The organism is Flavobacterium sp. HJJ (assembly GCF_015351475.1).
GTDB lineage: Bacteria > Bacteroidota > Bacteroidia > Flavobacteriales > Flavobacteriaceae > Flavobacterium > Flavobacterium marginilacus.
The window spans coordinates 57,672-152,496 of the sequence record NZ_JADKPR010000011.1 but is presented as its reverse complement, the minus strand read 5'-3'; the positions used below and the strand labels follow the sequence as shown (position 1 = coordinate 152,496).

The following is a 94,825-nucleotide window of genomic DNA, read 5'->3' as shown; positions in this document are numbered from 1 at the left end:
AGTTAATAGAATTCTAAGATCATAGCACTGCCTTTAAGACTTAAATTTCAGCATCCCCCACGTGTTCTTTATCTCTTCATCAACAAGAGCATCATCCCCTTTATTATAAAAAAACAATATCTCAGCTCTTCCCACATTATCTTTATATTCTATTATTTTTTTACATCTGTCATAAATTCCTTTATACTTTTTCGTTATCTTCATGTTGTAAATTATACCTCTATCAGCACTTATTTTTTTTAATTGAAGAGAATCGAGATACTTCACTTTATACCATGTAGTATCAGCCTCATAAGCTATCGCCTCTAGATTAATCTTTGTTGGGTTTCCAAAAACTTCCCTTATGCGTTTCCCTCTTGGTGTATCGTCAGCCATGATATAAATCATAGCAAAAGCAACTACAATATCATGCGTTTTGCTTTTTATACCATGATCAAATGCACTTTGTATAAAATTTTCATTGCCATTATAACAACTTTCTACCTCTATCCCATAATAACTGTTAGGAGCTTGATATACCATATTATACCACTTATTACCTGCTTTTTCTTTAAATTTTTCATCTAATTGGTTTTGTGCATGCAAAGAAAAGTCAAAATAAACGATTGTTATTAATACAAAAACAAGTTCAAACCCTTTCTTTACTAATGATTTGTGTATCATATATTAAAAGTTAAAAAAAGTATATAAATTATCTTATCAAGAAATATTCTATAATCCACTTACGCCTGTATATTTTTCTATACAATCAATGTCAATATATTTTATTACAACACCATTTTGAGAATCACTACAAATATATTTAGAACCATCAGCAGTTATCCCTGTTATTACTACAGCATGAAGATTTGAAGAAACTCCATTTGAACTATAAGCACGATAAATACCAACTGCAAAATTTGTACCACCAGCAACAATAAAACTACTCAATTGATTAGTAGATGTTATATATGACCTATTAAAATATTGATCTGCAAAATTAGAAAATACGTTTACATCAACACCACCTGATGCAGGACTTATACATCCTTAACTAATTACCGATGTATATATTATTATGGTCGATTTTCCACAACAATTAAAAACCAATTATGGTACTGTTTTGGATTTTAAATTTGAAGCAAAGGGAACAGCAGAAATAATCACCAACGACAGACGATTAATTTTGCGTTTATTTGATAATTTGAAATACATTATAAAAAAATAAAACAAAATCTATTTCCACTTCAAAGTTTCCATCAATCGCTGCATATCATTTTTAATATAACTTGCCGCAGGCATAATGGAATCATAATTAGGCTTAGCATAAAAATAAACTGATCCTGTAACAAAATGTTTAACACTGTCAGTTACATAAAACTGAGAGTTGGTCGCGGCATTTCCATCTACCTGATAAAACATGCCATACACTTTTTTATCTTGATTTATATATGGCTGTTCCAGAATATCGTCAGCTTTGATAACATGCTCGTAAGTTAGTTTCTGAGCATCTCTAAGCAATTTATTTATATTATTATTTACCGGTTTATAGGTCAGGTAAATTGTTGCCTTCATCTTAGGATATGTAATCGAGTAACCGCAGTCTTTATCTTCTTTTATTATTGCTTTGGAGTTCATATCAAATTCAAATGGGCAGTGTCCTTTAAGACCAACATATTCCGCTTCTGGATAATCCAGTCTTAGATAACTCGCTGGTTTAGGCAAAACATCATTTTTACAACCTGCTAAAGACAGGAAGAAAGCAAAAAACACAAAAAGAGCAGTAATTTTATTAAGCATTTTATATTATTCAATCGTTACTTTAATTTGTTTAACCCGTTTTTGATCAACAGATTCGATGACAAACGTACAGTTTTCAAAAACTATTTTCTGTCCTTTTTTAGGGAAATTGCCTAAAATTTCTAAAATAAACCCAGCCAATGTTTCTGCCTCCCCTTTTTGTTCTTCGAATAAATCTTCATCAACATCAATAATTCGGAAGAAATCCTTCAGGTTTATTTTGCCCTCAAAAATATAATTTTTATCATCGAGTTTCGAAAAATTAACAAATGTATCATCATACTCATCATTTATTTCACCCACTATTTCTTCAATAACATCTTCCAGCGACACCAATCCTGATGTTCCTCCGTATTCATCCACTACAATAGCCAAATGACTTTTCATGCTTTGAAAATCTTTGAGCAGATTATCCAGTTTTTTATTTTCGGGTACAAAAAAAGGCTCTCGCAGTAAAGTCACCCAATCAAACTCGCTTTTATTAATATACGGAAGCAGATCCTTAACAAACAGTACTCCTTCGATCTGGTCAATGCTCTCGCGAAACACTGGAATTCTTGAAAACCCTTTTTCAATGATTTTCGGATAAATTGCAGCAAAAGGCTCTGTTATTTCCAATGCAAAAACATCAATCCTTGGACTCATCACCTGCTTAGTATCGGTATTGCCAAAAGAAACAATTCCTTCTAAAATCTTCTGCTCTTCGGTAGTAGTTTCGCCACTGTCTGTCAGTTCCAGCGCCTGCGATAATTGATCAACTGAAAAATTAGATTTTTGTTTCCCAAGTTTATTCTGCAAAAACAAGGTTATCGAACGCATTGGTATGCTTATAGGCGACAAAATTTTATCTAATCCTGAAACGGGATAAACAATTAATTGAGCAAACTTTATATTGTTTCTGCTGGCATACACTTTTGGTAGCACTTCACCAAAGAGCAATAACAGGAAAGTAACTAAAATTACTTCGGTTATAAATTTTAAAACCGGTGAATCGATAGAAGCAAAAATGTTTTTACCAACAAAAGAAAACAAAATCACCACTCCGATATTAATGAAATTATTTGCAACGAGAAGTGTCGCTAAAAGTTTTTTGGGTTTTTCCAATAGCCGTGCAATTATTTTACCCTTGGTGTTATTTTCCTGTATAGATTCGTCCAAATCTTTTTGTGATAAGGAAAACAAAGCAACTTCAGCACCTGAAACTATTGCGGAACAAAACAGCAAAATTATGATTCCGACAAAACCAAAAATTAAGGTAAAGTCAACTTGAGAAGCTATCTCTAAACTGGGCTCTGGGTCCAAATTGGCATGAATTAGTTAAACAATCAAAACGGCAGGTCATTAATAGGCAAGTCGTTATTTTGAGATTCAAAGTTAGTGTTTTTTGCTGATTCCGAAGAATTTATTGCCCTATTGGTTTCAGTTTCCTTTTTGGTGTTCAAAAAAGTAAACTCCGTAACCTGTATTTCCATTGTATGCTTAACAGAACCGTCCTCGGCCTGCCACTGCCGTGATTTTATACGGCCTTCCACATAAATTTTATCTCCTTTGGAAAGATATTTTTCACATATTTCGGCTGCTTTGTTGCGCACAACCAGATTATGCCATTCGGTCGAAGTAATTTTTTCGTTGGTCGTTTTATTGACATAGACTTCATTGGTAGCCAGCTGAAATCGGCCGATGCAGTTTCCTCCTTCAAAATAGTGCATTTTGACATCATCGCCAAGATAGCCTATAAGCATTACTTTATTTAATGTTCCGTTCATGATTTGGTGGTATTTCTACCAAAGGTACATTATTTTTCAATACATATTTATTAGGATTTATCAGAGACAGCTGATTTTAAAAGTCTGAGACATGAATCGCATGAATTAAAAATTTCACAATTTCACAATTCAATTTAAAGAACAAAAACTCATCGTTTTCTGGTTTCGGGTGAGGGATGGAAGCTGGTTACCGAAGTAACGCGGACAGCCCGACGCTATAAAGCAATGGGGCCGAATACCCGTTCCTATGAGCTGGCCCCGCTGCTTTATAGCGGCACCCCCAAATTGTTTTACAATTCCTGTTCAATAAAATTGTGAATAACTACGGGAAAGGGAAATGTTTTGGCGGTTTTGATATCCATTCCGTCTTCGATAGTCCCTTTTAAATTTGCTTTCCAAAATTTGATGTAAAGATGCTGATGCGAAAGTTTATGAACAATACTTTCTTCATTATATTCCATCAGGCTCTCGATCTTATTTCCCTTGAAAAAATGGCTGTTGATCTGCTGGGCTACGGTTTCAAAATCTTCGGCTTTGTCGGTTTCGATCAGCGGGAACTCATACAGATTGTGCCAGATTCCTTTGGAAGTACGTTTTTGAATAACGGTGTTTTCCAATTCATCGACAGCTACTATATAATTAAAGTAGCGGTTTCGGACTTTGGTCTTCTTTAATTTAACAGGTAATTGACCGACTTTCTTTTTCTGCAGAGCGGCACAGCTGTTATTAAATACACATTCAGCACAATTGGGGTTTTTCGGCACACACTGCAGGGCTCCAAATTCCATTATCGCCTGATTAAATAATGCAGGATTATCTTTTGGCATTAATTCAAAAGCCAAAGCAGCGAATTCTTTTTTGGCAGAAGCCTGAGCAATATCAGTTTCTATGTCAAAGTAACGCGAAAGCACTCGAAACACATTTCCGTCGACTACTGGAACACATTCATTATAGGAGAAAGATGCAATTGCGGCGGCGGTGTATTCACCAATTCCTTTCAGTTTTAATAAGTCTTTATAATTATCCGGAAAAACACCGTTCATTTCATAAGCAACTATCTGTGCTGTTTTGTGCAGGTTTCTGGCACGGGAATAATAGCCTAATCCCTGCCAGAGTTTAAGTACTTTTTCCTCATTGGCGTCTGCTAAATCAAAAACCGTCGGAAAAGCCTCGATAAAAGATAAAAAATAGGGCAATCCCTGCGCTACTCTTGTCTGCTGAAGCATAATTTCGGAAAGCCAAATCAGGTACGGATTGACAGTTTTGCGCCAAGGCAGATCCCGCTTATTCTGCAAGTACCACTTAATTAGATCGTTATAAAAAATCATCTTAATATTTTAGAAAACAAAAGTAATTGTTTATGTAATTAAATTTTAACGATTTAGGTTGATTTATTCTTTTTTTAATTCATATATTTGCAAACTCAAAAAAATTATTACAACATAATAAAAAGGAAAGAAAATGACGAAAGCAGATATCGTAGCGAAGATTTCAGAAAAATTAGGTCTTGAAAAAGGGGATGTGCAAGCAACCGTAGAGACTTTTATGAACGAAGTAAAAAACTCACTAGAGACTGGTGACAATGTTTACCTAAGAGGTTTCGGTAGTTTTATCGTTAAAACAAGAGCTGAAAAAACTGGAAGAAATATTTCCAAAAATACCACTATCAAAATTCCTGCACACAATATTCCTGCATTCAAACCTGCAAAAGTTTTTGTTGAAGGCGTAAAAGTGAACAACGAAGCAAAATAACACTATTAATTAATTATAAATCTATTAGATATGCCAAGTGGTAAAAAAAGAAAGAGACATAAGGTAGCAACGCACAAACGCAAAAAAAGAGCGAGAGCTAACCGTCACAAAAAGAAAAAGTAGTTTTAAACTACTTTTTTCTTTTTTAAACGTTCATTGAAATCGAGGAAAAGAAAATAGAAGAAAGAAAACAGAAGAAAGACCAAAAATCTTTATTCTTTCATCTTGCATCTCAAAGATATTTTTCCTCACCGGGTAAACAAACCTGTTCAAATATTGTTTAATCCATCTGTAAATAAGATTTTAGATCTTAAATTTTAGATTATAGATTTTTTCAGTCTATTCTCTTTTTTCTATTTTCTATTTTCTGAAAAAACAGATAAAAATTTACAAATGAATAAAGAATTAATCATTCGATCTAGTTCTGATTTCGTAGATTTTGCCTTATTAAAAGATGGAAAACTAATTGAATTACACAAAGAAGAAGAGAAAAGCAACTTTCAGGTTGGCGATATTTTTATTGCCAAAATAAGGAAACCCGTTGCTGGACTTAACGCTGCTTTTGTAAATGTAGGCTTCGAGAAAGATGCCTTTTTACATTATCACGATTTAGGACCTAACTTAGCTTCCCAGCTGAAATTCATAAAACTTGTAAGCGCAGGTAAAATAAAAGATTTCTCCCTTAAAAACTTTCAGTTTGAAAAAGAAATAGACAAGAACGGTACAATTACAGATGTAATCAACGCCAATCAGTCTGTTTTGGTACAAGTCGTCAAAGAACCAATATCGACCAAAGGTCCTAGATTAAGCGCAGAACTTTCTCTGGCAGGAAGATTTATTGTTTTGGTTCCGTTTTCTGACCGCGTTTCTATTTCTCAGAAAATAGAAGACAAAAAAGAAAAGGAACGTTTGAAACGTCTTGTACAATCAGTCAAACCAAAAGGATTTGGCGTTATTGTTCGCACAGTAGCCGAAGGCAAAAGCACAGTAGAATTAGAAAAAGATTTGCAGAACCTGCTAAGCAGATGGAATGCAATGTGTAAAAAATTACCAACTGCTCATCATCCATCCAAAATATTAGGAGAACTCAACAGAGCCTCTTCTATATTAAGAGATGTATTTAATGATACCTTCAGCGGTATCCAGATTGATGATGAAGAGTTGTACCACCAGACAAAGGATTATGTGCAGGAAATTGCACCATCCAAACAATCAATTGTTAAGTTCTATCAGTCTAAGGACACTCCTATTTTTGAGAAATACAATATAGAGAGACAAATCAAGACTTCATTTGGGAAAACCGTTTCCATGAGTAAAGGAGCTTATCTTATCATAGAACACACCGAAGCACTGCACGTTATAGACGTAAACAGCGGCAACCGTTCTAACAAAGCCACCAACCAAGAGGACACAGCCATGGAAGTCAATATGATTGCAGCCGCCGAAATAGCAAGACAATTACGTCTTAGAGATATGGGCGGTATCATAGTAGTTGATTTTATCGATATGTCGAATCCCGAAAATCGTAAAGTCCTGTTCGACTTCCTGAGGGAAGAAATGAGCGACGATAAAGCGAAACACAAAATCTTACCACCGAGTAAATTTGGGCTGGTCCAGATTACCAGACAACGCGTAAGACCAGAAGTTATTATCAAAACAAGAGAAGAAGATCCAAACAATGAAAACGGCGAAATTGAAGCGCCGATTTTAATCATTGACAAAATCGCTTCCGATCTTGAAAGAGTATTAAAAACCCACAAAAAAGTAGTGCTTAATGTACATCCTTTTGTGGCTGCATACCTCAGTAAAGGTTTTCCATCATTGCGTTCAAAATGGTTTTTTGAACACAAAAAATGGGTGAAAATCATACCACGTGACGCTTACACGTATTTAGAGTACCATTTCTATGACAAAAAAGGAAATGTTATCAACGAATAAAACAAAAACCGCTTTTCGAAAGATTGGCGGTTTTTTTGTGCATTTTTAAAAAATATTTATCAAAAGAAACAGCTGTTAAAAAAGCTTTTTTTATTATTTTCACTACATATAAAAGCAACTATTTTCTTAAATTTGCGGTACCATTAAGATGAAATACGAAGTGAAACTATTACAAAGTCAAAAGAAAAGAACTCAGCTTTTTACACTTCTATGTTTATTTCTTTTTTCCTGTTCCTTTGCCCAAAAAGACTCCATTTATTTTGATTACTGTTGGAAAAACTGCCCAAAGAAACAAGCAATATATTACCGTATTCCGTCTGAAAAAATAGAAACCAAAAAAGCAGTCGGCTATCCTATCAGGAATATAGATTCTGTCTATTGTATAAAAGACTATTATTTAAAAAATCATAAATTACAATTTCAAGGTTATTCCAAAGACAAAGAAGGACAGGAATTAATCGGTATTTCGACATGGTATGACGAAAACGAAACACTTTTATCAACCCAAAACTATAATCGCAAAGAAAGCCACACTCCAAAACTTCTGGACTGGCAACCCATTTTTTACATTAATTATTCGATAACAGTCAAAAGCCAATTTACAGGCGGTTTGGAATTTTGCCTGGACTGCGAGAATAAAACCAAACTTTTTATGGGTTTAGGATATGGAATAAGCAGTTATGACGGTAAATACTTTGGTATTCCCGATGCATATTTTTCTTTGAACACGGGAAACGCCATATTTATTAAAGCCGGAGGTTCAAACCGTAACCTGTATTCACTTGCCGGACTGTCATTTTTGAATTTTATCGATTTCGGATTTGGTTATTCCTATCCTTTAACACAAGATGAAAAACCGGAATTAAAAGGTTTTACTTTTGGACTGAACTTCAGAATCACTAATAACAATAAAGCCTATATTCCACTCCGAATTGGTTTTTAAAAACGAATCTTTCTGGCGAAAATTGCTTCATTTAAAATCCTCGCATAACATTATATTTACGATTTCATCGGATTTTAATAATCTCATTTTTAAACAAATAAAAAAAGTAAGGTTTTATTTTTACCATTATTAATTTTATGAAAATGAAGAAGCTTTTAGAAATAATAAACAAAAACAACTTTTTTTATATTGGCAGTTTGCTATTGACTATCTCGGCTGTTCTTTTTTTATGCACTAATACAAAGGCTGACAGCTTCATTATTCTGAATAGCTTCCACACACCTTCACTAACAGTCTTTTTTCAAAATATTACTATTTGCGGAGATGGCCTTTTCTCTTTATTGCTATTTGCGGTTATCATGCTTTCCTTCAAAAAACATAGAGAATTAGGAATGCTTTTGCTCCTTGGGTATTTAAGTTCTGGCATTTTATCCCAAATCATAAAACATTTTGTTATGTCTCCAAGGCCTAGCGTATATTTCGAATCTCTTCATTACAGCTATTATTTGGACACTTTTTCAAATTGCAGAATTGGATTCCGAAGTTTCCCTTCTGGTCATACCGCTTCGGCATTTGCAATGGTGACTGTTTTTGCAAATTATTTTAAAAGAAGGCATATCTGGGCTTTTTTATTGTTATTTGCAATGGCGATAGGATATTCCCGAATTTATCTGGCCCATCATTTCCCAATTGATGTATTGGCGGGAGCTACTTTAGGCATTCTATCAGGTACTTTCAGCATTTTATGGTACAGAAAAAATAAATTCAAGATCAAAAAAGCGGGTATTCAAATTACAAGGCAATACAACTTAGCGATGCACAATTTTAAAACTCAGCATAAACCAAAAATAAATGGATCTTATTAAATTTTTTAAATTTGGATTGGTTGGGTTTTCCGGACTCCTGATAGATTTCTCAATAACTTGGATTTGTAAAGAAAAATTGTTGCTTAATAAATACCTTTCCAATTCATTGGGATTCCTTTTTGGTGTTGTAAACAATTATTTTCTGAATAAATATTTTACTTTTCACAATACCGACAACCATCTTGCAACTCAATTTTTAAGTTTTCTGATTATCTCCGTTATCGGGTTTTTATTGAATACCTCGTTTCTTTATTTACTCCAAAAAAACACCAAAATCAATTTCTATGTCTGCAAGGCAATCGTAACAATAATTGTTTTCGTCTGGAATTTTACGGCAAACTCATTGTACACCTTTAAATTATAATGAAAGAAAACCAACAATTAACCTTAATTATAGCACTAGCAACTCTCGCCAGATGCATTATAGCCATATCAATTTGCTTGGGCAACGACGAAGTGTATTATCTGACGTATGCCCAGCACCTGCAATGGAATTATTTTGACCATCCGCCAATGGTCTCCTTGCTAATTCGGCTGACAACTTTTAATCTCAATTTGACTAATGAGCTTTTTGTGCGTTTGGGATCAATTATTTTTGGAGCTGTTAACACTTATCTTATTTATTACATCTGCAAAGGAATTAAAAATAAAAAAGCAGGTTTAATTGCTTCGTTGCTTTATTCAGGTTCCTTGTATTCGAGCATAATTGCAGGAGTATTTATTTTACCGGATTCTCCACAATTATTTTTTTGGCTGATTAGTATTCACTTTTTAATTCAGATTGTTTCAGGAACAGCCGAAGCTAAAAAACTTAACAACCGCCTAATTCTATTTGGTTTATTCAGCGGATTGTGCATTATGAGCAAAATTCACGGGACTTTTTTATGGGTAGGTTTTGGATTATACATTTTGTGTTACAAAAGGGTTTTATTAAAAAATGGTTACCTGTATTTAGCAGTCCTGATTACTTTGCTCATTATTTCGCCAATTTTAATTTGGAACATCGAAAATCATTTTATAACCTATACCTATCACAGCCAAAGAGTCTCAATTAGCAGGGGAATCAATATTTCCGGCTTTTTCAGAGAGTTTTTTGGAGGCTTTTTTTATAACAATCCGATTAATTATTTTTTGATATTTTGTTCTTTAATCGCAATTTGGAAAAACAAAATCGACATTTCGACAGCTGTCAAAAGACTGCTTCTTTTGATAAGCCTTCCTTTAATTCTATTGTTACTTTCTATCTCTTTCTTCAGAGACACTTTGCCTCATTGGTCAGGTCCGGCCTTTGTTACACTATTGATACTCGCTTCTTGCTATATTTCCGATGAAATAGAAAAAACCAAGGATAGAAATTCAACATGGAGAAAATTAGTAAATTCCTCCTATATATTGATTTCTGTAATTGCGCTGGCAGGCATCCTAACCATAAATTTCTACCCTGGAACAATTGGAAGCAAAGATGAAATATCCTTGGGCAAAAAGGATTTTACACTTGATATGTATGATTGGAACTTCTTCAAAACTGAATTTGAAAAAGTCCGCAATAAAAACATACAATCGGGTATAACAAAAACCACTTTCGTCATAAATAACAAATGGTTTCCTGGAGCACATATTGACAATTATATTGCACAGCCTCTGGGTTTGGACTTTATAGCTTTAGGAAAGCTGGAAGACATTCATACTTATGATTGGTTAAATGCATATAGAAAACAGCTAAAAATTGGTGATGATGCTTATTTTATTACTGTTTCGAATAGCTTTAGTGATCCGAATGAATTATACAAAAAGAGTTTTGAAAAAATTAATCCCCCAATAATTATTAAACAATTTAGAAATAAAAAACCTGTGCGAAATATGCTGGTTTATTTACTTCAGAATTATACTGGAGAATAACATTCAACCCATTGGGTTAAATTATTTTTAACCACATAGAAACATAAAATTTCCTATGTATTTAAAAGAATTTGATAGGCGTTTTACTTTTCGCATAGCCAATCTATGTGAAAAACAGTGCTGTTTTCTATCTATTCTTTGACGATTAATTATAAATCTATGTCTCTATGTGGTTAATTTTTTATTTAATTTGAATTTCATCCAACGGGTTAACATTCATTCTAAAGTTACTCCTTCACAATCTCAATTTTTCTTCGGATTTCGTTTCCAAATTCATCGACTACGGTGATGTAATGGAATCCCGTTGTGGCCGAAATAGGCATTTCGTGAAAAGTTTTGGTTGTACCTTTAAAAACATTATCGACATACCAAAACAGTTTGCTTTCGCGTTGCGAATGGGCAACTTTCAGGATTACGGGCTGTACTTCGCTGTTGAAATTTTTAGTCAGATAGATTTTGCTGTTGGTTTTGGGGTAAATAAAATCCATTGTCGCGGTTTGCGACCCCATACAATCATTTCTGAACGGGGGCAACGGCAGATATTCTATGTGTTGGCTTTTGTAGTACCAAGCCATTACGGGAGGCAAAACAAACCAATTTTTGGTCACAATATTATCGACACTTTCACAACTGCTGTTGACCTGAAACTGCAGTATTTTATCCAAATGCACCGTTTTGTGATAGGGACAAACAGCCGTGTTTTTTCCTTTTTTGGGAACCCACTGTTTAATCGTCGGACAGCCTTCTTTGGCGATATATCCGCTCAAATTACAAACCTCAACTTCTTCCAAATCCTTATATGGGGTATCGAACCATCTCTGTCTTGGCAACAAATTAAAAACATCAAATAAAATAGGAGCCGAACTGCTAACTCCCGTCAATGTTGGTCTTCCCTCACCTGTCGCATTGCCTACCCACACTCCTACCACATATCTTGCGTTCGTTCCTATCGCCCATGCGTCGCGATTACCAAAACTGGTTCCGGTTTTCCAAGCAATCTTGAGCGAACTGTCATAAAATTTCCAAGCCTCGTCTCCTTCAGGGCGATTAACCTGCTCCATTGCGTTGTACGTAAGCCAAATCGAACCAGCTCCCAAAATGTTCTTTTGCTTCGTCTCGTCCCCAAAATCCACTTGAAAACGATCATCATAATTGAGTTCTGCAAATTCATTGGTTCTGTATTGTCCATTATTTTTATTGAAATAATTCAAAGTGGAAGATAAGCCTGCATAAGTTCGGCACAAATCCCACAAATTACTTTCGGCTCCACCCAAAATAAGCGACAAACCATAATGATCAGGCGGTTTTGAAATATCGCGCAACTTGAACCGTTGTAATTCTTCATAAAATTTATTCACGCCAAAATCCTGCAACATCAATACGGCAGGAATATTCAGCGAACGCGATAATGCTCTGTGTGCAGGAACAGCTCCATCAAATGTCAGGTTGAAATTTTGCGGTGTATAACCCGAAATCTGCGTCGGAATGTCTGCCACCAATGTATTGGGCAACAATTCCCCGTCGTCGAGCATAGCACCGTACAAAAGAGGTTTGAGAATACTCCCTGTGCTTCTTGGTGCATCGATAATATCCACATCTTTTTGATGGTTCCCATCCGTAGGCGAATTCCCAACGTAACTCATCACTTTTCGATTGGACACATCAATTACCAAAATAGCCAAATTATGGACTTCATTTTGTTTGTATTGATTATAGTAATACTTCGCAATTTGATTGACCCTGTTTTGCAATCCAATTTCAATAGTCGTTTTCACCCTTGTTCCCGGTTGATTCTTGGCAACACGTTGCAACAAATGGGGTGCAATTTGAGGTAAATCATACGGCTTTTGTGGCAAGGGTTCGTCTATCGAAAGGTCGTAGGTCTGTTTGTCAATTACTCCTTCTTTATTCAATTTCAGCAAAAGCCGGTTGCGTTTATTCAGTAATTCCGTTTGGTTTTTTCCCGGATAAATTAAACTTGGCGCATTAGGCAAAACAGCCAAAGTAGCACTTTCTGCCCACGACAATTGGTGGGCTTGCACCCCAAAATACCGCCAAGAAGCCATTTCGAGACCCACCACATTTCCTCCAAACGGAGCGTGCGAAGCATATAATTCCAAAATTTCGTTTTTGGAATATCCCAACTCCAATCGGGTGGCGAGAATGAGTTCGATTATTTTCTCAAAATAGGTTCGGCTCTTACCATTTCTAGACAAGCGGATTACCTGTTGCGTCAAGGAGCTTCCCCCACGAACAACTTTGCCTGCTCTTCGGTTTTGCTGAAAAGCATTGAACATCGCCATAGGATTAAATCCTGGGTGCTTGTAGAAATACTCATCCTCAAAATAGACAATGCATTTCTTGAATTTATCGGGAACGCTGTCTTGGGCAGGAAACCGCCATTGACCGTCAAGCGCAATTTTGGCACCAAGCAATTCTCCTTCCCTGCTTTCAATCACCGTAGAATAAGGCTTCTGAAACAAAGTCCTTGGCAACGAAAAATAATAAATCAGCAACAACAGAAATGCTATTGATGATTTTATTTTATTCTTTTTTATCCAATTGATGATGCGTTGTGAGAACGCAATTAGTTTATTTTTCAAAGTTTTTTTATTTACCATCCTAACAGGTTTCCAAAACCTGTTAGGTATAATTTTTTTATTCCTAAAAGAAAATTTTACAGCCTAACCCTATAGATACCTAACAGGTTTTGGAAACCTGTTAGGATAAAAACCTCAATATAAATTAGTAATCCATTTTATCAATAGTATCAACTACTCCTTCATAAACCAATCTTCTTTCATCATGATAAAACTTAAAGTTTTCTAATCCACCAAATAGCTTTAAAATAAAATCTCTATCAATACTCGTTTCTTTACTTGACATAAAAGAACGATAAGAAGAATGTAAATAAGCTTCGAATGATTTCGTAAAATTATGTTTTACGGGATTTAGATGAACATACACGATCAATTGTTTCAGATACTCTTCGTTTTCAATTCTGTTTCGTTGTAAATGTTCCTGAAATAAACTTCCTGTTCTGTTATAGGCTGTATTTATACTTTTGGCATACGAATTAAAAAAATTAGAAAATGGTAAATGCACTTTATCTTTGAAATTATCCGACAATTCCATTTTATCTTTAATCCTTACGACTATATGAAAATGATTCTTAAGCAGGCAATAGGCATACACATCCGCAACAGGCAAAAGGTATTTCTTCATTTTCTCAAGAAAAAAATTATAGTTTCTGTCTTCAATAAAAATATTTTCTTTGTTGTTCCCTCTATTGTAAATGTGATAGTATTGCCCTGATTCGAAAATATCTTTTTCCATATTTCTTATTTTATATACCCAAAAGGTCTTTCTATCCTAACAGGTTTCCAAAACCTGTTAGGTTTAAATTTCATACCTAAAAAAATCGTACTAATATAATACCTAACAGGTTTTGGAAACCTGTTAGGATACGTGCTACTTCATCACCTGAACCCAAAATCCTTTAGTTCTAGCCAAAAACGTATTATCATACATCGCCTCACATTGCAATCCCGGCAAATAATACGTTCCCAAATAAGAGGCATTCAACAGTATTCTGAAAGTTTTCATTTCACCGGCTTTCAATCCAAAATAGAAATTAGTTCTATCGTCCCTGATATCAATATAATCGGCAACATTATTGGTAGCATCACCGTAGTCCGTAAAACGGGTATTTACAATTTCGAATCCCGAAGGCAAAATCTGAGACAACGCCACATTTTCGACGTGTTCGTTCTTTTGATTTCGAACTGTAACCTCAGCAACGAACTCGGTTCCCTGATTAATTTTCGATACATTGATAACTCCGCCTTTTCTATTTTTGAAAACAATGGAAGCCGAAACGTTACTTTGTACCGCATTTTCCTGCCCGATTGGAAGAATTCCGGTGTTCAGTAATCGGACGAACAATCTATTTTTTCTGTTGTTTTTTAAGGTTACACTGTTTAGTCCCGCTGTAACAGTCAAACTTCTGTCGACGATGGTTTTCATCGTTTTAATTGCCTGCATTTTTCCATCTTTTCCAAACTGAACATCGATTCCTTTGGCACCATTACTCATTGAAAATTTAGCCATCGAATACAAACAATAAGCCGTAGTCTGCGTGCTCATCCATTGGTCGCTAGACATAACTTTGGCTAATTTTATCGCCATTGCAAATGCATTTTGCTTTTGCCCAAGCAAAAGCATCGTTTCTAGAGCCATCGCCCGATTTCTGTCGGCTGAACCATAATAGTAATAGTTGTAATTTGAATCGTCTTCTATTTTACTATTTAAAAACAATGTCTGACCTGCCGATTTTTGTCCGGCCAACACATAAGCCACCGCCAAACGCAATTTACTTTCGTTCGAAATACCTTTCGTCTCGCGCAATCTGTTCATCGAAGCCAAATCAGGAACTCCTGCCAAAGCTAATGTATATAAACGATAGGCCTGCGCCAAATCATTTCCGTAACTCGGCATAAATCGCCATTGCTTGGCTTCTTTTTGTTGGTACGAAATCCATTTGGTTTTAAAATTAATTGGCAAAAAGTATCCTTTTTTCTCCGCTTCAATCATAAAGTGGCCGGCATAGGAAGTGCCCCAATCATCAGCAACGGTTCCCCCTTGCCAATATGAAATTCCACCGTTTGACAGCTGAAAACTTCCAAGCCTAGTAATTCCGGCAGTAATATTTTTTTGAATTAAACCTTTGCGCATGGCATCCAAATCGGCAATATCATTCAGATACAATTGCGGAAAAACAGACGATGTCGTTTGCTCGACACAACCGTGGGGATACTGAATGAGATACTGTAATCGTCCGTTCAAATTGATGGTCGGCATTGACGAAATTTCCAATTTGGCCTTATTGCTTCCCGCAACGCCAAATGGTTTCCAAGAAATAGTTTTGGAACTGTTTGGTTCTAAAATCACATCGGTAAATGTATTGGTCACCGGATTCGGGTTGGTCATATCGATTTCTACATCATAAACCGATTTTTCCTTACCCGAAGTGGCCACAATCTGCACTTTCCCGATTCCGGTTGAAGAACCGACAGCCAAATTAAAATAAGCCATTTTTTCATCCGGCTGTGCAAATGATACTCTTTGCACCGCACTGCCAATAACTTTTAATCCGTTATTGGTTTTAACCTGAACCGTAACATTCTTGATGTTTTTTTCCATTCCAAAAACCGTAACCGGAATCGTCACTTTTTCCGAAGGGGAAATTTTTCTTGGCAATGAAGCCAAAACCATCAACGGACTACGGACAGGGGTTGCTTTTTCGGCACTTCCATAAGCACTCGTAGTCGCATCTCCGGCCACCACCATCGTTTTTACAGAACCGATGTATTTCGGCAATTTTATTTGATGCGTTTTGATTTGTCCTTTTTCCAATTTAAAAGGCCCCATATAAATCACAACAGGCTTAAATCGGTTGGCTTTTTTGGCTTTTCCGCCACCCAAATCCTGATCACCTCCAATGCTGAAAACCTGATTCACTCTTCCGCCGTAAGCCCCAATCACATCATCATAAATGTCCCAAGTTTTGACACCCAAAGCTTCTCGGACATAAAAACTGTCCCAAGCATTTGGCGCTTTAAAACGGGTTAAATCCAATAACCCTTCGTCAACAATCGCAATGGTATAAGTCATTTCCCTACCGGATTGTTCGCTCACTTTTAGCGCAAATGACTGCTCAGGGCGCAATACATCAGGCATCGTTAATTTTGGGGTAAGTATCGTGTTTTTGTCCACCACTTCAATAGGCACAATTCCATACATTCTGATAGGAGAATCGTTCTTGGTCGAAGCGTGCGGTTGCAAAAGCGTAATATTGAAATACACATTCGGTGCCATCGAAGCCGTAATCGGAATGGTCACTTTCGTCTCTCCTTTTTGGGTCTTCGCCCAAAGAGTTTGCACTACTTTTGAGCCATTTTCGATAGAGATAAAAGCACGTCCTCCTTCACTCGACGGGAACGAAATTTGGGCATTTTCACCAACGGCATACTTTTCTTTATCTGTAGAAAAAACTAACATATTAGCCGTTGAAGCATCAGTGTTTTTCGTTTTTCCCGACCAAACCGGCCAATCAATGTTTACTGTCAAAGCTGTTGCGTGTCCGCCAACCTCATCCGAAACCCGAATCAAATAACGGCCCCATTCTTCATCAGTCAATGCAAACCGTACTGCCCCTCTTCCGTTGGCATCGGTATTTACTCTAAAGGTTTTATACGAAGTCGTCGCATTATCCGAATTATAATTGGACAAATTATCGCTTGATGCATCCCACCACCAACGCCATTCTACCTTATAGATTTTCACTTCAAGATTTTTAACCGACTTTGGTCGTCCGTTTTCATCAACGGTAACAATATCAAACTGATTCACTTTACGGGTTTCGAGCATCCCGTATTTGCTGAGTTCCGGCGATTTAATCCCCACATAAGTATTGAACGGGGAATAGGCTGTCGAAATAACATCGGTACTGAAATCGCCACCTTCCTCATACACTTTTGTGATAAACGAAGCTTTCAGCATACCCGGTGAAACTCCCTGTATTTTGGGGTTTATAGCCGTACTTGCTTTTCCGTTGGCATCCAATTTACCCGAAAAAACAGTAATTTCCTCAGTACTAAATTGGCGCACCAAATCATCAAAAGTAAATTTTTCGAAATTCTTAAAAGTTGTTGTTTGTGGCGAAAACTTAGCCTGCATTTCGACATTCAAATTTTTGGCCACAGCCCCGTGAAGCCACGTCACTTCTAGATTACTTGTATTTGGATACGAAGACGAAAGCATCGCTCTTTTGAAAGTATTTTTAATTTTCAAACGATTCGGTTTGATGGTTTCAATTTTGATGCTTTTGTAAAACTTGGCACCGCCGACACTGACCATCGCTTCCCAATTTCCGGTTGGAGCATCAGCTTCTGTGGGAACAGTAAAAGCATAGTGATTCCATTCATTCATTTTTTGAACCGTCTGATATGTGACTTTTCCATTGGGATCACTCAATCTGAATTTAATCGGATGTCCCAACGGAAGTTTATTCGAAGCATCATTCAAAATAAAGGACAAATACAAATTATCTCCCGGTCTCCAAACCCCTCGTTCTCCATAAATAAAACCTTTGAGACCTTTTTGCAAAGTTTCACCGGACACATTAAAATTACTCACCGACAATGAATTTCCGTCATCCAATCGAACATAAGTTGACTGCGTTCCATAAGTGACAATCGCAAAATAGGCAAATGTATCCAACTGAAAACTTGCAATCCCTTCACTGCTAGTCGCTACCGTTGCTAATTTTTGTTGTTGGAAACTGTACAAATCCACTCTTGCATTGGCAATCGGTTCGGTTGTAATGATGTTGCTTACCGCAAATAAATACGATTTGTTTTCGCCTCTTTTAGCAATAACCCCAACATCGGATGCCAAAATATTAGTTCCGATTCTCGCATTGTAATAATAGGAATTCGTGCAAGGATCTTGGCTTTCCCTCCAATCATAATCTTCATAATAGTAATCATCGTAGGCATTTTGACTATAATTCACGTCTTTCTCATCGACTTCTTCTTCCTCATTTTCACTGTCATCAGCTTCTGAATTTTGACATTTGTATAAAGAATAGGCTTTTTTATAAGAGAACTCTACTCTGTAAATCGCACCCGGTTCCGGAGTTATAATTTTGGATAAATCCAAAGCAAAAGTGTTCCATTTACTTGAATTGACTAAATTCCCTTCGTTAAGAGTAAGCGTTGATTTTGCAATTGGCTGACCCACTCTTTTCAGATTTCTGGTACCGTTTAATTCGTTATCCTGCAAAAATTGGAGAATGTTATTTTTGTAAATCTTAAACACTTTTACATCGACAGCCCGAAGATTTACCGCTTCAAAATTGAGTTTTAAATTGCTCGAACTTGGCAGAATTGTTCCGTTTTTGATGAAACGAACGTTCGGTTTTATTTCGTCAAATGAAATTTTCTCCGAATAATTTTCATTTAGCTTTTTGCCATACTCGCTTTCGATCCCTTGAAAAACTTCCAACAGTAATTCTCCCGAAAGTTTTTGTGAAATGACAGCAACAGGCTCAGGTTCTGCAACCGTAACAACTTCTTCAGGTTCTGCAACCGAAGCCGTGTCCTGAGGAACACTAGCTGAATCAACTGCAACAGTCGATGTTTCGGTTACAGCCACGGCTTCAGGAGCCACTTCAACCGATTTTTCAGGGGCTTTTTCATTGTTAAAATAAACCTTCAACACATTTCCTTGGGTAGAAAACTTTAAATTATTGGTGTTTTGAATTGCCACCAAACCTTTGAAATCCTGCCCTTTTTCCAACGGTTCCGAAAAATTGATCGACAACATTTGGTTATTTCCCTCCTGCAATTCGGTTTTTAAAACTTTGAATTCATTCAGAGCCGTAATCGGGAAATCGACAGTTCCTTTTTGGTCCATATCATAATCAGTCCCGTCAAAATTAATTTCAAGATTGCTTGGAGAGTCCAACCGCTGAATACTGTCAATTCTGAATTTAAATTCTTTACCAACTGTATTCGATTTCTCAAAAATCAGATGCAAATCTTTTCCATTATGCTCCGCTTCCACCAACTTTTTGGCGGTTTCAAAATCCATATTATCTGCGGTTTTCAACACACAATTCAAATATTGATATTCTTTGCTGTAGGACTGAACATCGAGTGTATTGACAATAAAATCCTGCTTAATGGTTTTTATCGTGAAATTGAAATTAGAAAGTTCTTTATTCTTTTTGGTCACTTTCGGATTCAATTTGTCCAAATGCAAAATCACCTGATATTCCGTACCCGAATCCAACTTTTTTTCGGGGATAAAAGCAATCGTATTGCTCGAAAGTGCCACGACTTTTCCGTCAACACTTGGAGAAATATCAAATAAATCGCTATCCAAAGTCTGATTGACTTTCCAATTATTATTATCAAAAGCCAAAACCACACGAATATCCGATTGCGCCGAGACGATTCCCCCCGTAAAACTGACTATATACTCTTTAAATAATGAAAAATCGGAATTAAAATCGGAGGCTGATTTTCGGCCACACGCCTGAAACAAAAAAAACACACAAAACACGTAAATTAATCCTTTTGTTTTCACTTTTATCTAGAGTTAATGGGTTACGAACGAAGACTATGACAACGGCTCACAGTTAAAAATCATAACTGCAAAACCGGTACAATATTGTAGTAAATGTATATAATTTTAAGAAGAAATTTCTTTGCGCGAAAATTATTTTTTAGAGGTGCTTTTTAAAGATAATTTTACTGCATCATGCATAATATAAACATACTAAACCTTGGTTTTTTCTTGCAAAGACGCGAAGACGCAAAGTCATAATGGGATTTCTTTGCGTCTTCGCGCCTTTGCGAGAATTATATTTAGAAAAAACTTAGCAAGAAATCTTTAATCTCGTTTTGCTAAAAGTTTTACTTCCTTCTCTCAGCGAAAAACCTTTTCATCAATTCCGAAGCCTCATCAGCCATAACTCCGCTAACGACAACAGTTTTGGGATGCAGTTTGGTTCCCTTTTTCACATAACCACGGTGATCGTCGCTTGCACCATAAACAATTTTGGTAATTTGGCTCCAATATAAAGCACCGGCACACATTTGGCAGGGTTCCAACGTAACGTAAAGCGTGCAGTCTTTCAGGTATTTTCCCCCGAGATAATTCGCCGATGCGGTTATGGCCTGCATTTCGGCGTGGGCGGTAACGTCATTGAGCAATTCGGTTAAATTATGGCTTCGGGCAATAACAGTGTTATTCACCACAACAACAGCACCCACGGGAATTTCGCCTTTCTCAAAAGCCATTTCAGCTTCCTGCAAAGCTTTCTTCATAAAATACTCGTCGGTGAAAATGTTTATCATGAATTTTTTAAAAAAACTACAATTTGAAATTTTTAGGATGTACAATCTTTTTTCTGGCTTCTTCAGTGGTATAACCAACTTCTCCCGCATCCGAAAGCTTGATTATATCATCCAAATGATTTTTATATGCTGTGGCTGTTAATCGTTTCCCATCTGTCGAATAGGTATAAATATCATTATTCTTAAGAATATTTCTACGTTGTACTTCTACATTCATACTGTCCTGATTTACTTCAAAGTTATAAATATTCTTGAGTGAAAATATTTATCATAAAACAAAAATACGCTTTTAAATCAATTTTTATTACTTTTAAAATCATAAACACAGCATATGGAAAGAAAATATAAAATCACAATTCCCGAACCTTGCCAAGAGGATTGGAATAAAATGACACCAAATAAAAATGGTCGTTTTTGCGGTAGCTGTTCCAAAAATGTTGTTGATTTTACCAATAAATTACCCGAAGAAATTCAAGCTTATTTTCTGCAACATACCAACGTTTGCGGAAGATTTAAAAAATCACAATTGGATTCTTTAACTATTCAAATCCCAAATCAGATATTATTTTCACAAACACAATATCACAAAATGTTTTTATTGGCTTTATTTGTAGCAATGGGAACGACTTTATTTAGCTGTGCCGATAAAAACGGAAACAAGCAAAAGATTGAAAAAATCGAAGTCGTTGAAGACTCTTTCGAAGTAAAAGGCACTATCACTAAAGAACCGACACCTAATAAGAAAAAGACTTTAAATAATACACAAATTAAACCTCAAATTAAAAAATCGATCACTACCACAACCAAAACTAGTGCAACTGAAATTCCTATTATTTATGAAGACAATACAATATATGGAGGCATCGGATTTAGTATATATCCTGAATACCTTGGAGGAATAAAAAACTTCAATAAATACATCAAAGAAAATTTTAATTTTTCAAAAAAATCAAAACATCTAAATGACACATTGATTGCTACTTTTGTCATTGCGAAAAACGGCAAATTAGATTCAATAAATGTCTCAAAGGATTTAGGATTCGGTACAAAAGAAGAACTCATAAGAATATTAAGCGACTCAAAAAAATGGTATCCTGGTGAAGAAAATGGAAAAAAAAAGAATTGCAAATTTCAATTATTTGTTACAATCAAATCGGACACTATTAAAAAATCTTTTTTTAGAACCAAAATTATCCCCAAGATTGACACTATCAAGCTTGAACGAATTTCCAAATTTAAAAATGATTAATCTAAGTTTTAAAACTCTAGTACCCTAAATTCAAATCATAAGATACACTTCTCCCTCCACCTTTTGGAATTAAAATACTTTTTTCGGTCAAATCCTGCAAATCTCTTGTGGCGGTTGCTCTTGAGGTTTTTGTGATGGAAACATATTTTATGGCTGTCATGCCTCCTTCAAAACCGGAAACTCCGTTTTCAAACATTTTCAAAACGGCCTTTGCTTGTCTTTCGTTCATCTGACTTTTGAACTTGTCCATAAATTTGGTTTTGCTCAGTGTGAAAAGTACTGTTTGTTTCGCACTTTTTTGAGATTCTAAAATCAATGTGGAAAAATATAAAATCCAATCCGTAATTTTGAGGGTTCGTTGCGCCTGTTTCAGGGATTCGTAGTAACCCTTTTTATTTTGTTCGATAATGCTTGAAATACTCATTAATACAGGTCGGTTCAAAGACTCCGAAAGGCATTTTTCGGCAATAGCCCTGCCAATTCTTCCGTTTCCGTCTTCAAAAGGGTGAATACTTTCAAAATAAAGATGCGATATCGAAGTTTTGATCAGTGCATTTTTAATGTCAGTAGGCTTTATTTCAAAATCATTATACCAATTAATGAATTTCTTCATTTCGGCAGGAACATCATTGGAAGACGGTGCTTCAAAATGAATAATTTCTTTACCAAAAGAACCAGAAACAATCTGCATAGGTTCACTTCCTGATCTATACTCTCCTACGCTAATATGCTTAGAAAATTCCATAAGAGTGGCATGCCAATCTTTAATGGTACTCTCGGTCAATTTTTCAGCATAGGAATTACGAACCTGTACCATCAGTTTTCCGACACCTTGGGCATTTTTGTCCCTAATTTGACTAATAGCATCAGTAATGCCTAAATTTTTCTTGATGGAGGACATTACATCTTGTCTGCTATAAAATTCCCCTTCTATCTCCGAAGTTTTAATCGCCTCCGCAATCATAAACTGCAAAATGGTTTCCTGCTGAATCGCACCTGACAATGAATCTACAAGTCCTTTTAATTCGCCTGTTTCTAATGCAAAATCCACACATAACAAGTCCAAAACGGAATCGTTAAATATAAATTTAGGCCAATTCGGAAGTTGCCAATTGTAGTTCATGAGGCAATTAAATAGATTATTCGCCTCAAATATAGTAATTTTTTGAGGCGATTAGCTAAAATAATTGCCTCATTTTCTTTTTAGCCACGAATTCACGAATTAATTATACTTTTTATAATTGAAAATAATACGAATCACAATCAGAATTAAAATTTGTGCCATCAAAAAGCTTAGAATTTATTTCATTCGTGAATTCGTGGCCACAAAACTTTAAATTTAAAACCGTAAATTCGCTTTTTTAATAATAATGAAAAGCAACTTACTCGAACATATCTACTCCCCAACCGATTTACGCCAGCTTGACGAAGCGCAACTTCCGCAATTGGCTCAGGAATTGAGGGATTTTATCATCAATATTGTTGCCACCAAAGAAGGTCATCTTGGCGCCAGTCTCGGTGTGGTTGAATTGACTATTGCTTTACATTATGTTTTCAATACTCCGGAAGATTTATTGGTTTGGGATGTGGGACATCAAGCCTACGGACATAAAATCTTGACCGAGAGAAGAACCATTTTTCATACCAACCGCCAATTGAACGGCATTTCGGGTTTTCCGAGACGAAGCGAAAGTATTTACGACACTTTTGGCGTAGGCCACTCTTCCACTTCCATTTCAGCAGTTTTAGGAATGGCGATTGCTTCGAATTTGAAAAGAGATTTCGAGAAACAACATGTAGCGGTTATTGGTGATGCTTCAATTGCCTCAGGAATGGCATTTGAAGGACTGAATCACGCCGGAGTTACCGATGCCAATTTATTGGTGATTCTCAATGACAACGCCATCGGAATTGATCCGAGCGTTGGTGCTCTCAAAAAATACCTCACTTCGGTAAAAGAAGGAAAAAATCCGAAGCAGAATAATATGATTCGGTCACTGAATTTCAATTATTCGGGACCAATTGATGGAAATGATATTTTTGCAGTAATAAAAGAACTGAAACGCCTGCAAAAAATAAAAGGTCCAAAATTCTTGCACCTTATCACCACCAAAGGCAAAGGCCTTCAACAGGCCGAAGAAAATCAGGTGAAGTATCATGCTCCAGGCAAATTTGACGCCACAACAGGAGAAATTATTCCGAAACACGAAGAACATTTACCTCCGAAATATCAGGATGTTTTTGGTTTAACCATTTTGGATTTGGCCAAAAAGAACGAAAAAATCGTCGGAATCACGCCGGCCATGCCTTCTGGCAGTTCGTTGAAATTCATGATGGACGCTTTCCCGAAACGTGCCTTTGATGTTGGAATTGCAGAACAGCACGCCGTAACATTATCCGCCGGAATGGCCACACAGGGAATGATTGTGTATTGCAATATTTATTCTACTTTCCTACAACGCGCCTACGATCAGGTGATACACGATGTGGCTTTACAAAATTTACCCGTTATTTTTTGCTTGGACAGAGCCGGTTTGGTTGGCGAAGACGGCGCGACGCATCACGGCGTTTTCGACTTGGCATATTTACGATGCATTCCCAACATGATTGTTTACGCGCCGCTAAATGAAATTGAACTGCAAAACATTTTATACACCGCACAATTAGGATTGAGACATCCTATTGCTATTCGTTATCCACGAGGCAGAGGCGTTATCAGTGATTGGAAGAATCTACATTTTGGCAAATATCAACAAATTGAAATAGGAAAGGCTAAAATTTTAAAAAGTGGCACAAAAATTGCTGTATTATCAGCCGGTGCAATTGGCAACAATGTTACTTTGGCTTTGTCCAAAATAAAGCATCGGGAGAAATTTGCTCATTATGATTTTGCTTTTGTCAAACCATTGGATGAAAACGAACTGCATACCATTTTTGATCAATTCGAAACCATTATAACCATTGAAGATGGCGTAACTAAAGGTGGTTTCGGAAGCGCAATTCTGGAATTTGCAGCAATGTATCATTATTCTTCCAAAATAAAGGTTTTGGGAATTCCAGATATCTTTATCGAACAAGGATCAATTGATGAGTTGCAACAATATTGCAGTATTTCCGTTGATAGTTTAGAAATAGTTTTCTCAAGTTGTTGAAATTAATTAATTTGCGCCACAAAATACCACTATCCTACTATGACCACTTTAACTAAATTTTTTATAGTCTTATTTCTGTTTTTTTCCACACACAGTTTTACTCAAATCAAAATAGTTACTAGTGTTGCTGACACTACCAATGTAAAACCTAAAAAAAACATCTCACCGTCTACAGCCATCATTACGGCCATACCCGACACTATTTCCAATTGGACAAACAAAACCATATTGGGCACAGATATTTCAGAAATGGCATTTGTCAACTGGAGTGCTGGGGGAACAAGCGCTATAACAGGCTTAATAAGAGGTCAATTAAAAAGAGATTATAAAGATGATAATCAAGTTTGGGCCAATGAACTTATTTTCAGATATGGAATGAACAAACAAGAAGGAACTGAACTTAGAAAAACAGATGATGTTTTTAAACTCAATTCTACTTATGGATATAGATATAACCCCAATTCGAATTGGTATCACTCAGCAAAATTCAACTTCAACACCCAATTTACCAACGGTTATAAGTATCCAAATACCACAAATCCAATATCGAGACCATTTGCCCCTGCTTATATTTTCTTGGGAGCAGGATCAGAATACATTCTTAAAAAAGAGAAATTAAATCTTTATCTATCACCTTTAACTTTAAAAAGCACGCTTGTCCTCGACCAAACCTTAGCGGATCAAGGTGCATATGGTGTAAAAAAAGCTGTTTATGATGCACAAGGAATTTTAATCGAAAATGGACAGCGCTCCAAAACAGAGCTTGGTATCTTGGCAACCTGTTCTTTTGAAAGAGAAATTTTCAACAATATTTACCTAAAAAACCGCTTAATCTTATACACGGATTACCTTCATAATTTTGGCAATATTGATGTTGATTGGCAGGCTTTGGCCGATTTAAAAGTAAATGACTATGTAAAAGCAAACATTGGCTTCAATTTAGTTTATGATGAAGATATCGATGTCATTAAAGAAGAAAATGGCGTTAAAATTAACGAAGGACCTAAAGTACAGCTAAAACAAGTACTGGGAATCGGATTGGAATATGCTTTTTAAAACAAAAGAGAACCTAAAATGGCTCTCTTCTGCCTTTATAAAAACTATAAAACTTTAATAAGCGTTGATTGTTCTATAAAACAACAAGGCATTTCCATCTGTCAGCATTGAAACGAAATGGCAGATATGAAGCAGTCTTTCATATAGATTTTCTTTCTCCAAATGATGTTTTTCAGGCAGCATTTTCAATATCAGATTGTCATAATTAGACATTTTTCCTTCGTACTTATTATTGAAAGCCGTTACAAATTTATCCAACAGCGTTTGAATAATCTGGTATCCGACTATTTCCTTTTCCACCACTTCGCGGCTCTGATAAATATTCTTGATACTAATCTTAATAATATCATCCATCTGAGCCTTATATTTGCTTTTATCGGTCAAGGCAAAAGGAAATTCTCCGTTCATGATAGCTTCTTCATTTTCGATAAAAACTTTTACCGCATCATTGATTAAACTTCCGATTGCCAAAGCACGCAGATAACTGATTCGGTCTTCCTTGGTTTCCAATGTTTTGTACTTTGAAGTATCAATGCTGTCTTTTACCAATTTGATTAAATATTCTAAAGCAAAATCCTCAGAAACCAAACCTAAATTGATTCCATCTTCAAAATCAATTATCGTGTAACAGATATCATCGGCAGCTTCTACAAGATACGCAAGCGGATGTCTTTCAAAACCAATATCATCTCCTGTTTTATTGGGAATCATACCCATTTCGGAAGCGACTTCCTGAAAGAATATTTTATCGGTTTGAAAAAATCCGTATTTTTTATCGGCTATGTTTTTGGTAGGTTTTTTGGGCAGACTTTCTTTTGGGTATTTCATAAAAGCGCCAAGAGTGGCGTAAGAAAGCCTGATTCCGCCATCAACGCCGGGACGCGAACTGTTCAATACCGAAAATCCATTGGCATTTCCTTCAAAATCTATTAAATCCTGCCATTCCTTGACAGACAATTGCTCTTTATACTTTAATCCTTTTCCAATCGAAAAATATTCACCAATAGCTTTTTCTCCCGAATGCCCAAAAGGCGGATTCCCGATATCGTGAGCCAAAGATGCCGCTGCCACTATAGCTCCAAAATCATTCATCTGGTAACCGTGAACTTCCTGTAAATATGGGTATTTTTCAAGTATTTTTTTCCCAACTAATCGCCCCAAGGAACGCCCGACTACCGAAACCTCCAAACTGTGTGTCAATCGGGTATGTACAAAATCGGTTTTGGAAAGCGGAATCACTTGTGTTTTGTCCTGTAAACTTCTAAAAGCAGAGGAAAATATGATTCGGTCATAATCGACTTCAAAGCCTAAACGGGTTTCGTCCTGCTCGATTCTAAGCCTTTTGCCTGTGTCTCCCTGTCTTTTTAGTGATAATAATTGCTCCCAGTTCATTGTGATTTTAGATTGCGGATTAACGATTTTTGATTTGCTGCGCCCGTTCGCTTTCGCTCGGGTCAGATTTAAAGAAATCAAAAATACATTTTATTTTGTTCCCGCAACTGAATTAATAACTATTGTTAAAACGATGATGTTTTACTATTGCAGTTGACCGCGTGAGGGATAGAAATAAGCTACCAAAGTAGCATGGATAGCCCGACCGCATTGAGCAGAGGGGCTGTATACGCACTACTATAAGTAAGCCCCTTTGCTCAATGTGGTCACGCCCAAATAATTAATCAAATAGCCAATGCTGTGCTGTGCTTGATTTCGCCCATCACAAAAACGCTTTGTGTATTGCCGATGTTTTCGATTGTGGAGAGTTTGTTCATTACAAAATCCTGATAACTAGACATATCTTCGACCAAAATTTTTAGCATAAAATCATAATCGCCGGCAATGTTATAGCATTCGATGATTTCGGGAAGCGCCACGATGTCTTTTACAAAATTACTTCCCACGTTTTTGGCGTGTTCTTTTAGGCGGACATTACAGAAAACGGTCATTCCTAGATTTAGTTTTTTCTTGTTCAGCAGGGCTACATATTTCATGATATAACCATCGCGTTCGAGCCTTTTGATGCGTTCATAAACGGGTGTTACGGTGAGAAATAATTTACCAGCCAGCTCTTTTATGTTGATATTGGAGTCTTCCTGCAGGTGTTTCAGGATTTGTAAATCGATACTGTCAATAGTGTCCATAGTTTTTTTTACGGTTAAAGATGAAAAATGCAGTCCTAATCAAAATTAATTACTAAAAATTAGCATCTATACATTTCATTTTACTGAATTAAACCGCTAATTTAAGTTTAATTTTCTAATACAATACCTTTGTTCAGTAATAAATACTGATAAAAATGAAAACAAATAATTTAGGTTATCCAAGAATTGGAAGCAACAGAGAATTGAAAAAAGCGAATGAATTATACTGGGCTGGAAAAATTACTGCCGAAGAACTATTAGCAACAGGTTCTGCTATTAGAACGCAAAACTGGAAATTACAAGCCGAAAACGGAATTGATTTAATCCCATCGAATGACTTTTCACTATATGACCAAGTATTGGATCTAACGCTGACTCTTGGTGCTATTCCAGAGCGTTACTATGAATTTTCGAGAACAAATAATTCACTTGATTTGTATTTTGCGATGGCTCGTGGCGCTCAAAAAAACGGACAGGATGTTGTGGCGATGGAAATGACCAAATGGTTTGACACGAACTATCATTATATTGTACCTGAATTCACTAAAAACCAAAAATTCGAATTGTTTTCGACCAAAGTTATTGCTGAATTTATTGAAGCTAAAAATCTTGGAATTATTACAAAACCTGTTTTAATTGGACCTGTTTCTTATTTGTTATTGGGAAAAGAAAAAGAAGAAGGCTTTAATAGAATTGATCTTATTCATAATTTGCTTCCTGTTTATTTTGAGATTTTAAAAAAGCTGGAAGAGGAAGGCGCGACTTATATTCAACTTGACGAACCATTTTTAGCATTGAATTTGACAAATAAAGAGCGTGAGGCGATTACGTATGTTTACAATGAAATCAACGCTAATTTTCCGAATCTAAAAGTGGTTTTGGCAAATTATTTTGATTGTTTTGGAGAAAATATTGAAACCGCTTTGGCTTTGCCGGTTGACACTTTGCATTTGGATCTGGTACGTTGTCCATTACAATTGGATGATATTTTAGATTCTGAAAAACTGGCAGGCAACGTAAATCTTTCTTTGGGAGTTGTTGATGGGAGAAATATCTGGAAAAATGATTTCAAAAAATCGTTGGCTTTAATCGAAAAAGCAGTTACTGCTTTGGGTGAAAACCGAATTCTGGTTGCGCCTTCCTGCTCTTTGATTCACTCTCCATGCGATTTGGATCTGGAAACGAATGACCAAACATTAACTCCCGAAATCAAGCAATGGCTGGCTTTTGCTAAACAAAAAATTCAGGAAATAGCGCTTTTAAAATCTTTTGCTACAAATGAACAGCAAGCAGAAACATCTCTTCGATTCATTGAAAATACTGTAGCCAATGAAAACAGAAAAACTTCAAAATTAATTCACAACGAAGGCGTTAAAAATCGTGTAGCGAGTATTACTGCTGGAGATGACCAAAGACAAAACGCTTTTGCTATAAGAAGAAAAAGTCAGACCGAAGTTTTAAAACTTCCTTTGTTTCCAACGACAACTATTGGTTCTTTTCCGCAGACTGCAGAAGTAAGAAGCTGGAGAGCTAAATTCAAAAGCGGTCAATTAACGCAACAGCAATATGACGATTTACTTCAAAAAGAAACAGAGGAAACCATCCGTTTTCAGGAAGAATCAGGAATTGATGTTTTGGTTCATGGAGAATTTGAGCGTAATGATATGGTGGAATATTTCGGCGAGCAATTGGACGGATTTACCTTTACTAAAAACGGCTGGGTACAAAGCTACGGAAGCCGTTGTGTAAAACCTCCAGTTATTTACGGTGATGTTTCGCGTCCTACTCCTATGACTGTAAAATGGGCGGAGTTCGCACAGTCACTAACTCCAAAATGGGTAAAAGGTATGCTGACTGGTCCTGTAACAATCCTGCAATGGTCATTTGTCCGTAATGACCAGCCACGTTCAGAAACTTGTACTCAGATTGCTTTGGCAATTCGTGATGAAGTAGTAGATTTGGAAAAAGCAGGAATTAAAATCATTCAGATTGATGAACCAGCGATTCGTGAAGGATTGCCATTGCGTAAAGAAGAGTGGGCAAATTATTTAGACTGGGCAATTAAAGCTTTTAGAATTTCAGCCAGCGGTGTTGCTGATGACACACAGATTCATACACACATGTGCTACAGCGAATTCAACGATATCATTCAGAATATTGCCGATATGGATGCCGATGTAATTACTATTGAATGTTCGCGTTCGCAAATGGAATTGCTTGATGCCTTCGCTGACTTTAAATATCCGAACGAAATTGGGCCTGGAGTTTATGACATTCACTCGCCTCGTGTTCCTTCGAATGAAGAAATGGTTCACTTGCTAAAAAAAGCATCTTCGGTTATTCCTGCGGATCAGTTATGGGTTAACCCTGATTGTGGTTTAAAAACGCGTCATTGGGATGAAACTAAAAAAGCCTTGATTGAAATGGTTAATGCTGCTAAGAAAATGCGTGTTGCTGTTGAGGATATTGCAATAGTTTAATGTTTATTATAAAACCATTAAGATTTTTTTGTGGTGAAAGTTCATCATTTCACAGCAAAATTTAAAAATGTTTTTATAAACAAAGGCTTCCTGCTTCCATTCAGGAAGCCTTTGTTATTTATACCTTAAACTATTTTAACTGGTATTATATTTTTAAATTCATTTTTCTTAGCATTATTTTCTTCTTCCAAATCATAATCATCTTGAAGTCCGAGCCAAAACTTAGCTGTAGTTCCAAAATAAACAGACAGTCTTAAAGAAGTATCAGCAGTAATTCTACGTTTTCCCTTTAAGATTTCGCTTACTCTAGTTTGCGGAATAAAAGTTTCTTTAGACAATCGATAAGCAGTTATACCTAATGGCTCTAAAAACTCTTCTTTCAAAATTTCTCCAGGATGTATATTTTTTAAATTTTCCATAACTGTTTTCTTTTAATGATAATCTATAATTTGTACTTCAAAAGCATTGTCATTTTCCCAATTAAAAATTATACGCCATTGATTATTAATTCTAATACTATAGAGGCCAGAGAAATTTCCACTCAGCTTTTCCAGATAATTAGCAGGTGGAATTCTTAAATCAGTCACATTTTGAGCATTATTAATCATCCTTAGCTTTCTTCTAGCCACATTCTGAATTTCAGAAGGTAACTTTCTTGATTGGATTCCATTCCAAACCTTTTCTGTTTCTTTATCTCCAAAATTTTTTATCACAATTAACGCTTTGCAGTACTAACGCCAAAGATAAGTATTTTATTTTTAAATGAGAATATAATTATTTCTATAAAAAAAGCCTAGTAAATTCTGAAATCTACCAGGCTTATATTTCAATTTGATTTTATTTATAAAGTCGCAGCTCCTCCATCCAATAACAGCTCGCCGCCAATCATAAACTTAGAATCATCGGAAGCTAGATATAGAAATCCAGCAGCCATTTCTTCAGGAGTTCCTAAACGTTTGGCAGGAATTCCTGATGCAAAATGAGTTTTGGTTCCGTTGGCTTCTTCTTCTGAAGCTCCGTTTCTTGAAAATATTGGTGTATCAATTGGGCCAGGAGAAAGTACATTTACACGGATATTTCTATCTAATAATTCAGCAGATAATGTTCTGGCCAATGAACGGACTGCCGCTTTGGAAGCCGAATACGCCGCCGTAGTTGCAAAGCCTTTGTGCGCCACAGTCGAGGCCGTAATAACCACCGAAGCACCGTCATTAAGATGTGGTAATGCTTTTTGAATCGTAAAGAAAACCCCTTTGAAGTTAATATCACTCGTTTGGTCAAACATTTCTTCTGTATAATCAGCTAAAGGAGCAGCGATAAACACACCTGCATTCACTACTAGTACGTCAATTTTTCCAAAAGTATCTTTTATCGTTTTATAAGTTCTATCGATGTTTTGAATATCCGAAACATCGCTTACCAAACCAATCGAACCATTTGCGATTTCATAAACAGCTTCATCTATGGTTGACTTATTTCGTCCTGTTATGGCCACTTTGGCTCCTTGTTCGGCAAATAATTTTGCAGTTGCCAATCCTATTCCGCTGTTACCGCCAGTGATTACAGCTACTTTGTTTTGTAATTTTTTCATATTCTAATTATAATTTGATTGTTTTAAGTATTTAAATATCTAAATATTTCGATGTTTTTGATTAAAAAAAAGCTAAAGCACCAAACTGCTGATGTAAGCCGCATAAGCTTCGCAGACTTCTTTATTGATTACAAATTTCAAATTACGTCCTTCTTTATCCGCAATCAATAAATCAGCATCTATGAGCTGTTTTATATGATGTGACATGGTAGACTGCGCCAGATTAAATTCAGCAGAAACATCGCAACATTGCGTACAGCTGTTATTGTTGCTGACGATTTTCATAATCTTTAAACGATAGGGATCGCCCAGAGCTTTTGAGATTTTTTCGACTTGTTTTATGGTTAATTCGGTAATCATGAGGCAAAGATAAAAATATATTTTTAATACATCGAAATATTTCGATATTTAATTTAAATTTGCATCCAGCTTACATTCAAGATAATGATCTGTTTGAATTATTCCATTCAAAAATACTCTTTATGAAAACTTTATATACTTATCTCAAAACCCATAAAACACTTTTGTATATAGCATTGTTTTTGGCCACAATAAATCAGTGTTTTTCTTTATATGATTCGATAATTATTGGTAAACTCCTCAACGAATGCGGCGTTGGCGTGGCTAATTTCAATCACAATCAGGGCAGCTTTGTCAAAGCTGTTGCAGGATGGTTATTATTATCATTAGGCGCAGCGATGGTTTCCAGAATTGCCAAAAACTTTCAGGATTACTTTACCAATATTATCATACAGCGTACGGGCGCACAAATGTATACTGATGGAATTCAAAAAGCACTACAGCTGCCTTTTCAGGATTTTGAAGATCAAAGAAGCGGTGAAACCTTAGGCAAACTTCAGAAAGTAAAAATTGACTGCGAAAAATTTATCACACTGGCAATTTCTTTAATATTTCAGTCAATAGTCGGAATCGTATTTGTCGTAGTCTATGCGATAAGCATACATTGGCTTTTGGGTCCGATATTCTTAGTAACTGTTCCAGTAATTGCATTTATCAGTTCTTTTTTAGGGAAAAGAATCAAATTAGTTTCAAGAGAAATTTTAGGAGAAACGACTGCTTTAGCTGGAGCCACAACTGAATCACTCAGAAATATTGAACTTGTAAAAAGTCTGGGATTAACCGAACAGGAAGTGAATCGATTAAATGCGACAACTATCAAAATCCTTGGACTGGAACTCAAAAAAGTACGTTTCATCCGTTCACTTAGTTTCATTCAGGGCACAACGGTTCATTTTATGAGAACCAGTCTGGTTTTTGCGCTGTATATGTTCATTTTTCACGGCATCATCAAACCTGGCGATATGATAACGTTAATGTTCTTTTCTTTCTTTTTATTCAATCCGCTGCAGGAACTCGGTAACGTAATTGCAACTTTCAATGAAACGAAAGCTTCGATGGATAATTTTGGTGATTTGATGAATTCTAAAAGTGAAGAAACACCTTTAAATCCTAAAACTATTGGCGCTATTAACCATCTGCGTTTTGAGAATATTTCATTCAAACACCAGACTGCCAGCTCCTATGCTGTTAAAAATATTTCCTTTGATGCCAAAGCCGGAGAAACCATCGCTTTTGTTGGTCCATCAGGAAGCGGAAAGACGACTTTGGTCAAAATGCTTGTCGGATTATACAATCCGGCAGAGGGGGCTGTTTTTTACAATGAAAAAAATGCCAAAGACATAGATCTTACCGAATTAAGACAGCAGTTAGGTTTTGTAACCCAGGATGCCCAATTATTTTCGGGAACGATAAAAGACAATCTACTATTTGTAAAACCCAATGCCACCGACGAAGAAATCAATGATGTTTTACAAAAATCGGCCTGCCAGAATTTATTAAAACGTGCCGAAAATGGTATTTATACAACCATTGGCGAAGGAGGTATAAAAGTTTCTGGAGGTGAAAAACAGCGTTTATCCATTGCCAGAGCTTTGCTTAGAAATCCGCATTTACTGCTTTTTGATGAAGCAACATCAGCATTGGACTCCATTACCGAAGAAGAAATTACAAAAACCATCCGAAGCATTTCGTCCAAACAAGATCAGATTACTGTATTGATTGCGCATCGTTTATCAACCATTATGCATGCTGACAAAATATTTGTTTTGGAACAGGGGAAAATCATCGAACAGGGAAAACATCAGGATTTATTAGATGAAAAAGGCTTGTATTATGCAATGTGGAGACAGCAGATTGGGGAGAGAAAATAGTTTACGAAAACTTATAAAAAACGTAGAAACACAAACACTATTTGTTTTTACGTTTTTCATTTTTCCCTTTATAATATTCTTCAAAAGACCTATTATATCTCAATAAAAAAGGCAATCCATCAGCTCTTTTTACTATAAATTCTTTATTGGAATCAGCTGTTTTTACAATGATTTTTACGGTTTCTTCAAAATAAACGGGTCTGGATTCAATCGCAGTTATTTCGGTCTTAAAATTTTGAATCATTTGTTTTCCATACGTTACAAAAGTGGTGTCGTGAGTCATTATAATCGAATCGTCCTCAGAAGGTTTTTGGCTGCTGTATTGGATTTCAACCTTCTTTCCGTTCTTTTGGAATTTGGCTTCCCAAATGAATTTACTGCCTATAGCACCATAATTGGTTCCTGACAACTGAATGGATTTATTGTTTTTGTTTTTTAGAATACTGTTGAGATAAAAGTAAAATTCAGTTGCGGAATTGTTGGTTTGTGCCGTTGAAGAAATCGTAACACATAGAAATAAAAACACAGTAAAAATCAGCTTTTTCATAGCAGCTCAATCGTATAAAAATTAAGAATTGACAATTATTTAATGGTGTCAAATATACTTATTTCTTACATAACACTTTAATCGGTATATATACTTTTGGATACAAAAACAGGACAAAACACTAAACCCATCTGTCTATCAGCTCCAGATAATAATAGTATTCCTGATCATTTCCATCACCATCTTCGCCAACAAATTGCAATTGAATTTCCTGCAGCACTTCTATGATTTCATCTACTTCGGCATCATTTAAATCGACAGCGTATTTATTGGTGGCATTATTTTTCTTCTTTTGCTGCTTTTCTGATTTTGGAATTTCATTATGCGCAAGATTATCCAATAGTTTGTCAATGAGTTTCACTTTTCCTGCTTCAGAAAGTGCCTTAATAGTATTGGTAAGGGTTACATAATCAATTGTCATTGTATACAATTTTAAAGCAGGTTTATAAAGTAATAACTACAGCTGCTCTTAAATATTGTAACTATTAACATATTAACAGTTGTTATCACAATCAGTTCCTTTAATTTCCTGACATTGTTTTCAGAAAAGTTTCAGGTGTCATTATTGACAATTTACTCATTTTATAATCTTTAATATTACGCGTTACTATTACTTTAATATCATTTTTATTTTCTACCGAATAGTTTTGCAATGCATCTTCAAAATCTTTGAAATCTGAATTTAATGCTTCTATAACCGCAGTTTTATCAATAACAACAACATCTACTATCTTTAGCAGTTTTTTCAGATTCCCGATTACCTTTTCGTGTTTTGCTGTCTTTCGCAAAAGGTAATAAACATTGCTAATAATCACGGGAGTTACATAGCCGTACAGTTCGCCTTTTTCGCATAAACTCAAAATTTTTGACGCCTCTTCTGAAAATGGTTCTCGGTCAAAAAAGAAATCAAGAATTACATCCGTATCAATTAAAATTTTATCCATTACAAATATTTATCAGATAAGCGGTCTGTAAGTTCTTTTTTGTAATCAAAATTCTCAGGTAATTTAAACGAACCTCTTAAAGATTTAACTGTCGGAGTTAGCTCTTCTTCCTTGTCAGCTTCCTCATTAGTTAATGCTTTTAGATAGTTTTCAATTAAATCAGAAAGACTTCTTTCTCTTTTGCGAGCATATTTTTTAGCCTTCTCAATTACGGACTGTTCGATTGTTAATGTGAGTTTACTATTCATGATATTGAAATTTAAGTAAAATTACGAAAAATAATATTTAATACGTGTATTTTAATTTTATTTCACACGTGTATTGATTAACGGATTACATTAAAAAACTTAACATAGGAAGATTTAAAATACCAGCGAAACACTTTAGCTAGAGATTTAGCTTCAAACCGTTTCTTTGCTTCCTTGTTAGCACCAGTATTTCATTTAAAACATCATTTAATCGAAAACAAAAGCCACTCCGTAGTGAAGCAGCTTTATTGATGTTCTTTGTGGGTACAGATTTCAAATCTGCACTATCGGGCGGGGTTAATCACCAATAATATTGGTACAAAACACCTGTACTATTGGTCTTAAGCACCTCTATTATTATGGTTAAACACCAATGCTATTGGTGCAAACTACCTGTTATATTGGCTTTAATCACCAATACTATTGGTTATAAGCACCTCTATTATTATGGCTAAACACCAATACTATTGGTGTTTTGCACCTGTACTATTGGTGCTTAACACCAATAATACAGGTGTTAAGTACCTCTATTATTATGGTTAAGCACCTGTTTTTAGTAAATTAACGCATATATGGGCTGGATTGCTAAATACATTTGGAGCAAAAAAATGCCTCTTTTGAATTTAAAGAGGCAGTTGGTATTGAATTTTAATTTTGTGGGGTACAAGTGGCACGAATGCGCTAGCGAGAATAATCTCTGTTAGTAACTCGACAATCTAAATAAAATTATTACTTACCTTAATGACCTAGCAATTTGCCAAGGTAAATTTAGCTTCCAATTTACTTCCTCGTTAGTAGCAGTATTTCATTTAAAACATCATTTATTCAAAAAGCTACTCCGTAATGAAGTAGCTTTGTGAATTCTCTTTGTGGGCACAGATTGCAAATCTGCGCTATCGGGTTATAATTTTGCAACTAAATTTTCAATAGTACTTTTACAAAGTTCTCTTTGCTCTTTAGCAACTTGAATTTTTTCACCGTAGACTTCATAAGTGTGCTGATCCATCTTACTCAATGGCAAACCTTGATTAGCAGCTACAACTCCAGCACTATTAAAATCCCTTAATTCTATACTATAGTTTTGTTCAAAATCACTTATATTGTTTATTTCATTTTCACTTGGTTCAAACTTATCAGGATTATTTTGGTACTCTTCATACATTTTATTTAATGCCTCATTTGACAAAGCTTTAAATGCATGGGCAGCTCCTTTCTTTTGAGTGAATCTATTCCCTAATAAATAAGTAATTTTAGGCAAAGGCAAATTATGAGATTTGGCCTTAGAAGCAAAAGTATACTTTCCATAAACTGGATGCTCATTAGAAGTACCCCAAATCAAATTAAATAAGCCCGTAATAGCAAAAATAGAGGAATCATCAGCATTTATTGGAACTAAAAGACTACTTCCACCAACAATAGCAATTTGTGTATAGATTGAAAAACTTGGATTTGTATCAATAAAATACGTACACTCTCTACCTTCATTTAATTTTTTTCCAGTCAAATTTTTCACAATTGAATGTATTTTTACCCAAGGATCATCCTTTGCCGATAATGGTGTAGCATCAGCACGCTCTGATAATAAAGGTGCAATTAATTCTAAATTTCCATCACCTGCAACTAAATAAATATTTTCACTTAAATTGGTATTGACATCACTCAGCTTAGTAATATATTTATTCAAATCGGCATCTCCTGCCAAAGTCGCTTCTGTTAAATACCCAACGATAGATTGTGGTTCTTCTTTTGAAATTAAGTCTTGTAATTTACTTTCACTTTGTTTACCACCCCCCATTAACATTGAAGAAGAGTTTGCTTGTGGACACATATCAACTACAATCACATCTTTTTCAGGATGAAGTTCAGCATAGACTGAAGCAATATGAAATGTAATAGTACTTTTCCCCACACCCCCTTTATTATTCCAAATAACATAACTTTTATTTTCTTTCATAAATTCATTATTAATATGTTTAAATTCTGTTAATTAACCACTAAAACAACTCTTTTTATAATTGGAATTATTTAAATAAGTTGTCATACGTTCTGCAACATAAAAAACAATACTTTTTTATGCTGATTATATATTTTTCTATCTATAAGTAATTCAATGTTTTGTTATTACCCCTCGCAATGATAATTACGAAACCGCATGCCCTAGCCCTGATAGCAGTGGAAATCCTTTTCTATTTTTTTTTAAAATAGAAAAGATTGCAACAAATAGCAGGATTAGCTCCTAAATAAAAAAGCCATTCTCCTCAAATAAAAGGAGAACGGCTGTTTCTAGTTTTATAAGATTGCTTCGTTCTATGCTAATGTGACTTATGACCCACACATTTCGCAATCCTCCGGACCAGCATTTTTAGCCAGTTCAATCATTGCTCTGTATTCTTCAGCGCTCATTGGAGTATCGACCTCAACCGCTTCAAGGACTCTTGCCTGTGGTTTAGAATCTGGAATGGCTTCCTGTTTTTTATCGTTGTTTAATGTGAATTTAATCGCATCAACAGCAGCTTTGGTTCTCAAATAGTACATTCCGGTTTTCAATCCAGACTGCCAAGCGTAGAAGTGCATTGAAGTCAGTTTTGAATAGTTGGCATCCTGCATGAACAAGTTCAATGATTGTGACTGATCTACGAAATATCCTCTTTGACGGGACATATCGATGATATCTTTCATAGACATTTCCCAAACGGTTTTGTACAATTCTTTCAAATCCTGCGGGATGATATCAATGCTTTGCACCGATCCGTTGTGACGCATAATTTCTTGCTTCAAGTTCTCATTCCACAATCCAAGTCTTACCAAATCGTGCAATAAATGTTTGTTTACCACGATAAATTCTCCAGACAGTACACGTCTTGTATAGATATTTGAAGTATATGGTTCGAATGCTTCGTTATTACCCAAGATTTGAGAAGTCGAAGCCGTTGGCATTGGCGCAACCAATAATGAATTACGAACACCGTTCTTAACCACTTCTTTTCTAAGCGAAGCCCAGTCCCATCTTCCTGATAATTCTTCGTCTTTCAATCCCCAAAGATTGTGCTGGAATTCTCCGTTTGACATTGGAGATCCTTTGAAAGTGGAATAAGGCCCTTCTTCAACTGCCATTTCCATCGATGCGGTACAAGCAGCAAAATAAAGGGTTTCGAATATCTCCTGATTTAAAGTTTTGGCTTCATCACTTGTAAAAGGCATACGCAGCATGATAAAAGCATCTGCCAGTCCCTGCACTCCAAGACCGATTGGTCTGTGACGCATATTGGAATTTTCAGCTTCTTTTACAGGATAATAGTTTCTGTCGATTACTCTGTTCAAGTTGCGGGTAACACGTTTGGTTACATCAAATAACAATTGGTGATTGAATCTTCCGTTTTCAATAAACATTGGCAGAGAAATCGAAGCCAGATTACAAACGGCTACTTCATCAGCAGATGTATATTCTAAAATCTCAGTACATAAATTCGAAGAACGAATAGTACCCAGGTTTTTCTGATTAGATTTTCTGTTGGCTGCATCTTTGTACAGCATATATGGCGTTCCAGTCTCAATTTGTGATTCCAGGATTTTCTCCCATAATTCGCGTGCTTTGATAGTTTTTCGGCCTTTTCCTCTAAACTCGTAATCGGTATATAAAGCTTCGAATTCTTCTCCGTATACATCATACAAGCCCGGACATTCGTTAGGACACATTAAGGTCCAGGTAGAATCTTCCTGAACACGTTTCATGAATAAATCGGAAGTCCACATGGCGAAGAATAAATCTCTTGCGCGCATTTCTTCTTTACCAGTATTCTTTTTCAAGTCCAAGAAATCAAAAATATCAGCATGCCAAGTTTCGATGTAAACAGCAAAACTTCCTTTGCGTTTTCCTCCTCCCTGATCTACGTAACGTGCCGTATCGTTGAATACTCTCAGCATTGGCACAATTCCGTTTGAAGTACCGTTTGTACCGCGGATATAAGAACCTGTCGCACGAACGTTGTGAATAGAAAGTCCAACTCCACCTGCAGACTGAGAAATTTTTGCGGTTTGTTTTAAAGTATCGTAAATTCCGTCAATACTATCATCCTGCATTGCCAAAAGGAAGCAAGAAGACATCTGCGGTTTTGGCGTACCAGCATTGAACAGCGTTGGAGTTGCGTGGGTAAAATACTTTTTGGACATTAAGTCGTAAGTCTCCAAAACCGATTTTAAATCGTCTAAGTGGATTCCTACTGCAACACGCATCAGCATATGCTGCGGACGCTCTACGATTTTTCCATTTATTTTTAATAAATAGGAACGTTCCAGTGTTTTAAAACCGAAGTAATCGTAGTTAAAATCTCTGTTATAAATGATATGTGAATCCAAAAACTCGGCATTTTCCATAATCACTTTATGAACCTCTTCTGCTAATAATGGTGATTCCTGATTGGTTCTTGGGTTAATGTAATGATACATTTCATTCATCGTTTCCGAGAATGATTTTTTGGTATTCGAATGTAAATTTGATATTGCAATACGAGCAGCCAATTGTGCATAATCCGGGTGAGCAATTGTCATAGAAGCAGCAGTTTCTGCAGCAAGATTATCCAGTTCAGATGTAGAAACCCCATCATACAATCCCTCAATAACGCGCATGGCAACTTTAACCGGGTCTACCAATTCGTTCAAGCCATAACATAACTTTTTAATTCTCTCTGTAATTTTGTCAAACATTACAGGCTCTTTGTGGCCATCTCTTTTTACAACGTACATACTCTATCAAATTTATTTAGTGAATGAATTGTGACTTACGAACAGTAGGAATTCATAATTCATTTTTTTACTCGGTGTCAATCCATAACTTACTTCGATATTTCGTTTCATCGCATAAAAATGAAATGAAACAAAACGCCGTAATAAATCCCGATAAAAACCGGACTGAATTAACTTAGTTTTTAGATTTGGGAATCTGAAAAAACTATTTAATTATAATTGTTCTTTTATTGTTTTTTAACCGTTTCAAATACTTATAACGTATTTTATATCAAAATTGTATTTTAAAAATCAGCGTCGAAGCTTATTTTTTGGGAATCACCGCCTTCGGCAACTTTAACCCCTGCTTTTTGATATTCGGCAACTTTTTTCTCAAAGAAATTGGTTTTTCCCTGAAGTGAAATCATATCCATGAAATCAAATGGATTAGCAACATTGTATTCTCTGTCACAACCCAATTCTACCAACAGTCTGTCGGCAACAAACTCTAAATATTGAGTCATTAAACCTGCATTCATTCCGATTAAACTTACCGGAAGTGATTCGGTGATAAATTCTCTTTCTATATCCAAAGCATTAACGATAATGCTTCTTATTCTTTCTTTTGGCACTTTATTTACCAAATGGTGATTATGTAAATGAACTGCAAAATCACAGTGAACACCTTCATCACGGGAAATTAATTCGTTTGAAAATGTCAAACCTGGCATCAAGCCGCGTTTCTTTAACCAATAAATAGAACAAAATGCTCCTGAAAAGAAAATTCCTTCTACTGCTGCAAAAGCAATCAGCCTTTCGGCAAAAGAATCAGACTCAATCCATTTTAATGCCCAATCCGCTTTTTTTCTGATAGCTGGAAAAACATCCAAAGCATTAAACAATTCCGATTTTTCGTTTTCATCCTTTACATAAGTATCAATCAGAAGAGAATAGGTTTCGCTGTGAATATTTTCCATCATGATCTGGAAACCATAGAAAAATTTAGCTTCGGCATATTGTACTTCATTTACAAAATTCTCTGCTAAGTTTTCATTTACAATTCCATCTGAAGCGGCAAAAAAAGCCAAAATGTGTTTTATAAAATAACGTTCGTCATCATTTAACTTATTATTCCAATCATTTAAATCCTGAGACAAATCAATTTCTTCGGCTGTCCAAAAACTTGCTTCCATCATTTTGTATCTTTCCCAAATATCATGATGCTTAATTGGAAAAATTACGAAACGATTTTTATTTTCCTGTAAAATTGGTTCTATTTTAGACATGAGATCTTGTTGTTTATTTTGATTTTTTTTATTGAAAATAGATGCGAAAATCGAATTACAAAGATTGTGAAATAATGCGGTTATTAAAAGTCAAACTTATTCACAATAACTCCTAGTTTTTAACAAAAAATAAAAATAAGAATATTTTTCATACAAATTACAAATAATTGATTTTCAGGTTTTTAAAATAAATAAAGTAGCTTAAACTCCCATAAAATAACGGAATTTCAAAAAAAAGAGAAACAATTTTAGAGTTACACTTATAAACCTTTTTTCAGGTCTTCGGCAACTTTTTCAAGTTCCATATACCAGTCATTTCCAAAGCGGCGGATAAGTGCTTCTTTGACGAATTTATACACAGGAACTTCGAGTTCTTTGCCCAAAGAACAGGCATCATCACAAATATCCCATTTGTCATAATTAACAGCCGCAAACTCGGTAAAATCCTTTACACGTACTGGATATAAATGACAGGAAACAGGTTTTTTCCAGTCGACTATTCCTTGATTGTAAGCCTGCTCTATACCGCAAAGTGCAGTTTTGCCGTCAAAAATGACATAAGCACAATCTTTATTATCAATCAGCGGTGTTTCAAGATCACCGTCCGTACCATTAAGCCATGTTCCTTGTGCTTCGATAGCCTCAATTCCCTCTTTTCTTAAAAATGGTTTTACTTTTGGATAAATTTCTTCTAATATCTTGGTTTCGGCCAGACTCAATGGTGCTCCTGCATCGCCATCGACACAGCATGCCCCTTTGCAGGCAGACAGATTACAGACAAATTCTTTTTGGAGTATATCCTCCGATACGATGGTTTTTCCTAGCTGAAACATTTTGCAAAGGTAACCAAAGATTCAGGAAATAAAAAACCACATTTAAACTTACTCCGCTTAAAGAAACAAATTAACACATAACAGCAATTTTACTTACATAAACACACTAATTGAATTTATCACCTGACTACACCAATCCGCCAACAGCGGTTCATTCACTACAAAATATTGATGATTTTGCAATAAAAATCCTTAAAAAGAAAAAAAATATGTATTTTTGAGAACCCAAATCATTTTAGACGAATTATTCATTAAAGAATTCTCACTATGATAAATTTCAATCTGAAAGAGATAGTAACTGTAGGAATGGTACTTTTTGCTGTAATTGATATAGTAGGATCTATCCCAATTATTGTTGGATTAAGGGCCAAGCACGGTCATATTGAATCTGAAAAAGCATCTTTGGTTGCGGCATTCATTATGATACTATTTCTGTTTGTAGGCGAAGAATTCCTAAACTTAATAGGCATTGATGTTCATTCCTTTGCCGTAGCCGGATCCTTTGTTTTATTCTTTTTAGCATTGGAAATGATTTTGGGAATCCATCTTTATCGGGATGAAGAAGCAAGCTCAGCTTCTATAGTACCAATAGCTTTTCCGCTTATTGCAGGCGCAGGTACAATGACAACTTTGCTCTCTTTAAGATCTCAATATCATGCCACAAATATTATCATAGCCATCGTACTAAATATTATTATTGTTTATGCTGTTTTAAAATCATCCAGAAAAATTGAAAAAATGCTGGGTAAAAATGGACTTGGCGTTATTAGAAAGACCTTTGGCGTAGTTCTTTTAGCAATAGCTGTTAAATTATTTGCCACTAATGTTAAAGGTTTGTTTCTCTAAAAAAAAAAATTATAAATTTACCCCCTAAAATCTTTTCTGGTAGAGATTATTTTGTACTTAAACATATAAATGATAATTTATGAATTAAAACTTTACCGGTAAAAACAAAAACATAACTTATGAAAATTTTCACTAACATCTTAGTGCTTTTAGCCGTTTCGCTTCTTATTTTCAATATTACCTTAATTGATTTTCAAAATCCATTTAAAGGAGATAGTGTAATAGCGCTTGTTGGTGTGGTTGCTTCATTTTGTGCAGTATTGATTCTTCTTATTTTTAGAATGTCTAAAAAAATAGTTGAAAAAATGAACGACAACGCATAACCATGTTTGATGTATTGATTATAGGCGGAGGCGTTTCGGGAATATCATGTGCGATGGTATTGGGTTCAGCCAAAAAAAAAGCATTTGTTACCGATAAAAAAATTGGGATTTTTACCCACCAGAAGACTTCTGCACTACAGGAAGCACTTTTCAACAATGCTTATGGAATTGCTCCAGGCAAATTAGGATCAGAATTATTGATCGAAAGTGTTGATCATTTATCTAATACTTACCCTCATATTATCCAAATCCCAGAGGAAAAAATATTAAAAATCGAAGGAGTATATCCAGAATTCACCGTTGTTACCAATAAAAACTCCTATCAAACCCGTAATATCGTAATAGGCATTGGCTCTGCCAACACATTTGCCATAGAAGGTTTAATGCAGTTTGTTGAACCACACAAAAAAGCTCTACCTGAAAAACAGCGTATCCAGCTCAAAAATACGGATCACAAAGTCGCCGAAGGTATTTATGCCGTTGGAACTCTTGCCGGCTGGAGAAGCCAGCTTGCAATCGCCGCAGGAAGCGGAGCTGCTGTCGCAACAGATCTGCTTACTTTATGGAATGACGGAATTCAGACGCATTCACACGACAGTATTCGATAGAGACTATTTTTTATTTAACCGAAACAATCTCTTTCACTTTGATGTGGTTTTCAGTTTCAGTTTTCCAGATTTCTCCTTTTAACGAAACTTGTTCCCCTTCTTTAAGCTGTTTGTAATTTTGAGGTCCGCCAACATTTACAATGCTGATTAAAGCAAAATAAACTTCGTTTTTATCTGTATTAATTTTGGCTGTATAACCGTCTTTTCCAAACTCGACAGATATTACTTTTCCCGAAATTGTATTTTTATCTTTCATACAGGCACAAGAAATTGCAAAAAACAACATCATTAAAACTGCTGAAAATCTAACTATTTTTTTCATACTCTTTTTTATTGTTTCGAATTCAGCACAGCCTTTATCATGGCATCTTCTTTCAGAACCATTTTATAATAATAGATGTCTCCATACAATTGTCTGGCAAATTCGGCATTTACGTATCTTTTTACTAAGGATTTGTATTTACGCAAATCAACCTCCAAGCCGTTTTGGGCAAGATATTTCTGGAAAGTATTGAAATATAAATCGGTTGAATTGATTTTTGTCTGAAATTCATCAAAAGGCAGTTTTGCAAAAGCATTTCTGTTTTTGTCTAATTGCTCAAAAACAAAATGGCCGACAATTCCGGACTGCAGTAAATAAGAAACATTTTCTGTTCCGTGTTCTGCTTCCAATGGCACAAAAACATCCGGTACAATACCGCCGCCGCCATAAACAATTTTTCCTTTTTTAGTTTTAAATTTCAAGGAATCCACCACTTTTATACTGTCTTTTTTATACAGTTCTCCGTGTAAAAAACGCGAATCCGATTCTTTAAAATACTCTTCATTTCCTTTGGAATACGGTTTTTGAATCGATCTTCCGGTTGGTGTATAATATCTTGCAATTGTAAGCCGAACTGCCGAACCATCATTAAAATCCATTTCCCGCTGTACCAGTCCTTTTCCGAAAGAACGCCGTCCTACAATAGTTCCGCGGTCATTATCCTGTATTGCTCCCGCTAAAATCTCACTCGCCGAAGCACTGTTTTCATTAATCAAGACAAAGACCTTACCTGATTCAAAACTTCCTTTTTCGGTGGCGTACATTTTTTCGGTTGCTTCCTTAGCGCTTTTGGTAAAAACAATCAATTCTTTATCTTTCAAAAATTCATCAGCAATGGCGATAGCTTCTTCCATATATCCTCCGCCATTATCGCGGACATCAATCACAAGGGATTTTACACCCTGCTTTTTTAAACTGACGAGGGCTTTTATAAATTCAGCATAAGTAGTTTCGGCAAAACGATTGATTTTGATATAACCTGTAGTGGCATTTAAACGCAAAGCTGCATCAACGCTTTTCAGCGGAATCACGTCGCGTTTGATTTTGATTTTCATTTTTTTATGCTCCGATTTTCGGTAAACGGTCAGTTCTATCTGAGAACCTACTTCTCCTTTCAGCGAAGAAAATAAACTGTCATTAGGCAGTTTTCTCCCAAATAATTTGGTTTTATCTGCAAAAAGAATGCGGTCTCCTGCTAAAATTCCTGCTTTGGCCGAAGGACCATTTTTTACTGGCGCAATAACAGCAACTGAATCTTTAAACATATAAAAATTAATTCCAATACCCACAAAATCGCCTTTCATGGTTTCGGCAATTTCGGCTTGCTGCTGCGGCGGAATATAAACAGAATGCGGATCCAGCTTTGCCAGAATATTATCGACAGTAAGACTCACAATCGAATCCGTATTCACATCATCTACATATTCATTATCGATGAAATCAATCAGTTTATTAAGTTTTTCTTTGGTATTTTTTTTAGAGGTAAAAGATTTGGATGACGGCGAACCCGACAGACTGCCTATAAAAATTCCGAGAGCGAAAATGCTCCCAATAAGTATGGGTAAATATTTATTGTCGAATTTCATTTTATTAATCTTCTAAAACGGGAATATGCTCTACTTCTATACCTGCTTTTATCAAAAATTGTATTCCGGAATCGTCTCGGTAACCGTTATGATACACCACTCTTTTTATTCCGGACTGATGAATCAGCTTACTGCATTCCTTACATGGCGAAAGCGTAATGTATAAAGTGGCTCCTTCGCAGGATTGTGTGGATCTTGCAACTTTCAAGATTGCATTGGCTTCGGCATGCAGCACATCCCAGCGGGTTAATCCGTCTTCATCCTCACAGCAGTTTTCAAATCCTGACGGGGTTCCATTGTACCCGTCCGATATAATCATTCGGTCTTTTACTATAATCGCTCCAACCTGCTTTCTTTTGCAGTAAGACAATAAACCCCATTCTGTTGCAATTCTAAGATACGCTTTATCGTATTTATTCAATTTAACTTTCTCCATAAAATCTTTATCATTTCCAGATTTCGCTTTCTACAATCATTGGTAAAACTACGCCAATTATAAATGCCGACATTACTAAAGCCCAATCTCTTTTTGAAAATCGAAAAACGGTCTGCACTATATATGACAAAATCAAGACTACAATAACAACCGTAATCTGAGCCGCTTCTATTCCTAATGCAAATTCGCACATTGGCAGTAATTTTGAGGCAGCACTGCCTCCCAATAATGTTTTAAAATAATTTGAAAAACCCAATCCATGGATAATTCCAAAAAATAACGTTATTATAAAAACCAGATTAACACTGCCGTTTTTACTGGTTTTCCCTGCGGTAAATAAATTATAGAAAGCGGTTATCAAAATCGTAATGGGAATCAGTAATTCAACAACATTTACTTTGACAGTAATAATTTCAAAAACCGAAAGAAAAAGTGCTGCAGTATGTCCCAATGTAAATATAGTCACTAAAAGCAGTATTCTTTTCCAGTCATTAAAAGAAAATGGTACCGATAATGCAATCAAAAACAAAACATGATCATAAGCATGTACATCCAATACATGCTTTAAACCTATCTGAAAGTATATTAAAAATTCTGACATTGCTAAAGTGAATTAAATTGATATGGGGACGTAAACTTACGATTAATTTTGAAAATGAAATATTAGAAATCAATGATATTAAAAACGGACAAAAAGTAAAATTAGTACTAAAAAATTAACTAACTTTATATCAAACCTTAAACATTAACATTATGCCTTTTTCAGATTTATTCAACAGCGAAAACATTCAAAAAAACAGAGGTCATTTTTCAGCCATTGTGCGTGTTGCCCACGCTGATGGCAATATCACTGAACAAGAGCAGAATTTTTTGGATAAATTAGCTTTGGCACTTCAGATTTCTAAAGAAGAGTACGACGAAATTTTAGAAGATCCATCAAAATACCCAATCAACGCTCCCTACTTATATATAGAAAGACTGGAAGCTCTTTATAAGCTGGCAAGAATTGTACACCGCGACCACCAATTGGGCGATTTGCAGGAACATTTATTGATTAAATTTGCATTAGCCTTAGGTTTTACTCCTGGCAATGTAAATTATATTGTAAATAAAGCACTCAAATTAGTAGACATGGCGGTAGATGAAGAAACTTTTTTGTATGAAATGAAAAACATGTATAAATAATAATTATGAATTGAAAATTACAAATTACGGAATGCTGTTCGGTAAGATTTTATACTTATTACTGCATAGTGTACTCGTAATTTTCAATTCGCAATTGCACTTTAATATTTACTCAATTTTGCTTTATGCATAAACTCTTCGGCTTTTTCAACCATATTTAAGCTTCCGCAAAAGAAAGGAACACGCTGATGCAGTTCTGCAGGCTGAATTTCCATAATGCGGTCAAAACCATCCGAAGCTTTTCCGCCGGCCTGTTCTACAATAAAAGCCATAGGATTACATTCGTACAGCAGACGCAGTTTACCTTTTGGCGATTTAGTGCTTGTCGGATATATATAAATACCTCCTTTTATCATATTTCTGTGAATATCAGCAACAAGACTTCCTATATAACGAGAAGTGTACGGACGGTCTTCTTCTTCGAGCTGACAATATTTGATATAATCTTTTACACCTTGCGGAAAATGAACATAATTTCCCTCGTTAATCGAATATATATTTCCATCTTTAGAAAATCTCATATTAGGATGCGAAAGATAAAAAGTCCCAATCGCCGGGTTAAGCGTAAAACCGTTTACACCGTGTCCTGTAGTATAAACCAGCATCGTCGATGTTCCATAAATTACATAACCCGCTGCTACCTGATTTACACCCGGCTGCAGAAAATCCTCTAATGTTACTGGAGTTCCTATTGGCGTGATTCTTCTGTATACTGAAAAAATAGTCCCAACAGAAACGTTTACATCAATATTGGACGAGCCGTCCAATGGATCCATCAAAAGCACATATTTATTGTTATGGCTATTATCACTTCCCTGCACAGTTATAAAATCATCGTTCTCTTCGGATGCAATGCCACAGACAATTTCGCGGTTAATCAAGGTCTGTATGAAAATTTCATTGGCATAAACATCCAGTTTCTGCTGATCTTCCCCTTGAATATTCTGTTCACCAGCTGCTCCGACAATATCAACTAATCCAGCCTTGTTTACTTTATAATTAACAACTTTGGCCGCCAGCCGGATTGAATTAATGATTCTCGATAATTCACCCGAAGAATATTGAAAAGCCTTTTGATTTTCAATGATAAATTCGCCTAATGTTTTGTTTCTTTCTTCCATTACGAAATCGATGTAGTTATTTTGAAGTCACAAATATCGTTTTTTTTGTTATAATGAAAAAAATAATGCTTACTTAGTTTCTCAGTATTGTATATTTGCTACATTTTCCATAAAAAACAACTGTGTAATCGTCTGTTTTTTAATAGAATTATAGAATAATAATACAAATCTATGAAAATACGCAAAGGACAAAAAGAAGACATGAATGGTGTTCTGGCATTGATTCAGGAATTGGCGGTATTCGAAAAAGAGCCAGATGCTGTTTTAATTACTGCAGATGATCTTATTCGAGATGGTTTTGGAGACAGACCTTTGTTTGAAGTTTTTGTTGCCGAAGCTGAGGAGCAGATTGTAGGGATTGCATTGTATTATTACCGTTACTCTACTTGGAAAGGAAGGACAATCCATCTGGAAGATTTAGTTGTAAAGGAAAGTATGCGCGGAACAGGACTTGGCTATGCTTTATATTCTGAAGTTATCAAACAGGGGCAGAAAGACAAAGTCCGAAGAATTGAATGGAACGTACTGGACTGGAATACTCCTGCAATTGATTTTTATAAAAAATCGGGAGCAAAAATATTAGACGAATGGCGCGTAGCTCAAATGGACGAAACAGCTATTAATTATTTTGTAGAAAACAAATTAAAATAAAAAGTGAATAATTTCAGACTGAAAATCTGAAATATGAAATTTAAATCTGAATAAAAATGAGGGTATTCAAATTTGGCGGTGCATCAGTAAAAGATGCAGCCGGTATTAAAAACGTTTATGACGTTTTACAGCAAGCAGGTTATGAAGATGTATTGGTAATTGTTTCGGCAATGGGGAAAACGACTAATGCACTCGAAGATGTTATCAAAAATTATTTTGACAAATCACCAGAATTAAATTCATCGGTGCAGGAAGTTAAAAAGTATCACAATCAAATCCTTTTGGATTTATTTGAAGATGAAAAAAATGAAGTTTTTACAGCTGTAAATACTCAATTTGCAGACTTAGAATATTTCTTAGCTCATAATAAATCACCAAATTATAACTTTGTTTACGATCAGATCGTAAGCTTCGGGGAACTAATATCGACAACAATTCTGAGTCATTTTATGTCTTTCAAAGGAATTCAGACACAATGGCTGGATGTTAGAAATTTTGTAAAAACAGATTCTACTTACCGTGATGCAGAAGTAGACTGGGAATTGACACAGAAAAATATTGCGAATAACGTTAAACGCAAAATCTTAAATATTACTCAAGGATTCTTAGGTTCTGACGAGAATAATTTCACAACCACATTAGGCCGTGAAGGATCTGATTACAGCGCTGCGATTTTTGCATACTGTCTAAATGCCGAGAGCGTAACCATCTGGAAAGACGTACCCGGAGTAATGAATGCTGACCCAAGATATTTTGAAAATGCAAGTCTGCTGAACCAAATTTCGTATCGTGAAGCCATCGAGTTGGCTTTTTACGGAGCATCGGTAATTCACCCAAAAACATTACAGCCGTTACAGAAAAAAGAAATTCCGTTATACGTTAAATCGTTTATCAATCCAACGCTAAAAGGAACATCTGTTTCTAAAGGAGAGGATTTAGAACCGTATTTACCTTGTTTCATTGTAAAAAGAAACCAATTATTGATTTCTCTTTCATCAATAGATTTTTCTTTCATCATGGAAGAAAACATCAGTGAAATCTTTGGCTTATTCCACCAATTCAAGTTAAAAGTAAACCTTATTCAGAATTCGGCAATCAGTTTCTCTGTTTGTGTTGAAGATAAATTTGGAAACTTCAATGACTGTAACGCAATCCTTTCGAAAAAATTCAAAGTGGATTTTACCGAAAATGTTACGCTGTACACTATCAGACATTTTAATGAAAACGCTGCTCAAACGGTAGAAGAAAACAAAACTGTATTGTTAAAGCAGGTAAGCAGAGAAACAATGCAAATTGTGACTAAAGAGAATTAGGTCAGATAGCAGATTTTAGTCTGCAGATGGCAGACTAAAAAATTACAATAAAAAAATGGAAGCTGAGAAATTGGCTTCCATTTTTTTATGGCAGACGGATGATATATTGAACGGATTTACGCTGAATTTTTTTTAAACCTGAAATTAGAACTAATCTGAATCCTATCTAAAATTGATTAATTGCTTTGCCTCATTGTAAACAAAAACTAATAGAAGTTCGAATAAGGCTTTTAAAATCTGTAATATTCCTTATTTCACAAAAAAACTCTTTTTAACGGCAAGCAATAACATCTAATTAATTCACCATCGTTGTATAGTTCTTAATATATGTTTTCGAGTCTACTCCAAAAGGTATTTTTATGAAATTACCCTCAGGTGAAATCAGTATTTTGGTAGGATAACCAGTCACTTCAAATAAATCATTCGTTTTTTTGTCAATTTCGCTAACAGGAAATGTATATTTATTTTTAGTCATAAAATCCGACAAGTTCTGAGAAGCGAACGAAAAAGTATAAACCTTTAACTTCGAATTATTACTATTCTCAACAAATAAGGATTGTAAGTCCGGTAGTTCTTTTACGCATGGACTGCACCAAGTACCCCAAACATCAATATAAATCCATTTGTTAGGTTTTACAGTTAAATCTAATTCTTCACTTTCAAATTGTATCTTTAATTTAGGAACAGGTTTACCCTTTTTATGTATATAACTAGTCCAATAATCTCCAAATGAAATATTACTTTTTAATTTTCCATAAAACTCCTGTAATGATTTTAAATTGTAATCTGAAGGAGTTCCAAAAGCAATATCGCTTAACAAAACCAATGCTTCCGAATTTCGATTATTTTCAACTAAATATTTTTGATATTTAGCCTGAAATACAAATTCATTAGTATTACCAGTTAAAAGAACCACATCATAAAAATAGGCATGATCGTATAGCTTGTCATTTAAGTCGGGACTGTAATCCGAAGCTTTTTTTAAAAATTCTTCAATATTTGGATTAATACTATACAAACTGTAATAACTATAAGCCAAAATATATCTATACCAGGCTCTTTTCTCACCCTCTAATCTGCCAGCTTTAATTTTAACGATATAATCATAAGCTTCCAACTTCTTTATATTTGACTGTACTATTTTTTCTTTGCTTATATTATCTATGGCTTTTTGTTTATCTAATTCCTGCACTATCAAAAGATTATATCTCTCTGCCTTAGATTCATAATTTACGCTATCTTTTGAAGTACTATTTAGCTCTTCTAAAATCTTCTTAAAATCATTCTCGTTTTTTGCACTTATTGATTTGCTCCATAAATAAATTGGGGCTATGATACTGTTAATTTTCTCATTTTTTTTAAGAAAGAGTTGTTCCAGGTATTTTTGTGCATATAAAGAGTTCTGCAATCGTTGGGAAAGTGTATTATGAATTCTGTCAATAAACATTGGCGGATATAAACGGTATAATTCCATAGAAGATTCAACAGCTTTTTCTGTTTCTCCATTGTCCCACAAACCGCTGAGGGAATTGGATAATGTAAACGCTTCCTTTGGAATTTGTCCTACACATAAATTCAAGAAGAATAAACTGAAAATAAAAGGCATCAATAGCTTGTTCATAATTGTCTTTATAAATTGGTATACTTTTTTATGGTCTAATAAAATTTAAGCCTATCATTCCAAATTTGGTAAATAACCTTGATAAAAACCAGACTCTACTTTTATCAAATATACAATAATTCTTATAACTTTTTAAAAAGTCTCGACTTTAGCTCAACTCTATCGAAAAGCAAAAAATCGTGTCATCCGCGTGCCATTTCTCCAGTTTATGTCATTTAACATATCATAAAATAATATACACTAATTTTGGCACTTTGGAGTTATACTATTTATGCTAAAAAAAGTACTATTTTGGATTGTCATTTTATATTTTTCTGGACTTCAGGCTCAGGAAATAGACTCGGCGTACAGCACCAAAAAAATAGCTTTTACTACAGATACCATTCATTTGGAACAAGTGAGTATCAATCCTAGTTTTTTTAAAATTTTGGATCATAAAAACCAGATTGTCGACAGCACTTCCTACGAAGTCAACTTCCCAAAGGGCATTATTTTATTCAAAAACCGAAACATTCCCCCTACTGATTCCCTGACGGTTCACTATTTAAAACTGCCTGATTTCTTAACCAAGGAATATACCATTTACGACAGCAGTAAAATCATCGATAACAATGCCACTAATCAAAGTTTATACCGCATCGAAAACCCAACGTCTCCAAAAAACATTCCGTTTGACGGACTTATTACAGATGGCAGTCTTTCCAGAGGTGTTACTGTCGGTAATAATCAAAATGCAGTAGTCAATTCGAAACTGGACTTTAGGATTACGGGGAAACTATCGGATAAAGTGAGTATTCGTGCCTCCATTCAGGATACCAACATTCCGGTTCAGGAAGGAAGCTATTCCCAACGGCTGAACCAATATGACAATATCTTCATGGAACTTTTTACCGACAGCTGGAATGTTCGTGCGGGTGATGTTTTTATTGGCAACAACTACACTCGATTCCTTACTTTCAACAAGAAAATACAGGGATTATTGACAACCGTCAACTTTGGAAACGAAGACAAAAAGACAACTGTTTTTGCTTCGGGGGGACTCGTGACTGGAAATTACACCAGCAGTAATTTCAAAGGACAGGAAGGCAATCAGGGACCTTATAAATTGGTCGGAAAAAATGGTGAATTATATGTTTTGGTCATCATTGGTTCGGAAAGGGTCTATGTCAATGGCATTTTATTGAAGAGAGGTCAGGAGAACGATTATATTATTGATTACAATTCGGGGGAGATTGTCTTTACACCACAATTTCCTATTACTTCCGAAATGCGGATTGTAGTCGAATACCAATTTTCCGAAAACAATTACTCCCGATTTATCACTTATGACGGAGGCACTTTTACGGACAAAAAATGGAATTTTGGAGCCATCGTATATTCAGAAAGTGATTTGAAAAATCAGCCCGTTCAGCAAAATCTTTCACAAGACCAAGCTTTGATTTTGAAAGATGCTGGAGACAATACCCATTTGATGGTCGCTCCATCGGCTATTGTTGCCGACTATGACGAGAAAAAAATACAGTATAAAAAAAGCACACAAGGAACTGCTACAATCTATGCATATTCCACAAACCCAAATGACGAATTATATAATGTTACGTTTACTTTAGTCGGTCAAGCTAAAGGGAATTATATTTTAACCAACCCAACAAGTGTTGATAAAATATTTGAGTATACAGCTCCTGTCAACGGAGTTTTACAGGGAAATTATGAACCAGTCATTCAATTGATTGCACCATTGAAATCTCAGGTGGCTACTTTTTTTGGAAAATACAATCCTTCCGAAAAAACGGCTGTAGCATTTGAACTAGCAGTGAGCAACAATGACCAAAATTTATTTTCCTCCATAGACGACGCAAACAATCAGGGAATATCTGGCGAAATCAAAGCAAAACAACGTCTTTATTCCAAAAAATGGAACATTGATGCATTTGCTAATTTTCAAGCCGTTCAAGCCAATTTTAAGCCCGTAGAACGTATTAATAGCATTGAATTTTACCGCGATTGGAATGTCACTTCATCTGTAATAACTGGAAACCAAAGTCTGCTGGGAACTGGTTTTAATTTTAGTTTGGTTCCAAAAAAAGACTCTTCGACGGTAGCCAACATTACTTATGAATTTGAGAAATTAGCCCTTTCCAATACCTATTCGGGGATAAAAAACAATCTTAACACCAATTTTGAATTCAAAAAATGGAGCATAAAAAATGATGGGAGCTATCTAAAAAGTGATGACGTAGAAAACGCTTCCACTTTTTTGAGGAATCTTTCACAGTTTCGTTATCATAACAAAAAAAATTGGGTTGGAGGTTCTTTACACTTTGAGGACAATCAGGAAATCAACAAGGCAGCACAAAAATTCTCTTTGTTGAGCCAGCGCTTTTCGCAATACGGAATATACGCAGGACATGGTGACAGCACAAAGGTATATGTTCAGTTGGGCTACGCCAGAAGAATAAACGACAGTGTTCAAAACGGATTACTGCAGAGGGTGAACACTTCAAACAGTTATAATTTTCAATCCAAATTATTGAAGACAGAAACCCGTGATATTTCGATATTTATCAATTACAGACAATTGAATTATACCGATCCTGCCTTAAAAAACACGCCTTCGCTCAACTCCAGAATTACATATAACGATCAGTTTTTCAATAAATTGATTCAGAGCAACACCCGTTATGAAACCAATTCGGGAACAATGCCTTTTCAGGATTACACTTATGTTGAAGTTCCAGCCGGTCAGGGGAAATACACTTGGAATGATTACAACGGAAACGGAATCAAAGATTTAGAAGAATTCGAAATCGCTCCATTTTCGGATTTGGCAAAGTACACCCGAATATTTCTACCCAATCAAACTTATATCAAAACCAACCAAAACAGATTCTCACAATCATTTATCATCAACCCTATTATTTGGCAAAACAGTACCAATTACAAAAAAACCTTATCTCATTTTTACATGCAGACCTCCTTTATTATGGATCAAAAAGTCAAAAATGACGGAGATCATTTAGAACTCAATCCATTCGAATCCTCTACGGATGCTATTTTGGGACTCATAAAAACGTTTACGAATAGTTTGTCCTATAATCGTGGAAAAAGAGAACATTCGGTTACGTATACTTTTACAAAAAATGAAACCCAGAATCTATTGTCCATTGGCACACTGAAAAATGAAAACAGTTTTCATCAATTGGAATACCTGCATTTACTAAAAAAAAGCTGGCTGTTTGATCTAATTGGTAAAACCATTCAAAACCAAACAGAGTCCCTCACCTTTGCCGAAAAAAACTATAACATCGAAGGTCATTCGTGGTTTCCAAAGATCAGCTACTTGTTTTCAGACAAAATCAGTTTGGATGTTTTTTATGAATACCTCAACAAGGAAAATAAAATTGGGAGTCTCGATACTTTAGAACAAAACCGATTTGGCACCGCATTCAGTTATACAGGCAGTTCGAAATTTAACATCAATAGTGAAATCTCATTGTATAAAAATGACTTTACCGGCAACGAATATTCATCGGCGGGATATCAAATGCTGGAAGGTCTGCAAAAAGGGCAAAACATTACATGGAGAACTTTATTCCAAGTAAACCTGACTAAATTTTTAGACTTGAATTTAATTTACCAAGGGCGAAAAAGTGAAACAAGCGACGTCATTCACACAGGAAGCGTTGAGTTAAGAGCTTATTTTTAAATGTTTTATCGTATATTAAAAATAAATTTGTAAATTTAGGTTCAATCTAAAAACCTATCGTTATGAAATTACAAATTCACAAAAAAACCACACTGTTAAGCTTGAGTAAAAAATTATTGGTATTAAGTTTCTTCTTTATTGCTACGAACACTTTCTATGGTCAAACTTCTAAAACCAAAGAAGAAGCAACTGTCGAAAAAAAAGCTAAAGAAACCAAGAAAAAAGCAGACAAAGCAACGAAAGACTCCAAAGAAACAGCCGATAAAGCCGTAAAGGAAACCAATAAAAAAGCAGACAAAGCATCAAAAGACTCCAAAGCAACAGCCGATAAAGCCGTAAAGGAAACCAAAAAAACAGCAGACAAAGCAAGTAAGGATTCCAAAACTACAGCCGATAAAATGGCAAAAGAAACTAAAAAAACAGCAGACAAAGCAACGAAAGAAGCGAAAAAAGAAGCTGCAAAAACTTCGGATAAAACAAAATCGGCAGTCAAAACAGCTGATAAAGTAACTGGAGAATACAATGGCAAAAAAGTATACACCGGTCCTCAGGGAGGTAAATATTACATCAATTCAAACGGGAATAAAACTTATATAAAACAATAAATCTGTTTTTTTGAGTTCAACATAAGGCTTTCCGAAATCTGGAAAGCCTTTTTTATTTAATCGATTTCTCGCTAAAATTTGTTTCAGAATAAATCTCGCTGAGACGTGAAGGCACAAAGAAATAAATTCTAATCTTTGCAGCTTCGCGTCTCCTGCGAGAATGAATTAAGACCAAAAAATGCCCCACAGATAACACGGATTTAAATGGATTGACACAGATAAACCTAAACTGGCTTTAAAAAAATCAGCGATAATCCGTTTAAATTCGTGTCATCCGTGTCCAAAAAAACACAACACATTCACCCCAAAAAATAAACATGCCACTTATCGTTTAAAATAATCTTTTAGTAATACATTGCAAACATTAAAAAGCAGCACACCAAGTATCTTAGCCTTACAACTAAACCGTAAGACTTGCACATGAATTTGAACTCCGAAAATAAAACCATTTTAGTAGCGCCCTTAAACTGGGGACTAGGTCATGCTACCCGCTGCATCCCGATAATCAAAGCATTGCAGGAAAATAACTTCACACCCATAATTGCTTCTGATGGGATTGCTCTTGAGCTGCTTCGCAAAGAGTTTCCGTACCTAAAAACCCTCGAATTGCCTTCCTACCAAATCGAATATGCCAAAAACGGCAAAAACTTTAAATGGAAACTGATAAAAAACTTACCCCGAATGCTCGAAGCCATCAGCGAAGAGAAAAAAATTGTAAAAAAATGGATTAAAAAACACCAAATCGACGGAATCATATCCGATAACCGACTCGGAGTTTACAGCAAAAAAATCCCGTCTGTCTTTATCACGCACCAGCTGAATGTCCTGACCGGAAACACCACTTGGCTTACCAGTAAAATACACCAGCATATCATAAAAAAATATACCGCCTGCTGGATTCCCGATGTCAATTCCGAATTAAATCTTACCGGAAAACTGGGACATTTAGAGAACAATTCGCTAACCCTAAACTATCTGGGTCCCTTGAGCCGAATGCACAAAATGGCATTACCCATCCAGTATGACCTGATGATTATTTTATCCGGACCCGAACCTCAGCGCGGATTACTAGAAGCCCATCTTACCGAAGAACTAAAACGTTACGAAGGAAAAGTCGTTTTCATAAAAGGAATCATCGAAGCCGAACAGAAGAAAGAACAGATAGGAAATGTAACCTACTATAATTTCATGAAAACCCGCCAGCTGGAACACACCTTCAACGAAAGCGAAAAAGTCCTCTGCCGATCCGGCTACACCACAATCATGGACTTGGTAAAACTGAACAAAAAAGCTTTTTTCATCCCCACTCCCGGACAATACGAGCAGGTTTATCTCGCCGAAAAACTTCAGAAGGAAGGTCTTGTTCCCTTTACCTGTCAAGAGCGTTTTAAAATCGAAGATATTTCAAAAATTGATCAGTATCAAGGACTGCCAAAACTAGAAAGCACCGTCAATTGGGAAAAATTATTTAAGGTCTTTATTAAAAGTAAAAAGTCGGAATACTCAATGTAGTTCCGACTTTTTTCCTCACCCTTAATGCCTCTCCATATGAGAAGGAATTATCGGGCTATATATTTACAATTGCTAATAAATTACTCCTTTGGCAATATGCCATCTATTTTATCATGCTTGATAATTTTGGCATTGACCATAAAATAAACATACTCCGCAATGTTGGTGCAATGCTCAGAAATACGCTCCAGATGTTTTAAAACTATTATCAAGTTCGTTCCAGAAACAACCGCCTTGGAATTAGTCTTCATTTCATTGATAATTTCATGAATAGTATCTTCTGATTTGTTTTTGATTTCTTTGCTCAAAACAAATATCTCTCCGATCGTGCTTTCCTGACGTGTTAAAAAATAATTATTCGTTTTGGCAGTAATCAGTTCTACCTGTTTGGTTATATCAGCAATAGAAAACTTCACAATCAAATCGTGTTTTTCTTTGATGTTTTTTGACTTTTTTACAATGCTAAGAGACAAATCACCTATGCGCTCAATTTCATTGCTAATCTGCATCGCCGACATAATAAAACGCAGATCCGAAGCTACAGGCTGCTGCAGTGCAAAAATGCTCTGACAGATTTCGTCAATCTTAACATCCAGTTTATCAATTTTAGATTCTGTTTTTTTTATGATTTTTTCTTCTGCCACTCCTGGCTCCTGCAAAAGTATTTTAACGGCTTCACTCACTTGGTTTTCCGCCAATTGCCCGATTTTTTCAATAATGCCTTTTAATTTTCCTAATTCTATTTCGAAATGTGTTGTCATCTTTTTTTATTTAAAAGTTTAAAAATTGTTTAAAAGTTTAAAAAATTAAACGTTTAATAATCTAAGGGAAATTATACTAAGCAGCGAATCAACATCACTCCCCGCGAATTAAACGATTTAAAACCATATTAAACTAATTTTAAACAATTATCCAAATCTTCCCGTAATATAATCTTCGGTTTGTTTTTGGACAGGATTAGTAAATATCGCATTTGTTTTGCCCATTTCTATTAAATTCCCCATATAAAAGAAAGCAGTCTGGTCACTCGTTCTCGCAGCCTGCTGCATATTATGGGTAACAATAATGATGGTGTACTGCTCTTTTAGCTGATGAATCAGTTCCTCAATTTTTGAAGTCGAAATAGGATCTAATGCACTGGCTGGTTCATCCATCAAAATAATGTCCGGACTTACCGCCAATGTTCTCCCTATACACAAACGCTGCTGCTGTCCACCTGAAAGCCCGAGTGCCGAATCATCCAGACGGTCTTTCAGCTCATCCCAGATAGCTGCCTGACGCAGTGAAGTTTCTACAATTTCATCCAATTGCGCTTTATCTTTTATTCCGTTGATTCTAGGACCGTAAGCAATATTTTCATAAATGGATTTTGGAAAAGGATTCGATTTTTGAAAAACCATTCCAATCTTTTTGCGGATATTAACAACATCAACATTTTTATTATAAATATCAATTCCTTCCACAAGCATTTCTCCTTTAATAGAAACACTAGGAATCAAATCATTCATTCTGTTAATGCATCTCAAAAAAGTAGATTTCCCGCAGCCCGAAGGTCCAATCAAGGCAGTCACTTTATTGGCCGGAATTTCCATTGTGATTTCGTTAAGTGCTTTTTTTTCACCGTAGTACAGTGACAAATCATTAACTTTTATTTTTATGTCTTTCATATTTTATATCTAAAAGGATAATTTATTTTATGAGCAAATCATTATTTCGTTTTTCTTCTGATTCGTGCTCTAATGATAACTGCCACTATATTTAACGATAATGTCAAAATGAGCAATACCAAGGTTGTAGCAAACTGAATCGGCATTGTTTTCTCCACATCCGAAGACTGGGTTGACATGATATAAATATGATATCCAAGATTCATAAACTGATCGCTCAAAGAACCTGGCAGTGTAGCAAGATAATAAGCAGCTCCAGTAAACAGAATTGGAGCAACTTCACCCGCTCCCCTGCTCACAGCAAGAATAGTTCCGGTCATAATACCAGATACTGATTCGGGCAGAATCACTTTGCGGATTGTCTGCCATTTGGTTGCTCCAAGTGCCAGACTTGCTTCTCTCATTTCTCTCGGAATCGTTTTTAGAGCTTCTTCGACAGAAACAATAATAACTGGCAGCGTTAATAAAGACATTGTTAAACTTGCCCAAAGAATATTAGGCTGTCCCCAGCGCAGCTGTCCGTCATTGAGAACGGTATCTGCGCCTGCCCCAATAAACTGTATAAAAAATCCAAGTCCAAAAAGACCAAATATTATAGAAGGCACAACGGCCAAGGTACGTACTGAGAATCGCACCGCTGCAGCAAATTTGGAATTTTCACTGGCATATTCTGTCAAATAAAGTGCTGTAATAGTACCAAAAGGAACTGCTGCAATAGACATTACTATAACCAAAATAAAAGTTCCGATTAAGGCTGGAAAAATTCCTCCTTCGGTCATACCATTGGTTGGAAAAGAAGAAATAAATTCCCAGGAAAATTTGGTACGCCCTTGGTATACTATAATTCCTAATATTATAAAAAGGATAGCAATAATAAGGATTACAGCCAATTGGGTTATCCCAATGAAAAATTTTCCTTTTGTTTCCGAAACACTTTTTTTACTGGAAAAAAAATGATTTTCTGTTTGATTTACAACTGTATCCATAACTATTTACCTTGGAATTTTTTCAATAATTTACCTTTCACATAAAACTCCGCTACTGCATTTAATGCAAATGAGAAGATAAAAAGCAATGAGCCTATAAAAAACAACACACTGTAATGCGTTTCTCCAAAAACCGTTTCGGCCATTTCAGAACCGATGGTTGCCGCAAACGTACGTACGCTTTCAAAAGGATTGGCAGAAACTAAAGCTGCATTTCCAGTGGCCATCAGCGCAATCATGGTTTCTCCAAAAACCCTTCCTATGCCTAATAATAATGCTGCAAAAATCCCTGGAGTTGCCGCTGGAAGAATCACAAAAAATGCAGTCTGCCATTTACTGGCTCCCAAAGCTAAACTTGCTTCGGTATACGTTTTTGGTACAGCTGCCAGCGCATCTTCGGAAATTGTATAAATAATCGGAATTGCCGCCAAAGCCATAGCTACTCCGCCAATAAAAGCATTCAGTCTGGAATCGTATCCAAAGACATCCTGAAAGAAACTTGCCAATACCATCAAAGCAAAAAAACCAATAACTACTGACGGGAAAGCAGCCAGCATTTCGATAATAGGTTTAATTATTTCTTTAACTCTTTTGGAAGCGAAACAGGAAGTATACAAGGCTGCCAAAACGGCCAATGGACCGGCAATAAGCATTGCGATAATAGTTACTTTCAGAGTTCCAATTAACAATCCGAACAAACCAAATCTAGGATTATCAGACACTGGCACCCATTCTGTAGTAAAAAATGTATTCCATGTTTTGTCTGCTCCTTCTTGATTTTGCGAAACTACTTCAGTCTTTTCATCTGTTGGAGAAACTGATAAATCTTCCTTTGGAGCATCTCCGTACGATTCCGGCTTTAACTCTTCATTGGAAACAGATTCTGTACCATAGGTTTCTGGTTTTAATTCAGCTTCTGGCTCAGCACTATAGGATTCCGACTTCAGCTCTTCTGTTGTTTCAGCCCCGTAGGACTCTGGCTTCAATTCGGCAGCCGCTGCTCCGTAAGATTCTGGTTTATTAGCTGCGACTTCAGTTACTGTTTTAGAATCTGCCGAAGAAAATAATGGCAATGATTCTTTGAAGACAAAAATGAAGATTAAAAAGATAACTGCTATAGATAGAAAAGCAACTGATGAAATAATTTTTTCAGCAAGAAACTCAGAAATCCTGAATTGTTTCTTTAGGCTTTCTTCTGTAAAAATCTTTGTTTTTGGGGATAATTGGGAATCCATTTTATTTATTTAGGAATTCATATGTAGATACTGTCTGCATTTGTTTAAGATCAATTAAGGTTACTTTTATTTAGCATTCAGCAGACATAAATATCCCTCACTTCAAATATTACAGAATGAGGGATATTTTACTTTTTATTATTTTAAAGGATAATATCCAACATCAGCAATAAGACCCTGCCCTTCAGGACTCAAAATCCAATCGATGAAAGCTTTAGCCTCTCCTGTTGGTTTTGATTTCAAATACATATACAAATATCTTGAAATTGGATAGGTATGGTTTTTAATTGTAGCTGCAGTTGGCAGAATACCTGCGCTCTTATCGTCTTTCTTCACAGCACAGTCTTTTACTCCTTCAGCATATGCTGCACCGCCATATCCAATAGAATATTTATCTTTTTTCACAGCATTTACAATCGCTGCAGTTCCAGGCAGAGTTTGGCACGATGGAGAAAAATCTGTTTTAACTACATTGTCTTTGAAGAAACCAAAAGTCCCTGAACTGCTTTCTCTTCCGTATAATTTAATTGGAGCATCAGGACCGCCAACTTCATTCCAGTTCGTAATTTTACCCGCAAAAATCTGACCAATCTGCTTCAATGTAAGCGATGCAACTGGATTTGCTTTATTCAGATAAACAGACAAACCATCTTTGGCACAAGGAATTTCAACTCCCATTGTATTGTATCTCGCTTTTAATTTTTCAATTTCAGATGCCTTGATAGGACGGCTTGAATTAGCAATATCTGTTGATCCGTTAATTAATGCTGCAAGACCTACTCCAGATCCGCCTCCTGTTACCTGAATAGAAGCTCCTGGATTTTTTTTCATATATACCTCTGCCCATTTTTGAGATAAAATAACCATTGTATCTGAACCTTTTACTGTCACTTTATTTACTGTAGTAAATGAAAATCCAATAGTCATTACCACTGCTAAAAGGACTGCTATTTTAAATTTAGTTGTATTCATTTTTTAAATGTCTTTTTAATTTTCGACAAAAGTAAAACCACAACGTTAAGCCTATGTTAAGTAAGCATTATTCAATCTTTACCATTTAACCATTTTTACAATAATTTTACAATAAATAAAAAGTAACATAACCATAAAAAGATTACTAACACTGAATATCAGTAACATATAAGAAATAACACAGATAAAAACTAAAAAAAGGCTGTTTCACAAATTGCTGCACTGCCCCCAAAAAGTTAGACACTATTTGGGGGCATTTTTATGGAAAGAAAAGTCAAGTATGGTTATGAATTTAAACTTCGATGTGTAAATGAGGTTTTAAAAAAGCATCAAGCAATAACTGTTGTCGCAAAAGAAAATGGTATTGGGAAAACTGGTCTTAAAGATTGGATTAGTCGCTATCTTGAATTTGGCAACAAAGGTCTTTTGCCAATACAAAAAAATAAAAATTATAGCGCAGAGTTTAAATTAAAAGTTCTAAAAACTATTAAAAACAAGTCATTATCTTTGAGTAAAGCTTGTTTGTTGTTCAATATTCCGTCAAGTGCAATTATAAGACGTTGGCAAATTCGTTATACTGAAGAAGGTTTAACAGGCTTAAAACCTAAAGCCAAAGGCAGACCAATTGTTATGAATTTTAAAAGAAAACAAAGAAAAACAGACAAACCTTTAACAAGAGAAGAAGAACTATTAAAGGAATTAGAGTATCTGCGAGCAGAAAACGAAATTCTAAAAAAGTTCAATGCCTTAGTTCAAGCCGAACAAGCCAATCAAAACAAAAAGCTAAAACCATAACGGAATTAAGGCATAAATATGATTTAGATCTTTTACTAAATTGTATAAATATGGTTAGAAGTACATATTATTACTATGAAAAGAAATGTCAGTCAATAGATAAATATCAAGAGATAAAGCAATTAATTAAACAGATTTTCAACCATCATAAAGGCAGATTAGGTTACAGGCGAATTACTTTATTGATCAAACAAAAAGGCATAGTAATTAATCACAAAACTGTACTGCGTCTAATGAAAGTTTTAGGATTAAAGAGTTTAATACGAATCAAGAAATATAAATCATATAAAGGAGAACAAGGGAAGATTGCCCCAAATATATTACAGCGTAATTTTAAGGCTGTTAAACCTAATGAAAAATGGGCAACAGATATCACTGAATTTAGCGTCTCAGGAAGTAAATTGTATCTCTCTCCAATTATTGATTTATTTAATGGAGAAATAATAAGTTATGAATTATCTGAGAAACCCCATTTTAATCAAATAGTCAATATGCTTAAAAAATCATTTAGGAAAATATCAAATAACACAAATTTGATCTTGCACTCAGATCAAGGATGGCAATACCAAATGAAACAATATCAGTATTTATTAAAGCAAAAAGGAATTAAACAAAGCATGTCTAGAAAAGGAAATTGTCTTGACAATGCTATTATTGAAAACTTCTTTGGAATCCTGAAATCTGAACTTTTTTATCTTAAAAAATACAGCTCTATTAATCAATTGAAACAAGAAATAATCGAATATATAGATTACTATAATAATGAGAGAATAAAACTTAATCTAAAAGGAATGAGCCCGATACAATATCGAGCTCATTATTATCAAAATTAATTATAAATTCGTCTAAACTTTTGGGTGCAGTCTATGCAAAACAGCCTTGTTTTATATAAAAAATCGCCCCGAATATTACACTAAAATCGTTCTAAAAGTTAACCTGAAATCTCAAAGTTGCAGTATTATTTCGAACATCGTCATTATATATGCCGCCAATAGCAGCACTCGTTTCGTTGATCGGCATTGTATAGCCTAAACCAATTTTTGTATTGGTTGTAAAAAAGTAATGAAAAGCGAATCCCCAAGTATGTACTTTCAGATCATTTATAACAGTCACGTCGTTTCCAGACAATTTGCTGTTTGGATCAAATGAATCGTAACGGATTCCTCCTTGAAATTTTGTTCCAAAGTTTTTCTCTAAAGTTACATAATAACCAAAAAAGTCTCTTTCACCGCTAAAATTAAATGAAGGGTTATTGTTTACGATAGCACTTCCTGCAGTACCCGAAATAATTCCGGTATTAAACTCCGATTTTAAAGCAATCCCTCCTAAAATATCATAATACAATTGAAGCTCTCCTCCAAACCATTGTTTTCTCAATTTATCTCCAACTGCTGCTGTAAATGGTTTATTATCTGTATCGCTATAGGTTCCTGCAGCAAAAACGGTATTTTTTCCATAAAAACCACTTGCTCCAAAATCAATTCCTAAACCTGCGTTAGGAAACTTTAAAGAATATGTTGCCCTTGCAACAATGTCTTTTTCACTGTCAACATCTGCAACCTGATTAGCAATTGGACCTTCACCAAAGTTCCCATTGAATGCAGCGATTTGAATTTTTAAAGGAATTTCATATTGAGTAATGAAATTAGCTTCAATTTTTGCTCCCAAATCTCTTTCCTGCGGATACAAAATACCCGACATTCTGCTTCTTTCTAAAATGATTCTGTCTCTTGAAGAAAACTCAACCTCATAATCAGGGCGGTTAAATTGTCCAACCCATAACTGAAAAGTATTAATCCAGGTATCATTCAATTGAACGTACGCATCTTTTAGTGTTACTGCGCTGAAAGTAAAATTTGGCTGTAACACAAATGTCACTCCTTCCATAGGCTGGTAGGTGAATTTAACTCTGGCTCTTCTAATAACAAAAGAATTACTTACATCAACTGTATTGGTTGTTAATGGCACATTTGTTTCTGAAGTTCCTGGCTTTAACTGAAAGGGACCTCCTGAAGCTGGCACATTTTGATAATTATACATATCATACTGAACCTGCATGTATCCTGACATTCTCAGTTTAGACATTTTGTCAACCTGCTCCTGCAATGGAGATAATTGTTCATTTAAAGCATCAAATTTTAATTGATGTGCGTTAATTGACTGCTGCAGGGAGTCAATGCTGATAGGTTTAATAGATTTAACGGAGTCATTTTCTACTTCTTGAGCATTAACCATACCAAATCCAGACAACATTAATGCAACTATAACTTTTTTCATTTCTTTCTAATAAGAATGTTAATTTTGCCGCAAAGGTGATGCTGCAATGTTAAGTTAAAGTTAACACAATGTTATTTAGATGATAATTTAATGTTAATGAGGGTTTTCTTAAGTAAACTAAAAATATTTTCCCTGCTTAAAATTCACTTATGTATTTGTATTTCAGTATTTTAAATATTTATTTTTAATTTATTCTTAGGTTACTAAATCTTTAAATTTGATTTCTTTTTTAAACCTAATTGATCCGTAATAAATGTCTTTTCAAGCGTAAATGAAAAATCAGACCCTATTCCGAACTCACTTTCGACGTAAATTTTTTCTTTATGCGCCTCAATAATATGTTTTACTATAGAAAGTCCTAATCCTGAACCTCCTTCAGTCCGCGAACCGCTTTTGTCTACTCTGTAAAACCGTTCAAAAAGGCGCGGAATATTTTGTGCTTCTATTCCTTCTCCATTATCAGAAATGCGTACCAAAACTTTTTTATTAGTTAAATTAACAATAGAAACTTCGGTCAGACCGCCTTCTTTACCATATTTAATGGAATTTACAATTAAATTTTCAACCACCTGCTGAATCTTGTCCTTGTCGCCGTTTACAAAAATGGGCTGCAGATGGTCATTTTCAAAAGATAAAGTCACATTCTTTTTATCAGCTTTCATTTCCAATAAATCAAAAACATTCTGAATCAGTTTAACAATATCAAACTTTGTAAATTCAAGATTCAGATCTCCCGATTCTAATTTGGTAATCATATCCAGATCTTCAACGATGTAAATCAATCGTTCTACACCTTTTTCGGCGCGTTTCAAATATTTTTTTCTGATGGATTTATCTTCCATCGCACCGTCAATGAGTGTAGACAGATAACCCTGAACTGTAAACAGCGGTGTTTTTAGCTCATGAGAAACATTTCCTAAAAACTCTCTTCGATATTCCTCACGTATCTGCAGCATTTCTATTTCCAGCTTTTTATCCGTTGCAAATTTCTTAACCTCTCTAGTAAGAGTTTCCATATCGGTAGTGATCGGCTTATTGATAAAAGTGCTGGATTCTAATAATGATACATCATCGTATATTTTTTTTACTCTGCGGTAGATAAAACGCTCAACTCGATACTGCAGTACAAAAAAAGAAAACACATATACAAAAAACAGGCTGATAAAACCGAACAGGAGCATTTTGCTAAATGAAGGCTTATACAGTATTGAGGACAGGATCATGCAAAATCCGGAGACAAACAAACTGATATACAATGCTGATTTTATAGCAAACTTGTAACTTTTTTTGAAACTAATATTCATTATTGATTTTGTGCGCGCATTATGGTTATTGAAAAGATTTTTAACTAAGATTCAAAGCTTCTAAGTTAAAAAAAGTTTTATTACCTTTTCAAAACGTCAATATATTGATTATTGATATTCGGGATGATTATTTATTTTACAAAATTTATGTGTCGCTGATAAAATCAAATGATTTAAAATTTATCAGCTAAAAAACTAAACTTCAAATTTATACCCTACCCCCTTAATGGTTTTAAACAGATCATCACCTATTTTTTCGCGAAGCTTTCTAATGTGAACATCAATAGTTCTTCCTCCAACTACAACATCATTACCCCATACCTTATCAAGAATCTCTTCTCTTTTAAATACTTTTCCAGGTTTAGATGCTAATAAATAGAATAATTCAAACTCTTTTCTTGGTAAAGCAATTTCAAAATTATCCTTAACTATTTTATATTCCTCACGGTTAATTTCGATACCGCCTACATTTAGCGTTTCACTGCTTTGATCCTGCTCTTTTAATCTTCTTAACAAAGCCTTTACCTTACTGACCAATAATTTTGGCTTTATTGGTTTGGTAATATAATCATCGGCACCGGCATCAAATCCTGCCACTTGAGAGTAATCTTCATTTCTTGCTGTCAGGAATGTAATGATAACATTATTCAGTTCAGGAATTTTTCTAATATTTTCACAAGCCTCCATGCCGTCCATTTCGGGCATCATTACATCCATTATAATAAGACTTGGAATTTCTTTTCTAGCTTTCTCAACGGCTTCTTTACCATTAGCAGCTGTTACAATCTGATATCCTTCCTGCGCTAAATTATAGCCAACAATTTCTAAAACATCTGGTTCATCATCAACCAGAAGAATCTTTGTATTTCTTTTCTTCATAATTCAATAACAATAAATCAAGCTTTTTTTATTGTACAAACCTCGTTATTAGCATACAATCACTTTTTACTGCAATGTAAAAGTACTAATAAACTGCAAGTATCAATACAAAAAAAGCTGACTTAACCTTAATTTAATATGGTAACAATTTCATAAAGATTCTGACATTGATTGATAACCCGTGCTTAACACAAAGACTATAATCCTGCCATTTATTTGCAGAAAATTAAATACTACTTAAAATGAAATTAAAATTTCTATTGTTTACACTATTTATCTGTGTTATTGGTTTTGCACAAAATACTGGAACCATAACAGGTGTTTTATTAGACAAAGATTCGAACAATCAGCCGTTACCTTTTGCAAATGTTGTAATAAAAGGAACAAAAATTGGTGTTAATACTGATGCTGAAGGAAAATATACAATTAAAACTGCTCCGGGAAATTACATAGTTCAATTCAGCTTTTTGGGTTATGAATCTGTAGAATCTCCTGTTACTGTTACTGCAAACCAAACGGTTACATTAGATAGTTCTCTGGGATCTGGAAGTTACAAACTAAAAGACGTAGTAATCAAAACCAGTACCGGCGGAAGAGAAAAAGAAACCGCTTTATTATTAGAACAAAAAAATGCAATTGAAATGAAACAAGTTATTGGTGCTCAAGAGCTATCAAGAAAAGGAGTTTCTGATGCAGCTGCAGCAGTTGTAAAAACTTCAGGTGTAGCAAAATCTGAAGGAGTAAATAACGTTTTTGTGCGTGGACTAGGTGATCGTTATAATTCAACTTCTCTAAACGGTTTACCCCTTCCTTCTGAAGATCCTTTATACAAAAATATTTCTTTGGATTTCTTTCAATCAAACATCATTAAAAACATCAACATTAACAAAACATTTGGGGCTAATCTAAGTGGTGATAATTCTGGAGCAAATATTGATATTTCTTCAAAAGAATTAAATGAATCAAAATTACTAATTGTTTCTGCTGGTGGAGGATTTAACACTAACGCTGCTTCAGCGAAAAACTTTTCTGTAGCCGATGGAGCATACAACTATTTTGGATTTCTTAAAAATGGAAGAAACCTGCCAATTACTGATTTAACTCAATACACATTTAATTCAAGTTTAAAAACAAACAGTGTTTCAACACCAATTAACGAAAACTTTAACATTGTTGCAGGCGGAAAATTCAATGTGGGAAAAAACAATAATACACTTTCGCTTTTTGGAGTAGCAAGCAATACGAATGACTATACTTATAAAACAGGTTTCGTAGGGCAAGCTACAAATACAGGTGATTACCAACAAAGAATGAACATGGAGCGTGCTGATTACAAAACCACGCAAACAATACTTGGGAATGTAAAATATAAGTATCAAAAAGGATATATTTCTGCAAACTCACTCTTCATACATAATAATTCACAATATGTTGGAAAATATTTAGGATATCATAAAGACATCAATGATAATCTTGGGGCTGAATCTGCTGAAAACTCACTAATAGTACGTCAGCAAAACAACAACAACATCATGCTTTCTAACCAATTATTGTCGGAATATAAATTTAATGATAAAATCAGCATTAATGCAGGAGCTGTTTACAGTACTGTTCGAGGAACTGAACCAGACCGAAAAACAAATGCATATGCAAAGAACACATCTGGAAACTACATTCTAAGTTCAAATTCACCTGGAGACAACAATCGTTATTTTTCTACATTGGACGAAAATGACTTTGGTGCAAACGCTGAAGCTGTTTACAAAATTAATCCAAATGCAGATAAACAAATACAAATTGTCTTTGGCGGGAATTATAGAAAAACAGACCGTACCTTTAATTTTACTGAAATAGATTTCCAACAAGGCGGCTTAGCTATCGATCCTAACAATCCAGATGCAGTACTGAATCAAGCAAATCTTAATGCTGGTGCATTCAATCTTATTACTTTATGGAACAATTCTAACTTAAACCCAATGTATTACATTGGTAATCGTAATATCGCAGCAGGTTACGCACAAGTAGTTTACCCTGTTAACGAAAAACTTACGTTGCAGCTTGGTTTAAGAAACGAAAATATAAAACAAACAATTAACTGGGACACCAACATTACCAGTACAGTAACAGATCTAACTACGGCACCATCAATTATCGATAAAAAATATGTATTACCAAGTGCAAACCTAAAATACAGTTTTAACGAGAAAAACACAATACGTATTTCTGCAAGTAAAACATACACAATGCCACAGTTTAAAGAAATGGCAAACTTCCTGTACAGCGATGTAAACTTTAACGAACGTGGAAATCCTTATTTAACTCCTTCTACAGTATATAATGGAGATATTAAATATGATTACTACCTATCTAAAAAAGAAATTATTTCGGTAGGAGCTTACTACAAATTTATACAGGATCCAATCTTAAGAATGATTATGAATACACCTGGACTTGATTATTCTTATGTTAACACTAACAAAGCTTATGTTGCAGGTGCTGAAATTGAAGTACGCAAAACATTATATAGTATTGAAAGTGAAAAACATAAAAACGAATTCAATTTGGGATTAAATGCTTCATATTTATATAGTAAAGAAGATCAAACGGATGTAACAACCGGTCTTGTATCTGCCACTTTTACCCATAATACAGGTAAAATGCAAGGAGCAGCACCATTACTAGTAAATTCAGACATCAGCTTTAGCACAGATTCAGAAAACACTACCTTTTTATCTACCCTGGTATTTAATTATTTCTATGATAAAGTATATTCAGTAGGAACAACAGGTCGTGAAAATCTTATTGAAAGAGCAGTTCCAACGTTAGATTTCATTAATCGCTTTGAATTTAAAAAAAGTAAAATGACCTTAAGCCTTGGTGCTCGTAACATACTTAATCCAAAATTCAGACTTACACAGCAAGCTACATCTAACATAACTGGCTTAACTCAAGATGTACTAATCAGCAGCTATCGCAAAGGAGCAATTATTTCGATGGGACTTAACTGGCAATTATAATTTAAAAATCAATTTAAATAACAAATCGCTGTTTTACTGATAGAAAACAACAGCATAGAGTAAGGAAAATAATTTCAATATTAGTTCGTAAACAAATTTGAATTGAACTAAAACACATACATATTTGTCAAGCTAATAGTTTATTAATTAAAAAAAATCTATAATACAAACAACGAAGTTCATTGAAGCTTTATAAAAATTACAATATCATAACCAGCCTTTAACCCCCTAATAACATTAGGTAAATATATTTGCAAAGGATTTAAAAAACGATTCAAAAAACAAAAAATGAAAAAAATGAAAAAATTTCTTATGCTTGCTATTGCAGCATCAATAGTAGCTTCTTGTAGTAGCGACGACAACAGTTCTGATACTAATACTGAAACAAAAGACGGATACATATCATCACTAAAAGATCCTGATTATGATGTATCAAACCTAAAAGGAAAAATAAATGCAGATATTACACTACCTGCTGGAAACTATACGCTAACAGGTCGTTTAATTGTAGTTGATGGTGCAACACTAACGGTTAGCCCAGGTGCTAAATTTATTGCAACTGCTACTGCAGGAACTGCAGCAACAAGTATCTCTGTAGAAGTATTACGCGGAGGTAAAATTAATGCTGTAGGTACTGTTGCTGCTCCAATCGTTTTCACTTCTGCAAACAAAAAACCAGGTGACTGGATGGGTGTATTCCTTTGTGGAAAAGCAACACTTGTAAATGCTGCTACAGGAACACGTGACGGGTCATTCACTCAAACAACAGAACTAGGAGACGAGCTTTACGGTGGTAATGATGATGCTGATTCATCAGGACGTTTAGAGTATGTAGAAATTGGTTACGCTGGTGCTCGTGTTAACGCTACAAAAGAAGGCAACAACCTTTCTCTTTATGCACAAGGTACAGGAACTGTTCTTAAAAATCTTTACTTACACGATGGTTCTGATGATAATATCGAATTCTTCGGAGGTCGTGTAAATGTTGAAAATGCACTTGTTGTAAACTCTGCTGATGACACTTTTGACTGGTGTTTAGGTTGGAGTGGTACAGCTAAAAACATTATTGAGGTGCGTGAAGCAGGATTTACTGACATCACTAATGGCTCTGGAATGATGGAAGGTGACGGTGGATTTGCTGACCTTGCTTCTACTCCAGCTATAACAACTAACTTATCTAACCCTACATTCACTAACCTTTCTGTAGGTGTGTATAATGCAAACGGAGTTGATTCAGGCTCTACAAGCGGTGCAGCTTATGCACTTCGTGCTGGTTTTACTTACCGTACGGGCTGTAAAATTACTATACAAAATGCAAAAGTAATTTGGGGTACTGTAGCTGCTAACCCAGTAAATGGATTAATTAAATTCAACGACGGTACAGGACCAGCTCTTGCTGCAAATGTTAACATAAGCATGAACTATAATGGAGTTGATTTCAGAACAATAGCAGGTGTAACTACATCTCCTGACAGCCCAAATCCTGGTGCTAACTACAACTTAAATGGTGCGTATCCAGCATATTTAATTGGTGACTTCCAAAAACTAGTTTTCAACGCAACTACTAATACTGGTGCTGATAAATCAGTTTTCGCCTGGACAAATTACGACTTCGCGACTAAAGCTCCTGGTCTATTTTAATAAGTTCTTAAAACAATATTCAGCATTAAATCCTTCGGAAATATTTTCGAAGGATTTTTTGTTTAGTATAATGCTAAAAAAATATTCTCTTAAAGCGTTCATTAATACATAATAAATTCAAATACTTATAAATTTAAGATGTTTTTTGGCGTAATTTTTGAAATCTTTAGTTTACTTGCTACAATGAATTATCTAACGAAAACAAACTAATTTAACTAGACCTTTATTATCAAAAACAACAACTGAATCGGGAGCTTCATTAACAGCTGGAGCATGGACTACAGTTGACGGGGTTAGTTTAATAAAATAAACTTCAGTTAAAAAAACATTAAAAACATCCTAATTCAATAGGATGTTTTTTTTGTATTAAACTTTTTTATATCTTTACTGTAACAAACTCAAGCTGATGGTAAAAAACTACTTTTATATTACTCTCTTAGTGGCTATTTTTTTTACAACTGGTGCTCAGGCACAAGATAATAAACAGCCGAAGACACAAGAAGATTCTTCAATTGAAGGGTTAAGTTTGTACCCAAATCCTGTGTCTACCGGTAAAGTTTATATTACTTCTAAGAAAGACTCAGAAAAAGAGATCATCATCTTTGATGTTTTAGGAAAAAAAGTACTGCAGACTACAATTAGCACTAAAGAACTAAATATCTCAAATTTATCCCCTGGGATTTATATCATAAAAATAACAGAAGAAGGTTCAACTAGCAGCAGAAAACTAATAGTCCAGTAATTCTTCACAATACAGCAGCAAAAGTTCCATTTTTATGTGGAACTTTTTTTATGCCTTTTTTTTAAAACCATAAACATCAAAACTAAAAAAAGCATCGAAAAACAATACCTTTGCAAAAAAAAGAACTTGATTACAGCCAGCGACATATTTACCATTTCGAGTCAAAAACAATTTGAAAAAACAGCTTTAAAAGTATTCCGCCATCAATATAAAAACAATTTGGTTTATAAGGAATTCTGCGATTTACTGAAAACAAATCCACAGAAAGTAAAGTCACTGCATCAGATTCCGTTTTTACCGATACAATTTTTCAAAAGCCATGATGTTGTCTCAAACAGCGAGCCTATCCAGACCACTTTCACCAGCAGCGGGACAACTGGAGCTATAACCAGCAGGCATTTAGTTACCGATATTTCTGTGTACGAAGAAAGCTACCGCAAAGGTTTCTCTCAATTTTACGGAAATATTGAAGATTATGTTATTCTGGCACTGCTTCCTTCCTATCTGGAAAGAGAAGGTTCATCATTAATACACATGGTCGAAGATTTAATACAGCTTACCAATAACAGCAGCAGCGGGTTTTACCTCAACAATCATGACGAACTAATCCAAAAACTCATTGAACTGGACGAAGCGGGACAGAATGTTATTCTAATTGGAGTTACCTATGCTTTATTGGATTTAATCGAAAAAAGAACATTCCAGCTGCAGCACACCATTATTATGGAAACTGGCGGGATGAAAGGGAAACGTAAAGAAATGATTCGGGAAGAACTGCACGAACAGCTTTGCAGCGGATTTGGCGTTTCTGCCATACATTCTGAATACGGAATGACCGAACTGTTATCTCAGGCTTATTCGTTAGGAAACGGCGTATTTGAATGCCCTTCCTGGATGCAGATACACATCCGCGACACCGAAGATGCTATGACCTACATAAAAGACGGAAAAACGGGCGGAATTAACGTCATTGATTTAGCCAACATCAATTCCTGCTCGTTCATTGCTACGCAGGATTTAGGCAAAAAATATCCCAACAGCTCTTTCGAGGTATTGGGACGTTTTGATAATTCTGATATTCGAGGTTGTAATTTGATGGTGGTTTAATCGTAAATATCTTTCCGATGTCCTAAATCGATAACTTCTATCACAAGAATATTGTCAAATATTTCATAAATCACTCGATAATCACCTACTCGAATACGATATCCTTTTCTGCCCTTTAGCTTTCTATAGCCCTGAGGTCTTGGATTGTCTGCTAAAGCATAAATTTCTTTTTTGATTGCAGAATAATTTGGCTCATTAATTTTCACTAATATCTTCAAAACTTTACTCCTAAATTCAATAGTGTAAGGCATTATTTTAACGATTTTCGTTTTTCTTCTATAATTTTAAAGGCTTCATCAATAGAAATCCGATAACCATCATCATCTCTCTTGGCCTCATCATACAAACGAACATCTTCTAAATCTTCTAATTTTTGAATCAATTTATTATATTTTTCTATAGGCATAACGACAGCCGTTCTTTTGCCTTTTTCATCTGTCAAAAATTGAGTTCCCATAGTGCATACATATTTATATAGTAAAGTTAGACAATTATTTCACTCAAATCACCACATGAAAGAAAAAGAACTTTCAAACAAAAAAGTCCCAAAAGCTCTTACGAGGTATTGGGACGTTTTGATAATTCTGATATTCGCGGATGTAATTTAATGGTGGTCTAAAAAAGTTTAATATTTTGTTTAAAGGTTTAATTATTGTCTAAAGTTGTTAAACCTAAGTCGTAAAGCCAATTTCAAACTTTTAAACCATTTTAAACCCTTAAACAACTAAACAATTCTCAATACAAAATAATTCTTCTTACCGCTTTGCAACAATACAAACTGATTATTGATTAAATCTTTTGACGAAAACACAAACGTTTCGTTTACTTTCTCTTTATTAACAGAAATTGAATTCGCCGTTAAAGCTCTTCTTGCTTCACCGTTTGACTTGAAGAATCCTGTTTTTTCGTTCAGAACGGAAATAATCTCGATTCCGGCCTCAATATCAACTCTTGAAATTTCGGCTTGAGGAACTCCGTCAAAAACTTCTAAAAAAGTTTTTCCATCCAAAGCTTTCAAATCATCTGCTGTCGCATTTCCGAAAAGAATATTCGAAGCTTTGATCGCCTTGTCCAATTCTTCTTGCGAATGAACAAAAACTGTAATTTCTTCAGCTAACTTTCTTTGTAAAACTCGTAAATGCGGAGCTGTTTTATGTTCTTCGATTAAAGCTTCTATTTCTTCTTTTCCTAAAAAAGTAAAGATTTTTATATATTTTTCAGCATCAACATCAGTAGTATTCAGCCAAAACTGGTAAAATTTATAAACCGAAGTTTTATCTGCAGTCAGCCATACGTTTCCGCCTTCAGACTTTCCGAATTTAGAACCATCGGCTTTGGTAATCAGCGGGCAGGTCATTGCAAAAGCTTTGGCTTCTTCACCTACATTCATACGGCGCACCAATTCGGTTCCAGTAGTGATATTTCCCCATTGATCTGAACCTCCCATTTGCAGTAAGCAATTGTATTCTTTATGCAGATGATAGAAATCGTACCCTTGAATCAATTGGTAGGTAAACTCCGTAAACGACATTCCCTCGCCTTCACCAGACAAACGTTTCTTTACAGAATCCTTGGCCATCATATAATTTACCGTAATACGTTTACCAACGTCACGCGCAAAATTAATGAATGACAAACCTTTCATCCAATCGTAGTTATTTACCAAAACCGGCGCATTTGCTGCCGTATCGTTAAAGTCCAAAAATCGAGACAAAACGCCTTTTATTCCTTCAACATTTTTATTTAAAGTAACCTCATCCAATAAATTTCTCTCGTCCGATTTTCCCGAAGGATCTCCAATCATTCCTGTAGCTCCACCCACCAAAGCTATTGGTTTGTGTCCGAAATTTTTAAGGTGAACCAATAAAATAATCGGCACCAGACTCCCAATATGCAGTGAATCTGACGTAGGGTCAAATCCAATATAAGTCGTTGTCATTTCTTTTAAAAGCTGTTCTTCGGTTCCAGGCATGATATCGTGAACCAATCCGCGCCATTGTAATTCGGAAATAATATTTTTCATTTCTATAAAAATCAATTTTGAGCAAAGATAGTGATTCAATTATAAATTATGAATTATGAATTGAGTCAACAAAACCATACTCCTCAATTTTAAGGGTTCTAAAACTTTCAACAAAAAACTTAGAAACTTAGAAACTTAGAAACTTTAAACTTATTACATTTGTCAATATGATATTAGTTACAGGGGGAACAGGTTTAGTGGGCGCGCATCTCTTAATTCACTTAACAAAAAAAGGTGAGCAAGTTCGTGCTATTTATAGAAATTTGGATAACATCCAAAAGACAAAATCACTGTTTTCATTGTACAAAAAAAACTCATTTTTCGAGTTAATCGAATGGATTCAAGCTGATATTCTAGACATTCCGTCTTTAGAAAATGCTTTTCAGGGAATTGACAAAGTGTATCACTGCGCAGCTATAATTTCATTTGATCCAAAAGATGAAAACCTTGTCCGAAAAACAAACATTGAAGGCACGGCAAACATTGTTAATTTTTGCCTGAATTATAACATCCAAAAACTCTGCCATGTCAGTTCTATAGCCGCACTTGGTGATTTAGCAGCGCATGAATCTATCATTACAGAAGAAACCGAATGGAATCCCGAAAAACTGCACAGCGATTATGCGATTTCAAAATACGGTTCGGAAATGGAAATCTGGCGCGGTCAGCAGGAAGGACTGAAAGTAGTAATAGTAAACCCAGGCGTAATTATCGGCCCCGGCTTTTGGGATCAGGGAAGCGGAGAAATTTTCAAGAAAGTAAAAAATAAACTGCCTTTCTACACTAAAGGATCTACTGGTTTTGTAGCAGTTACTGATGTTGTAAATATATTGTATGAACTAATGGAAAGCAATATTCATGGTGAACGCTACACACTCATTAGCCAAAACATTTTGTTTCAGGACTTTTTATTCGCTATTGCTGATGCTTTAAAAGTAAGAAGACCAAAATATCATGCCACCCCTTTTATCATAAACAGTTTATCGAATTTGGAATGGATAGCTTCAAACCTTTTTGGAAAAAGAAGACAGCTTAGCAAAGCCACTGCAAGATCTTCTTATTCAACTGATTTATATTCTAATGAAAAAACAAAAAACGCCTTGAATTTTACATTCACAGACGTTTATGATTATATAAAGGAAATTGTTATTTTGTAGTTTTATCAGCTTTCTTATGCTTTAGACTCTTTTCTTTTTTTGTTTTATTTAGAGAATCTTTCTTTTTAGTTTTTAATCCCTTCTCTTTTTTAGCCTTTTCAATAGAATCTTTTTCTTTTTTAATTTTTAACTCTTTGTCTTTTTTGACTTTATTTATAGAATCCTGTATTTTTTTTGCTTTTGCTTTTTTAAGTGCTGCTTCCTTTTTTTCAGCTTTTTTATTAATCAGATCCACTGCATCTTTCTCTTTCTTTAATCGGCCGTTTATCTCATCAAACATCTTTTTATATTCTCTATAATCAGAAGCGTAATAAGCATTACTTTTTGCAAACTGAATGCTGTCTACTTTATATTTAGTAAAAATATACGTCTTTGGATTGATTCCGTTTTTATATAGCGTATTAGGATCCTGATATCTCATAGCATCCAAAAGCGAAATATCATAAAAAATAGCGGACATCGTCTTTTTATCAATAAGATTATCCGGCCTTTCAACCAAATCCTTATTGCAGCTAAAAAATGAAACAGCCAGTACAAAAAGAGACAGTATCTTTCTCATATTCTATTTATTATCGGTCAAATAAGATTCTTTGTCCAGCACGGATATCTTTTACTTTAAACCCGGAATACACCAGCTTACCATTAACAAAAGTATGCGTAACTCTAGATTTAAAAGTAAACTTTTCAAAAGGAGACCAGCCGCATTTTGAAAGTATATTTTCTTTTTTCACACTCCAAGGCAGACCTGAATTGATAATTACCAAGTCGGCATAATACCCCTCCTTAATAAACCCTCTTTTTTCAATTTTAAAAATTTTAGCAGGATTATGACACATCTTCTCGACGATTTTCTCAATACTTATCTTTCCTTGATGATATGCTTCAAACATTGCCACAAGAGCGTGCTGCACCAGCGGACCTCCCGAAGGAGCCTGCAGATATTTCTGCTGTTTTTCTTCCAGTGTGTGAGGTGCGTGATCGGTAGCAATTACATCAATACGGCCGTCATTCAGCGCTTCCCATAGCACTTTTCGGTCATTAGCAGTTTTTACAGCTGGATTCCATTTTATAAAATTGCCTTTAGTTTCATAATCATCATTGGTAAACCATAAATGATGCACGCAGACTTCGGCAGTAATCTTTTTTTCTTCCAATGGAATTTTATTGGTAAACAGTTCCATTTCCTTTGCTGTAGAAAGATGAAAAACATGCAGTCTTGCTCCTGTTTTTTTAGCCAGAGCAATCGCTTTTGATGAAGACAGATAACAAGCCTCTTCACTGCGGATAAGATGATGAGCCGTTACAGGAACGTCTTCGCCATATTCTTCTTTATATTTTTCTAAATTATCTTTGATAGTCTGTTCATCTTCACAATGAACCGCAATGAGCATCGAAGTACATGAAAATATCTTCTCCAGTACTGCTTCATTATCTACCAGCATATTTCCAGTAGAAGAGCCGAGGAATATTTTGATCCCAGCAACATTTTTAGGATTGGTTTTCAATACTTCTTCCAGATTATCATTGGTAGCACCCATCATAAAAGAATAATTGGCAAAAGACTTCTCAGAAGCGATTTGATATTTTTCTTCTAAAATTTGCTGGGTAACAGCATTAGGAACAGTGTTAGGCTGTTCTATAAAAGAGGTAATTCCTCCTGCAACTGCAGCTCTGGACTCGGATTCTATATCTCCTTTATGAGTAAGTCCAGGTTCTCTAAAATGCACCTGATCATCTATAACTCCAGGGATAAGATAATTTCCTTCGGCATCAATAATCATACAGTCAGATGATTTCAGGCTGATATTATCCGAAATCTCAACTATAAGATCATTGTCTATAAGAACATCTCCTTCAAAAATAACTCCTTCATTTACTATTTTAGCATTTTTAATTAAATATCTATTCATAGCATATTCTTTTACAAACTGTTAAATATTTTTTTTAAACGCAGCAAAATAACACCAAATACAGCTTCAATTATTATCGAATTACTCATCTTAGATTGACCCTTAGTCCTATCGGTAAAAATAATCGGCACTTCGGCAATGGATAATTTTTTACAATAAGTACGGTATTTCATTTCAATCTGAAAAGCATAACCAACAAATCTGATTTTATCCAGATTAATTGATTCGAGCACTATCCTTTTATAACATACAAAACCAGCGGTTGCATCATGTATTTTCATTCCGGTAATTATACGTACATATACTGAGGCAAAATAAGACATCAAAACACGGCTTAAAGGCCAGTTGACGACATTAACTCCTGTTACATATCGTGAACCTATCGCCAGATCAGCATCTCCAAAATGGCAGGCATCGTATAATTTCTCTAAATCATTAGGGTTGTGAGAAAAATCAGCATCCATTTCAAAAATAAAATCATAATTATTTTTTAGTGCCCATTTAAAACCGTGAACATAAGCTGTTCCTAAGCCTGATTTTTTGGTTCTTTCTTCTAAAAATAATCTGCCTCCATACTCATCCTGAAGCGTGGCTACTTTATCTGCAGTATGGTCCGGAGAGTTGTCATCAATAACCAAGACATGGAAAGATTTGCGTTGAGAGAGCACAGCTCTGATAATGCTTTCGATGTTTTCAATTTCGTTATAGGTAGGAATTATAACAAGGCAGCTGTTCATATTTCGCGTAATTTCGATGCAAAAGTAACCTTTTTATGCCATTTGATTATTATAAAATTATAATAAATAATGTTATAAAAATCACTAATTTTGCTCTAATTATGACTGAACACCTACTTCATCCGAGAATAACTGATACCAGCGATTGGGTAACTATAATTTTCATTATGGCTTTTGGGATTATTGCGCTGACAAAATCTATTTATGAAAACCGTTTTGAAGATTTTTCTAAATTAATTTTCTCCGATAAATATAACAGAATATACAGAGACAGCAGCCACCTTATAGATATGTTCTCCATTACCCTGTTTTTTGTTCAGGTGATATCTTTTTCATTTTTCATCCAAATTTTGCTCAGCCAATTTGGCTACGGAACAAAAACTGACTGGGTACTATTTATTCAGATTTTCACTTTTGTGCTTTATTTTATTTTGGCTAAATTTTTAATCGAAAAAATTATCGCAACTGCTTTTAAGATAGAAGAAATTGCAGAACAATTTAATTTACAAAAGATTAGCTACAGAACATATGCCGGTTTATTATTACTCCCAATTGACATTGTTTTATACTATTATAACGCAGCTTTAAAGGACTTACCCCTGCTCATTCTATATGGCATAATCGTTTTGAATGTTTTTCTTTATCTGTTCTCAATAAAAAATTACAGAAAAGAAATTTTCAGTAAGTTCTTTTATTTTATTTTATATCTTTGCACTCTCGAAATAGCACCCTATTATTTTATGTATTATTGGTTTACAAAAGATAGCGTTTAGAAATTATTTAAATATGAAAGTGAAAACAATTTTGGTATCACAACCAGAACCTAAAGTGGAAAATTCTCCATACTTTGAGCTGCAGCAAAAGCATAAAGTAAAAATTGATTTCAGACCTTTTATCCACGTAGAAGGAGTAAGCGCAAAAGAAATTAGACTTCAAAAAATTGATCTAAACAATTATTCTGCTATTATATTGACAAGTAAAAATGCTGTCGATCATTTTTTCAGAGTGGCAGAAGAAATGCGTTATAAAATCCCTGAAGGACTAAAATACTTTTGTCAATCTGAAGCGATTGCATTTTACCTGCAGAAATATGTAGTGTACAGAAAACGTAAAATCTACGTTGGACCAAAAGATTTTGCTGATTTATCACCTTTGATAAAAAAATACAAAGACGAGAAATTCCTGCTTCCTGCTTCGGATCAATTAAACGCAGACATTCCAGTTACATTAAACGCTTTGAAAGTAGACTGGACACCAGCTATTTTTTACAAGACCGTCATGAGTGACTTATCTGATTTGGCAGATGTTTATTATGATGTTTTAGCTTTCTTCAGCCCAACCGGAATCAAATCTTTATACAAAAATTTTCCAGATTTTGAACAAAACAATACTCGAATAGCCGTTTTTGGCAGTACTACTCAAAAAGAAGCTCTTGACCACGGATTACGTGTGGATATAATGGCGCCGACACCAGGGACACCATCAATGACAATGGCTTTGGAAAAATACATAGCAGAAGTTAATAAAGCTAAATAGCTCTATACTAAAACTGCTGATTTTATAAATCCAGATTCCAATTTTACATAAATTGGAATCTGGATTTATATTTTTTAAGAACTTTTCGATTATTTTTGATTACAGATTAAACCAAAACCGTTTTTTCAATTCAAATATACTCATGAAGAGTGTTGCTATAAAGTTTTAAAACAAAAAACATTCGAAACCTTTTAGACCAATAAACAGATAAATCCAACTTATAAAACTAACCACAAAACTTTATGAAAAAAGCCCGATTAATTACTCTCTTACTTCCTTTATCGCTGTTAATTGTCAATTGCAACTCTGCAAAAAAAGGAAAATCAGATTATGTTGAAGTTAAAAAAATCAGCTACAAAACTGATGTCGAGCCTATAATCGCAAACAGCTGCTCTCCTTGCCACATACCGCCTCAAGGAAGAAAAGAACCGCTGGAAAACTATGAACACGTAAAAGCAAATATTGGTGCTATACTGGAACGCGTTCAGCTGCCACAGGACAACCGTAAATTTATGCCTCCGGTAAATAAAAAACCTGCTTTGACTGCTGACCAGCTTTCTGTCTTACTAAAATGGCAGCAACAAGGCATGCAGGAATAAATTTATCCCAATAAAAAACCAAATTCCAATTGTATTGAAATTTGGTTTTTTTATTTAGAATTTTCTTTTTAACTACCTTCTATTCATATAAATAGAAACATAATACAATAAAGTAGCAATAGAACCCAATGCGGCAACCACATAAGTTCTGGCTGCCCATTTCAGAGAATCCTTAGCCCCTGCATGTTCCTGCTGTGTTAACATTCTTTTATTTTCTAACCAAGCCAAAGCTCTGTTACTTGCATCATATTCTACCGGCAGGGTCACGATAGAAAACAAAGTTGTCGCAGCAAAAATCACAATTCCTATCAATAAAAGCGACGGAAATGTTCTAATCATCAGGATTCCTGCCAATAAAATCCACTGCATAAAAGAAGAAGCAACATTAACAATTGGCACCAATTGCGAACGCATTGTCAGCCACTGATAACCCACAGCATGCTGTACCGCGTGACCGCATTCGTGTGCCGCAACTGCAGCCGCTGCCGCATTTCTTTGGTTATAAACCGCTTCACTCAGATTGACTGTTTTATCTGCCGGATTGTAATGGTCTGTTAATTGACCCGGTGTTGAAATTACGCGAACGTCACTTATACCATGATCGGCGAGCATTTTTTCGGCTATTTCGGCGCCTGACATTCCGTTTTGTAAATGCAGTTTTGAATAAAATTCAAACTTATTCTTTAGTGTAGAACTCACTAGCCAGCTTGCCAGCATAATACCGCCCGCAAGTATCAAATAACTCATTCCCATATTTTTGTTTTTTATGTTTTAGTTTCTGAATAAACATCAAATTCTGAACCAAACTTAGAAAATGCCAATTTGACATCCGTTAAAAAATCTTTAAAAATGGTAATTTCAATTTCATTGACAATAAAAAATCCCAAATTCCAATCGTGAAATTGGAATTTGGGATTTGTATTTTCTTTTTAAAATAACTGCTAAAAAGCAAAATCTCTCTCTTTAGCCCCGATTGCAGAGGAAATCCTTGTGGGCTGGGGTTCAGCCCACAAGATTGCAGCGGAAAGCGGGAACAATCTATCCTGAAAATGCCTAATCTTTCTGCTCCTAAATTTTATTACTCCTCATCAGCATTCAGCTGGTTATTTACAGCTTCAAATTTTGCAATTAGATTATTAACTCTTGTCTGTTCTTTTTTGATTTCCTTTGGTCGCAGATAAAACCAGGTAAAACCTATCCATCCCAGCGTTACTGCATAGGTAACAACTGCCCAAAGGATTGTCATTCTCGATGCGTATTCATACATATATAAACTCAATCCTAACCCAAGCAGTATAAAATAAAGACTCATCATCGTAGACTGCAGAAAATGTTGTTTTGTTTTAATTGAAATTAATTTCTGCAGGTATTCACTATTACTCTGAGTATCATCGATTGTTTTGAAAAAGACAGCAAGTTTATTGTACACAAATAAATAAATTACCATCGCCAAAATGACTAAAACAATTCCGATTTTAGTCGAAATAAACTCAGGCTGAAATCGATACCAGATGAAAAGAATAAATACACTTGTTGCGATAAGAAGCACATTTGTTATAATTAATTTTCGCATGCTTACTCCCTTGAAATGTTTGAGTTTAGTAAACAGATCCTGAATATCGGGCGGAGTTACCGCCTGCTGTTTCCATAAGTTTTTGAAATCTATATTATTTTCCATTTTCTTTAAATTTTTGAGTCAGTTTTTCTTTTATTCTGTGGATTTTCACTCTGACATTTGCTTCCGAAAGCCCTAGAATTTTGGCAATTTCTGCCTGTTTTACTTCTTCCAGTTCCAGTGAGATGATGATACGTTCGGTTTCGGGCAATTCGGCTATGCATTTGTACAAAAACTGAATCTGCGGTTCCAATGAATGCTGTTTTTCTTCACTTAGATAAATGGGAAGTTCTGATTTTGGAAAGCGTTTTTCCTTTTCAATCTGCCTCAGACAATTATTGGAAGCAATCCTGAAAATCCAGGTTCCAATGCCCGATTCGTTTCTAAAAGTATCCAGCTTTTGCCAGACAATAATGAAGGTTTCCTGAGTTAAATCGGTTGCAGTATCATAATCATTTACAAATCCCATGCAGAGCCTGAATATTCTGTCCCAATATGTTTTATAGATATTTTCGAATTCCATTCTTACAATTTTATAAAGTTTTTCAGCTGTGCCATATACCATTCTTTATCATCATACATAATAAAGTGCAATCCCTTGGTTGAATACTGAAAACTAGCCGTTTTTAAATTTTTATACTGCGTTTCGATAGGCTCTTTATAATTCGAAAAGCCAAATTCTAATAATATTAATGAAGGACATCTTATTGATGCGATTTTATCTCTCAAATCAGTGTTGGAAAAATCGCAGTACATTTCGCCAAACGTTTTTCTGTCGGATTTCATGCTCCAGCTGATTGCTTCTTCCTGTTTTGAGGCGTCCGCCAAAAGCATAGCGATATTCCTTTTCTGCATCTGAAGAAATTCATCCTCAGACATTGCGTTTATTGGATTCACTATTGATGAACAGTCGTTGTTTTCTTTCGATTTAAAAGACGGATCTCTCAAAGCTGTTAAACAAGGAAGCGCATCAACGACAACAATTTTAGACATTAAATCGGGATAATCGGAAGCGATGGCCAAGGCAAGTCCTCCGCCCATACTGTGTCCTACTATTATTGGTTTTTCGATTTTATTAACTCTAATATAGTTCACAATTTCGGTTTCCCAATTTTTGAACGAAACATTTGGCTGTGATTTGACTCCTGCAAAACCAGCCATTGTAAAAGTATAACACGTAAAATCTTTTTCAAAATTGGCTTTTGTTTCATTCCAGACATCTCCAGAACTAGCAAATCCCGGCAGGAAAATAATAGATTGTTTTCCTTTTCCTGATTTTACAACCTCAAAAGGATAGTTTTTTGTTTGTGCAAACACATTTACACATAATACCGAAAACAATAAAGCGATAACTAAGAATATATTTTTTTTCATTTTTAATAGTTTTAAATTGTTAATTAATCGGATCCTGCGTTTGGATACGAGAACTATTAAAATGTTACAAAAAATTTCAAAAAAATAAATATTCTCTCTAAATCCCGGTAAAATAGGGATAAAAAAAATCCAAATCCCAACATACATTGGAATTTGGATTCTTAAAATATTCAACAGATGGGTTGCATTAACAATTAACAACTAACCATTTACAATTAATATTATCCTACCAAATTGATAATTTTCCCCGGAACGATAATCACCTTGTTTGGTGTTTTTCCATCCAATTGTTTTTGGGTTCTTTCGTCTTTCATAACGATTTCCTCAATTTGTTCTTTGGTTAAATCCAAAGGCAATTTGATGGTGAAACGCATTTTTCCGTTGAAAGAAACCGGATATTCTTTTTCGCTTTCCACCAAATGCTTTTCTTCAAAAACAGGGAATGGAACCGTTGCAATCGAACCTTCATTTCCTAATAACGACCATAATTCCTCGGCAATGTGAGGCGCATAAGGCGAAATCACAATCGCCAATGGCTCTAAAATAGCTCGAGAATGACAATTTTGAGTTGACAATTCATTCACACAAATCATAAACTGCGAAACCGAAGTATTGAAAGAGAAATTCTCAATATCGTCAGCTACTTTCTTGATGGTTTTGTGCAACGATTTTAGGTTGTCTTTGGTTGGTTCATCATTATTTACAATTAAACCACTTTCATCAAAATACAATCTCCATAATTTTTTAAGGAAACCGAAAACTCCCGAAATACCAGCCGTATTCCAAGGTTTCGCTTGCTCTAAAGGCCCCAAGAACATTTCATATAAACGCAAAGTATCGGCTCCGTATTCAGCGCAAATATCATCCGGAGTTACAACATTGTATTTTGATTTTGACATTTTTTCAACTTCGCGACCAACGATGTATTTTCCATTTTCTTCACAAATGAATTCGGCATCAGCGTAATCTTCTCTCCAAGCTTTGAATTTTTCAACATCCAATTCATCAGAAGAATTCACCATTGATACATCTGAGTGAATTTGATTAAATGAAATACCTAAAATTTGTATATCTCTATCATATTTTAAAAGTTCTGGCATATCTTTTGGCCTTTTGATAGCTATTTCATCGATAGAATCTAAAACATCTGTTTTTACATTTTCAGGAAGTAAATCAAAATCTAAATATTTTTTTTCACTGAAAAATTTATTTAGATTTTTTTCAAATCCATCAATAATCTTTTTTGAAAAGAAAAATTTAGTCCCAAGATTAGCTTCATATGAAGGATCAAAATATGCAGTTAAGTTATTATTATATGCTATTGCCTTAGATTCCTCAGTTATAGTAAAATTAATATTAAAATGAATTGCCAATCTATAAACAAACGCACTCATCCCCAAAATCATTCCCTGATTAATCAATTTTTTGAATGGCTCTTCGGTTGGTGCAAAACCTTTGTCTTTTAGGAATTTGTTCCAAAAACGGGAATACAATAAGTGCCCTGTTGCATGTTCGCTTCCTCCAATGTATAAATCCACGCTTTCCCAATATTTCAATGCGTCTTGACTTGCAAACTCTCCCTCATTTTGCGCATCCATATAACGCATCCAATACCACGAACTTCCCGCCCAACCCGGCATGGTGTTCAATTCTAGAGGAAAAACAGTCACATTATCTGCCAACTGCGTACTGACCACTGCATTCTGAATAGTATCCCAAGCCCAAACAGAAGCGTTTCCTAATGGTGGCAATCCGTCTTCGGTTGGTAAATATTTCTCTACTTCAGGCAAAATAATCGGCAAATGTTTATTATCGATCATTTGAGGCAAACCGTTCACATAATAAACCGGAAACGGCTCTCCCCAATATCTTTGACGGGAGAAAACAGCATCACGCAAACGGTAATTTGTTTTTCCTTTTCCTTGACCTATTTTTTCCAGTTCAGCGATAACTTTCTTGGTCGCTTCTTTATAATTCAAACCGTTCAGAAAATCTGAATTGGCAATTTCTACATTATCTTTTGAACCATAAGCCGATTCCGAAATATCAACATTTGCAAAAATGTTTTTGATTTCAGGCATTCCGTTTTGTCCTTTGAAGAAATTTGCAAACGCATAATCCCTTTCATCGCCGCAAGGAACCGCCATTACAGCTCCTGTCCCATAACCCGCCAAAACATAATCGCCAATCCAAACCGGAATTGGCTCTTTCGTAAACGGATGTTCCGCAAAAGCTCCAGTAAAAACTCCCGAAATGGTTTTTACATCAGCCATACGCTCTCTTTCGGAACGTTTTGCCGTTTTTTCGATATAGGCTTCAACTTCCGCTTTTTGCTCTGGAGTTGTAATTTGCGCAACCAATTCGTGTTCCGGTGCCAAAGTCATGAATGTTACTCCGAAGATTGTGTCAGGACGAGTGGTGAAAACTTCTATAAACCTCACCCCCAGCCCCTCTCCTGAGGAGAGGGGGGCTTGACCCTCTTTATCTTTATAAGAATTTCGTAGACTTAATTCTTCTTTTATCTTCGATAAAACTGATTGAATATCATTTAAAACTTCTTCATTCGTAAAACGAATTACTTTATAAAGATGTTTTTGCTCTAATTCTAAAGTTCGCAATTCATCTAATTCTATTTGCTCTTTTTCACCGTGATAACCTCCGTCAACTTCGATAATCAGCTTTTTTTCAAGGGAAACAAAATCGACAATAAAATTACCGATGTAATGCTGTCTTCTTATTTTATACCCTAAGTTCGAATTCCTAACTTCCTGCCAAAGCACATCTTCTGCCTCAGTTGGATTCTTACGATTTTCCCTTGCATTACCAACCAGTTGCGAAGCAATAGAAGCATTAGCTGTCATATATCCCTTCTCAACAGCTTGGCTCCCCTCTCCACTGGAGAGGGGTTGGGGGTGAGGTTTTACCGCAAAGGAAACCATCGCTCCAACCGATTTTCCAATCCAATTTCGTTGCGATTCTTTAATCGATTCGCTCCAGTCAATCGTATCCAAACCTTGCAACAAACGCTCAGCATAAGCCGAAATTCGCATACTCCATTGCGTCATTTTTTTGCGTACAACCGGAAAACCGCCACGTTCCGAAACACCGTTTACAATTTCGTCATTTGCCAAAACAGTTCCTAATCCCGGACACCAGTTCACTTCTGTTTCTGCCAAATACGTCAATCGATACTGCAACAAAATACGCTCTTGCTCCTCTTTCGCGAAAGCGTTCCATTCATTGGCAGAAAAAATTTCAATATTATCGTCGCAAACCGCGTTTACGTTTGCATTTCCTTCTTTTTCAAAAACAGCAACCAAAGTATCGATATCTTCGGCTTTGTCGGTATCTTTATTGTACCAAGAATTGAACAATTGGATAAAAATCCACTGCGTATGCTTGTAATAATCAGGATTCGAAGTACGAACTTCACGATCCCAATCAAATGAAAACCCTATTTTATCCAACTGCTTTCTGTAGCCGGCAATCACTTTCCCTTCCTTGTCCACACCACCGTCAATGTTTACGCGGGTTGTGTCCTCAGGACGTTGCCCGGTCTGAATTGCATATTGCTCCGCAGGCAATCCAAAACTGTCATATCCCATTGGGTGCAGCACGTTAAAACCTTGGTGTCTTTTGTATCTCGAATACACATCCGAAGCGATGTATCCCAGCGGATGCCCAACGTGCAATCCCGCTCCCGATGGGTACGGAAACATGTCCAAAACATAATGTTTCGGCTTTTCAGAATCATTTTTGGCCGCAAAAGTTTTGTTATCAGCCCAGTATTTTTGCCATTTGGCTTCTATTTCGTTCGGATTGTATTTCATCTTTATAAGTTGCTAAGTTACTGAGTAACTAAGTTTCTAAGTTTTAAATTATAAAAGCGCAAATTTACGTTTATTGTGGCTTGTTACCAAAGCTTGCTTAATTGTTTTTTGGAGCAGAACATTTTATATTTTTCACAAGTTCAATCCCGCTTTTCACTGCAATCTTTTGTAGAGACGGGTTTGAAACCCGTCTCTACAAAAGGATTTTCGTTTCAATCGGGGCTAAAATTCAGCATTTTTACATTTTTGAAATTTTCTAAAATATAATTCTTGTAAAGACTCTAAGCAGCAAAGAAATCGGATTTAAGCTTTGCGCCTTCGTATCTTTACGAGAGTAGCATTGAGCACGCATCTCACAAAATAAAAAAAGCATCCTTTTTGTAATAAAAAACAAACACTCCACTTTTTATAAGTAAAAACACGTATGTTTGCAGTATGTTTTAATTAACACACCTAATGACTACAGCTAAAAAATACGACATAAAAGTCCGCCTTTGGATTGAAGAAACCGAAGGTCCATTTTTGGGTATTGGTAAAGTCTGGTTATTAGAAAATATTCAAAAAACAGGTTCAATAACTAATGCTGCCAAAGAAATGAAAATGGCATACCGTCAGGCTTGGCAGTTAGTAGAAGAAATGAACCAGCGTGCCGAAAGTCCCCTAGTCGAAAAAGTATTGGGCGGCAAAGGCGGCGGCGGAACCAAATTAACCGAAGCTGGTGAAAAAGCCATTCAGACATTTCATGAAATCGAAAAACGGATTAAGGATTTCGCTCAAAAAGAAACCCAGAATCTGAAGTTCTAAAATTTTTTATCAATCACTATTCCTTTTTAAACATACTGAATTATTAAAACAAACAACAGCTAACTAAATCATAATCATCAGTATTCTTTTTTAAACATACTGAAAAACCATTTTCATGAAGAAAAAATTTCCCCTCATTTTACTTGCCATTGGTCTGAAAAGTTTCGCTCAATCCGGAGACTCAAAAAAAGAACAAGACACTATCAAAAAAGAAATTCTCAAAGAAGTTGTAATCTCAGCTTCCCGTACCAAAGAAACTTTTTTGCGTTCCCCCATCACCATCGAACAATTAAAATCGGCCGATGCCAAAAACTACGGTTCATCATCCAATTTTGATGCTTTAGAAAATTTAAAAAGCGTACAGGTTATCACACCCAGTTTAGGTTTCAAAGTCATAAACACCCGAGGATTTGCCAATACTACCAACGTCCGTTTTGCCCAATTAGTGGACGGAGTAGACAACCAGGCACCACACTTGGGCGCACCGATTGCGAACGCATTGGGAGCAAATGATCTTGATATCGATAAAATCGAAGTTATTCCCGGAGCTGCTTCCGCTTTATACGGAATGAATGCCAGCAACGGACTCGCAAATATCCAGACCAAAAATCCATTTCAGTATCAAGGGATTAGCATTCAGCAGTTAACTGGCGTCAACCATACCGGGAATTCAGACCGCTTTTCTCCACAGCTTTTTAGCACAACCAATCTGCGTTATGCAAAAGCTTTCAGTCCAAAACTGGCTTTCAAAGTAAACGGTTCCATCACTTCGGGAACAGATTGGGCTGCCGATAACCGAACCGATCTGGCTCCGAACATCAATGCTTCAACCAATTTATATGGAGCTGACAATCCAGCTTATGACGAAGTAAATGGTTATGGAAATGAATCAGCCAACAGAAGAACGCTTACACTGAATGGAAAAAAATACGTCGTTTCCAGAACAGGTTACCGAGAAACCGATATTGCCGATTATAATATTGATAATTACAAATGGGATGCTGGTTTGTATTTCCGCCCAAAAAAAGGGCACGAATTAGCAGTGACTTACAAAGGCGCTTTAATCAACACGGTTTATCAGCGTTCGAACCGTTTTAGGCTGGACGACTATAAATTGAGCCAATATGCAGTGGATTATCATACCGATATTTTTATGGTGCGCGCTTATCTGACCCACGAAAACACCGGCAACTCATACAACATGCGATCATTGGCAGAAAATATGGACCGCGCTTTTAAATCAGATGATCAATGGTTTATTGACTATACAAAAGCCTACAACAATGCTATAACCGGCGGTTCTGCAGTTGCCGATGCCCATAAAATAGCTCAAACTGCTTCGGATCAGGGCAGATTTATTCCTGGGACTGATGCTTATGAGCAAAAGAAAGAAGAATTGGTCAACATCAACAACTGGGATATCGGTGCGGCGCTTCGCGTAAAATCGGATCTAATTCATGCAGAAGGTTTGCTGAACTGGGATAAGGCTTTTGAAGATTTTTTCAAAAAAATGGGTGCACAGCTCCTAAGTGGTTTTGATTACAGAACCTACATCATCGTTCCTGACGGGAATTATTTTATCAATCCGGAAGATCCCGGAGAAAACCTAAAATATGGCAAAACAGGCGGATTTACGCAGTTAAGTAAAGACTTATTCGACAAAAAAATACGTTTGAGTGCCTCCATCCGTGCCGATAAAGCCGATTATTTTGACGTAAAATTTACTCCTAGAATTACCGCTGTTTATTCACCAAAAGAGGAAATTAACTTTCGCGCTTCCTACCAAAGCGGGTATAGATTCCCGAGTATTTTTGAAGGTTTTTCGAATGTAAATAGTGGTGGTGTAAAACGCGTTGGCGGATTACGCATTATGTCTGACGGAATTTTTGAAAATTCCTATACCAAAGTGTCTATTGATAAATTTCAGGCGCAGGTTACCAGTGACATCAACACACAAGGCTTAACTCAGGCACAGGCAATTGACAAAAACAAAGGACTGATTCAAAAAAATCCTTATACGTATCTGGAACCGGAATTTGTACGTTCTTATGAATTTGGATTCAGAGGCGTAGCCTTAAAAAAGAGCTTGTTCGTTGATGCCGACTTTTATTACAATAATTACGAAAATTTCATTGCACAGGTGGAAGCCAGTATTCCAAACACCAGCGATCCTGCTCAGATCCCTACGGCACTTTATTCTAAAAATACCCAAAGCCGTTACCGTTTGTGGACAAATTCTAAAAGTAAAATCTATAATTACGGAAGCAGTTTGGGATTGAAATACCGATTCAATCATATATTCTCGGCTTTAGGAAATATAACCTATTCCAAATTGGACAGAACCGACGACAAAGACGGATTGGAAGACGGTTTCAATACCCCGCAGATAATGTCGAATGGAAGCATCGTTGCCGAAAATCTATGGAAAAATCTTGGTGCAAGTGTTGGATATCATCAGCAGAACAAATATGATTATGTTTCGTTCCTTGTCAGCGGTTCTGTTCCTGCCTATTGGAGTATGGATGCCCAAACCAATTATACTTTTGCAAAACCGGGAATTACAGCCAAACTTGGAGCGACAAACCTTCTGAACAAACCGTATTATTCGATATTGGGAGGACCGCAAATTGGAGCCTTCTATTATGTTTCACTAACATGGAGTGTCGGGAAAATTTAATTCCCGGCATTTCTTTAAAACAATTAAATATATAAACCTCGCTAGTTGAAATTCGAATAAAATAAAAAATTAACCACATAGACACATAGATTAATAATGAATTGTCAAAGAATAGATAGAAATAATGTTATTTTTCACATAAACTGACTATGAGAAAAGTAAAACGTCTATCAAACTCTTTAAAGATTAGAAAATCTATGCTTCTAAGTGGTTAAAAAATCACCCTACAAAATTAAACCTTTTAAGTATCAGTATTCATTTAAAAACACACTGAAAATTAACCTTTAAAATATGAAAACAAAAATTACCTTATTTTTAGCATTACTGGCTTTAAGTTTACAAGCACAGGAAAAAACCAGCGACTCCATCTCAAAAAAAGGAGTTTTTGAACTGGGAGAAGTCCTAATTAGTACAAAAACAAAAAAAGATTCTCTCAATCGCATTGACCGAAAAACAATGGAATCCCAAAATAAAATGGATGTTTCCAGAGCTTTGAATTTATTGCCAGGTGTTACGTTAACAGCATCAGGACCAAGAAACGAATCAATGGTTTCTGTTCGTGGTTTTGATTTAAGACAGGTTCCGGTTTATATGGACGGAATTCCGGTTTATGTTCCTTATGATGGTTATGTGGATTTGGCTCGTTTTACCACTTTTGATTTAGCCAAAATTGATGTTTCAAAAGGATTTTCATCTATCATTTACGGTCCAAATTCATTAGGTGGAGCGATTAATTTAGTTTCTAGAAAACCTTCAAAAA

The 94,825-nt window shown here is 35.3% G+C and carries 83 protein-coding genes (1 of these 83 running past the window's edge); 32 read left to right on the top strand and 51 right to left on the bottom strand.

Going from position 1 to position 94,825, the window contains the following annotated elements:
• Positions 1–33: 33 nt before the first annotated feature.
• The 6 genes from IRZ80_RS10840 to mutY all read right to left on the bottom strand — a co-directional run bounded on the left by IRZ80_RS10840 (position 34) and on the right by mutY (position 4,873).
• A complete protein-coding gene (locus tag IRZ80_RS10840; RefSeq protein WP_194641582.1) occupies positions 34–663 on the bottom strand; it encodes a hypothetical protein in 630 nt (209 codons plus the stop codon).
• 48 nt (positions 664–711) lie between these two features.
• Positions 712–930 (bottom strand): hypothetical protein, encoded by a 219-nt coding sequence (locus IRZ80_RS10835; protein ID WP_194641581.1) that lies wholly within the window; start codon positions 928–930, stop codon positions 712–714.
• A 285-nt stretch (positions 931–1,215) separates the two neighbouring features.
• Positions 1,216–1,779, bottom strand: a complete 564-nt coding sequence (gldD, locus tag IRZ80_RS10830; RefSeq protein ID WP_194641580.1) for a gliding motility lipoprotein GldD — start codon at positions 1,777–1,779, stop codon at positions 1,216–1,218.
• 6 nt (positions 1,780–1,785) lie between these two features.
• On the bottom strand, positions 1,786–3,081 hold the full coding sequence (locus tag IRZ80_RS10825) for a gliding motility-associated protein GldE (protein ID WP_194641579.1): 1,296 nt from the start codon (positions 3,079–3,081) through the stop codon (positions 1,786–1,788).
• Between the two features lie 23 nt (positions 3,082–3,104).
• Positions 3,105–3,545, bottom strand: a complete 441-nt coding sequence (locus IRZ80_RS10820) for a single-stranded DNA-binding protein (RefSeq protein WP_194641578.1) — start codon at positions 3,543–3,545, stop codon at positions 3,105–3,107.
• 290 nt (positions 3,546–3,835) lie between these two features.
• Positions 3,836–4,873: an A/G-specific adenine glycosylase gene (mutY, locus tag IRZ80_RS10815; protein WP_194641577.1), complete on the bottom strand. Its 1,038-nt coding sequence runs from the start codon at positions 4,871–4,873 to the stop codon at positions 3,836–3,838.
• Positions 4,874–5,006: 133 nt separating this feature from the next.
• Between mutY and IRZ80_RS10810 the strand changes: the two genes are divergently transcribed.
• The 6 genes from IRZ80_RS10810 (at position 5,007) to IRZ80_RS10785 (ending at position 10,943) form a co-directional block, all read left to right on the top strand.
• The gene (locus tag IRZ80_RS10810) at positions 5,007–5,297 is read left to right on the top strand and encodes an HU family DNA-binding protein (RefSeq protein ID WP_035634379.1); all 291 of its coding nucleotides are present in this window, start codon (positions 5,007–5,009) and stop codon (positions 5,295–5,297) included.
• A gap of 393 nt (positions 5,298–5,690) precedes the next feature.
• Positions 5,691–7,235: a ribonuclease E/G gene (locus tag IRZ80_RS10805; RefSeq protein WP_194641576.1), complete on the top strand. Its 1,545-nt coding sequence runs from the start codon at positions 5,691–5,693 to the stop codon at positions 7,233–7,235.
• 160 nt (positions 7,236–7,395) lie between these two features.
• Positions 7,396–8,178: a hypothetical protein gene (locus IRZ80_RS10800; protein WP_228520872.1), complete on the top strand. Its 783-nt coding sequence runs from the start codon at positions 7,396–7,398 to the stop codon at positions 8,176–8,178.
• Between the two features lie 143 nt (positions 8,179–8,321).
• On the top strand, positions 8,322–9,044 hold the full coding sequence (locus IRZ80_RS10795; RefSeq protein ID WP_194641574.1) for a phosphatase PAP2 family protein: 723 nt from the start codon (positions 8,322–8,324) through the stop codon (positions 9,042–9,044).
• Positions 9,031–9,408 (top strand): GtrA family protein, encoded by a 378-nt coding sequence (locus IRZ80_RS10790; protein WP_194641573.1) that lies wholly within the window; start codon positions 9,031–9,033, stop codon positions 9,406–9,408. The genes IRZ80_RS10795 and IRZ80_RS10790 overlap by 14 nt, the downstream gene beginning before the upstream one ends.
• Positions 9,408–10,943 carry an ArnT family glycosyltransferase gene (locus IRZ80_RS10785; protein ID WP_194641572.1) on the top strand — a complete coding sequence of 512 codons (1,536 nt, stop codon included), beginning with the start codon at positions 9,408–9,410 and terminating at the stop codon, positions 10,941–10,943. The genes IRZ80_RS10790 and IRZ80_RS10785 overlap by 1 nt, the downstream gene beginning before the upstream one ends.
• Before the next feature lie 227 nt (positions 10,944–11,170).
• Here IRZ80_RS10785 and pbpC read toward each other — a convergent pair whose 3' ends face one another.
• The 5 genes from pbpC to IRZ80_RS10760 all read right to left on the bottom strand — a co-directional run bounded on the left by pbpC (position 11,171) and on the right by IRZ80_RS10760 (position 21,086).
• Complete coding sequence (pbpC, locus tag IRZ80_RS10780) at positions 11,171–13,546, bottom strand: penicillin-binding protein 1C (protein WP_194641571.1); 2,376 nt, start codon at positions 13,544–13,546, stop codon at positions 11,171–11,173.
• Between the two features lie 142 nt (positions 13,547–13,688).
• Positions 13,689–14,279 (bottom strand): transposase, encoded by a 591-nt coding sequence (locus IRZ80_RS10775; RefSeq protein WP_194641570.1) that lies wholly within the window; start codon positions 14,277–14,279, stop codon positions 13,689–13,691.
• Between the two features lie 135 nt (positions 14,280–14,414).
• Positions 14,415–20,096, bottom strand: a complete 5,682-nt coding sequence (locus IRZ80_RS10770; RefSeq protein WP_194641569.1) for an alpha-2-macroglobulin family protein — start codon at positions 20,094–20,096, stop codon at positions 14,415–14,417.
• 329 nt (positions 20,097–20,425) lie between these two features.
• On the bottom strand, positions 20,426–20,869 hold the full coding sequence (locus IRZ80_RS10765) for a nucleoside deaminase (protein ID WP_194641568.1): 444 nt from the start codon (positions 20,867–20,869) through the stop codon (positions 20,426–20,428).
• A gap of 16 nt (positions 20,870–20,885) precedes the next feature.
• Entirely contained in the window at positions 20,886–21,086 is a 201-nt protein-coding gene (locus tag IRZ80_RS10760) for a hypothetical protein (RefSeq protein WP_194641567.1), read from the bottom strand.
• A gap of 114 nt (positions 21,087–21,200) precedes the next feature.
• Here IRZ80_RS10760 and IRZ80_RS10755 point away from each other — a divergent pair, with 114 nt between their 5' ends.
• Complete coding sequence (locus IRZ80_RS10755) at positions 21,201–22,118, top strand: hypothetical protein (protein WP_194641566.1); 918 nt, start codon at positions 21,201–21,203, stop codon at positions 22,116–22,118.
• A gap of 16 nt (positions 22,119–22,134) precedes the next feature.
• Here the strand turns inward: IRZ80_RS10755 and IRZ80_RS10750 are convergent, their stop codons facing one another.
• Positions 22,135–23,241 (bottom strand): Fic family protein, encoded by a 1,107-nt coding sequence (locus IRZ80_RS10750; protein WP_194641565.1) that lies wholly within the window; start codon positions 23,239–23,241, stop codon positions 22,135–22,137.
• 247 nt (positions 23,242–23,488) lie between these two features.
• Here IRZ80_RS10750 and IRZ80_RS10745 point away from each other — a divergent pair, with 247 nt between their 5' ends.
• Both IRZ80_RS10745 and IRZ80_RS10740 read left to right on the top strand, forming a co-directional pair.
• Positions 23,489–25,270: a 1-deoxy-D-xylulose-5-phosphate synthase gene (locus IRZ80_RS10745; RefSeq protein ID WP_194641564.1), complete on the top strand. Its 1,782-nt coding sequence runs from the start codon at positions 23,489–23,491 to the stop codon at positions 25,268–25,270.
• Positions 25,271–25,309: 39 nt separating this feature from the next.
• Positions 25,310–26,326, top strand: coding sequence for a DUF3078 domain-containing protein (locus IRZ80_RS10740; RefSeq protein ID WP_194641563.1), 1,017 nt, complete (start codon positions 25,310–25,312; stop codon positions 26,324–26,326).
• 54 nt (positions 26,327–26,380) lie between these two features.
• Here the strand turns inward: IRZ80_RS10740 and dgt are convergent, their stop codons facing one another.
• Both dgt and IRZ80_RS10730 read right to left on the bottom strand, forming a co-directional pair.
• The gene (gene dgt / locus IRZ80_RS10735; RefSeq protein WP_194641587.1) at positions 26,381–27,718 is read right to left on the bottom strand and encodes a dGTP triphosphohydrolase; all 1,338 of its coding nucleotides are present in this window, start codon (positions 27,716–27,718) and stop codon (positions 26,381–26,383) included.
• Between the two features lie 284 nt (positions 27,719–28,002).
• Positions 28,003–28,464 (bottom strand): Lrp/AsnC family transcriptional regulator, encoded by a 462-nt coding sequence (locus IRZ80_RS10730; protein WP_194641562.1) that lies wholly within the window; start codon positions 28,462–28,464, stop codon positions 28,003–28,005.
• A gap of 155 nt (positions 28,465–28,619) precedes the next feature.
• On the opposite strand from IRZ80_RS10730, the gene metE reads away from it, so the two are divergent.
• Positions 28,620–30,944: a 5-methyltetrahydropteroyltriglutamate--homocysteine S-methyltransferase gene (gene metE, locus IRZ80_RS10725; RefSeq protein WP_194641561.1), complete on the top strand. Its 2,325-nt coding sequence runs from the start codon at positions 28,620–28,622 to the stop codon at positions 30,942–30,944.
• 125 nt (positions 30,945–31,069) lie between these two features.
• Here the strand turns inward: metE and IRZ80_RS10720 are convergent, their stop codons facing one another.
• From IRZ80_RS10720 to IRZ80_RS10705, 4 genes are all read right to left on the bottom strand, one after another.
• Positions 31,070–31,363 (bottom strand): HigA family addiction module antitoxin, encoded by a 294-nt coding sequence (locus IRZ80_RS10720; RefSeq protein ID WP_194641560.1) that lies wholly within the window; start codon positions 31,361–31,363, stop codon positions 31,070–31,072.
• 12 nt (positions 31,364–31,375) lie between these two features.
• Entirely contained in the window at positions 31,376–31,657 is a 282-nt protein-coding gene (locus IRZ80_RS10715) for a type II toxin-antitoxin system RelE/ParE family toxin (protein WP_194641559.1), read from the bottom strand.
• A 128-nt stretch (positions 31,658–31,785) separates the two neighbouring features.
• On the bottom strand, positions 31,786–32,535 hold the full coding sequence (locus tag IRZ80_RS10710; protein WP_194641558.1) for an SDR family oxidoreductase: 750 nt from the start codon (positions 32,533–32,535) through the stop codon (positions 31,786–31,788).
• A 72-nt stretch (positions 32,536–32,607) separates the two neighbouring features.
• The gene (locus IRZ80_RS10705; RefSeq protein ID WP_194641557.1) at positions 32,608–32,895 is read right to left on the bottom strand and encodes an ArsR/SmtB family transcription factor; all 288 of its coding nucleotides are present in this window, start codon (positions 32,893–32,895) and stop codon (positions 32,608–32,610) included.
• A 122-nt stretch (positions 32,896–33,017) separates the two neighbouring features.
• On the opposite strand from IRZ80_RS10705, the gene IRZ80_RS10700 reads away from it, so the two are divergent.
• Entirely contained in the window at positions 33,018–34,766 is a 1,749-nt protein-coding gene (locus IRZ80_RS10700) for an ABC transporter ATP-binding protein (RefSeq protein ID WP_194641556.1), read from the top strand.
• Positions 34,767–34,803: 37 nt separating this feature from the next.
• Here the strand turns inward: IRZ80_RS10700 and IRZ80_RS10695 are convergent, their stop codons facing one another.
• From IRZ80_RS10695 to IRZ80_RS10660, 8 genes are all read right to left on the bottom strand, one after another.
• Positions 34,804–35,313, bottom strand: a complete 510-nt coding sequence (locus IRZ80_RS10695; RefSeq protein WP_194641555.1) for a hypothetical protein — start codon at positions 35,311–35,313, stop codon at positions 34,804–34,806.
• 121 nt (positions 35,314–35,434) lie between these two features.
• A complete protein-coding gene (locus IRZ80_RS10690; protein WP_194641554.1) occupies positions 35,435–35,734 on the bottom strand; it encodes a hypothetical protein in 300 nt (99 codons plus the stop codon).
• 100 nt (positions 35,735–35,834) lie between these two features.
• Positions 35,835–36,257, bottom strand: a complete 423-nt coding sequence (locus tag IRZ80_RS10685; protein ID WP_194641553.1) for a type II toxin-antitoxin system VapC family toxin — start codon at positions 36,255–36,257, stop codon at positions 35,835–35,837.
• Positions 36,257–36,505, bottom strand: a complete 249-nt coding sequence (locus IRZ80_RS10680) for a DUF6364 family protein (protein ID WP_194641552.1) — start codon at positions 36,503–36,505, stop codon at positions 36,257–36,259. The genes IRZ80_RS10685 and IRZ80_RS10680 overlap by 1 nt, the downstream gene beginning before the upstream one ends.
• A gap of 901 nt (positions 36,506–37,406) precedes the next feature.
• Complete coding sequence (locus IRZ80_RS10675; protein ID WP_194641551.1) at positions 37,407–38,459, bottom strand: ParA family protein; 1,053 nt, start codon at positions 38,457–38,459, stop codon at positions 37,407–37,409.
• A gap of 368 nt (positions 38,460–38,827) precedes the next feature.
• Complete coding sequence (locus tag IRZ80_RS10670; protein ID WP_194641550.1) at positions 38,828–41,248, bottom strand: ribonucleoside-diphosphate reductase subunit alpha; 2,421 nt, start codon at positions 41,246–41,248, stop codon at positions 38,828–38,830.
• A 284-nt stretch (positions 41,249–41,532) separates the two neighbouring features.
• A complete protein-coding gene (locus IRZ80_RS10665; RefSeq protein ID WP_115811119.1) occupies positions 41,533–42,513 on the bottom strand; it encodes a ribonucleotide-diphosphate reductase subunit beta in 981 nt (326 codons plus the stop codon).
• A 260-nt stretch (positions 42,514–42,773) separates the two neighbouring features.
• The gene (locus IRZ80_RS10660; protein ID WP_194641549.1) at positions 42,774–43,346 is read right to left on the bottom strand and encodes a DUF3109 family protein; all 573 of its coding nucleotides are present in this window, start codon (positions 43,344–43,346) and stop codon (positions 42,774–42,776) included.
• Between the two features lie 267 nt (positions 43,347–43,613).
• Here IRZ80_RS10660 and IRZ80_RS10655 point away from each other — a divergent pair, with 267 nt between their 5' ends.
• The 3 genes from IRZ80_RS10655 to IRZ80_RS10645 all read left to right on the top strand — a co-directional run bounded on the left by IRZ80_RS10655 (position 43,614) and on the right by IRZ80_RS10645 (position 45,123).
• Positions 43,614–44,192: a MarC family protein gene (locus IRZ80_RS10655; protein ID WP_194641548.1), complete on the top strand. Its 579-nt coding sequence runs from the start codon at positions 43,614–43,616 to the stop codon at positions 44,190–44,192.
• A gap of 119 nt (positions 44,193–44,311) precedes the next feature.
• Positions 44,312–44,515, top strand: coding sequence for a hypothetical protein (locus IRZ80_RS10650; RefSeq protein ID WP_194641547.1), 204 nt, complete (start codon positions 44,312–44,314; stop codon positions 44,513–44,515).
• A 2-nt stretch (positions 44,516–44,517) separates the two neighbouring features.
• The gene (locus IRZ80_RS10645) at positions 44,518–45,123 is read left to right on the top strand and encodes an FAD-dependent oxidoreductase (RefSeq protein WP_194641546.1); all 606 of its coding nucleotides are present in this window, start codon (positions 44,518–44,520) and stop codon (positions 45,121–45,123) included.
• 10 nt (positions 45,124–45,133) lie between these two features.
• Here the strand turns inward: IRZ80_RS10645 and IRZ80_RS10640 are convergent, their stop codons facing one another.
• The 4 genes from IRZ80_RS10640 to IRZ80_RS10625 are packed head-to-tail and all read right to left on the bottom strand — an operon-like array spanning position 45,134 to position 48,068.
• A complete protein-coding gene (locus tag IRZ80_RS10640) occupies positions 45,134–45,445 on the bottom strand; it encodes a hypothetical protein (RefSeq protein ID WP_194641545.1) in 312 nt (103 codons plus the stop codon).
• An 8-nt stretch (positions 45,446–45,453) separates the two neighbouring features.
• The gene (locus tag IRZ80_RS10635; RefSeq protein ID WP_194641544.1) at positions 45,454–47,031 is read right to left on the bottom strand and encodes a S41 family peptidase; all 1,578 of its coding nucleotides are present in this window, start codon (positions 47,029–47,031) and stop codon (positions 45,454–45,456) included.
• A gap of 4 nt (positions 47,032–47,035) precedes the next feature.
• On the bottom strand, positions 47,036–47,467 hold the full coding sequence (locus IRZ80_RS10630) for a deoxycytidylate deaminase (protein ID WP_115811925.1): 432 nt from the start codon (positions 47,465–47,467) through the stop codon (positions 47,036–47,038).
• Between the two features lie 10 nt (positions 47,468–47,477).
• Positions 47,478–48,068, bottom strand: a complete 591-nt coding sequence (locus IRZ80_RS10625; RefSeq protein WP_194641543.1) for a HupE/UreJ family protein — start codon at positions 48,066–48,068, stop codon at positions 47,478–47,480.
• A 152-nt stretch (positions 48,069–48,220) separates the two neighbouring features.
• Here IRZ80_RS10625 and IRZ80_RS10620 point away from each other — a divergent pair, with 152 nt between their 5' ends.
• Positions 48,221–48,652 (top strand): TerB family tellurite resistance protein, encoded by a 432-nt coding sequence (locus tag IRZ80_RS10620; protein WP_194641542.1) that lies wholly within the window; start codon positions 48,221–48,223, stop codon positions 48,650–48,652.
• Positions 48,653–48,753: 101 nt separating this feature from the next.
• Here IRZ80_RS10620 and fbp read toward each other — a convergent pair whose 3' ends face one another.
• Positions 48,754–49,773: a class 1 fructose-bisphosphatase gene (fbp, locus tag IRZ80_RS10615; protein WP_194641541.1), complete on the bottom strand. Its 1,020-nt coding sequence runs from the start codon at positions 49,771–49,773 to the stop codon at positions 48,754–48,756.
• 171 nt (positions 49,774–49,944) lie between these two features.
• Here fbp and IRZ80_RS10610 point away from each other — a divergent pair, with 171 nt between their 5' ends.
• Both IRZ80_RS10610 and IRZ80_RS10605 read left to right on the top strand, forming a co-directional pair.
• Entirely contained in the window at positions 49,945–50,424 is a 480-nt protein-coding gene (locus IRZ80_RS10610; RefSeq protein WP_194641540.1) for a GNAT family N-acetyltransferase, read from the top strand.
• A gap of 56 nt (positions 50,425–50,480) precedes the next feature.
• Positions 50,481–51,737, top strand: a complete 1,257-nt coding sequence (locus IRZ80_RS10605) for an aspartate kinase (RefSeq protein WP_194641539.1) — start codon at positions 50,481–50,483, stop codon at positions 51,735–51,737.
• A gap of 295 nt (positions 51,738–52,032) precedes the next feature.
• Here IRZ80_RS10605 and IRZ80_RS10600 read toward each other — a convergent pair whose 3' ends face one another.
• Positions 52,033–53,358 carry a TlpA family protein disulfide reductase gene (locus IRZ80_RS10600; RefSeq protein WP_194641538.1) on the bottom strand — a complete coding sequence of 442 codons (1,326 nt, stop codon included), beginning with the start codon at positions 53,356–53,358 and terminating at the stop codon, positions 52,033–52,035.
• A gap of 271 nt (positions 53,359–53,629) precedes the next feature.
• Here IRZ80_RS10600 and IRZ80_RS10595 point away from each other — a divergent pair, with 271 nt between their 5' ends.
• From IRZ80_RS10595 to IRZ80_RS10585, 3 genes are all read left to right on the top strand, one after another.
• A complete protein-coding gene (locus IRZ80_RS10595; RefSeq protein WP_194641537.1) occupies positions 53,630–57,064 on the top strand; it encodes a hypothetical protein in 3,435 nt (1,144 codons plus the stop codon).
• A 62-nt stretch (positions 57,065–57,126) separates the two neighbouring features.
• The gene (locus tag IRZ80_RS10590) at positions 57,127–57,669 is read left to right on the top strand and encodes a hypothetical protein (RefSeq protein ID WP_228520871.1); all 543 of its coding nucleotides are present in this window, start codon (positions 57,127–57,129) and stop codon (positions 57,667–57,669) included.
• Positions 57,670–58,089: 420 nt separating this feature from the next.
• Positions 58,090–59,181 (top strand): glycosyltransferase family protein, encoded by a 1,092-nt coding sequence (locus tag IRZ80_RS10585; RefSeq protein WP_194641536.1) that lies wholly within the window; start codon positions 58,090–58,092, stop codon positions 59,179–59,181.
• 80 nt (positions 59,182–59,261) lie between these two features.
• On the opposite strand, the gene phoU is transcribed toward IRZ80_RS10585, so the two are convergent.
• The 5 genes from phoU to IRZ80_RS10560 form a co-directional block, all read right to left on the bottom strand.
• Positions 59,262–59,942 carry a phosphate signaling complex protein PhoU gene (gene phoU / locus IRZ80_RS10580; protein ID WP_194641535.1) on the bottom strand — a complete coding sequence of 227 codons (681 nt, stop codon included), beginning with the start codon at positions 59,940–59,942 and terminating at the stop codon, positions 59,262–59,264.
• A 147-nt stretch (positions 59,943–60,089) separates the two neighbouring features.
• A complete protein-coding gene (gene pstB / locus IRZ80_RS10575) occupies positions 60,090–60,848 on the bottom strand; it encodes a phosphate ABC transporter ATP-binding protein PstB (RefSeq protein WP_194641534.1) in 759 nt (252 codons plus the stop codon).
• A gap of 41 nt (positions 60,849–60,889) precedes the next feature.
• Positions 60,890–61,834: a phosphate ABC transporter permease PstA gene (gene pstA, locus IRZ80_RS10570; RefSeq protein WP_194641533.1), complete on the bottom strand. Its 945-nt coding sequence runs from the start codon at positions 61,832–61,834 to the stop codon at positions 60,890–60,892.
• A 2-nt stretch (positions 61,835–61,836) separates the two neighbouring features.
• On the bottom strand, positions 61,837–63,069 hold the full coding sequence (gene pstC / locus IRZ80_RS10565; protein ID WP_194641532.1) for a phosphate ABC transporter permease subunit PstC: 1,233 nt from the start codon (positions 63,067–63,069) through the stop codon (positions 61,837–61,839).
• A 138-nt stretch (positions 63,070–63,207) separates the two neighbouring features.
• A complete protein-coding gene (locus tag IRZ80_RS10560; protein ID WP_194641531.1) occupies positions 63,208–64,041 on the bottom strand; it encodes a phosphate ABC transporter substrate-binding protein in 834 nt (277 codons plus the stop codon).
• A 261-nt stretch (positions 64,042–64,302) separates the two neighbouring features.
• Between IRZ80_RS10560 and IRZ80_RS10550 the strand changes: the two genes are divergently transcribed.
• Positions 64,303–65,669, top strand: a protein-coding gene (locus IRZ80_RS10550; RefSeq protein ID WP_410504226.1) for an IS3 family transposase whose coding sequence is annotated in 2 segments (ribosomal slippage) — positions 64,303–64,771 and positions 64,771–65,669 — 1,368 coding nt in all. Because the reading frame shifts where the segments join, the coding sequence is not laid out codon by codon here.
• Positions 65,670–65,760: 91 nt separating this feature from the next.
• On the opposite strand, the gene IRZ80_RS10545 is transcribed toward IRZ80_RS10550, so the two are convergent.
• The 3 genes from IRZ80_RS10545 to IRZ80_RS10535 all read right to left on the bottom strand — a co-directional run bounded on the left by IRZ80_RS10545 (position 65,761) and on the right by IRZ80_RS10535 (position 69,296).
• Complete coding sequence (locus IRZ80_RS10545) at positions 65,761–67,113, bottom strand: hypothetical protein (protein ID WP_194641529.1); 1,353 nt, start codon at positions 67,111–67,113, stop codon at positions 65,761–65,763.
• Positions 67,114–67,316: 203 nt separating this feature from the next.
• Positions 67,317–68,417, bottom strand: coding sequence for a sensor histidine kinase (locus tag IRZ80_RS10540; RefSeq protein ID WP_194641528.1), 1,101 nt, complete (start codon positions 68,415–68,417; stop codon positions 67,317–67,319).
• A 195-nt stretch (positions 68,418–68,612) separates the two neighbouring features.
• Positions 68,613–69,296: a response regulator transcription factor gene (locus IRZ80_RS10535; RefSeq protein ID WP_194641527.1), complete on the bottom strand. Its 684-nt coding sequence runs from the start codon at positions 69,294–69,296 to the stop codon at positions 68,613–68,615.
• 242 nt (positions 69,297–69,538) lie between these two features.
• Between IRZ80_RS10535 and IRZ80_RS10530 the strand changes: the two genes are divergently transcribed.
• From IRZ80_RS10530 to IRZ80_RS10515, 4 genes are all read left to right on the top strand, one after another.
• Positions 69,539–72,313 (top strand): TonB-dependent receptor, encoded by a 2,775-nt coding sequence (locus IRZ80_RS10530; protein ID WP_194641526.1) that lies wholly within the window; start codon positions 69,539–69,541, stop codon positions 72,311–72,313.
• A 297-nt stretch (positions 72,314–72,610) separates the two neighbouring features.
• Entirely contained in the window at positions 72,611–73,954 is a 1,344-nt protein-coding gene (locus IRZ80_RS10525) for a hypothetical protein (protein WP_194641525.1), read from the top strand.
• A gap of 406 nt (positions 73,955–74,360) precedes the next feature.
• Positions 74,361–74,696, top strand: coding sequence for a T9SS type A sorting domain-containing protein (locus IRZ80_RS10520; RefSeq protein ID WP_194641524.1), 336 nt, complete (start codon positions 74,361–74,363; stop codon positions 74,694–74,696).
• A gap of 126 nt (positions 74,697–74,822) precedes the next feature.
• Positions 74,823–75,803: an acyl transferase gene (locus IRZ80_RS10515; RefSeq protein WP_194641523.1), complete on the top strand. Its 981-nt coding sequence runs from the start codon at positions 74,823–74,825 to the stop codon at positions 75,801–75,803.
• Here IRZ80_RS10515 and IRZ80_RS10510 read toward each other — a convergent pair.
• From IRZ80_RS10510 to tyrS, 3 genes are all read right to left on the bottom strand, one after another.
• Positions 75,800–76,054 carry a type II toxin-antitoxin system RelE family toxin gene (locus tag IRZ80_RS10510; RefSeq protein WP_194641522.1) on the bottom strand — a complete coding sequence of 85 codons (255 nt, stop codon included), beginning with the start codon at positions 76,052–76,054 and terminating at the stop codon, positions 75,800–75,802. The genes IRZ80_RS10515 and IRZ80_RS10510 overlap by 4 nt on opposite strands.
• Positions 76,054–76,260, bottom strand: a complete 207-nt coding sequence (locus IRZ80_RS10505) for a hypothetical protein (protein WP_194641521.1) — start codon at positions 76,258–76,260, stop codon at positions 76,054–76,056. Before IRZ80_RS10505 ends, IRZ80_RS10510 begins: the two co-directional genes overlap by 1 nt.
• A gap of 267 nt (positions 76,261–76,527) precedes the next feature.
• Positions 76,528–77,826 carry a tyrosine--tRNA ligase gene (gene tyrS / locus IRZ80_RS10500; RefSeq protein WP_194641520.1) on the bottom strand — a complete coding sequence of 433 codons (1,299 nt, stop codon included), beginning with the start codon at positions 77,824–77,826 and terminating at the stop codon, positions 76,528–76,530.
• 167 nt (positions 77,827–77,993) lie between these two features.
• On the opposite strand from tyrS, the gene IRZ80_RS10495 reads away from it, so the two are divergent.
• Positions 77,994–78,983, top strand: a complete 990-nt coding sequence (locus IRZ80_RS10495) for an NAD-dependent epimerase/dehydratase family protein (RefSeq protein ID WP_194641519.1) — start codon at positions 77,994–77,996, stop codon at positions 78,981–78,983.
• Here IRZ80_RS10495 and IRZ80_RS10490 read toward each other — a convergent pair.
• The 3 genes from IRZ80_RS10490 to IRZ80_RS10480 are packed head-to-tail and all read right to left on the bottom strand — an operon-like array spanning position 78,973 to position 81,630.
• Positions 78,973–79,542: a DUF4296 domain-containing protein gene (locus tag IRZ80_RS10490; protein ID WP_194641518.1), complete on the bottom strand. Its 570-nt coding sequence runs from the start codon at positions 79,540–79,542 to the stop codon at positions 78,973–78,975. The two genes, IRZ80_RS10495 and IRZ80_RS10490, sit on opposite strands and share 11 nt — an antisense overlap.
• Before the next feature lie 10 nt (positions 79,543–79,552).
• Positions 79,553–80,893, bottom strand: a complete 1,341-nt coding sequence (locus IRZ80_RS10485; RefSeq protein WP_194641517.1) for a dihydroorotase — start codon at positions 80,891–80,893, stop codon at positions 79,553–79,555.
• An 11-nt stretch (positions 80,894–80,904) separates the two neighbouring features.
• The gene (locus IRZ80_RS10480) at positions 80,905–81,630 is read right to left on the bottom strand and encodes a polyprenol monophosphomannose synthase (protein ID WP_194641516.1); all 726 of its coding nucleotides are present in this window, start codon (positions 81,628–81,630) and stop codon (positions 80,905–80,907) included.
• Between the two features lie 101 nt (positions 81,631–81,731).
• On the opposite strand from IRZ80_RS10480, the gene IRZ80_RS10475 reads away from it, so the two are divergent.
• The 3 genes from IRZ80_RS10475 (at position 81,732) to IRZ80_RS10465 (ending at position 83,765) form a co-directional block, all read left to right on the top strand.
• The gene (locus IRZ80_RS10475; protein WP_194641515.1) at positions 81,732–82,403 is read left to right on the top strand and encodes a DUF4271 domain-containing protein; all 672 of its coding nucleotides are present in this window, start codon (positions 81,732–81,734) and stop codon (positions 82,401–82,403) included.
• 13 nt (positions 82,404–82,416) lie between these two features.
• On the top strand, positions 82,417–83,166 hold the full coding sequence (locus IRZ80_RS10470) for a uroporphyrinogen-III synthase (RefSeq protein ID WP_194641514.1): 750 nt from the start codon (positions 82,417–82,419) through the stop codon (positions 83,164–83,166).
• A 242-nt stretch (positions 83,167–83,408) separates the two neighbouring features.
• A complete protein-coding gene (locus tag IRZ80_RS10465; RefSeq protein ID WP_194641513.1) occupies positions 83,409–83,765 on the top strand; it encodes a hypothetical protein in 357 nt (118 codons plus the stop codon).
• 72 nt (positions 83,766–83,837) lie between these two features.
• Here the strand turns inward: IRZ80_RS10465 and IRZ80_RS10460 are convergent, their stop codons facing one another.
• The 5 genes from IRZ80_RS10460 to IRZ80_RS10440 form a co-directional block, all read right to left on the bottom strand.
• The gene (locus tag IRZ80_RS10460) at positions 83,838–84,518 is read right to left on the bottom strand and encodes a zinc metallopeptidase (protein WP_194641512.1); all 681 of its coding nucleotides are present in this window, start codon (positions 84,516–84,518) and stop codon (positions 83,838–83,840) included.
• Between the two features lie 325 nt (positions 84,519–84,843).
• Positions 84,844–85,443, bottom strand: a complete 600-nt coding sequence (locus IRZ80_RS10455; protein ID WP_194641511.1) for a hypothetical protein — start codon at positions 85,441–85,443, stop codon at positions 84,844–84,846.
• Complete coding sequence (locus IRZ80_RS10450) at positions 85,433–85,903, bottom strand: RNA polymerase sigma factor (RefSeq protein WP_194641510.1); 471 nt, start codon at positions 85,901–85,903, stop codon at positions 85,433–85,435. Before IRZ80_RS10450 ends, IRZ80_RS10455 begins: the two co-directional genes overlap by 11 nt.
• Before the next feature lie 2 nt (positions 85,904–85,905).
• Positions 85,906–86,754: an alpha/beta fold hydrolase gene (locus IRZ80_RS10445; RefSeq protein ID WP_194641509.1), complete on the bottom strand. Its 849-nt coding sequence runs from the start codon at positions 86,752–86,754 to the stop codon at positions 85,906–85,908.
• A 221-nt stretch (positions 86,755–86,975) separates the two neighbouring features.
• Positions 86,976–90,584, bottom strand: coding sequence for a leucine--tRNA ligase (locus tag IRZ80_RS10440; RefSeq protein ID WP_194641508.1), 3,609 nt, complete (start codon positions 90,582–90,584; stop codon positions 86,976–86,978).
• A gap of 456 nt (positions 90,585–91,040) precedes the next feature.
• Here IRZ80_RS10440 and IRZ80_RS10435 point away from each other — a divergent pair, with 456 nt between their 5' ends.
• The 3 genes from IRZ80_RS10435 to IRZ80_RS10425 all read left to right on the top strand — a co-directional run.
• Positions 91,041–91,388, top strand: coding sequence for a winged helix-turn-helix domain-containing protein (locus IRZ80_RS10435; RefSeq protein ID WP_194641507.1), 348 nt, complete (start codon positions 91,041–91,043; stop codon positions 91,386–91,388).
• Between the two features lie 115 nt (positions 91,389–91,503).
• On the top strand, positions 91,504–94,065 hold the full coding sequence (locus tag IRZ80_RS10430; RefSeq protein ID WP_194641506.1) for a TonB-dependent receptor: 2,562 nt from the start codon (positions 91,504–91,506) through the stop codon (positions 94,063–94,065).
• Positions 94,066–94,356: 291 nt separating this feature from the next.
• Positions 94,357–94,825, top strand: the 5' portion of a protein-coding gene (locus tag IRZ80_RS10425) for a TonB-dependent receptor plug domain-containing protein (protein WP_194641505.1). It continues 1,526 nt past the right edge of the window; the window shows 469 of its 1,995 coding nt (coding positions 1–469); its start codon is at positions 94,357–94,359; the stop codon falls past the right edge of the window.

Bases quoted from the DNA above. Each gene is read 5' to 3' on its own strand.
- IRZ80_RS10840 (WP_194641582.1), bottom strand. From the start codon at position 663: ATGATACACAAATCATTAGTAAAGAAAGGGTTTGAACTTGTTTTTGTA.
- gldD (WP_194641580.1), bottom strand. From the start codon at position 1,779: ATGCTTAATAAAATTACTGCTCTTTTTGTGTTTTTTGCTTTCTTCCTG.
- IRZ80_RS10820 (WP_194641578.1), bottom strand. From the start codon at position 3,545: ATGAACGGAACATTAAATAAAGTAATGCTTATAGGCTATCTTGGCGAT.
- mutY (WP_194641577.1), bottom strand. From the start codon at position 4,873: ATGATTTTTTATAACGATCTAATTAAGTGGTACTTGCAGAATAAGCGG.
- IRZ80_RS10810 (WP_035634379.1), top strand. From the start codon at position 5,007: ATGACGAAAGCAGATATCGTAGCGAAGATTTCAGAAAAATTAGGTCTT.
- IRZ80_RS10805 (WP_194641576.1), top strand. From the start codon at position 5,691: ATGAATAAAGAATTAATCATTCGATCTAGTTCTGATTTCGTAGATTTT.
- IRZ80_RS10795 (WP_194641574.1), top strand. From the start codon at position 8,322: ATGAAGAAGCTTTTAGAAATAATAAACAAAAACAACTTTTTTTATATT.
- IRZ80_RS10790 (WP_194641573.1), top strand. From the start codon at position 9,031: ATGGATCTTATTAAATTTTTTAAATTTGGATTGGTTGGGTTTTCCGGA.
- IRZ80_RS10785 (WP_194641572.1), top strand. From the start codon at position 9,408: ATGAAAGAAAACCAACAATTAACCTTAATTATAGCACTAGCAACTCTC.
- IRZ80_RS10775 (WP_194641570.1), bottom strand. From the start codon at position 14,279: ATGGAAAAAGATATTTTCGAATCAGGGCAATACTATCACATTTACAAT.
- IRZ80_RS10765 (WP_194641568.1), bottom strand. From the start codon at position 20,869: ATGATAAACATTTTCACCGACGAGTATTTTATGAAGAAAGCTTTGCAG.
- IRZ80_RS10760 (WP_194641567.1), bottom strand. From the start codon at position 21,086: ATGAATGTAGAAGTACAACGTAGAAATATTCTTAAGAATAATGATATT.
- IRZ80_RS10755 (WP_194641566.1), top strand. From the start codon at position 21,201: ATGGAAAGAAAATATAAAATCACAATTCCCGAACCTTGCCAAGAGGAT.
- IRZ80_RS10750 (WP_194641565.1), bottom strand. From the start codon at position 23,241: ATGAACTACAATTGGCAACTTCCGAATTGGCCTAAATTTATATTTAAC.
- IRZ80_RS10745 (WP_194641564.1), top strand. From the start codon at position 23,489: ATGAAAAGCAACTTACTCGAACATATCTACTCCCCAACCGATTTACGC.
- IRZ80_RS10740 (WP_194641563.1), top strand. From the start codon at position 25,310: ATGACCACTTTAACTAAATTTTTTATAGTCTTATTTCTGTTTTTTTCC.
- dgt (WP_194641587.1), bottom strand. From the start codon at position 27,718: ATGAACTGGGAGCAATTATTATCACTAAAAAGACAGGGAGACACAGGC.
- IRZ80_RS10730 (WP_194641562.1), bottom strand. From the start codon at position 28,464: ATGGACACTATTGACAGTATCGATTTACAAATCCTGAAACACCTGCAG.
- metE (WP_194641561.1), top strand. From the start codon at position 28,620: ATGAAAACAAATAATTTAGGTTATCCAAGAATTGGAAGCAACAGAGAA.
- IRZ80_RS10720 (WP_194641560.1), bottom strand. From the start codon at position 31,363: ATGGAAAATTTAAAAAATATACATCCTGGAGAAATTTTGAAAGAAGAG.
- IRZ80_RS10710 (WP_194641558.1), bottom strand. From the start codon at position 32,535: ATGAAAAAATTACAAAACAAAGTAGCTGTAATCACTGGCGGTAACAGC.
- IRZ80_RS10705 (WP_194641557.1), bottom strand. From the start codon at position 32,895: ATGATTACCGAATTAACCATAAAACAAGTCGAAAAAATCTCAAAAGCT.
- IRZ80_RS10700 (WP_194641556.1), top strand. From the start codon at position 33,018: ATGAAAACTTTATATACTTATCTCAAAACCCATAAAACACTTTTGTAT.
- IRZ80_RS10695 (WP_194641555.1), bottom strand. From the start codon at position 35,313: ATGAAAAAGCTGATTTTTACTGTGTTTTTATTTCTATGTGTTACGATT.
- IRZ80_RS10690 (WP_194641554.1), bottom strand. From the start codon at position 35,734: ATGACAATTGATTATGTAACCCTTACCAATACTATTAAGGCACTTTCT.
- IRZ80_RS10685 (WP_194641553.1), bottom strand. From the start codon at position 36,257: ATGGATAAAATTTTAATTGATACGGATGTAATTCTTGATTTCTTTTTT.
- IRZ80_RS10680 (WP_194641552.1), bottom strand. From the start codon at position 36,505: ATGAATAGTAAACTCACATTAACAATCGAACAGTCCGTAATTGAGAAG.
- IRZ80_RS10675 (WP_194641551.1), bottom strand. From the start codon at position 38,459: ATGAAAGAAAATAAAAGTTATGTTATTTGGAATAATAAAGGGGGTGTG.
- IRZ80_RS10670 (WP_194641550.1), bottom strand. From the start codon at position 41,248: ATGTACGTTGTAAAAAGAGATGGCCACAAAGAGCCTGTAATGTTTGAC.
- IRZ80_RS10665 (WP_115811119.1), bottom strand. From the start codon at position 42,513: ATGTCTAAAATAGAACCAATTTTACAGGAAAATAAAAATCGTTTCGTA.
- IRZ80_RS10660 (WP_194641549.1), bottom strand. From the start codon at position 43,346: ATGTTTCAGCTAGGAAAAACCATCGTATCGGAGGATATACTCCAAAAA.
- IRZ80_RS10655 (WP_194641548.1), top strand. From the start codon at position 43,614: ATGATAAATTTCAATCTGAAAGAGATAGTAACTGTAGGAATGGTACTT.
- IRZ80_RS10650 (WP_194641547.1), top strand. From the start codon at position 44,312: ATGAAAATTTTCACTAACATCTTAGTGCTTTTAGCCGTTTCGCTTCTT.
- IRZ80_RS10645 (WP_194641546.1), top strand. From the start codon at position 44,518: ATGTTTGATGTATTGATTATAGGCGGAGGCGTTTCGGGAATATCATGT.
- IRZ80_RS10640 (WP_194641545.1), bottom strand. From the start codon at position 45,445: ATGAAAAAAATAGTTAGATTTTCAGCAGTTTTAATGATGTTGTTTTTT.
- IRZ80_RS10635 (WP_194641544.1), bottom strand. From the start codon at position 47,031: ATGAAATTCGACAATAAATATTTACCCATACTTATTGGGAGCATTTTC.
- IRZ80_RS10630 (WP_115811925.1), bottom strand. From the start codon at position 47,467: ATGGAGAAAGTTAAATTGAATAAATACGATAAAGCGTATCTTAGAATT.
- IRZ80_RS10625 (WP_194641543.1), bottom strand. From the start codon at position 48,068: ATGTCAGAATTTTTAATATACTTTCAGATAGGTTTAAAGCATGTATTG.
- IRZ80_RS10620 (WP_194641542.1), top strand. From the start codon at position 48,221: ATGCCTTTTTCAGATTTATTCAACAGCGAAAACATTCAAAAAAACAGA.
- fbp (WP_194641541.1), bottom strand. From the start codon at position 49,773: ATGGAAGAAAGAAACAAAACATTAGGCGAATTTATCATTGAAAATCAA.
- IRZ80_RS10610 (WP_194641540.1), top strand. From the start codon at position 49,945: ATGAAAATACGCAAAGGACAAAAAGAAGACATGAATGGTGTTCTGGCA.
- IRZ80_RS10605 (WP_194641539.1), top strand. From the start codon at position 50,481: ATGAGGGTATTCAAATTTGGCGGTGCATCAGTAAAAGATGCAGCCGGT.
- IRZ80_RS10600 (WP_194641538.1), bottom strand. From the start codon at position 53,358: ATGAACAAGCTATTGATGCCTTTTATTTTCAGTTTATTCTTCTTGAAT.
- IRZ80_RS10595 (WP_194641537.1), top strand. From the start codon at position 53,630: ATGCTAAAAAAAGTACTATTTTGGATTGTCATTTTATATTTTTCTGGA.
- IRZ80_RS10590 (WP_228520871.1), top strand. From the start codon at position 57,127: ATGAAATTACAAATTCACAAAAAAACCACACTGTTAAGCTTGAGTAAA.
- IRZ80_RS10585 (WP_194641536.1), top strand. From the start codon at position 58,090: ATGAATTTGAACTCCGAAAATAAAACCATTTTAGTAGCGCCCTTAAAC.
- phoU (WP_194641535.1), bottom strand. From the start codon at position 59,942: ATGACAACACATTTCGAAATAGAATTAGGAAAATTAAAAGGCATTATT.
- pstB (WP_194641534.1), bottom strand. From the start codon at position 60,848: ATGAAAGACATAAAAATAAAAGTTAATGATTTGTCACTGTACTACGGT.
- pstA (WP_194641533.1), bottom strand. From the start codon at position 61,834: ATGGATACAGTTGTAAATCAAACAGAAAATCATTTTTTTTCCAGTAAA.
- pstC (WP_194641532.1), bottom strand. From the start codon at position 63,069: ATGGATTCCCAATTATCCCCAAAAACAAAGATTTTTACAGAAGAAAGC.
- IRZ80_RS10560 (WP_194641531.1), bottom strand. From the start codon at position 64,041: ATGAATACAACTAAATTTAAAATAGCAGTCCTTTTAGCAGTGGTAATG.
- IRZ80_RS10545 (WP_194641529.1), bottom strand. From the start codon at position 67,113: ATGAAAAAAGTTATAGTTGCATTAATGTTGTCTGGATTTGGTATGGTT.
- IRZ80_RS10540 (WP_194641528.1), bottom strand. From the start codon at position 68,417: ATGAATATTAGTTTCAAAAAAAGTTACAAGTTTGCTATAAAATCAGCA.
- IRZ80_RS10535 (WP_194641527.1), bottom strand. From the start codon at position 69,296: ATGAAGAAAAGAAATACAAAGATTCTTCTGGTTGATGATGAACCAGAT.
- IRZ80_RS10530 (WP_194641526.1), top strand. From the start codon at position 69,539: ATGAAATTAAAATTTCTATTGTTTACACTATTTATCTGTGTTATTGGT.
- IRZ80_RS10525 (WP_194641525.1), top strand. From the start codon at position 72,611: ATGAAAAAATTTCTTATGCTTGCTATTGCAGCATCAATAGTAGCTTCT.
- IRZ80_RS10520 (WP_194641524.1), top strand. From the start codon at position 74,361: ATGGTAAAAAACTACTTTTATATTACTCTCTTAGTGGCTATTTTTTTT.
- IRZ80_RS10510 (WP_194641522.1), bottom strand. From the start codon at position 76,054: ATGCCTTACACTATTGAATTTAGGAGTAAAGTTTTGAAGATATTAGTG.
- IRZ80_RS10505 (WP_194641521.1), bottom strand. From the start codon at position 76,260: ATGGGAACTCAATTTTTGACAGATGAAAAAGGCAAAAGAACGGCTGTC.
- tyrS (WP_194641520.1), bottom strand. From the start codon at position 77,826: ATGAAAAATATTATTTCCGAATTACAATGGCGCGGATTGGTTCACGAT.
- IRZ80_RS10495 (WP_194641519.1), top strand. From the start codon at position 77,994: ATGATATTAGTTACAGGGGGAACAGGTTTAGTGGGCGCGCATCTCTTA.
- IRZ80_RS10490 (WP_194641518.1), bottom strand. From the start codon at position 79,542: ATGAGAAAGATACTGTCTCTTTTTGTACTGGCTGTTTCATTTTTTAGC.
- IRZ80_RS10485 (WP_194641517.1), bottom strand. From the start codon at position 80,893: ATGAATAGATATTTAATTAAAAATGCTAAAATAGTAAATGAAGGAGTT.
- IRZ80_RS10480 (WP_194641516.1), bottom strand. From the start codon at position 81,630: ATGAACAGCTGCCTTGTTATAATTCCTACCTATAACGAAATTGAAAAC.
- IRZ80_RS10475 (WP_194641515.1), top strand. From the start codon at position 81,732: ATGACTGAACACCTACTTCATCCGAGAATAACTGATACCAGCGATTGG.
- IRZ80_RS10470 (WP_194641514.1), top strand. From the start codon at position 82,417: ATGAAAGTGAAAACAATTTTGGTATCACAACCAGAACCTAAAGTGGAA.
- IRZ80_RS10465 (WP_194641513.1), top strand. From the start codon at position 83,409: ATGAAAAAAGCCCGATTAATTACTCTCTTACTTCCTTTATCGCTGTTA.
- IRZ80_RS10460 (WP_194641512.1), bottom strand. From the start codon at position 84,518: ATGGGAATGAGTTATTTGATACTTGCGGGCGGTATTATGCTGGCAAGC.
- IRZ80_RS10455 (WP_194641511.1), bottom strand. From the start codon at position 85,443: ATGGAAAATAATATAGATTTCAAAAACTTATGGAAACAGCAGGCGGTA.
- IRZ80_RS10450 (WP_194641510.1), bottom strand. From the start codon at position 85,903: ATGGAATTCGAAAATATCTATAAAACATATTGGGACAGAATATTCAGG.
- IRZ80_RS10445 (WP_194641509.1), bottom strand. From the start codon at position 86,754: ATGAAAAAAAATATATTCTTAGTTATCGCTTTATTGTTTTCGGTATTA.
- IRZ80_RS10440 (WP_194641508.1), bottom strand. From the start codon at position 90,584: ATGAAATACAATCCGAACGAAATAGAAGCCAAATGGCAAAAATACTGG.
- IRZ80_RS10435 (WP_194641507.1), top strand. From the start codon at position 91,041: ATGACTACAGCTAAAAAATACGACATAAAAGTCCGCCTTTGGATTGAA.
- IRZ80_RS10430 (WP_194641506.1), top strand. From the start codon at position 91,504: ATGAAGAAAAAATTTCCCCTCATTTTACTTGCCATTGGTCTGAAAAGT.